At 52.1% G+C, this 93,373-nt stretch carries 61 protein-coding genes and 1 tRNA gene; 48 read left to right on the forward strand and 14 right to left on the reverse strand.

Going from position 1 to position 93,373, the window contains the following annotated elements:
• Positions 1-260 precede the first annotated feature (260 nt).
• The 19 genes from HALTITAN_RS20955 to HALTITAN_RS21035 all read left to right on the forward strand — a co-directional run bounded on the left by HALTITAN_RS20955 (position 261) and on the right by HALTITAN_RS21035 (position 26,203).
• Positions 261-1,718 carry an MBL fold metallo-hydrolase RNA specificity domain-containing protein gene (locus tag HALTITAN_RS20955; protein ID WP_039860421.1) on the forward strand — a complete coding sequence of 486 codons (1,458 nt, stop codon included), beginning with the start codon at positions 261-263 and terminating at the stop codon, positions 1,716-1,718.
• Positions 1,719-1,786: 68 nt separating this feature from the next.
• A complete protein-coding gene (locus tag HALTITAN_RS25035; RefSeq protein WP_083868871.1) occupies positions 1,787-2,137 on the forward strand; it encodes a four helix bundle protein in 351 nt (116 codons plus the stop codon).
• A gap of 66 nt (positions 2,138-2,203) precedes the next feature.
• On the forward strand, positions 2,204-3,112 hold the full coding sequence (locus HALTITAN_RS20960) for an ABC transporter ATP-binding protein (protein WP_022524128.1): 909 nt from the start codon (positions 2,204-2,206) through the stop codon (positions 3,110-3,112).
• 58 nt (positions 3,113-3,170) lie between these two features.
• Positions 3,171-4,331, forward strand: a complete 1,161-nt coding sequence (locus HALTITAN_RS20965; RefSeq protein WP_009288277.1) for a dTDP-glucose 4,6-dehydratase — start codon at positions 3,171-3,173, stop codon at positions 4,329-4,331.
• 123 nt (positions 4,332-4,454) lie between these two features.
• A complete protein-coding gene (gene rfbD / locus HALTITAN_RS20970; RefSeq protein ID WP_009288278.1) occupies positions 4,455-5,348 on the forward strand; it encodes a dTDP-4-dehydrorhamnose reductase in 894 nt (297 codons plus the stop codon).
• Positions 5,349-5,430: 82 nt separating this feature from the next.
• Positions 5,431-6,345, forward strand: coding sequence for a glucose-1-phosphate thymidylyltransferase RfbA (gene rfbA, locus HALTITAN_RS20975; protein WP_009288279.1), 915 nt, complete (start codon positions 5,431-5,433; stop codon positions 6,343-6,345).
• A 68-nt stretch (positions 6,346-6,413) separates the two neighbouring features.
• Complete coding sequence (gene rfbC, locus HALTITAN_RS20980; RefSeq protein WP_009288280.1) at positions 6,414-6,959, forward strand: dTDP-4-dehydrorhamnose 3,5-epimerase; 546 nt, start codon at positions 6,414-6,416, stop codon at positions 6,957-6,959.
• A 184-nt stretch (positions 6,960-7,143) separates the two neighbouring features.
• Positions 7,144-7,626 (forward strand): hypothetical protein, encoded by a 483-nt coding sequence (locus HALTITAN_RS24580; protein ID WP_009288281.1) that lies wholly within the window; start codon positions 7,144-7,146, stop codon positions 7,624-7,626.
• The gene (gene wecB / locus HALTITAN_RS20990; RefSeq protein ID WP_009288282.1) at positions 7,623-8,738 is read left to right on the forward strand and encodes a non-hydrolyzing UDP-N-acetylglucosamine 2-epimerase; all 1,116 of its coding nucleotides are present in this window, start codon (positions 7,623-7,625) and stop codon (positions 8,736-8,738) included. The genes HALTITAN_RS24580 and wecB overlap by 4 nt, the downstream gene beginning before the upstream one ends.
• A gap of 147 nt (positions 8,739-8,885) precedes the next feature.
• On the forward strand, positions 8,886-10,166 hold the full coding sequence (gene wecC / locus HALTITAN_RS20995) for a UDP-N-acetyl-D-mannosamine dehydrogenase (protein WP_039860426.1): 1,281 nt from the start codon (positions 8,886-8,888) through the stop codon (positions 10,164-10,166).
• A gap of 59 nt (positions 10,167-10,225) precedes the next feature.
• The gene (locus tag HALTITAN_RS21000; protein WP_009288284.1) at positions 10,226-16,177 is read left to right on the forward strand and encodes a glycosyltransferase; all 5,952 of its coding nucleotides are present in this window, start codon (positions 10,226-10,228) and stop codon (positions 16,175-16,177) included.
• Positions 16,178-16,191: 14 nt separating this feature from the next.
• Positions 16,192-17,034, forward strand: coding sequence for a glycosyltransferase (locus HALTITAN_RS21005; protein WP_161609190.1), 843 nt, complete (start codon positions 16,192-16,194; stop codon positions 17,032-17,034).
• Positions 17,035-17,049: 15 nt separating this feature from the next.
• Complete coding sequence (locus tag HALTITAN_RS21010; RefSeq protein ID WP_152419294.1) at positions 17,050-17,856, forward strand: hypothetical protein; 807 nt, start codon at positions 17,050-17,052, stop codon at positions 17,854-17,856.
• Position 17,857: 1 nt separating this feature from the next.
• Positions 17,858-18,757, forward strand: a complete 900-nt coding sequence (locus tag HALTITAN_RS21015; RefSeq protein ID WP_009288287.1) for a sulfotransferase domain-containing protein — start codon at positions 17,858-17,860, stop codon at positions 18,755-18,757.
• Between the two features lie 52 nt (positions 18,758-18,809).
• Positions 18,810-19,130, forward strand: a complete 321-nt coding sequence (locus HALTITAN_RS21020) for a hypothetical protein (RefSeq protein ID WP_039860430.1) — start codon at positions 18,810-18,812, stop codon at positions 19,128-19,130.
• Between the two features lie 116 nt (positions 19,131-19,246).
• Positions 19,247-19,522, forward strand: coding sequence for a hypothetical protein (locus HALTITAN_RS25480; protein WP_161609191.1), 276 nt, complete (start codon positions 19,247-19,249; stop codon positions 19,520-19,522).
• Positions 19,523-19,540: 18 nt separating this feature from the next.
• A complete protein-coding gene (locus HALTITAN_RS21025) occupies positions 19,541-22,837 on the forward strand; it encodes a heparinase II/III family protein (RefSeq protein WP_009288288.1) in 3,297 nt (1,098 codons plus the stop codon).
• A gap of 143 nt (positions 22,838-22,980) precedes the next feature.
• Complete coding sequence (glmS, locus tag HALTITAN_RS21030) at positions 22,981-24,834, forward strand: glutamine--fructose-6-phosphate transaminase (isomerizing) (protein WP_009288289.1); 1,854 nt, start codon at positions 22,981-22,983, stop codon at positions 24,832-24,834.
• A 412-nt stretch (positions 24,835-25,246) separates the two neighbouring features.
• A complete protein-coding gene (locus HALTITAN_RS21035; RefSeq protein ID WP_009288290.1) occupies positions 25,247-26,203 on the forward strand; it encodes a sulfotransferase family protein in 957 nt (318 codons plus the stop codon).
• 307 nt (positions 26,204-26,510) lie between these two features.
• On the opposite strand, the gene HALTITAN_RS21040 is transcribed toward HALTITAN_RS21035, so the two are convergent.
• Positions 26,511-28,238 (reverse strand): SLC13 family permease, encoded by a 1,728-nt coding sequence (locus tag HALTITAN_RS21040; protein WP_009288291.1) that lies wholly within the window; start codon positions 28,236-28,238, stop codon positions 26,511-26,513.
• Between the two features lie 186 nt (positions 28,239-28,424).
• Here HALTITAN_RS21040 and HALTITAN_RS24585 point away from each other — a divergent pair, with 186 nt between their 5' ends.
• The 4 genes from HALTITAN_RS24585 (at position 28,425) to cysQ (ending at position 32,912) form a co-directional block, all read left to right on the forward strand.
• A complete protein-coding gene (locus HALTITAN_RS24585) occupies positions 28,425-29,165 on the forward strand; it encodes a helix-turn-helix domain-containing protein (RefSeq protein WP_051052171.1) in 741 nt (246 codons plus the stop codon).
• A gap of 41 nt (positions 29,166-29,206) precedes the next feature.
• On the forward strand, positions 29,207-30,109 hold the full coding sequence (gene cysD, locus HALTITAN_RS21050; RefSeq protein WP_027958948.1) for a sulfate adenylyltransferase subunit CysD: 903 nt from the start codon (positions 29,207-29,209) through the stop codon (positions 30,107-30,109).
• The gene (cysN, locus tag HALTITAN_RS21055) at positions 30,109-32,013 is read left to right on the forward strand and encodes a sulfate adenylyltransferase subunit CysN (protein WP_009288293.1); all 1,905 of its coding nucleotides are present in this window, start codon (positions 30,109-30,111) and stop codon (positions 32,011-32,013) included. The genes cysD and cysN overlap by 1 nt, the downstream gene beginning before the upstream one ends.
• A 125-nt stretch (positions 32,014-32,138) precedes the next feature.
• Complete coding sequence (gene cysQ / locus HALTITAN_RS21060; RefSeq protein WP_009288294.1) at positions 32,139-32,912, forward strand: 3'(2'),5'-bisphosphate nucleotidase CysQ; 774 nt, start codon at positions 32,139-32,141, stop codon at positions 32,910-32,912.
• Here the strand turns inward: cysQ and HALTITAN_RS25640 are convergent.
• A complete protein-coding gene (locus HALTITAN_RS25640; RefSeq protein WP_161609192.1) occupies positions 32,909-33,055 on the reverse strand; it encodes a hypothetical protein in 147 nt (48 codons plus the stop codon). The two genes, cysQ and HALTITAN_RS25640, sit on opposite strands and share 4 nt — an antisense overlap.
• A gap of 369 nt (positions 33,056-33,424) precedes the next feature.
• On the opposite strand from HALTITAN_RS25640, the gene glmM reads away from it, so the two are divergent.
• The 14 genes from glmM (at position 33,425) to HALTITAN_RS25650 (ending at position 52,640) form a co-directional block, all read left to right on the forward strand.
• Entirely contained in the window at positions 33,425-34,762 is a 1,338-nt protein-coding gene (glmM, locus tag HALTITAN_RS21065; RefSeq protein ID WP_009288295.1) for a phosphoglucosamine mutase, read from the forward strand.
• 95 nt (positions 34,763-34,857) lie between these two features.
• A complete protein-coding gene (locus tag HALTITAN_RS21070) occupies positions 34,858-36,471 on the forward strand; it encodes a glycosyltransferase family 2 protein (protein ID WP_236614984.1) in 1,614 nt (537 codons plus the stop codon).
• A 43-nt stretch (positions 36,472-36,514) separates the two neighbouring features.
• Positions 36,515-38,515 carry a coiled-coil domain-containing protein gene (locus HALTITAN_RS21075; protein WP_009288297.1) on the forward strand — a complete coding sequence of 667 codons (2,001 nt, stop codon included), beginning with the start codon at positions 36,515-36,517 and terminating at the stop codon, positions 38,513-38,515.
• 2 nt (positions 38,516-38,517) lie between these two features.
• Positions 38,518-41,577, forward strand: coding sequence for a glycosyltransferase (locus HALTITAN_RS21080; RefSeq protein WP_009288298.1), 3,060 nt, complete (start codon positions 38,518-38,520; stop codon positions 41,575-41,577).
• A gap of 403 nt (positions 41,578-41,980) precedes the next feature.
• The gene (locus tag HALTITAN_RS21085) at positions 41,981-43,231 is read left to right on the forward strand and encodes an alginate O-acetyltransferase AlgX-related protein (protein ID WP_161609193.1); all 1,251 of its coding nucleotides are present in this window, start codon (positions 41,981-41,983) and stop codon (positions 43,229-43,231) included.
• 227 nt (positions 43,232-43,458) lie between these two features.
• The gene (locus HALTITAN_RS21090) at positions 43,459-45,732 is read left to right on the forward strand and encodes a glycosyltransferase family 2 protein (protein WP_009288300.1); all 2,274 of its coding nucleotides are present in this window, start codon (positions 43,459-43,461) and stop codon (positions 45,730-45,732) included.
• 258 nt (positions 45,733-45,990) lie between these two features.
• A complete protein-coding gene (locus HALTITAN_RS21095; protein ID WP_039860439.1) occupies positions 45,991-47,022 on the forward strand; it encodes an aminoglycoside phosphotransferase family protein in 1,032 nt (343 codons plus the stop codon).
• Positions 47,023-47,332: 310 nt separating this feature from the next.
• A complete protein-coding gene (locus tag HALTITAN_RS21100; RefSeq protein WP_039860441.1) occupies positions 47,333-48,394 on the forward strand; it encodes a glycosyltransferase family protein in 1,062 nt (353 codons plus the stop codon).
• Positions 48,395-48,415: 21 nt separating this feature from the next.
• On the forward strand, positions 48,416-50,008 hold the full coding sequence (pgm, locus tag HALTITAN_RS21105) for a phosphoglucomutase (alpha-D-glucose-1,6-bisphosphate-dependent) (protein ID WP_009288303.1): 1,593 nt from the start codon (positions 48,416-48,418) through the stop codon (positions 50,006-50,008).
• Between the two features lie 108 nt (positions 50,009-50,116).
• A complete protein-coding gene (locus HALTITAN_RS21110; protein ID WP_039860443.1) occupies positions 50,117-51,283 on the forward strand; it encodes a nucleotide sugar dehydrogenase in 1,167 nt (388 codons plus the stop codon).
• 114 nt (positions 51,284-51,397) lie between these two features.
• Positions 51,398-51,691 carry a hypothetical protein gene (locus HALTITAN_RS25645; RefSeq protein WP_161609194.1) on the forward strand — a complete coding sequence of 98 codons (294 nt, stop codon included), beginning with the start codon at positions 51,398-51,400 and terminating at the stop codon, positions 51,689-51,691.
• A 184-nt stretch (positions 51,692-51,875) separates the two neighbouring features.
• Positions 51,876-52,028: a DUF4160 domain-containing protein gene (locus HALTITAN_RS26420; RefSeq protein ID WP_350340067.1), complete on the forward strand. Its 153-nt coding sequence runs from the start codon at positions 51,876-51,878 to the stop codon at positions 52,026-52,028.
• Positions 52,009-52,248 (forward strand): DUF2442 domain-containing protein, encoded by a 240-nt coding sequence (locus HALTITAN_RS21120; RefSeq protein WP_022524100.1) that lies wholly within the window; start codon positions 52,009-52,011, stop codon positions 52,246-52,248. The genes HALTITAN_RS26420 and HALTITAN_RS21120 overlap by 20 nt, the downstream gene beginning before the upstream one ends.
• A 182-nt stretch (positions 52,249-52,430) precedes the next feature.
• Positions 52,431-52,640, forward strand: coding sequence for a hypothetical protein (locus HALTITAN_RS25650; protein WP_039860445.1), 210 nt, complete (start codon positions 52,431-52,433; stop codon positions 52,638-52,640).
• A 63-nt stretch (positions 52,641-52,703) separates the two neighbouring features.
• On the opposite strand, the gene HALTITAN_RS21130 is transcribed toward HALTITAN_RS25650, so the two are convergent.
• From HALTITAN_RS21130 to HALTITAN_RS21165, 8 genes are all read right to left on the reverse strand, one after another.
• On the reverse strand, positions 52,704-53,213 hold the full coding sequence (locus HALTITAN_RS21130; RefSeq protein ID WP_039860446.1) for an REP-associated tyrosine transposase: 510 nt from the start codon (positions 53,211-53,213) through the stop codon (positions 52,704-52,706).
• Between the two features lie 71 nt (positions 53,214-53,284).
• On the reverse strand, positions 53,285-53,806 hold the full coding sequence (gene rfaH, locus HALTITAN_RS21135; RefSeq protein ID WP_009288305.1) for a transcription/translation regulatory transformer protein RfaH: 522 nt from the start codon (positions 53,804-53,806) through the stop codon (positions 53,285-53,287).
• 35 nt (positions 53,807-53,841) lie between these two features.
• On the reverse strand, positions 53,842-55,164 hold the full coding sequence (locus tag HALTITAN_RS21140; protein ID WP_009288306.1) for an aminotransferase class I/II-fold pyridoxal phosphate-dependent enzyme: 1,323 nt from the start codon (positions 55,162-55,164) through the stop codon (positions 53,842-53,844).
• On the reverse strand, positions 55,161-62,603 hold the full coding sequence (locus HALTITAN_RS21145) for a type I polyketide synthase (protein ID WP_009288307.1): 7,443 nt from the start codon (positions 62,601-62,603) through the stop codon (positions 55,161-55,163). The genes HALTITAN_RS21140 and HALTITAN_RS21145 overlap by 4 nt, the downstream gene beginning before the upstream one ends.
• Complete coding sequence (locus tag HALTITAN_RS21150; protein WP_009288308.1) at positions 62,600-64,210, reverse strand: LTA synthase family protein; 1,611 nt, start codon at positions 64,208-64,210, stop codon at positions 62,600-62,602. Before HALTITAN_RS21150 ends, HALTITAN_RS21145 begins: the two co-directional genes overlap by 4 nt.
• Positions 64,203-65,036, reverse strand: coding sequence for an SDR family NAD(P)-dependent oxidoreductase (locus HALTITAN_RS21155; protein WP_236614985.1), 834 nt, complete (start codon positions 65,034-65,036; stop codon positions 64,203-64,205). Before HALTITAN_RS21155 ends, HALTITAN_RS21150 begins: the two co-directional genes overlap by 8 nt.
• Complete coding sequence (locus tag HALTITAN_RS21160) at positions 65,033-66,274, reverse strand: capsule biosynthesis protein (protein WP_009288309.1); 1,242 nt, start codon at positions 66,272-66,274, stop codon at positions 65,033-65,035. The genes HALTITAN_RS21155 and HALTITAN_RS21160 overlap by 4 nt, the downstream gene beginning before the upstream one ends.
• Position 66,275: 1 nt before the next feature.
• Positions 66,276-68,282, reverse strand: coding sequence for a capsular polysaccharide biosynthesis protein (locus HALTITAN_RS21165; protein ID WP_039860450.1), 2,007 nt, complete (start codon positions 68,280-68,282; stop codon positions 66,276-66,278).
• A gap of 260 nt (positions 68,283-68,542) precedes the next feature.
• Between HALTITAN_RS21165 and HALTITAN_RS21170 the strand changes: the two genes are divergently transcribed.
• The 3 genes from HALTITAN_RS21170 to HALTITAN_RS21180 all read left to right on the forward strand — a co-directional run bounded on the left by HALTITAN_RS21170 (position 68,543) and on the right by HALTITAN_RS21180 (position 71,816).
• Entirely contained in the window at positions 68,543-70,570 is a 2,028-nt protein-coding gene (locus HALTITAN_RS21170) for a sensor domain-containing diguanylate cyclase (protein WP_009288311.1), read from the forward strand.
• A 144-nt stretch (positions 70,571-70,714) separates the two neighbouring features.
• Entirely contained in the window at positions 70,715-71,662 is a 948-nt protein-coding gene (locus tag HALTITAN_RS21175; protein WP_009288312.1) for an AEC family transporter, read from the forward strand.
• Positions 71,663-71,739: 77 nt separating this feature from the next.
• Positions 71,740-71,816, forward strand: a tRNA-Arg gene (locus HALTITAN_RS21180).
• A gap of 653 nt (positions 71,817-72,469) precedes the next feature.
• Here the strand turns inward: HALTITAN_RS21180 and HALTITAN_RS21185 are convergent.
• From HALTITAN_RS21185 to HALTITAN_RS21195, 3 genes are all read right to left on the reverse strand, one after another.
• Positions 72,470-72,829, reverse strand: coding sequence for a helix-turn-helix domain-containing protein (locus HALTITAN_RS21185; protein WP_039860453.1), 360 nt, complete (start codon positions 72,827-72,829; stop codon positions 72,470-72,472).
• Positions 72,829-73,008: a type II toxin-antitoxin system HigB family toxin gene (locus HALTITAN_RS21190; protein WP_083868873.1), complete on the reverse strand. Its 180-nt coding sequence runs from the start codon at positions 73,006-73,008 to the stop codon at positions 72,829-72,831. Before HALTITAN_RS21190 ends, HALTITAN_RS21185 begins: the two co-directional genes overlap by 1 nt.
• A 1,195-nt stretch (positions 73,009-74,203) precedes the next feature.
• The gene (locus tag HALTITAN_RS21195) at positions 74,204-74,665 is read right to left on the reverse strand and encodes a hypothetical protein (RefSeq protein WP_009288313.1); all 462 of its coding nucleotides are present in this window, start codon (positions 74,663-74,665) and stop codon (positions 74,204-74,206) included.
• A gap of 227 nt (positions 74,666-74,892) precedes the next feature.
• Here HALTITAN_RS21195 and HALTITAN_RS21200 point away from each other — a divergent pair, with 227 nt between their 5' ends.
• Entirely contained in the window at positions 74,893-75,201 is a 309-nt protein-coding gene (locus tag HALTITAN_RS21200) for an Arc family DNA-binding protein (RefSeq protein ID WP_035539112.1), read from the forward strand.
• Between the two features lie 381 nt (positions 75,202-75,582).
• Positions 75,583-76,296 carry a histidine utilization transcriptional repressor HutC gene (gene hutC, locus HALTITAN_RS21205; protein ID WP_009288314.1) on the forward strand — a complete coding sequence of 238 codons (714 nt, stop codon included), beginning with the start codon at positions 75,583-75,585 and terminating at the stop codon, positions 76,294-76,296.
• A gap of 69 nt (positions 76,297-76,365) precedes the next feature.
• Here the strand turns inward: hutC and HALTITAN_RS21210 are convergent, their stop codons facing one another.
• Complete coding sequence (locus tag HALTITAN_RS21210; protein WP_035539113.1) at positions 76,366-77,688, reverse strand: YjiH family protein; 1,323 nt, start codon at positions 77,686-77,688, stop codon at positions 76,366-76,368.
• 314 nt (positions 77,689-78,002) lie between these two features.
• Here HALTITAN_RS21210 and hutI point away from each other — a divergent pair, with 314 nt between their 5' ends.
• From hutI to HALTITAN_RS21240, 6 genes are all read left to right on the forward strand, one after another.
• Positions 78,003-79,217: an imidazolonepropionase gene (hutI, locus tag HALTITAN_RS21215; protein ID WP_027958994.1), complete on the forward strand. Its 1,215-nt coding sequence runs from the start codon at positions 78,003-78,005 to the stop codon at positions 79,215-79,217.
• Positions 79,207-80,154 carry a formimidoylglutamase gene (gene hutG, locus HALTITAN_RS21220; RefSeq protein WP_009288317.1) on the forward strand — a complete coding sequence of 316 codons (948 nt, stop codon included), beginning with the start codon at positions 79,207-79,209 and terminating at the stop codon, positions 80,152-80,154. Before hutI ends, hutG begins: the two co-directional genes overlap by 11 nt.
• 83 nt (positions 80,155-80,237) lie before the next feature.
• Entirely contained in the window at positions 80,238-81,917 is a 1,680-nt protein-coding gene (gene hutU / locus HALTITAN_RS21225) for a urocanate hydratase (RefSeq protein WP_039860458.1), read from the forward strand.
• 65 nt (positions 81,918-81,982) lie between these two features.
• On the forward strand, positions 81,983-83,518 hold the full coding sequence (hutH, locus tag HALTITAN_RS21230) for a histidine ammonia-lyase (RefSeq protein ID WP_039860459.1): 1,536 nt from the start codon (positions 81,983-81,985) through the stop codon (positions 83,516-83,518).
• A 76-nt stretch (positions 83,519-83,594) separates the two neighbouring features.
• A complete protein-coding gene (locus tag HALTITAN_RS21235; protein WP_009288320.1) occupies positions 83,595-84,941 on the forward strand; it encodes a Na+/H+ antiporter family protein in 1,347 nt (448 codons plus the stop codon).
• 1,022 nt (positions 84,942-85,963) lie between these two features.
• Positions 85,964-93,373 (forward strand): malectin domain-containing carbohydrate-binding protein (locus HALTITAN_RS21240; RefSeq protein ID WP_039860463.1); only part of this gene is annotated, 7,410 nt, incomplete at its 3' end.

Genomic DNA, 93,373 nt, shown 5'->3' on the forward strand with positions numbered 1-93,373 from the left:
CCCGTAGCGCTGGTAACGAGAAAGCGAGTTCAGCGAGCGTTCGTGGGCACCCGCGAAAGGCGTCGGAACGACGCCCAACGGCACATAGCCAACTCCCGGCACCGCTCCGCGCTATTCACACGATTGCGCCGACACCAAACTGTTCACGATTCACGATTCACGATTCACGATTCACGATTCACGATTCACGATTCACGATTCACGCCTCACACCTCACACCTCACAATTCACAATTCACAATTCACCACTAACGGTTTCACATGCTCGACATCATTCACCACGGCGGGGCCACTGGGGTAACGGGCAGCTGTCACCAACTGCTACTCAATCGACACGAATCCCTACTGGTGGATTGTGGCCTCTTCCAAGGGGAAGACGCCGCGGAAGATAGCTTCGAGCAGCTGCAAATTGAATTCGATATCAGCACCGTTAAGGCGCTCATCATTACCCACGTCCATATTGACCACGTGGGCAGGCTGCCTTACTTACTGGCGGCGGGTTTCGCCGGCCCGATTATCTGCTCGATCCCCACGGCCAAGCTGCTGCCCCTGGTGATTGAAGACGCGCTAAAAATTGGCTTCACCCGCAACGCCCAACTGATCGAGCGCTTTCAAGCGCAGCTCGAAAAGCAAATCGTTAGCGTGCCCTACGGCAAATGGCACAACATAGGCAGGGTAAGCGAAGTAAGCGACCACACCGTCGCTAGCGCAAGCACGACTGAAAACGCAGAGATAGGTGAAAGCACAGGCACCACACGGGTAAAACTAAAACGGGCAGGGCACATTCTAGGTTCCAGCTACGTTGAAGTGAGCTACCAGGATGCTGAAACCGGTGAAAAAGAGCGCATCGTATTCTCCGGCGATTTAGGTGCCCCATACGCACCGCTACTACCTGCGCCTAAATCCCCCTACGGCTGCGACCAACTGGTACTCGAAAGCACCTATGGCAACCGCCAACACCCAGACCGCCGCCAGCGCCGCGCCACCCTAAAAGCCGCCGTAGAGCAAGCACTTGCTAACGGTGGCACGGTGATGGTGCCTGCGTTTAGTATTGGCCGCACCCAAGAGCTGCTCTACGAGCTAGAAACCATTATTCATCAAGCGCGCTCGCCGCAGTGGCAGTCACTGGAAATCATTGTCGATTCACCGCTAGCAGCCCGTTTTACAAAGGTTTATCGCGAGCTAAAGCCCTATTGGGATAAAGAAGCTCAAGGGCGCCTGCGCAGTGGCCGCCACCCACTCAACTTCGCCAATATCTACACCGTGGATAGCCACGCAGAGCACGAGCAAACCGTTGAATATCTGGCCAAAACAGGCCGACCGGCGCTAGTCATTGCCGCCAGCGGCATGTGTGCAGGCGGGCGAATCATGAACTACCTAAAAGCCATGCTCGGCGATGAACGCCACCAAGTGCTGTTTGTGGGCTACCAAGGCGCAGGCACCCCAGGGCGGGATATACAGCAATACGGCCCACAGGGCGGCTGGGTAACTATCGACGGCGAACGGTTTGATATAAAAGCGGGCGTTTCCACCATCAGCGGTTACTCCGCCCACGCAGACCAAAAAGACCTGCTCAACTTCGTAAAACGCATGCGCCGCTGGCCCCATACCATCCGCTTGGTACATGGTGAACAAACCGCCCGCGCAGCGCTCAAAGTTGAACTCGAAACTCTTTATCACCGAAAAGGCAAGCAGGTGAAAGTGGTGAATGGTGAGTAGTGAGTAGTGAGTAGTGAGTAGTGAATTGTGAGGGGTGAGTTGGAAATGCTAAGTGGTGAGGGGCGGTAATGAGGAAGCATCAGGAGTTGCGTGTATGGCAACAAGCTATGGATATGGTAGAACAAATTTATCAAATCTCAGCAGCATTTCCTGATGAGGAGAAATATGGACTTACTAGTCAGATGAGACGGTCAGCAGTATCCGTACCCAGTAATATCGCTGAAGGTGCAGCAAGAGGTAGTTCAAAGGACTATATTCGCTTTTTGTATATTGCACGAGGTTCTCTAAGTGAACTCGAAACACAGCTGCTCATTGGGCAGCGCCTTAGCTATGTAAATGATGTAACTCCTACTATCGAGTTAATTCACCAAGTTTCTGGCTTACTCGGTGGTTTAATACGTTACTTACAAAATCGATAATTACTCACGACTCACGACTCACGACTCACGGTTCACCATTCACCACTCACAATTCACAAACCAAAAATGATTGAAATCAAAAATCTCTACAAACGCTACCACAACCACCACGGCAGCGATTGGGTGCTTAAAGACATCAACCTCACGATCCCCAAAGGGGTGAGTGTCGGCTTGATTGGTGCCAACGGTGCGGGTAAATCCACGCTGCTGCGTTTAATTGCCGGTATGGATACGCCAGAACGCGGTGAAGTCATTCGCCACACCCGCGTTTCCTGGCCCGTAGGGCTGTCGGGCGGTATGCAAAGCAACATGACCGGTCGCCAAAACGTCAAATTCGTAGCTCGTGTACAGGGCAGTGGCTCAGAAGAGGTGGCGCGAATAATCAAATTTGTCGAAGACTTCGCTGAAATAGGCGAAGCCTTTGACGAACCGATCCGCACCTACTCTTCAGGCATGCGTTCGCGTATTTCGTTTGGCCTCTCTTTAGCGTTCGATTTCGACGTCTATATCTCCGATGAAGCCACCGCCGTTGGCGATAGATCTTTCAAAGCCAAAGCAAAAGAGCTATTCGAATCGAAAGTGGGCCAATCATCGCTAATCATGGTGTCTCACTCAGAAGGCATTTTGAAGGATTTATGCCAAGCCGGTGTTTACTTAAAGCACGGGACTGCGCACTGGTACGATGACGTAAACGAAGCTATCGCTGCCTACCATATTGATGTAGATGCCAAAACCGACGGCACCGCACTGCCTAGCGATGTGCCCAGTGCCAGAAAACACCTGCAAGAATGCCATCAGGTGCTCAAAGCCGCACAGGAAAACCTAGAGGATTATCGAGAGCGCCAAGCGCCACAGCAAGACATTGCCATTGCTCATCAAGAAGTTCAAAAGGCAGTAAAAGCGTCGAAAATTGCCCGCGAGCACCTCGAAATGCTGGAAGAGCAGCAGCGCAAGGCAAAACGCAAATCTGCCTAGTGTTTAAAGATATCAGGCCACAGCGAAAAGCCCATTAACATCGGCTATTAAGAGAACTATGAACACCAAAACCTTTTTAATTACCGGTGGCGCAGGCTTTATCGGTTCTGCAGTAGTGCGGGAGCTTATTCAAAACACTGCCCATAAGGTGGTGAACGTAGACAAACTCACCTATGCAGGCAATTTAGAATCCCTGGCAAGCGTTGAAGCCAATGAGCGCTACACCTTTGCCCAGGCCGATATTTGCGATGCACAGGCCATGCAACAACTGTTCGAGCAGCACCAGCCTGATGTGGTGATGCACTTAGCGGCGGAGAGCCACGTAGACCGCTCCATCGATGGCCCGGCAGAGTTTATTCAAACCAATGTGGTGGGCACTGCCGTACTGCTGGAAGCCGCACGCGCTTATTGGAATAGCTTGGAAGGCGAGCGTCGCAACGCTTTTCGATTCCACCATATCAGTACGGATGAGGTTTATGGTGATCTGGCTGAATGTGAGGAGTCAGGAGCGAGGAGTGAGGAGGAAAACTCACCCCTCACAAGCGCGCAGCGCGCTCACGCCTCACTGTTTACAGAAACGACACCCTACGCCCCCAGCTCGCCTTACTCGGCCAGTAAAGCCAGTTCTGACCACTTGGTACGCGCATGGCAGCGCACGTATGGCCTGCCCACGCTAGTCACCAACTGCTCGAACAACTACGGCCCGTTCCATTTCCCGGAAAAGCTGATTCCGCTGATGATTCTCAACGCCCTGGCCGGTAAGTCACTCCCGGTTTACGGCGACGGCCAGCAGATCCGTGATTGGCTGTATGTAGAAGACCACGCCCGCGCATTGATCAAAGTCGCCACAGAAGGGCAAGTAGGCGAGACCTACAACATCGGCGGCCACAACGAGAAAACGAACCTGCATGTCGTAGAAACTATCTGCGATATTTTGGATAAGTTGGTGCCATGCAAGGCAAAAGAGGGGGCTCACGATTCACCATTCACGACTTACGATTCACACAAAGAACTAATTACCTTCGTCACCGACCGCCCCGGCCACGACCTCCGCTACGCCATCGACGCCAGCAAAATCGAACGCGAGCTAGGCTGGGTACCAGAAGAAACCTTTGAAACCGGCTTACGCAAAACCGTGCAATGGTACCTCGCCAACGAAACCTGGTGGAAACGCGTCCAAGACGGCAGCTACCAAGGCCAACGCCTAGGGAATGTATAGGATTGTACAAGCGCCCGAATTGTCAGTTTTTCGTAGCGCGGCGTAAGCGTTAGCGCACCCGCGAAAGCAGCGCGAAGCGCTGCCACATGCACGAACTTTCTACGTGTATAAAAAGGATCCCCAATGAATATCTTCATTACCGGCGGCAACGGCCAGGTCGGCTTTGAGCTACAACGCCAATTTTCCCTATTCGGTAATGTGTTAGCCCCTACACGGCATGAACTTGATTTAACAGATGCCAATGCAGTAGACGCCTACTTGGCTGAACACCAGCCTGCGTTGATCCTCAACGCAGGCGCTTACACAGCGGTTGATAAAGCCGAAAGCGAACCAGCGCAAGCCAAACGCCTCAATGCCGAGCTGCCAGCACAATTAGCCGAGTATGCCGCCAAGCATAATATCCCGCTGGTGCACTACTCAACGGATTACGTCTACCCAGGGGATGGTGAAACACCTTGGCAGGAAGACAGCCCCACGGCACCGCTGAGCGTATATGGCCAAACCAAGCTGGAAGGCGACCAATCGGTTACCCAAAGTGGCTGCCAACATCTAATTTTCCGCACCAGCTGGGTATACGCCGCCCGCGGCAACAACTTTATGAAAACCATGTTGCGTCTGGGCCGCGAGCGCGATGCACTTAGCATCGTCAACGACCAAATAGGCGCGCCCACCCCAGCACGCCTAATCGCCCAAGTCACCGCGCTAGCGTTCACGCCTCACAATTCACCCCTCACCCCTCACATAACATCAGGCATCTACCACCTGGCGCCAAGAGGGGAAACCAGCTGGCACGGCTTCGCCAGCGAGATTTTCAAGCAAGCACAGGTACTTGGCGAAGAGTTAGCGACCCAATCCGGCACCGTGAGTGGCATACCCACCGTGGAATTTCCAACTCCTGCCCAGCGCCCGCTCAACTCACGTATGCGCCTGACTAAACTTGAGGCCGCGCTTGGTGTCACATTACCGGTTTGGCAACACCAGCTAGCGCTAACGCTTGCAGAATGCTGTGAGGCGTGAGGGGTGAAATGTGAGGAGTAGACCTCCCACCTCACCCCTCACGCCTCACAACTACTACTTGTTTCATCACGGATGATAGACCATGACCACCTCACACCTCACACCTAACCCTTCACAAAGAAAGGGCATTATTCTAGCCGGTGGCTCCGGCACTCGGCTGCACCCCATTACCCGCGGTGTATCCAAGCAGCTCCTGCCCATCTACGACAAGCCGATGATCTACTATCCGATCTCGGTGCTCATGCTAGCGGGCATTCGTGAAATACTGATTATTTCCACGCCAGAAGATCTCCCCCAATACCAGAACCTACTAGGCAACGGTGAAGATTTCGGTATCAGCCTGCAGTATGCGGAACAACCAAGCCCGGATGGCCTCGCCCAAGCATTTATTATCGGCGAAGAGTTTATTGGCGAAAGCCCCGTCTGCCTGGTGCTAGGCGACAATATCTTTCATGGTCAGCACTTTTCAGACCAACTAAAGCGAGCAAGCCAGCAGGCTAGCGGTGCCACCGTATTTGGTTACCTGGTTAAAGACCCAGAGCGCTTTGGCGTGGTGGAGTTTAACGAAAACGGCAATGCGATCTCCATCGAAGAAAAGCCACAAAAACCCAAATCGGCGTATGCCGTTACCGGTCTGTACTTCTACGATAACGATGTCGTTGAAATTGCCAAAGCCGTAGAACCTTCCGAGCGTGGCGAGCTGGAAATCACCAGCGTCAATAACGCCTATTTAGAGCGGGGCGACCTGCGCGTTGAACGCTTGGGCCGCGGTTTTGCCTGGCTAGATACAGGCACTCACGACAGCCTGCTGGAAGCCAGCCAATACGTGCAAACCATTGAGCACCGTCAAGGCCTCAAAATCGCCTGCCTGGAAGAGATCGCCTGGCAACACGGCTGGATCGATGACGACCGCCTGGCCACACTCGCCAAGCCCCTCGCCAAAACCCAGTACGGCCTATATCTCCAACGCCTTTTAAAAGTGAAGGGTAAAACGTGAGGAGGGAGGAGTCTTGCTCCTCGCTTTTAACGCCTCACACCTAACTCTTCACCTTTCACGAGCTATCTATGCACTACGAAAAACTCACCATTCCCGATCTAGTCCTGCTCACTCCCAAAGTATTTGGCGACGAGCGGGGCTTCTTCATGGAAACCTTTCGTCAAAGCGAATTTGAAATCCACTGTGGTAACTACCAGTTCGTTCAGGACAACCACAGCAAGTCCGTTCAAGGTATTTTGCGGGGCCTGCACTACCAATATAAGCAGCCCCAGGGAAAGCTAGTACGCGTTACCCAAGGGGAAGTATTCGATGTCGCCGTTGATATGCGCAAGAGTTCACCAACGTTCGGCCAGTGGGTAGGGGTAACCTTAAGCGAAGAGAACAAGCAGTTGCTGTGGGTGCCACCTGGGTTTGCCCACGGCTTTTACGTGACCAGCGAAAAAGCCGAGTTCCAGTACAAATGTACTGATTACTACGCGCCTGGTGACGAAGTGAGCATTAGCTGGAATGACCCTCAACTTGGGATTGAGTGGCCAAATCATGGGGTAGAGCCCCAGCTTTCAGAGAAAGATAAGCAAGGGCTTACCTTCGAAGCGGCTCCCACCTTTGCCTAACAAGCAGCTAAATAGATTTGGCAAAAGAAAAAACGCTTTCTCAAATGCAAAATCGCATTAATAAGGAACTGAATGGCGAAACGATTGCCATATAGGAGCCTTTCTTATCTCCTAATGTTAATAAAGGTGCGCAAGTACCTGTTCTTATTGAAACGTAATCCATGGATGAAGCTGGAGAGTTGCAGTGAAAGCACACGAAGCAGCGCAGCTTGTAGAAGCATCAGAGCTATTTGATGCTAGGTGGTACATAGAGCGCTATCCCGATGTAAAAGCAGTCAATATAAACCCTGCTGCCCACTACTGTAAGTACGGGTGGCAGATGCTGCGTGACCCATCAAGCCAGTTTTCTACAGCAGGCTATTTGGCTAAGCATGAAGATATTAAAAGAGAGGGTATGAATCCCCTTTTGCACTATCTTCGTTTTGGTAAAAAAGAAGGCCGCGCAATTGTATCCAGCCACGAGCAAGGGATTGGCAACAAGCTAAAAGAAGTCAAGACAACCAGTGCACTAGCCAAGGTTCATGCTAGCCCAAATAAAAACAGTGAGGGAGTAGTTAAGCAACTGGCAGAGACTCAGGCGTTATTAGAACACTATTACATCAGATGCCAGGAACTTGAATTTCAAAAGTTAGATCATAAGCAAACGCCTAAAATGGAGTCTCTGTGAAAGTATTAACGGTATTTGGCACACGCCCTGAAGCTATCAAAATGGCCCCGCTAGCATTACAACTGGCAGCGGACGAGCGCTTTGAATCCAAGGTGTGTGTGACGGCACAGCACCGTGAAATGCTGGATCAGGTGTTAGATCTATTTGAGCTGAAACCCGAATATGACCTGGATATTATGAAACCAGGGCAAGATCTCAATGACGTCACATGCGGTATTCTCCAGGGGTTAAAGTCCATACTGGAAGAATTCAAGCCCGATATTGTCTTGGTGCACGGCGATACAGCGACGACATTTGCCACTACGTTAGCCTGCTATTATCAGCAAATTCCTGTTGGGCATGTAGAAGCAGGCCTGCGAACCGGTAATCTATATTCGCCGTGGCCAGAAGAGGGTAACCGTAAATTGACAGGCGCTTTGGCTGCCGTTCATTTTGCCCCCACCAATACCTCTAAGCAGAACCTACTAGCAGAAGGTGTTGACCCAGCCACTGTACATGTTACCGGTAATACCGTAATTGATGCTCTGCTGGACGTTGTTGAAAAGCTCAAAAACAATCCTGAGTTGGCGACGGAACTAGCGGCCCGCTTCCCTATGCTGGATAGCAGCAAACGCCTAATATTAGTAACTGGCCATCGCCGGGAAAGTTTTGGTGGTGGTTTTGAGCGCATTTGCCAAGCGCTTGCGGAAACTGCCAAAGCACATCCATCCACACAAATTCTATATCCCGTACACCTGAACCCAAATGTACGTGAGCCTGTTAATCGGTTATTAGCCGATGTAACGAATGTGCACCTGATTGAACCTCAAGACTACCTACCTTTCGTTTACTTGATGAACCAGGCAGCTATTATCTTGACGGATTCTGGTGGTATTCAAGAGGAAGCGCCCTCCCTGGGTAAGCCAGTGTTAGTAATGCGCGACACTACCGAGCGCCCAGAAGCGCTTGAAGCAGGCACCGTTAAGTTAGTAGGCACAGATGTAGCCAAGATCACCGAAGCACTGAATACGTTGCTGACCGATGAACAAGCCTACAACGCCATGAGTTATGCCCATAACCCCTATGGCGATGGCAAAGCCTGCCAACGTATCCGCGATGCCTTAGCGGTCTAGTACTTAATTTTTTGCCACGGAAGGGCACGGAAAGCACCGAAAAAAAAGCCATAAATATCAATTTAAAATTGTTTATCAGTGTTTTCAGTGGGTGTCAGTGGCCAAATCGCATGAGCTTCCGTGGCCTACTTATCAAGGAATCAAGCAATGAAATTTGAAACTATCTCTATGATTGGTTTGGGCTACATTGGCCTACCAACGGCCGCCGTATTTGCCTCACGTAAACAGAAAGTCATCGGTGTTGATGTTAACCAGCACGCGGTTGATACGATTAACAACGGTGAAATCCACATTGTGGAGCCTGAATTAGACATCATCGTGCGTGCCGCTGTTAAAGAGGGCTACTTGCGTGCTACTACAACGCCTGAGCCTGCAGATGCCTTCTTGGTGGCAGTGCCCACGCCGTTCCATACAGATGAACACGGGCAAAATCACAAAGCAGACCTTAGCTATATAGAAGCAGCCAGCAAAGCGATTGCTAAGGTTCTAAAGCCCGGTAATCTCGTAGTATTAGAATCGACTAGCCCTGTGGGGGCCACAGAACAAATGGCCGAATGGCTGGCAGAAGCTAGACCAGACCTTACATTTCCGCAAACCCATGGTGAAGCGTCTGATATTCGTATTGCACATTGCCCAGAGCGTGTTCTACCGGGCCACGTGATCCGTGAACTGGTGGAAAATGATCGCGTCATTGGCGGCATGACAGCTAAGTGCGCAGAAGCTGCCTGCGCGCTGTATCAAATCGTGGTGGAAGGGGAGTGCGTAGCCACTACCGCCCGCACAGCGGAAATGGCCAAACTTACCGAAAACAGCTTCCGCGATGTCAATATAGCGTTTGCCAACGAGCTATCTACCATTTGCCATGAGCTGGATATCAATGTGTGGGAACTGATTGCCCTCGCTAACCGCCACCCTCGTGTCAATATTCTTACGCCAGGGGCCGGTGTAGGCGGTCACTGTATTGCGGTTGACCCATGGTTTATTGTTGATTCATGCCCAGAGCAAGCCAAAATTATTCGTGCCGCCCGTGAAGTAAACGATGCCAAACCGCTTTGGGTACTAGAACGCGTAAAAGAGGCATTAGAGTATTATCACCAGCAACACCCAGATGCTAAACGCAGCGAATTAACCGTGGCGTGCCTAGGTGTGGCTTTCAAACCAGATATCGATGACCTACGTGAAAGCCCCGCATTAGGCATTGCAAAAAAAGTGGCTGAACTTGGCTGCCGCGTTCAAATTGTGGAACCGAATATTGAAGCACTCCCCAGATCATTAGATCTACCTAATGTTGAGCTTGTTTCGCTTGAAGAAGCGCTTGCGCAAGCAGATGCATTATGTGTTTTAGTTAAACATAAAAGTTTTATTAAAAATACTGATAGTGTGCGGCTTAAAGAGTATGTGATTGATGCAGTTGGTTTGCTGGGTTGATGTTTAGTAGTCTTTTTTAGTTGTTGGGTGTTTTTTTTAATTATCAGGGTTAGATTTCCATGGATGAATTGCTTAATTATGCTAAGCAACTAGCGGAGCAAAAAATTGCAACGCTGAACGCCCCGATTGCTAAACGCATTGCCTATGTGGTGAGTCATGGTCAAAGTTACGCCAACAATGGTTATGCAATTCGTACTCAAGGCATCGCAAAAGCGCTAAATGATCATGGCTTTGAAACATTATGTTTTGTGCGACCCGGCAGGCCATGGGAGTTTGGCGCAGAGCAAACGGTAGCCCCCGTTAGCGATGTTGATGGTGTTCGCTACATTCATAGCCGGTGGGAAAAAGGCATTTCTCCCCAAGGGGAAGAAAAGCACTTAAAGGCTTCAGTAGACAAATTTGTCGAGCTGTTCAACGTCTTCAGACCCAGCGTCGTGCTAGCTGGATCTAATTTTATTATTGGCTTACCCGCTTACGTGGCAGCCAAGAAACTTGGCATTCCTTTCTATAACGAAATTCGAGGATTTTGGGAGCTTTCCAGAGCGGCTAGAGAACCAGGCTATGAACTGACTGAAAGCTTCAAACAAGAGGCTGCAAGGGATGCCTTTGTTGCGAAACAGGCACAGCGTGTTTTCACCCTGAACCAGCCTATGCAGCAAGAGCTTGTGAAGCGCGGGGTAGATGAAGCAAGAGTCAAGATAATTGCCAATGGCGTAAATAAACTACCGGTTATACGACCAGCTAACGAAGACCTTAAACGTAAGCTGGGTATTCGTCCTGAAGATAAAGTGGTTGGTTATGTAGGCAGTTTTAATGCCTACGAAGGCTTGGATGTTTTAGTCACTGCATGCCAAACCCTTATAGATGAGAGTGTTAATGTAAAACTCTTATTGGTGGGCGACGACGGCGTATCAGAAAAGCTAGGTGGGCAAACCGGTGAGCACAGCTACCCATGGCTGATCACCACTGGCCGTGTACCCCATGAGCAAGTGGCTGATTATTACGCGCTCATTGATCAAGTCGTTATACCGCGCAAAAGTTTACCTGTATGCCACTTGGTTCCGCCGATGAAGGCAATGGAAGCCACCGCTTTCAATAAGCCACTATTAGTTTCGGATGTAAAGGCATTAGTCGATTTAAAACAGTTTAATCAACAGATTAGCTTCTTCAAAGCGGACGATGCAGGAAGCCTCGCCAACGTAATAAAGCAAAATCTAACGGCTCAGCCGCCAAAGGTTGGCACTCAAAGCGACAAAATCATCTTTTTTGAGCAGATCAAACCCTTAGTGCAGGCGTTAGAATCATCGGCCAAAGGATGGGACGATAAAGCGGCTAAAGAAGCATTTGCCACTGCCAATAGCCGCTTTTATAAACAAGGCGATATTTCCAGCACGCTTTCAATATTGCATGAAATGAAGCTACAAGGCGTTAAGTTTGATAAGCCGAAAAGAGACTTCCAGAGCTTTATTGAAGGATTGGCACGCTTAAAGGGCGGCTGGCCGTTGCCACCGCGCCAGCCAAACGCTGGGTTAATGACGCGTCGCCGGCATGCGCTTTACTGTTTACATCAATCAGTACCCCATGCCACCAATGGCTACTCAACGCGCTCCCATGGTATTGCAGTAGGTTTACAGCAGGCTGGCTGGACGGTGCGAGCCACTACCCGCCCCGGTTTTCCATGGGATGCAGGCACAAAAGGGATAAACAAAGGCTACCACGAAGCCAATGTAGATGGCGTTACTTACGCTGCCGTAGCAGGGTGGAACCTCAATAAGACTCCTCTGGATTACTACCTGGCAGAAGCAGCTGACCATTATGTAAGAGAAGCACAGACCAGCGGTGCAGAAGTCATTATTGCTGCCTCTAACCACATCACTGCACTGCCCGCGCTAATGGCTGCACGCCGTTTAGGTTTACCGTTTGTATATGAAGTGCGTGGCTTATGGGAAGTTACCCAGGCTTCTACGCAGCCCGAGTGGGCAGATTCAGAACGCTTTCATCTAATGCGCGAGCTGGAGCAGCAAGCCGCCCGCGAGGCGGACTTGGTCATCACGCTAACCGATGAGTTGGCCACAGAGCTTGAGAGCTGGGGAGTAAAGCGCGAAAGCATAGTCGTTATTCCCAACGCCGTTAATGCTGAAACCTTTGTGCCCACTGCTCCAGACCCTGCCATCATCCACGAGCTAAAATTAAAGCCCGGTGTGCCGGTAATTGGTTACGCAGGTAGCGCCGTGGCCTATGAAGGTCTTGAGCTTTTAATGGAAGCGATGGCAAAGCTGAAGCAAAATCATCAGGACTTCATTTTCGTACTGGTGGGCGATGGTAAAGTTATTGATACCGTAAAGGCGAAGGCCAAAGCGCTTGGTATAGAAGAGCATTGCCGGTTTACCGGGCGCGTTCCCTTTGACGCCGTGCCGCGTTACCTCTCTTGCATGGACATCATGCCCGTACCGCGCCTGTCATCAGCAGTGACCGAAATGGTTTCGCCGCTCAAACCGCTCGAAGCCATGGCGATGGGTAAAGCGGTCGTGCTTTCTGACGTTTCCCCGCATAAGGTAATGGCCGGTGAAAATCAGCGTGCATTGCTGTTTAAAAAAGACAGCGTTGAAAGCCTGACGCAAGCACTGACAAAACTGATAACCCAGCCCGATGAGCGAGCTCGATTAGGCCAGGCAGCCCGCGAGTGGATTGAAAAAGAACGCACCTGGAATTTTGTTACTAATAATTACCATCATGCACTGCAACGTGTGCTCAACAGCCAGCAGGGCACTGCAAAACCCACAGTAGCTAAAAGCCTAGATCAAATCACCTTGGGGCTGATTGCAGATCAGTTCACCACTGACACTCTGGCTAGTGGTGTGAACGTAGTTAAACTTACACCTGAAAACTGGCAGCAGGAATTAGCTGATCAACCCATTGATGCACTCTTCGTTGAGTCCGCCTGGAAGGGCAATGACTGGGTCTGGCACCGTCGGGTTGGCTTCTACGGCGAGGAGGAGTTTGCGCCTTTGCGAGCATTGCTGGCGCACTGCCGCAGTCAGGGCATTCCCTCGCTGTTCTGGAATAAAGAAGACCCCGTTCACTTTGACCGCTTCCGTAAAGCCGCATCACTTTGTGACCATGTGTTCACCACGGATAGCCGCCGGATAATCCCCTACCTAACAACGCCAGGGGCACTGACACAAAGCGTTAGCAGCTGCGCTTTTTACGCATCGCCTAAAATTCATAATCTGCTGCCTTCTAAGCGGGCATGGCAACCCACGGCAGCTTATGGTGGTACTTACTACGGCAAGCGCTACCCAGAGCGTACCGAGTACATGGATAAGATCATGAGTGCGGCAGCACCCCTTGGCCTTACCATCTATGACCGCCAGCACGACGACCCTGAATCACCCTATAAATACCCTGGTGGCTTGGGCAGCTATGTGGCCGGTAGTCTCAGCTATGAAGAGATGATCGAAGCCTACAAAGCCCACCCGGTGCAAATTAACGTGAATTCGGTGCTGGATTCACCCACCATGTTCTCCCGCCGGGTAATGGAGGCCGCCGCCTGCGGCGCGCCCATCATTTCAGGCCCCGCACTCGGTATGAATCGCTACCTGGAAGCGGCAGGGCATGTGGTGCGCACGGAAGCCGACGCAGCCCAAGCGCTTGAAAACCTAATGCATCATGACGCCTACCGTTGGCGTGTGGCATTGAAAGGGGCAAGGGCGGTAATGCGTGCCCACACCACCCAAACACGGTTAACCCAGATGCTGCGTACAGCCGGTATGGTGGTAAAAGCACCGGAACTGCCTAGCATCAAGCTCTACTGTGAAACGGTTTCTGTGGTTGCCGCTGACAACCTAGTGGACCAAACCATTCTGCCTAGCCACATAGTCGCTTCCCATTGGTTGCCTGGGGCCAAAGAGCTACTACAGGAGATAGGTATAACTTGCCAGGAAGCGAGCGGAGCGTTAGCACAAGCAGGCGAGTATTGGCTGCATGCAGAATTGCCAGCGCTGGAAAGCCTTGAAGCAGAGGATATAGAAGACCTAGCGTGGACAACCACCTATGCCGAGCACAAGCGCATAGGCTTTATCCGAAGTGAGCAACTGGAAAGTGGCGGCTGGCCAGGGGTTGCCTGTGAAAGCGACCAGATAGAACGAGGCTTACAGCTAATACATACCGCCCGCCAACTGCCTCTCAATGGGCTGGCGCAGTGGGCTAACGGCGAAAGTACACTGGCGCTACGTAAGCCGCACAACCGTTATGCTCAGGCACCTAATGTAGAGCCCGTTAAAACGGTAGTGATTGCTGGGCACGACCTAAAGTTTATCAAGCCGTTTTACCCTTACTTTACAAAAGCAGGCATGCGTTTACTGCTGGACTTCTGGAGTGGTCATAATCAGCATAACGAAATAGCCAGCAAGCGCTTAGTGCGTCAAGCGGACACCATTTTCTGCGAATGGATGATGGGTAATGCCATTTGGTATGGAAAGCATATGCGTGAAGGGCAAAAACTCGTTGGCCGATTACATGCTCAAGAATTGAGAAGCCCGCTTTTCGATAAAGTACCTTTTGAGACATTCGATACAGTTATTTTCGTTGGCCCACACATGCTCAGGCAGGCAATCGCCCGAAATCCTGTGCTAGAAAAGAATGGTGTCGTGATCTACAACGGTGTGGATGTTGAGGCTCTGCAAGCAGTACCACGCAAACCAACTAATAGCAAAGTATTGGGCATTGTGGGTATTGTGCCTCAAAGTAAACGGTTTGACCGCGCGCTCGATATTCTGAAAGAGCTACGCAAGGAAGACAAAGAGTACACACTGCGTATAAAAGGTAAGCGACCAGAAGATTATCCCTGGATGAAAAACAGGCCCGAGGAAATGGCATGGTATGAAGCCCAATACCAACGTTTGGAGAGCGACCCAGACTTGAAAGGGGCCGTGCATTTTGACCCTCAGGGCAACGATATGCCTGAGTGGTACGCGGGGATCGATTATGTGTTATCTGTTAGCGACCATGAAAGCTTTCACTTGGCCGTTGCTGAGGGAATGGCTGCAGGTTGTATACCCATTGTCATGCCTTGGGAAGGGGCTCATGAAATATATCCAGATGAAGTAATCCATAACAAATATGAAATAGTATCAAGTTTCTTAAAGAAATATAACCAAAAAGATATAAGGCTGTACTCGTTTAAAAATTTTGATGTCAAGTATTCGGCTCTTGTTATTTTAAAATTTTTAAGTGTTGACTTAGTAAGTTCGCCTGCCAAAGTCTTAGTGTTAGGAAGCTGTGTGTCAAGAGACCCCTTTGAGATGGCGAATGATAGTGAGTTATCTCTTTGTGATTATTTTGCTAGAACAAGTTTTGTGTCTCTAACGGCAAAGCCATATGTAGATGAAGATGTATTAAAAGAAATATCTTCGAACTGGCAAAAGCGTATGGTTTATGCAGATATGTCTAAGCAGTTCCTTGAAAATATACGTAACGATACTTTTCATGTAGATGTAATTGTCATTGATTTAATAGATGAAAGATTTAATTTAAATAAAACCCATGGCTCTTTTCATACTATATCAAGTGAATATAGAAAAGCTGCGATAGGGAAGAAGTTGAATATAGTTAAGCATGCTTCTGATGAGAAGTTGTCTCTATGGTTTGAAAGTACCCATGAGATAATGAGGCTTTTACAGGAAAAAAATCTTATAAGTAAAGTGATTGTGAACGAAGTATATTACTCCAGTAGTATTGACTTTCATGAAAATAAAGTGGAAAGGATAGGGCAATACACCAAAGAAGATATTAAGAAAGCCAATGAGCGGCTAAGCTCAATGTATGATTTTTTATCAAGGTACTTACCTAGTGAAAATTTTATAAAATATCCTGAGGATTTATTTGTTGCAGATAGTAACCATAAGTGGAATCTTTCACCTTTTCATTATTGCAGTGATCTTAATAAATGGTTTAATAACTCGGTTTATTTGAAGGCTTGTTTGAATAAATTAAAAGGGGAAGTGAATTGAGGAAATGTGTTTTATTGACAATCAGGTATAGTATTTTATTTAGTGCACAGACTCAGGGCTTTCATATGTCTGCAAGTCAAAAAGATTATCTCTCTTATAAAAATAATCTTTTTAGCGCTAGTCGTATGGGCATGAGAGAGTATTTCTTTGAAAATTATCTTCTCTCATCTCTTGAGAAGGTTAATAGTAGTAACGCAAGTGATGTAGATTTCCATGTGTTAGTTATGTGTTCAACAGAACTGCCAAAACCAAACAAAGAGTTCTTGGTTAAGATGCAAGAAAAATATTCTGAATGGCTAAACGTTTCTTATATGAAACCAGAGGAAGTTAATTACGGAAAGGCGATGAGCTCTTTTCTTAAATGTGCATATAAAGAATCCCCAGTGCTTTGTGCAACTGCAAGGCTTGATGATGATGATGTATTATTTGATGATTATGTTAACGTTATATCTGATTACTTAACAGTAGATAACGACAAAAAAGTGATTAGTTTTAGTTCAGGGTTTAATTTGTACGTTGAATCTGACGGTTTTAATGTGATCGGCGCTTCAGAGTATGAGTTTAGCAAGATTGCTATAGGTTTAGCTTACATTAAATATTATAACGACATTGATGAGGTTGTTGAAGATAATATATATAAATGTGGTAATCATGTAAAAATAGACAAAAATTATGAAGTTATTGATTATAATGATAAGCGATCTTTTGTAAGAATTAACACTGAGCTGTCAGATAGGATGTATAGATTAGATGAGAATGAAAGAAATAATAGGCTAAAAATTGAGTATCGCAAGCAAAAGGAGAAGCGTGTTGGTTTAGGAAGGGTACGAAAAAATTTTGATAATTTGCCTATTTGAATAGTGAGGTGTTTCTTGAAGTTTTTTTATAATTTACATGAAGCAAAAAACTTTCATAATGAACACAGTTTTATTGTAATCTACAGAAATGTACATTTTCCGATATATTTAGACTTCAAAGGCTCTGATAAATGGATCGTATTTACACCAGGAGCTTGTTCTAGGCAAAAGCCAATGCCAATATTTCAGCGCTCTTCGTATAGTAAGTTTATAGAGCCAAATGTTATCTCGTTATTCGATCCAGGTATTCTTTTCCATAGAAAGCTAACTAACACTTGGTTTTGTGGTACCAAATCTCGCTATTACGGGGAATATATTGCTCAAATACTCAAGTTATTTTTTGAAAAAGAGAGAGTTAACAATAAAAAAATACTACTATTTGGTACCTCTGCTGGTGGTATACCTGCTCTCAAGATAGCTGAAAAACTCAATGGCTGTAATGTTCTGGTTGGCAATATACAAATTGATGCTAGCATTCACCCAGCATTTGATAAGATGTTGCCCGTGCTATTTCCTGGATTGGACTCAATAGATTGTAAACACCAATTTCATGAAAGGTTTGACGCTCGCAGTGTTGATAGCTCATTCCGTTTGTTTTACATACAAAACATAAAAGATACTTTTCATTATAAAAATCATTTTAAGCCTTATCGCGAGTGGTGTTTATCAAAAGAAATCAGTTTCGATGCTTCTTTTTATGAATACGACAATTTAGAAGCTGGTCATGGATCAGTTGGTAGAGAAAAAGAATTATCTATAATAGAATCAATATTTGAAAATGAAAATTTGAATCTTAATTGGCTCGACAGATTAGGTTGTTGATATGTCACTTGGTGTAAAAGATTATATCTTAAATGCAGAGCGGTTTTGGCCGCCTACGCACAAAAGAAATGTAGTCAAGATTATGCGTGCTCTTGATGCCTATGCTGGAGAATCTTCTTCGGATAAAGATGAGTGTATAGATGAACTATTAGCAGTGGCTAAAATTAGAGGAAGATTTAATGCAAAGCATTTGTATTTAATAAATACAGGAAGCTCCGGTTCACATTGGATTGAGGCTATGCTGGGCCTATTGCCTGGGTTTTATAATGGTGGCGAGATTTATCTACCACCAAAAGTGAGGTCTTCATTAAAGAATTTAAATAAAAAGTCGGCTAATGAATTTTTAGATGTTATATACTTGTTGCATTCAGGCGGCATTCACAAAGATGCCTTAACCGCAACGTTGAGCAACTCTGCACACTTGGCCAAACATCAGCAGATGTCTGAATACAGTATTAACAAAAGTACAGTTTTATTGTTAAGAAACCCTGTAGATGTCGTCATTTCTAGAACATTTAGGAAAGATGAATACAAGAATGATGTTGCCCCTTCGCTAGATGATCAACAGTATCTCGAACGCAATTGCGTTTATGTTGAAAGTTTCTTCTCGAACTTAGACGAAACCAGCTTCGATGCAATAGTGAAGTATGAGGATTTTGTTGCTTCTCCACTGAGTAATTTAAAAAAGCTTGTCGAATTGATAGAGATGGAAGTTACTGAAGATCAGTTGCAGCACTCTATTGACAGAACTTCGATGAAGTCAGAGTTAAAGGCTGTTGAGAAGGGTGGTAATGCATTGACAAATGTCTATCTGGGTGATAGAAAAAATTATGACTGGGCTAGAGGTTATTTGAGTAAAAGATTAGAAAAATTATTGATTAAATATAATTACTGTAAATAAAAAAAACGGTGCTCTAAATATACAATGGTTCTTGTTACCCTTTTAAAGTGAAATGAAGGTTAGTTTTCCTTTTTTATATGAATTAAGGGTTTTTATGGTTTTTCTTAATAATGAAAAAATAATTTTTTTGAAAACTAGAAAAGTTGCAGGAACTTCCTTTGAGATGGCCTTAAGCCGCTATGCTAAGGCAGGGGATATCATTACACCTATATCACCTGACGACGAAAGAGCAAGAAAAGAATTGGGCTTCGCCTCTTGCCAAAACTACATGAATCAAAACGGTACGCAAGTATTTAATAATCATATTTCAGCGTCGGAAGCCGAAAAGAAACTTGGATACACTATATGGAATAAAGTGGAAAGTGCACCATAGTTCGTAACCCCTTTGATGTGTATATATCTTTATTTTATTATCAGTATGGTTCTGAAACAGATATATCTAAGCTTACGGAATGGTATATTGATGGAAAGGGAAGTTCATACCTCGGTGTGAATCATAAGCAATATTTTATCAAGGATAAAATGATTATTGATCGCTTTATCCGGTATGAGAATTTTGAAGAAGATATTTTGGAACTGAAAAGGTCTGTATCTAATCTTAAAGGTTTGTACGATACATTTCGAAATATAAAAGCCAAGTCTGGAATCAGAAGCAATGCGTCATATGACCTTGAAACCATATATTGTAATCATCCAGAGCTTAAGAATAAAATTAGAAGTTTACATAATTTTGAAATAACTAATTTTGGCTATCCTGCTCTATGATTATTGTAAAGGCTTTAAGTGAAAAAATATAGATTTGTCATTCATGTTGGGTATCCAAAAGCTGCATCTACTTCATTGCAAGATGCTCTTTTAGATTCATCTGTTTTGCTTGAGCAGAATGGGTTTTTGTACCCTTCCTCCTTAATTTCGAAGGGCTCTTCTAAGCATGAAGAGATTTTTCGGCTGGTGCGGTTGAACAAGGTTGATAAAGCATTAGCACTGCTCAAGATAGAGTTGGATAGCGCAAAAGATGTGCATACCGTTTTTCTATCAACGGAATCTATTGTTAATCAATTATATAATATTGATTCTAGCTTATGGGTAAGGCTTTTTGACGGCATAAAGCGATTTGGTTCATTGGAAATTGTTGTTATACATAGAGAAATTAATGGTTTTTTGACTTCGTACTATAAACAAGCTGTTGTCAATCAGCCATCTTCTCTTGTTGAATTTTATGGGACGTCTCTAACCCAGGCTGATTTTTCAAAGCTTGCGGTAGTGAGAAAATTAACAAATTTAGATGGTGTGATTGAAACGTTAAAATATGTTTCGAATGCGCCAGTTAAAGTATTTGACTACCAACAGAGCGTAGTGAATGATGTGATAAGTTGGCTAACTAATGGTCATTTTTCTGTAGACACTCCTAAGTTGAGTAATGTTAGCTTACAGCCGGAAGAGGTTGAGTTGATTCGACAGATTAATGCAGCTACACCATCTGTAAGTGAGAGAAACACCTGGTTGCATGTGCTAAGCCACTGTTGTCCCCTTGGCAGCCGTACAGCGCTTACGCTTGCAGATCGTGCCAATGAGGCTGATTTGCAGCAGTTAGATGCAGGCTGGCTATTAACGGTTCTCCCCGCGCAGAACCCTGAGCTAGGTGTAAATAATAATAAGTTATTATCGTTATCTAAAAAAGCTTACGAGTGGTTGTCCCAATATCAGCGGGACTGTAGGCTTAATCAATCCTTACAATATGAAGATTCTTCGCTTATGCCCTTAAAAACAATGGATTCGGTTGAGCTTGAACGCTGTGTAGTTAAAAAAATAGAGCAGGTGGTTACAGCGTCTTCTAATGTATCTCTTGGAGAAAAACTATTTACCGCAAAAAAGATTGAGCTTGCCCCCTTCGCACCAGTAAGTTTCACGGGCTGGGGAAGCTGGGAGCAAGATCCTCTTAATAATCGCAGTTGGCAGTGGCGGCTTAACTGGCTTTCATTTCTCTCCTACCTACTTGCCTATCATCAACAATCAAATAATGATGAGATTCTTACCTTTGGTAAAGAAGCTATCACGTCCTGGTTGAGTACGTATTTAGAAACCGATACCGAATATCCGTTTGAATTTATCTGGCATGATCATGCGACGGCCCTGCGTGCCGAACAGTTAGTACTGTTTTCTTACTATTGCAGAGATAATGCGCCAGAGTGGACTACTCAAAATGCGGCGTTTCTTACCTATTTAGAACAAGCATTAGTGGTGCATGCCGAATGGCTGGCAAAAGACAGCTTCTATTCAGAACACACTAACCATGGCTTGGAACAAGCGCGGGTACTACTACTGCTAGGTACAGTGTTTGAAGGCAAGCAAGCTGAGGAATGGCAACAAATTGCAATTCAGCGTATTAGCTGTGAGTTGCAATTTGCGTTCACAAACGAAGGCGTACATGTAGAAAATAGCCCTGCTTACCACATTTTTGTTTTTAAAGTATTTTTAGGTATTATCAAAGACTACTCTAACGATGTACTGGGTGACCTGGCCAGCCAATTCAGTCAGTTTTCAGCAAAAGCCCTAAATTTTATTACCCATATTTTACGGCCAGATGGCCTTTTGCCCCCTATTGGTGATACTGAGCAATTACCCACCAGCGATGCTTACAAAGAGATGTTTGGTAGCACTAATGAGTACCAGCATTTTTTATATGCGTTAAGTCAAGGTAAGCAAGGTATTAAGCCTAAGCAGTTGAACGTGGTGTATCCTAAATCGGGTTATGCTGTTTTTAGAGACTGTTGGCCAGAAAGAGATCAGTACAAGCAAGCCTTCCATGCAATTGCTAAGGTGGGCTGCTCTAGTCGCTACCATCACCAGCAAGATGAAGGGCACGTTAGTGTTTATGCCGGGGGGGAAGATTGGCTGATTGATTCAGGTCTTTATAACTATATTAATAAAGATCCGATAAGGAAGTATATGCGCGGGCGCCAGGGGCATAATGTTCCGTTGATATCCAATGCTTCCTACGGCAAAGATTTTGAACACAGGTTAGCTGCTTGGAAAGTTGCCGATTATAGCGAGAGGGAGGTGCTGCCCCATATTGCCATGCAGCTCGAAGTGCTCCAGCCTGTGGTTCAAAACCGTCATGTCTGCTTTAGTTCTGTTGATAAAGTGTTAGTCATTGAAGACCTTTTCGTTAGCGAGGATAACCAACCACGTAACTTTACCTTGCAGTGGCATATACCAAAGAATAAAACCGTAACGGTAAATGGCAATCAGGTCACCGTAACAAGTACTAGTGGGCAAGAGATGATCATTGATGTTGATGGCCCCGAGCCAAATAATATCTCTGTTGCCAAGGGGGTTAAAGAAGACAAGGTGTTTAGCTGTATTTCTTATAAAGCTAACCACTACGAGCCTAGTCAGGTTATTAAGGTGACTTATGAAGACTATGCTGAGCTTGCTGTTAAAACACGTTTCTCGTTTGAGCATGTACTGCCCAGCTTTGGCTTGGATGGCAAAGATAACAGTGTTGCTAGCAGTGCTCAGGGATTAACTTCAAACAATATAATTAATTATCTATACGACCAACTACGTCGTGAAAAGCCGCTTGTAGTGGTGACCTGTGGCGCTGAGGACGCAACTATCGGGATCGCTAAAGCCTTGCGGGAAAATGGGATAGGGTGCTTGGTGATTTTAGAAAATAGTGAAGAGCGCGCAGAAAATGTTAAGAAAAGCTTAAAAGAAAACTATCTTCAGTCATGGGTTGAGTGGCGAACGGGGGATTTGACGCCTTGGGAGGGTGATAATGTTATTGCTTCACCGCCACAGCAAAACACCTGTTGGTTTCCCGTTGAGCTGTTAGAAGATTTAGAAGCGGTCGATTTTGTTTGGATTGCCAGCTCATTTGAGAAAGGCTCTGACCTTTCTTGCTATCTAGCGCTACCTGCTTTGCTTGAACGCTTAAGCACTCAAGCTCAGTTATGGGTGAATGGTATGAGTGCTCCAACTGAAGAAGAGTTTTGCAAGCAATGGGCAAGTCGCCATGGTTTTGAGTTTGAGTATGTGTCTCGGAAAAATGGGCTTGGTGTTTTGAGCCGAAGCTAAGAGGGCGGGTCGACTGACCGCATTTTTAGTCGGTGTCTCGTGGTTTTTGTTACCAAGAGCAACATTTCAGCCCCTTTTTTTCATTATTTGTTATTTATCATTGATAACTCACTGTTATTTGATCACCACACACAGGATTATTTATGTGCGGAATAGTAGGCGCGGTTGGCGCAAAGGATAGCACCGCCTTTCTTCTGGAAGGCTTATCTACATTGGAGTATCGCGGTTACGATTCAGCAGGATTGGCGTTGCTATCGGGTGAGCACAGCAGTGGTTTGCAGCGTGCCCGCTCTAAAGGCCGTGTGGCTGAATTGGCCGCTTTAGTGAAGGAAAAGTCGCTCAACGGTAATGTGGGTATTGCTCACACCCGTTGGGCCACTCACGGCGTTCCGGCTGAACGTAATGCCCACCCGCATATTTCCGGCGGGCTGGCGGTGGTGCACAACGGCATTATCGAAAACTACGAAGCGTTGCGCATTCAGCTTCAGGGCTTGGGGTATGAGTTCACATCAGATACTGACACCGAAACCATCGCCCATCTGATTCAAGCCTGCTTTAAAGGCCAAATTGGTGAGCCTGCCGAAAACCTCTTTTCTGCCGTGCAGTGCGCCGTTGAACACCTGAAAGGTGCCTTTGCCCTGGCAGTGATTAGTGAAGATGAGCCGGATTGCTTAGTGGTTGCCCGTGAAGGTTCGCCGCTAATGTTGGGCATTGGAGATGATGGGCAATACGCCGCCTCGGATGCCTCCGCACTTATCTCCACTACCAAGCGTTTGATGTATCTGGAAAACGGCGATGTGGCTCGTTTAAGTCGCGAAGCAGTGGTTGTCGTTGATGGTATTGGCCAGCCGGTTGAGCGTAAGGTCATTACTTCAAACCTGAGCGCTAATGCGGTAGAGCTGGGTGACTACAGCCACTTCATGCAGAAGGAAATCTTCGAGCAGCCCCAGGCCCTTAGCAATACGCTGGAAATGATTAGTGGGGCGGGGCAGCTACAACCGGGCATCTTCGGTGCGGAAGCCGCTGATATTTTCGACCAGGTGGAAGCCGTGCTGATCCTGGCCTGCGGTACCTCCAGCTATGCGGGCATGACCGCCAAGTACTGGATTGAGCAAGTGGCGGGCATTCCTTGCAACGTCGAAATCGCCAGCGAGTACCGTTACCGCCAAAGCGTCGCTAATCCTAAACAGCTGGTGGTGGTTATCTCACAGTCTGGTGAAACGGCGGATACGCTGGCGGCGCTTCACCACGCTAAATCGTTAGGCCATACTCATACCTTGGCGATCTGCAACGTACCGGAATCCGCCATTGTGCGTGAAACAGCGCTGCGATTTATTACCCGCGCCGGGCCGGAAATTGGCGTTGCCTCTACCAAGGCGTTCACCACTCAGCTAAGCGCGCTGTTCCTGCTTACTCTGCTGCTTGCCAAAGCCAACCAGCGCTTAAGTGAAGCAGATGAAAAAGCCTACCTTGATGAGTTGCGTCACCTTCCCATTGCGGTAGATAAAGTGCTGTCACTGGAACCGAGTATTGAAACGTGGTCAAAGCAGTTCGCCGACAAGCAGCACGCACTGTTTCTGGGCCGTGGTCGCCACTACCCCATTGCATTGGAAGGTGCGCTTAAGCTTAAAGAGATCTCCTATATCCATGCCGAAGCTTACCCAGCGGGTGAGCTGAAGCATGGCCCCTTGGCGTTGGTCGATGCAGAAATGCCCGTCGTCGTGGTGGCCCCCAACGACGAGATGTTGGAGAAGTTAAAAGCCAACATGCAGGAAGTCAGCGCCCGTGGCGGCCAGCTGTATGTGTTTGCCGATGGCGACAGTGCCGTGAAGTCCTCTGAAGGCGTCAATGTACTGATGATGCCAGAGCATTACGGCCTGCTTTCGCCGGTGTTGCACGTGGTAGCGCTTCAGTTGCTTTCCTACCACGTAGCGCTTGTGAAAGGCACGGATGTGGATAAGCCGCGTAATCTGGCTAAGAGCGTGACAGTAGAGTAGTGCCAATGGGCGTCGTTCCGACGCCTCCCGCGGGTGCAATCACTCGATTCCAGTGGCGTGATTACGTGCACATGGCCTTGGAATCCTCACCTTAATGTGCATGTGAGATTTAGTAGCGCGTGGTAAGCGAAGCGCACCCGCGGGTGCAGCGCGCAGCGGTGCCGGGGTTTGCTCGTGCAGGCAGGCAGGCAGGGTTGGTTGGGTGCCAGTGGGCGTCGTCCCGACGCCTCCCGCGGGTGCCTAAGAACGTTCGCTGAACTCGCGTTCTTCGTTACCCCGCGCTACGGTGGATGCACCTGATTCTGCCCAGTAACAGTGGATACCTCAAGAATACTCATTCGGGAATGGACTCTCGCCACCTTTACGCTGAAGTGATTGTGTAAGCGGGCGTTGTATAAAGGAGATGTAATAGATGTCACTTTTTTTTATGCACATACCTAAAACTGCCGGGACAAGCTTTCGCAAGGGGGCTGAAACGTATTTTTCGCCAGAGCGAATTGTTTATGATTATGGTCCGAATGCTAAGGCGACGTCTCCTTTTGTGAAGGAGTCTCTGCATGTCGATCAACCTGATTTCTGGCAGTTCAGGCAGGCACTTGATAATCCAGCCATGATCGTAGGGCATGTGCCTATCGTGCGCTTTGTTTCCCTGTGGGGCGTGGGAAACACCATCACCTTCCTTCGTGAACCACTGCAACGCATTGCATCTGAATATGAGCACTTTGTCAGGAATATGGATTACAAAGGAAGCTTTAAGGAGTTCTATTCAGACCCAGCGATGCGGAATCGTCAGCGCAGGGCCTTTTCCAGGGTAAATCTTGAGGCTATCGGGTTTATAGGCTTAACAGAACGTTATTCTGAAAGTCTGGAAATGTTGAATGATCGTTTTGCAACCCGCATTCTTGAGCGCGAAGATAATCAGGGTAAGACTCGTCTGGAGGACGAGTATGAATTTGATGAAGAGGATCTCGTTGAACTCAGGAAATTGAATAGACGAGACATTGAGCTTTACCAGTATGCCTCCGCATTGTTTGATTCACGTTATGAGATGTTCAAGTCGAACCAGCCCTGGGCGCATGCTTGTCTGGTAGAGGCCACCACGGAGAGTGTCAGCGGTTGGGCCTGGTGGGCGGGTGAACGCGATGCTCCATTAGAGATCGAACTGTGGGTCAATGGTGAGCTTACCAGCACCGTGCGCGCGGTGGAGTTTCGCCAGGAGTTGTGTCGTTTGCTGCCGCCGCGTGGCGGGTATGTGGGCTTCTATCTGCCTCTGAAATTGTCTCCTCTTGATAAGGTGCAGTGCCGTGTTGCTGCTACGGGCCAGTGGTTTCCGCCAAGCCCACGTCTAATTGAGGAAACGGAGACGTAATTCAAGGGCAACGTCAGTCGGATTCTGGCAAGACATCCCCGCTTATTAGCGCCGGCCCTGTATGAAGATCAGCCGGATTTCTGGCACTACTCGCCGGTGTTAGAGCACTAACTTTGTAGCGCTTGTTAAGCGCCAGCGCGCACCCGCGAGAGCAGCGCGCAGCGGTGCCAGGGTTGGGTTCTGTGCCATTGGGCGTCGTCCCGACGCCTCCCGCGGGAGCCTCATTCGCTCGTACCTCGCGAGTTTCGTTACCACGCGGTACGAAACCTATACTCCAACCCTTCACCCTTCACCCTTCACCCTTCACCTAAAAAGGAAACACCAGCGGCGTAATCAGCAGTACCGCCGCTGAATAGGTCAGGCTGACCGGCAAGCCGATCTTTAGGAAGTCCGTGATGCGGTAGCGCCCGGGTGAATAGACCATCAGGTGGGTTTGGTAGCCAAACGGGATCAAAAAGCAGGCGCTGGCGCCGTACGCTACAGCCATCACAAACGGCAGTGGGTCGGCGCCAAAGGCGTGGGCGGTGCTCCAGGCCACCGGAAAGGCTAGCGCGGCAGCGGCGTTGTTGGTCACGGTTTCTGTGAGTAGCAGCGTTAGTAGATAACAACCCAAAAATGCGGCATAGACACCGTAACCACTGAATAGACTTTGCATACCGGTTGCTAATAACTCGGCCGCGCCTGAGTTTTCCAGCGCTTGGGCGATAGCTAACGCCGAACCAATAATCAGCCATAGCTCAAACGGGAAACGGCGGCGCAGTTCTGCCAGGCTAATCACTTTCATAAGCAGCAGCCCACCCAGCAGCATCAATAGCCCCTGGAACAGTGGCAGTAAATTGGCGGTGGCTAGGGTGATCACTGCCGCAAACCCGCCCACGGTGAACAGGCTTTCCCTTTTGCTCAATTGCGGCCGGGTGAAACTGCCGCTCAGTAAATGGAAGTTACGGTCTAGATTGCGGTGCTGGCGGAAATCGGCGCTCACCGCTAGCAGTAAGCAGTCACCTACACGTAAGGGAATTTTTCCCAGCTGGCCCTCTAAGCGCTTTTCTCCACGCCTTATACCAACCACACCAGCACTGAACATGCTGCGGAAATCTACATCCTGCAGGGTTTTGCCTGACAGCTCGGATTCGTGGGAAATAACTACCTCGACTAGGTTGGTCGCCAGCAGGTTATCGGCTTGATGACCAAATAAATGCAGCCCTGGGAAGCGCTGTAGGGCTTGCACTTTGCCTACCTCTCCCGTGAAAACCAGCGTGTCATAGGCTTGAAGTTGCTCATCCGGTGCCACGGGGCTTATCAGTCGTCCGTGTCGCTCTATTTCCAGTAAATAAAGCCCCTCTAAGCTGCGCAGGCCGTTCTCTTCGATGGTTTTCCCAATCATGGTTGAGTCTGGTTCTAGATCCGCCGCTAGAAAGTAGGAGAGCTTTTCGTTGGTGTCTTCCAATTGGTGGTGCGGTAAGGCGTTAGCGCGCCACATTAAAACGCATAGGGTAATCAGCGCCACAGGAATACCCACCAAACTAAATTGGAACATGCCCAGCTCGCTGCCACTGGCACTCAAATTGAATGAGTTCACCACCAGGTTGGTGGATGTGCCCACTAGTGTAGTAATGCCGCCCAAGATTGAAGCGTAAGAGAGCGGGATTAATAGCCGGGATGGCGCAATACGCTGCTGGCGCGAAATAGCCCCGAGAAAGGCAGCTACCACGGCCGTGTTATTCAAAAAAGCGGAAAGCACCGCCGTGCTGCCCATTAGGCGTGCCGTAGCAAGCCGAGGGTGACCCTTTAGTAAGTGGCGCGATAGCCAGTCCAGCAGCGGCGAACGTTCAAGCGCCAGCGATACCAGCAGTAAGAGTAATAGTGTGGCGAGCGCCGGGTTGGTGTATTGGGTGAGCAGGGTAGCGGTGTCGACAAACCCGAGTAGCAAAAATATAGCGGCCAACGTAACAAAGGCAATGGCGGGCTTTACGCGTCCGCTAATTAACAACGCCAATAAAATCGTAATGGAAAACAGAACGGCCCAGGGGGTCATGGTGGGTCCTTAAAAAACGGTAACTTCATGGTTCGCTTGCTGGATTTTACGCAGGCTTTTATGATGGAGTCTAATTAGTTGCAATTTTTGGTTGTAATTTTTTTTGGAATATCTACTAAATTCATGTGGTTATGAGAAGTATTGAGCATTAAACATTTATCGCCTGAAAGGCTCAATGAGCGCCGCATGCAAGCCGTAAAGCTACGCTTGGATGGGGTAACGGTTGCGTTGGTAAGCCAGCAAACCGGGCTTTCTTCCCCGACCGTTTCGGCGGCCTGGAAGGCGTTTCGTGAAGGTGGCTGGGCGGCAGTGCCGGTACGCCCCCGCGGTCGTTTAAAAGGGCAGGCCAATGTGCTTGATGCCGCTATTCAACAACGATTGTGGGAGGCGCTTTATGCCCCGCCCCCCGCTGAACAGCCAGGCTGGAGCAGTGCTGACCTTGTGGCTTTTTTGTGTGATAAGCATGGCGTTGAGTTGACCCAGCGCGGCATTGAACACTGGTGGGAAAGCCAAGGTTTGAAGCATGAGCCTTGGCCGTTAAGCGCATTGGCTAAGCAGCGCTCGCAGCGGGGCCGGTGGTATCGGCAGGCTGTTGCGCCGCGGTTTGACAGGTTAGAAGAGGCCAGCCAGCGTTGGCAGGGCGGTGTGCGCCGGGTAGCGCATCCACAGCGTCCGGTTTATCAGCTCTATTTTCACGGCCCCCGTGGCCGGTTGTGGATGCGCTGTTTTAAGCGCCCGCCCGTGGCAGATGATTATCTGGCCGCGATGCAGGCGCTCATTGGCAAGAGTGAAGAAAACAAGAGGCCAGTCGCCTTGGTATTTCATGGCGCTTGGTTGTCAGCCAGCCCGGAAATAACGGCTTGGTTGGCGCAACATACGATGTTTTGGTTAGTGCCGGTACCTGCCGATATGGGCTTGGCTTCTTAGCACTTGAGAGCAAATTTTTTCACCTTACGTTGGGATAGATGATGACATCACTCACCCATTTACAGCGACTGGAAGCGGAAAGCATTCAGATCATGCGCGAAGTGGTTGCCGAGACTGAAAACCCGGTAATGCTTTATTCGGTCGGTAAAGACTCGGCGGTCATGCTGCACCTGGCCCGCAAAGCCTTTGCACCTTCGCCGCCGCCGTTCCCGCTGCTGCACGTTGATACCCGTTGGAAGTTCCGGGCTATGTATGAATTCCGCGACAATATGGCGGAAGAGATTGGTATGGATCTGCTGGTGCATATCAATCCGGAAGGTGTCGAGAAGGACATCAATCCGTTTACCCACGGCTCGGCGATTCATACCGACATAATGAAGACCGAAGGCTTGAAGCAGGCGCTGGATAAGTATGGCTTTGATGCGGCTTTCGGCGGCGCCCGGCGCGATGAGGAAAAGTCTCGCGCCAAGGAACGTATTTTTTCGTTCCGTACCGCACAGCACCGCTGGGATCCTAAAAATCAGCGTCCGGAGTTATGGAAGCTCTATAACACCCGTAAGAATGGCAAAGAGTCGATTCGCGTATTTCCGATCTCCAACTGGACCGAGTTGGATATCTGGCAGTACATCTATCTGCAGAATATCCCCATTGTACCGCTCTACTATGCCGCTGAACGGCCGGTGGTGGAGCGCGATGGCGCGCTGATTATGGTCGATGATGAACGCATGCCGTTAGAGCCGGGTGAAGTGCCCATGATGCGTAAAGTACGTTTTCGCACGTTGGGGTGTTACCCGCTAACCGGTGCGGTTGAATCAGAAGCGGATACCCTGCCTGCCATTATTCAAGAAATGTTGTTGACCAAAACATCCGAGCGTCAGGGCCGGGTGATTGATAGCGATAGCGCGGCATCCATGGAGAAGAAGAAGCAAGAGGGGTATTTTTAATGTCTCACTCATCTGACCTGATTGCTGGCGATATCGAAGGCTACCTGAAAGCCCATGAGCATAAAGGCTTGCTGCGCTTCATTACTTGCGGCAGCGTGGACGACGGCAAAAGTACCCTGATTGGCCGACTGTTGTTTGAGTCCAAGTTGCTGTTTGAAGATCAACTGGCGGCCATTGAAGCGGACTCGAAAAAATACGGCACCCAGGGTGGCGAGATGGATTTTGCGCTGCTGGTGGATGGCCTGGCCGCAGAGCGTGAACAGGGCATTACCATTGATGTGGCTTACCGTTTCTTCTCGACCGAAAAGCGCAAGTTCATCGTAGCGGATACCCCAGGCCACGAGCAGTACACCCGCAACATGGTTACCGGGGCTTCTACTGCCGACGCGGCTATTTTGATGGTCGACGCACGCCATGGGATTTTGACGCAAACCCGCCGCCATAGCTTTTTGATGTCGTTAATGGGCATGCGCCACGTGGTGGTGGCCATTAACAAGATGGATTTGGTCGACTACTCCAAAGCGCGTTTTGATCAGATCGTCGAAGAATACCGTGCTTTCGCCAAACAGCTGGGGTTGGAGAACATCACCTTCATTCCTATGTCGGCGCTGAAGGGCGACAACGTCATAGAACACAGCGCTAAAATGCCTTGGTACCACGGTACGACGCTGCTGGGTTACCTGGAAACGGTCGAGCTGGATGCGGAGCACCTTCAGCGCTCTCCTTTCCGCATGCCCGTGCAGTGGGTCAATCGGCCCAACCTGGATTTCCGCGGTTTTACCGGCATGGTGGCCAGCGGTGTGGTGCACCCGGGTGATCAAATCCGCGTTCAGCCTTCTGGCAATACCAGCACTGTTTCACGGATTTATACCCTGGATGGTGACCTGGATGAGGCCGTGGCCGGGCAGTCCATCACACTGTTGCTGGAAGATGAGATTGATATTTCCCGTGGCGATGTGATTTCCGGCGTAGACCAGCCAGCCCACACCGCCGACCAGTTTGAAACCACCCTGGTGTGGATGCACGAAGCGCCGCTGTTGCCGGGTCGCCCATACTTGATGAAGCTGGGCACCCAAACGGTTTCGGCGACCGTGACGGATATCAAGTATCAGGTTAACGTGAATACCCTGGAACACACAGCGAGCAAGCAGCTTGATCTGAACGGTATTGGTATTTGTACCCTAAGCCTTAACCGTGCCGTTGCCTTCGATGCCTATAAAGACAACCACGATACTGGCGGCTTTATCCTCATCGACCGTATGAGCAACAATACGGTTGGCGCAGGCATGCTGCACTTCGCCTTGCGGCGTAGCCAGAATATACACATGCAGCATGTAGATATTGATAAGCAGGCGCGTGCGTTAGCAAAAGCCCAGAAGCCCGCCGTGCTGTGGTTCACCGGGCTTTCCGGGGCGGGTAAATCGACCATTGCTAACCTGGTCGAGAAAAAACTCTTTGCCCACGGCCAGCATACTTATCTGCTGGATGGCGATAACGTGCGCCACGGCTTGAATCGTGATTTAGGCTTTACCGATGCTGACCGCGTTGAAAATGTTCGCAGGGTAGCGGAAACCGCCAAGCTAATGGTGGATGCCGGGCTGATTGTGATGTCGGCATTTATCTCGCCATTCCGCAGCGAGCGCCAATTGGCGCGGGATCTGTTGGAAACGGGCGAGTTCATCGAGATTTTTGTCGATGCTCCGCTGGATGTTGTTGAGGCGCGTGATCCGAAAGGCCTCTACAAAAAAGCCCGCCGTGGAGAGCTGAAAAACTTCACAGGCATTGATTCCGCTTACGAAGCGCCTGAGGCGCCGGATGTTCATCTGAAAACATCCGAAATGGACGCGGAAGCAGCAGCGGACGCCGTGATCGCTGCATTGCGTGAACGTGGAATGATCAGCTGATTTGAATGCGCTAGCTGCCAAGTAGCGGCCAATCCTGGCCACTACTTGGCAGCTTTTTTATGCAAGGGCTGGGTCGTAAGGACTGAGCCTTATGGCAGGGTTCTGCCTGATGGAGGGATTAGAATATGGCGCTTATTGATCAAGCACTGCTGGATGCCGTTGAAGGCATAGCTCGCGAAGCTGGCGACGCCATCATGAGCGTTTACGCCCGCGAGTTCAGTGTGGAAGAGAAGGAAGATAAAAGCCCGTTAACCGAGGCAGATAAAGCGGCGCACAACGTTATTGTGCGCAGTTTGCAGGCGCTGCCGGTGCAGATCCCGATCCTCTCTGAAGAGGACATAGAGGGTTTTTCCGGTGCTGATGCTGAGGGCCGCTACTGGCTAGTCGACCCGCTGGATGGCACCAAAGAGTTCATCAAGCGTAACGGTGAGTTCACCGTCAATATTGCCCTGATTGAAAACGGTAAGCCGGTGCTCGGCGTGGTGACTGCGCCAGCGCTGGAGGTGGGCTATGTGGCCGCGCGGGGGCTGGGCGCGTTTAAGGTTGAAGCCGATGGTAGTCGTAAGGCCATTTCCGTGGCAGGCAAGCCTAAAGAGGGCGTAACGTGGCGCGTGGTGGGTAGCCGTTCGCACCCCAGCCCTGATTTGGCCGCTTGGTTGGAACAGTTGGGTGAGCACACCATGCTGCCCATGGGTAGTTCGTTAAAGTTGTGCATCATTGCCGAAGGTTTCGCCGATGCCTACCCACGTTTGGGCCCCACCTGTTTGTGGGATACCGGCGCCGCTCATGCGGTTGTGCTCGAAGCTGGCGGCCGGGTAGAAACCCTGGAAGGCACCGCGCTTAGCTACGCCAACCCCAGCGAAAAGCTCAACCCCTATTTTGTGGTGTGGGGGCATTAAGCCAAGGCGCCACCGGTATTTGTTTTGCCAACCTTCTCGGTATCGGTGGTTTTCATAGCGCGTGGTAAGCGAAGCGCACCCGCGGAAGCAGCGCGAAGCGGTGCCGGGGTCGGTCCGTGCAGGCGATGATGGTTCGGTGCCATTGGGCGTCGTTCCGCCGCCACCCGCGGGTGCCTCGAAACGCTCGCGGAGCTCGCTTTCTCGTTACCACGCGCTACGGTATGTGCACTAACTTGGTATCGGTGGTTTTCGTAGCGCGTGGTAAGCGAAGCGCACCCGCGGAAGCAGCGCGAAGCGGTGCCGGGGTCGGTCCGTGTAGGCGATGATGGTTCGGTTCCACGGAGCGTCGTTCCGACGCCTTTCGCAGGCGCCTCATTATGTTCGTTTCTATCACAAACTCGTTGCCACGCTATACGAGACCTATAATCCTGTATTCACGATTCACGATTCACGATTCACGATTCACGATTCACGATTCACGATTCACGATTCACTTTTAAGGTTACTAAATAATGCGTAAATATTTCGGTACTGACGGTGTGCGCGGTCGCGTGGGGGAGTTTCCCATGACGCCTGATTTTGCTATGAAGTTGGGTTGGGCCGCAGGGCAGGTGTTGGGTGCTGAAGGTGTTAGAGAAGTGTTAATTGGTAAAGATACCCGTGCCAGTGGGTATATGTTGGAATCCGCGTTAGAGGCGGGCTTTTCCGCGGCGGGTGTTAATGTTGCCCTGGTGGGGCCGTTGCCGACCCCCGGCGTTGCCTATTTAACTTCTACCTTCCGTGCGGATGCGGGGGTAGTGATTAGCGCGTCGCATAATCCTTTTGATGATAATGGTATTAAGATTTTCGGGCAGGGCGGTCAGAAGCTTAATGATATCCAAGAGCAGGAAATAGAGCGCTGGTTACAAGTAGCCATTGACGGCGGCATGACCTGCGTTAGCTCCGAGAAACTAGGTAAGGCGCGCCGTATTGATGATGCCGCTGGCCGTTATACCGAATACTGCAAGGCTAACCTGCCAGGGCACTTGAGTTTGAATGGCCTGAAAATTGTTGTGGATAGTGCCAATGGCGCGGGTTACCGAGTGGGCCCGGCGGTTTTCCGTGAGTTAGGCGCCGAGTTAATTAGTATTCACGACAAGCCCAATGGTCTCAACATTAACGAAAACTGCGGCGCTACCTCTATGCAAAGCCTGTGCGATGCAGTGCTCGCCCATCAGGCGGATATGGGTATCGCTTTGGATGGCGATGCTGACCGCCTGATGATGGTGGATCATACGGGGGCCGTGGTAGACGGCGATGAGCTTTTATACTTGCTTGCGAAAGATGCGAAGCGCGCGGGCTACACCGGCGGTGTAGTGGGTACCCAAATGAGTAATTTGGGGCTTGAGCAGGCGCTTAATGGATTGAATATTCCTTTTAAGCGCGCCAAAGTAGGCGACCGCTATGTGCTGGAACAGTTAAACGCCATGGGCTGGCGGTTAGGTGGGGAAGGCTCTGGTCACTTGCTAAGCCTGGATCATGCATCCACTGGCGATGCGATCATCGCCTCACTGCGCGTGCTGGCTAGTTTGTTAGAGCAACAGGCAACGCTGTATGACGCCAAACAGGGTATGCACAAACTCCCGCAAACCTTAATTAATGTGCGTTATACCGCCCAAGCAGGGCATGATCCTCTTGATACCCCAGCGGTACTGCAAGCCGTCGCACTGGTAGAACGGCAGCTTGGCCAAGCGGGCCGCGTGCTGCTGCGTAAATCTGGTACCGAACCATTGATTCGCGTGATGGTCGAGGCTGTAGATGCTGATCGGGCGCAAGGCAGTGCCCAGCAAATTGCTGATGCGTTTTCTTAGGCGAACAAGATAGGTTCTCCTGTTACACGAGGTAATGACTTTTGACATCATCTTCAACGCTTAGCTTGCCCCCTGAGCATAAGACAGAGAGGCATTTGTCAGATATCGCGGACATCGAGCAAAGCCCTTGGTTTGATGCTGACTGGTATATGATGCAATACCCCGATGTGGCTGTTTCCGGTATGTCGCCCGCGCAGCACTACCTGCTGCTGGGAGAGGCCTGGGGTCGAAAAGCTGGCCCGCGTTTTGATGCCGAGTATTACCGTAATCAACATCAGGATATCGCTAAGGCGGGCGTTAGCCCCTTGCTCCATTTTACGCGTAATGGAGAAAAAGAGGGGCGCATGCCGGTTGATCTACTTGCGCACCAGGTTGAGGATCTACTTTGGCAACAGGCTGGTACCTCGACGCAATTATCAACACTGAAAGGCCTACTTACTCATCAAGACCCCTGGGAAGTCAGCTATGCAGCATGGGCGCTGGGGCGTTGGTATGCTTGGCAAGGTGAGTGGCAGCGCTGCGCTGAGGTATTGTCACGCCGCCATCAACTACACGATGTTAAGCCCGCTACGGCGGCTCCCTGTTTATTAGAGGTGGAAGCCCTGATCAACGACGGTCAGCTCGTGGAATCTTGGCAGCGTATCCAGCAGTTAATGGCCGCATTCCCCGACTACCCTGATACCTCCCTGGCGCTCGCTAATTTGTTGGCAGTGCAGGCCGCTGCTCAAGCAGGGGGGGCAGCCACGCCTCCAGCGTCTTCACAGGCCCACGCGCTAACGGAGCAGTTTCGTTTACAGCACATTAACGCGCTGTTTAGCCGTGCCAATCACTATCCGCTCGTGCTTAAAGATGCTAACCAGCCCTTAACGCTCGATAACTTAACGCACGAAAACACAGCAGAGGCTCGTTCTTCTGCGCGTGAGAGCGGTGAATTGGTCAGCGTCATTGTGCCGTTATTTAATGCAGAGGCTCACTTGGCAACGGCACTGCGCAGTCTGGCTGCGCAGTCTTATGCCAATATAGAGGTTATCGTGGTCGACGATGCGTCTACAGATGACTCGTTAGCCGTGGCCCAAGCATTTAGCCAGCAGGATTCCCGCTTTCGAGTGCTAACTCAGCCCACCAATCAGGGGGCTTACGCGGCGCGTAACCGAGGTTTGGCGGCAGCGAAGGGGGAATATATCACCGTTCATGATAGTGATGATTGGTCGCATCCTCAAAAGCTTGAAGTGCAGGTAGCAGGCTTGGAAAGCAAGCCAGAGTGGCAGGCATGCTTTAGTGATTGGGTTCGCTGTTCTACTGAAATGCTCTTTACTCGTTGGCGTGTTGAAGCGATGGATGGGTGGATTTATCGCAATACGTCATCATTTATGTTTCGGCGGAAGGTTTTTGAAACATTAGGGTTTTGGGACGTTGTCAGAGTGGATGCTGATGCTGAGTACTTTCAGCGCTTTACGACTGCCTTTGGCGCTAAATCCTTTGGTGGTGTTAAGAGAGGCGTTCCGCTGGCCTTTGGCCGTAGCTTGCCCACCTCGCTTAGCCAGGCAGGCCCCACGCACTTAGTTACCCAGTTTAACGGGGTGCGCAGTGATTACCGCTATGCGGCGGCTCAATGGCACGAGAGTGCCGAACAGCCAAGTGATTTGTACCTGCCGGCTAACCCTGATGTTCGCCCCTTTCCAGCACCGGCTGCCAACTTGCCCGGTTGAGCTGGTATCCTATTGCCCATTTATTACGTGTTAGGAATTCATTGTGAGCCAGCAACAGCATTCGGTAGCGGCCAACGCTACACAAGACCTTGCTATCAAGCCTTCTATCAATACGTTAGCCCAGGGATCCATGTTTTGGCAGCCTGATTACCGTGAGGCATCTCCCTGGCTGGAACATCTACCGTTTCTGTTTTGGTTGGTAGAGGCGTTGCGGCCACAGCAGGCAGTGGGCCTGGGGGTAGAGAGCGTCGCGCACTTTGCGGTTTGCCAAGCGGCCTCACGGCTTCGGCTGGGTACGCGTTGCTTTATGGTGGGAGTGCATGAGGAAGATGCAGCAAGCAAGCAGGATGCCGAGGCTATTCGGGCCTATGCCGCTGATCATTTCTCTACAATCAGTCAGTGGCTAGAGGCGACTCCCATCCGGGCGATTGACCAGTTCGATGAGGGCTCAATCGACCTGCTACTGCTGCATGTTGAAGCCGATGACAACAGCGTGGATTATCTGCTGGATCGCTGGTTATCCAAGCTTTCAACTCAGGGTGTCGTGGTAGTGCCAGGGGTTGCCCGCCGCGAGCCAGGTTGCCTTGTGTTCCGTGCTTTTGAAACCCTTAAAGCCCGCTACCCGCACTTTGTGTTTCACCATGCCGGTGGGCTGGGGATTATTGCGGTAGGTAATAATCTGCCCCCGCTGCTTAAAAACCTTTTAGGCGCGCTGGAGTCGGCGGCCTCTACGCAGGTGGTGCAGGATGTTTTCGCCCGCCTGGGTCGCAGTTGCCAGGATAAAGTGACTGTGCGCCACCAGCAGGCTCTTTCACAGGCCTTGGAAACCCGAGTTAACGAACAGGCGAGCAACCTGGCGGCTGCCGAACAGCGGGTAAATGAGCAGGAAGAGCATTTACAGCAGGTGGGTGAAGAGCGCGATAAGCTGAAAGCGCGCCTTGAGCAGCAGGAGTCACGGTTTGCTCAGGAGCGTGGTCGTTTAGCTGAAAGGGTAAGCTCCCTTGAAGAGTTTAATGACGAGCTGAAAAAAGAGTTGATGCGCCAGCGTGAACAGGGCGAACGCCAAGCGAATGAGGCCCGTGAGTATGCCCAGGCGTTGAAAGCTAGCGAACATGCACTCATCAAAGCTCAGCAAGAAGTAGATGAACATAAGCGGACGCTGGAAACTCGCTTTAGTGAACTGGCAAAACTAACCAGCCTACTCGAAGCCAATGAACAGAGCTTGCGTAGCGCCCATGAAGAAAACACTGGGTTAACTAACAAGCTGCAAAAAACCGAGACCTCGCTTCAGGCGCGCTTTAATGAACTGGGCCAACTGACCCGTAAGCTTCAGGAGTCTGAAAAGAACTATTCAGATGTTGAACAACAGCTGGCGCAGCAAAAGAAAGAACACGCCACGCTTTCTGCTCAATTGAAAGCGGCTACTGAGCGCGAAAAAGAAGCGCTTAGCGCTGTGGATGAGCGTTTCCGCGAGCTAGCTGTGCTAACCGAACTGCTAGAGAAGAACGACTCGCAACGCGACCAGTTGGAACGCGAACTTGATGATACAAAATCTGCTAACCAGAAACTTGAAGTGGACGCTAAAGCCAACCGCGAAACGCAGGCCCAGCAGCGTCGCGAAATAGAGCGTCAATCTCATGAGTTAGCCAATCTAGTGGATCAGCTAGAAGCTCTGCGAGCAGCAGCACCTAGTGCTGATACGTCTACTCAAGCGGAGTTAAGCGCCCCCAAAAGTGTTGCTAAAGCCCCACCGCTGACAAAGCGAGCGATCAAGCGGCAGGTCGCGTTAATCGAAGCGAGTCAGTGGTTCGACGCTAAGTGGTATTTAGCGCAATACCCTGATATTGCTCGTGATAGCAAAATGTCGGCGAATCCTGCCCGCCACTATCTGTTGATGGGCGGTTTCGAAGGGCGTAACCCTAGCCCGGGGTTTGATTCAGCTTACTATTTGGCTCACAACCCAGATGTGGTGGAAAGTGGTATCAACCCGCTGATTCACTACCTCAAGTTCGGCGAAAAAGAGCAACGTAGCGTAAAGGGGTAATAATGAGCAACGCTAACCGTTCGTTGTTGTTGAGCACCGGGTTATTCGATGAAGTGTGGTATGTGCAACGTTACGCGGATGCACAACATAGCCATCTCCCACCGCTGGAGCACTTTTTAAACTATGGCTGGCCGCTAGGGCGCTGCCCAGGGCCTGGTTTTGACCCTCAAGCGTACCTGCAGCGCTATCCTGATATTGGTAAATCGGGGCTGGATCCACTGTTGCACTACATTCGTCATGGCCGTTATGAAGGACGGCAGGCTGTAGTGGGTGAAGGCGGTTCCTCCTCAATGCCACAGCCACAGCCACAGCCACAGTTGGCAGTTGTTTTACATGCTTATCATCTGGACTTGGTAGCTCTGCTAGGCGAGCGGCTTGCCTTGCTTACCGAGCCGTTTGATTTATTTATTACCACTCCTCATGCGCCGAATACGCGGGAGATTGTGGCTCTACAGAAGCGCTATCCTGGGGCACAGGTAGTGTGCTGTCCCAACCGTGGGCGTGATATCGCGCCATTCTTTTCGTTATTACCGCGTTTGCAGCAGTACACGCTTTGCTTGAAGTTGCACACGAAGCAGGGTGTTACGCCGGTGGCAAAACAGTGGCGCGAAACACTGTTGAGCAACGTGTTGCCAAGCGGTGATGGTGTGCGCCAATTGGTGGCTCGGTTGCGAAGCGATACCCAACTGCAATTGGCTGGGCCACAGCGGCTGTTTATGAGCCAACTGGCGATGCGCTTTGGCAATGACTCATGGCTGGGGCGTCTAGGCAAGAGCCTGAATGTTCCTCTGGAAAGCGATTGGGGCTTTTTTGCTGGCAGCATGTTCTGGTGCCGCCCCCAAGCCTTGGTTGCGCTGGCAGAGGAAGTATCGAAGTTGACCTTCGAGCCAGAAACTGGCCAGCAGGATGGTGAGCTGGCTCACGCATTAGAACGATTAGTGGCCGGGGTGGTACAGCCCCAGTCGGAGCGATTGCTGCTGCTCTCGCATGATGCTTCTGGCAAGTTTTCAATGACACCGTATCGTTCTGGAATGGCACTGGAGCACACCATGCCGTCTCAGTTGATGGCACCATCCAGTGGTAAGCTTCGCCTTGCTGGCGATCTTAACTTAACGGGTGGATTTGCCATTAGTGGTTGGCTGGCTGATTGCAATACTAAAGCACCGCGTAAGGTTCAGGTTCGAATTGATGGCCACTACGACATTGAAGCTTTGGCAAGTCAATTTCGCTCTGACCTGCGTGATAACGGGATTGGTGACGGGCGCCATGCCTTTGAGGTCTATCCTCCTGTTGAGTTGGTGGATGGTCAGAACCACCGTATTGAGCTAATCGACGCAGCGAGCGGAGACCTCGTGGCCAGCGGGGAGGCGCGTTGGGAGTTTCAACGTGATTTCAGTGATTTTGCGGGTTATCTTACCCATGGCCTGGTTGATCCTTATCTGTCGCGCCCATTTCGCGAGGCTGATAAGCGCTGCTTGGCCGCCATGGAGAACGTGGCGGATGGGCTGACTCGTGATGCGCAAGCACTCGCAAAGGCGCCGCTAGTTACCGTCATTATGCCTTGCTTTAACCGTTTGGATACCATTGAGGCAGCGGTCGAGTCGGTGAGTAGCCAGGTGTATGCCAATTGGGAGTTGCTGTTGGTAGATGACGGCAGTACCGATGGCACCCGTGAGTGGTGTGAGCGGCAGGCCGCCAAAAACGAACGTATTCAACTGATTGCTCTGAAAAAAAATCGAGGTGTCTCCCATGCGCGCAACCAAGGGTTGGAGGTAGCGCAGGGGGCTTATATCGCTTACCTGGACTCTGATAACGTTTGGGATCCACGCTATTTGGCTGCCATGGTGGGGGCTTTTAGCCGCGAACCCACAGCTCAGGCGTTTTATTCAGGCTTATATCGCTACACCGGCAATGCCACAGAGCCTTCAGGCGTGCTGTTTGGCCCTTTGAATCGCGCATTGCTGTTCAATAGGAACTATGTAGACCTCAATGCGTTTTGTCACACTCGCGAGGCCTATCAACAGTGTGGGGGCTTTGACGAGACGCTGCCGAGGTTTGTGGATTGGGATTTGATCCGCCGCTATAGCCAGCGGGTACGGCTTTGTTCAGTGCCGGTCGTATTAACCCACTATTATTATGGCCGTGCCGCTAACACGTTGACGGCTAACACGGAGTACGTGGGCTATTTAGATCAGGTACGTGAGGCAACTGGGCATCAGTGGTCTGCCGCTAAATCAACTGCCTCTACTGCACTGCAGCGAGGGGTGTCGGTGGTTATCCCCAGCTATGAGTCGTTGGAGGATCTGCGTGATTGCCTCACTAGCCTGGAAGCGCTGGCGCTGGGCGATAAGCTGGAGGTGATCGTTGTCGATAATGACTCTTCGTCTCCGGTGAAGAAGTTCCTTGAAGAGGCTCAGGCTGCCGGGCGCCTGAAAGCAATTTTTAATTCCTGCAACTATGGCTTTACTCACGCAGTTAACCTGGGATTGGCAGCGGCTAAAACAGACCACGATTTGATGCTGCTTAATAACGATGCGCATGTTGAGCCAGGTGCGTTGGAAGCTATGCAACTGGCAGCGACTCAATTGCCAGAATGCGGCCTGGTCGTTCCCCAGCAAATTTTGCCTGGTGGTACGCCCACTTTAACCACCCACGTGCCTTATGCCGACGCCGATCAACCCTGTGATGTCAATCTCTCGGCTCATCACAGTAATATTGTGACTCCGCCGTTATTGCATGACGGAAGAGTGCTGGAGATCAGCTTTGCACCGTTCTTCTGTGTCTATATTCCCCGGGAAACATATCGTAGCGCTGGGCCTCTGGATGCGCAGTTTGGCCGCCATTACCGCTCTGATCGTATTTACTGCGATGTGGTAAGACACCTGTTAGGGCTGCGGATTTACCATGTCAGCGATGCTTGTGTCGTGCATAAACTGCAGAAGTCTACTCGGGTGCTGTCTGGTCGTTCCAATAGTCAATTCGATCTAATGTTCAGGAAAAATCAGTGGGATGAACCAACGCGACATACCCTTGGCTTTCGTAAAGCGGTGTGGGATCTCTGACTGGAAGAGCGTCGCTTATGACACTTCTGCACTTTCCCGTAACGGGGTTGTCTGAGTGTCCACTTGGCCCATCGTTATGGGCCTGATCAAGCGTTCTTACAGTCAGCTATGGACGGTTTCACTGAGAATGATTGAAAGCATAGTCCTTCAAAGCAGAGCTCTTCAAAACAGAGCCCTTAAAAACAGTGCTCTTAAAAATAAAGGCTTTAGAAATTCAGCCCTTAAAACCCCGTGGGAGATGCCAGCCATACGTTTCGCTCGGTTTGTTAAACGGTTTGTTAAACGGTTTGTTAAACGGTTTGTTGGGCGGGACACTTTAGACCGCTATACCTCAGGGCTCCGCTGGCACCTTGATTTCCCTGATGCGCAACGCCCCCCGTGGTTGCTCCCAGGGGGGTGGGTCGTGCAGGGGTGGGTAGTGCTGCCTGAAGCGTTAGCCGAGTGGGTAGGCAAGGCTGAAATAATTGCTCGCTGGAGCAAAACCTTTGAGCTTTGCCACCCTCTGTCGGTGCGCCGTCCTGATGTCATTGAAGCGCTTTTTGGAACCGCTGATGAGTCACACCCTCAAGTGCAGTGTGGCTTTCGTTTTACGGTTCCTCACCGTTTGGAGCAGTTCTCACTGTTTCTGCGCTTAGGAGATATGCAGTTTCCCCTTTCCCAGGTAGATATACCGTCTGATGTTCATTTAGATGATGCACTCCCTCCTTCCCTTAAAGTGCTTGAGGGTAAGCAGGGGTGGTTGTTTTTGGATAATGATACCAATGGGAGTGTTGATCAGTACCGGGGGCGGCTTCGCCTAACGGAAGGAGGGGTCGAGCAGTGGCAACAGTACTTTCAAGCCGTTGAGCAACTGGCTGACAGTGCCGAGGCCGCTCATGCGGTGTTGGTGGCACCGTCTAAAGAGAGTGTCATGGGGCCTAGCTATCATCCGTTTACTGAAGGTAGCAATGGCCCCATACAACAGTTAATGGCGTTGCCGGAAGCACACAGCATTGTGTACCCCCAGGCGCTTTTGACCCAGTTGGGTGATGAGGCCTTTATTCGCACGGATAGCCACTGGTCCCAGCAAGGCGCGATGGTGGCTGCAAAAGCGCTGGCAACGGCGCTTGACCTTGATCCCAATGCGGTTAACGCGCTTTTTGCCGAAGATGAGTACGTGCAACGTACAATTGTCGGCGACTTGGGCAATAAATTTACGCCGGAACGCCATTGCAACATAGAGGTGCTGCGCTCGTTTAGCTATATGAAGTGCCGCTATTATGATAATGGCTTGCCCAACTTTGGGCGTTTGTCGGTGTTAGTGAATGACCAGGCACTGATGCCTAGTGTGTGTTTACTCTTTGGCTCGTCTTCCAGCTATTCAATGCTTAACTACTTATGCCGTCTGTTTCAACAAGTGGTGTTTGTACACAGCGCGGGAAGCCTCGACCCTGAGCTGGTGAAAGCGGTTAATCCGGCTTATTTGGTGATGCAAACCAATGCACGGTTTATGGTGCAAGTACCTGAGGTGGATCAGTCACTTTTGAAGTTAATCGATGAAAAACGCGCCAGGCTATCTGAAGATGAGTGGGCTTCAGTGGCTAAGCGAAAGATCTCCGTCGCACGCGATGATGCCTTGATTCATAAACTTAATTTAACACCCTGGCTAGTCTAGGCTCTGTCTGAAAACTGGCTGCGCTCGACCATACGGCGTTAAAAATCGGCTCAAAGTACTCATTTACACCATGTAAACTCCGTCTTTTCGCCGATTTTTGCCTTGTCTGGCCTTCGCTCGCCGACTTTTCAGACAGAGCCTAGCAGGGTTTTATAACAGGCTGGTGTGACGCAGCCTAAGGGCTGGTAACATGCTCGCTCCATATCCGCCGGATAAGACGCTTTTGAATGAATGCTAACCACACGTCACGCGATAAGCCTTGGTACCCTCACCACCGCAGCCCTCAGCAATTTGTTCCTTTACAGCAATTAAAGGCGGCTTCACGCCCTGGTGAATGGCAATCCCTGGGCGCGGAGCCGCTTTTTGCGTTAGAAGGGCAGTTACCTTTGCCCGGCTGGAACATGGTCGAAATTGCCTGTGAGCGAGACGTGACCAGTGTGGTGTCTAGCCTCACGTTTGAGTCTGCACGGCGCTCGTTAACGGTAGAGCTACCTCTGCGTGTGGGTAAGATCACGAAGCGGCTTGTATACGTGCCATGGGGTGTGAAACGTGTGACGTTTGCGCCCATGAACGCCACGGGCACGTTTTCCCTGGAACATTTTCGCTTCGTATGGCTAACGCCAATGTTTGCCTATAACCGTTTGCTGCAGCGGTTATCCAACATGCATGAACACTACCGTGATCTTTCTTTGAAAGAAATTGAGCTCAGTTTGAAGCAGCAGGCGCGTAAACAGAGCCGCAAATGGCAAACCATTGCCCTAGAGGACTACGAAAGTACATTTATTAGTTTTTCCACTCGTCGCCACTACCAGCAGTGGATTCGTCAGGTAGAACGAAGGCGTGCGCCTAGCGACCATGAGGTGGCCATGCGCCACCATGTTCACTCTTTTGATTGTAGTATTTTGCTGGTGTGTCCTATTGGCGAGGCGACGCCTGATGCATTACAGGCTTTACAAAACAGCTTAAAAGGCAGCCTGGCCAGTGTGGCGGAGCAGTCCTTGTCGCCACGGCAGGCCGTACTTTTGTTACCGTCACCGGCATTTCATGGCTGGCAGGCATGGTTAGAAGAATGGCAGCGTGAGATGCCCGTTCTTCGCGTTGTAGAAAGTCATGCCACCAGTGTTGCGGCCTTGCGGATAGAGGCCCTTTCCTATTGCAAACACTCCTGGATATGGTTTTTACGCCCAGGCGATCGTTTAGCGGCGAATGCACTGTTTCATATGGCCAGTATTGCCGCAGATAATCCTCAAGCGCAGATGCTGATAGCCGATGAGGATAGCCTTGATGAGGAGGGAGTTCGGCACTCGCCGCAGTTTAAGCCTGAGTGGAATGCTGATTTGCTGCTTTCGATGCCGTATATGGGCCGGGCCGTGTGTTACCAGCACCGCTTTTTTCCACGCCTTTCAGCCGATATGTGTGGTGACAATGCCAATAACCCTGATTGGCTGGATTACGTACAAACGTTGGACGTAACACGGCGCGATCATTTTTCGTCGCAACAGCTTGCCCACGTACCCCATATTGCCTATCACGGTGCACCGGGGGCTGCCACAACGCCTTCCAGTTATGTTGGGGCTGTTGAGCAGCATTTAGAGGCCTGTGGGCAGGTTGCACAAGTAGCGCCAGGGTTATTACCCGGCACGCAGCGCATTCGTTGGCCGATGCCTACGCCAGAACCCTTGGTGAGCTTGCTGGTGCCTACCCGCGATGGCGTCGATATATTGCGCCCTTGTGTTGATGCTATTTTAGACCGTACCGACTATAGCCACTTTGAACTGCTTATTCTGGATAACCAAAGCAGCTGCAAAGAGACCCTGGCGTATTTGGACGAAGTGGCAGCCCGTGACACCCGAGTAAAGGTGTTGTCCTGGAACGCTCCGTTTAATTATTCATCCATCAATAACTATGGTGCCGACCATGCTCGGGGAAGTGTTATTGGTTTAATCAATAATGATGTAGAGCCGATTGATGGGCAGTGGCTGACGGAGATGGTAGAGCAGGTTTCACGCCCTGATATTGGTTGTGTAGGCGCGAAGCTCTACTACCCCAATGACACCATCCAGCATGGTGGTGTGATTCTTGGGTTAGGTGGCTTAGCGGGACATGCCCATCGCTTCTTTCAGCGTGACGAAGATGGTTATATGGGGCGCTTGAAAGTGGCTCAGAACCTTTCTGCCGTGACGGCAGCCTGTCTGCTACTGCGTAAAGAGGTCTTCGATGCTGTTAATGGTTTGAACGAGGAAGATCTGGCTGTCGCTTACAACGATGTGGATTTATGCATTAAGGTTCGTGAGGCGGGTTACCGTAATCTGTGGACGCCGTTTGCTGAGCTTTACCATCATGAATCCATTTCCCGCGGTGCCGATGACACCCCTGAAAAGCGTGCGCGTTGGCTAAGCGAATATGCCTATATGCGCAAAACCTGGGGCGAATTACTGGACAGTGACCCGGCCTATAACCCTAATCTGACCTTGGTTCATGAGGATTTCTCGTTGCGATAAACGCTTGAATATCCATATAAATCTTAAAGTACCCGTGTAGTGGTACTTATCAGACACTTTGATACATCAATCAACAATTTTCGCTGGATATTCAAGTAATAGGTTATGTTGAAAGTAATAAAAAAACCGGGCGTACTAGGTTTTATAGACCGGGTTAGTGAGGATGCGATTAGTGGCTGGAGCCTATCGCCATACGTGACTGTGGTGGTGAATGGCCGAACACGTTGCCGGCTGTCTTGTAACCGCCCACGAGCGGATGTGAAAAAGGCAGGGCTTTCGTTGAGTGGCAACGTGGGTTTTCATGGAACGTTGGCGCTGAAGCATGGAGATGTCGTTCGCGTGGTGACCCCGAAAGACGTGCCATTGCGGCATAGCCCTTGGCTCTTTAGGCATCCGAAGCAAAGCGATTGGTTACCTATTGCCATCTCCCATCAGCACGCGGAGTATAAAGCCGTGGCTTCGCTTCCTGATCAATTGTTGGTTGATAGATTTAAACCCCTGTTTGGGCAGTCTGCTGAACGACGAATGGCTGGCGCTGTACTTAACGTTGCTAACCAGGCTCCTGTCATGGCGCGTTTTGATGTAGAGCCCAAGGCTCATGCAAACGTGATGCAGCTTTATGACAAAGTGATCACGCCTAGTCGTATAGCCGCGCCGCCTTTATTGGCTGCGTTTTCTCAAGAAAGACACATGCTACAGATGTTTGCTTTTCAGCCAGGCATAACTCTGGAAGAAGTGGGTAACGGGTGGGAAGCATGGGTGCCTATGGTAATGGCGCAACTTGTCACTCTTCAGCAAGCTGGTGAAGTTGGGCGCAGCGCTTTAAAACGCCGCTACAGTCGTTTTAAAAGTTTGTTGCATAAGTTATTTCCATCGGTCATCGCGCAGGCCTTGCGGGAAGGCGGTAGTAGGATTGAACTGACATTTTTTGTCTTTTTAATGCGTGTTACTGCGCGCTTACCACGCGTGTTGTCGCATGGTGACCTACACCGTAATAACGTACTCATTGATACTCAGCAGCAGCAGGTAGCGCTTATTGACTGGGATCGATGGGCGTATTTGCCGTTAGGGTTCGATGTGGCGCTTCTGTTGCGTGGGCTGCCCTGGGCTGCCGTAGAAACCTTGGCTGAAAAAAGAGTTGATCAGCAGTTGGGCGCCTTGGTGTTCACCTATCTGTTTCAGTGTTTGGACGTCGCCCATTTCATGCGGTCTGAAGAGGCTGCCCAGCTGCGGGCTCGTATTTACAAGTTATATAAACAGTTCAAAATGTACCCTGGTATTAGTCAATAACGCTGAGTTGGAAGCTCCGGGGCGTCGTTCCGCGGGTGCACTTACTCGATTCCGGTGGAGTGATTACGTGCCACGGCCATGTACATAATGTGCACATGTCCTTGGAATCCCCACCTTCATGTGCATGCGAGATTTAGTAGCGCGTGGTAAGCGAAGCGCACCCGCGGATGCACCGCGAAGCGGTGCCGGGGTTTGCTTGTGCAGGCGGGGTTGGTTCCGTGCCACGGGGCGTCGTTCCGCCGCTACCCGCGAAGCGGTGCTGAATAGGGCTAGTGGAAAGGAGAAGAATTATCTTAATCAAGGATGTACCGTGAGTCGCCACACTACCTGGGTTGTTCTGAGCGATGGGGCGCGGCCGACCGAGGACATTTATTTCTTGGCATCTGCTGCCTCCGGTCTGCGCCGCCGGGGCGTGGCGGTCGAACGTTTTACCGCTTCTCGATCTTTCGGGGCCAGCTGGGTACATGGTCGTTCTCTGCTGCGGCGTTTCGCGGGGGCTAATCTGCTGCTTTGTCGCTCGCTACCGTTAGGTTGGCTGCGCTGGCTAGAACGTCACCGCGATGCTTTTGGCTATATTGCCTATTTAATCGATGATGATATTTTTGCGGCGTCCAATGACCCAACCTTACCGGCTGCCTACCGTAAGCGAATGGGTGGGATTGCTAAACATCAACCTCGCTTAGTGTCACTGGCTGATGAAGTGGTGGCCTCTAGCGAGCAATTGGCGCGCTGTTTTTTTAGCGAGCACGATAATGTTCAAGTGCTCACGCCACCTCTGATTACTCCTCTGCCTTCACTTCAGCATTTCTCGCAACCGCCATCTTCCAGCGCTAACTGGAAAATCGGCTTTTACGGCACGCGGGCGCATTTAGCTGACCTTATGCACATCGCCCCGGCCATAGAAGGCATGCAGTCCCAGCGTATGGATACCCAGGTGGAAATTATGCTGGGGCCACACACTCCAGAAAGTTTAATCACGCTGCCACGCTTAAACGCGCCTTGCCCCTTAGCCTGGGAGGCGTTTAAGGTTTATCAACGAGAGCACCGCTGCCATATAGGCCTAGCCCCGTTGTTAAATACCCCGTTTAACCATGGCAAATCTTTCATCAAATTTTTTGATATTACCGCCATGGGCGGGGTAGGAATATACTCAAATCGTTACCCGTACACTGAGATTGTCCAGCACGGAAAAAATGGTTTGCTAGTCAATGATGCGCACGTTGAATGGCGAAGTGCGTTAGAACACTTGTTAGAAAACCCCATAGCGGCTGCCAACATGGCTAAGCAAGCCGCTGTTGATGCAAAACGTATCGGTAACGTAGAAGCAGCTGTGCAGTTTTGGCTAAAACGTAGTGGTGCCGTGCCGCAATAAGATAAACAGGGAGAGGGAACCATGGAATCTACTGTTAAAGCTTTTTATGAAGAGCGACCCAGCGCTAACGTCGTTGGGGAGCGCGTGTCGTTTGGTACCTCTGGCCATCGTGGCCGCTCCATTGAGCGTACGTTTAATGCTTCGCATATTTATGCCATCACCCAGGCGGTGGTCGACTACCGGCGTGAGGCGGGCTATCAGGGGCCGCTGTTTTTAGGTTTCGATACCCACGCGCTTTCTCGCCCTGCCTGGGAGTGCGCGCTGCAAGTGTTGGCTGCCAACAAGGTGCCGGTATTTGTCGAGAAAGATCACGGCTACACCGCGACGCCGCTGATTAGCCAGGCGATCCTGCACCATAATAATCCCCATGACCTGGCGGCGCCCGATGTGGCGCTTGCGGATGGCTTAATCATCACGCCTTCGCACAACCCGCCGGAAGATGGCGGTATTAAGTATAATCCGCACCATGGTGGCCCCGCGGATACTGATGCCACCGGCTGGATTGAACTGCGTGCAAATGCCTACCTGCTGCGCCAGTTGGAAGATATACCCACCGTGCCGGTGGATGAGGCGATTGCCCACGCCCAGGAGTACGATTTCACTGCGCATTACGTTGCCAAGCTTGGCAGCGTAGTGGATATGGCCGCTATTCAGGGCGCAAACTTAGCGTTAGGTGCTGACCCCATGGGCGGCACCGCGCTGCCGGTATGGCAGGCGATAGCGGCGCACTACGACCTGAATCTTGATGTCGTGAATACTATAGTTGATCCTGAGTTTGCGTTTATGCCGCCGGATCACGACGGCAAAATTCGTATGGATTGCTCTAGCCCGGCAGCAATGGCTAACCTACTCAAGATTAAAGACCGCTTCGATATAGCCTTTGGCAATGACCCGGATGCTGATCGTCACGGAATAGTTGATGCTAGTGGTCTGATGAATCCGAACCACTTTTTGGCCGTGTGTATCGATTATCTGATCACCCACCGCCCAGAGTGGGCGGCTAGCCTGAAGATCGGCAAGACGTTGGTGTCCTCTTCCATGATCGACCGAGTGGTGGCTTCCCACCAGCGCGAGCTTTACGAAGTGCCGGTAGGCTTCAAGTGGTTCGTGGATGGCCTGCACGAGGGCTGGCTTGCCTTCGGCGGGGAAGAGAGTGCAGGCGCCAGCTTGCTAACCCGCGACGGTAAGGCGTGGTCCACCGATAAAGACGGCATCGTGCTGTGTTTGTTGGCAGCGGAAATTATGGCGGTCACCGGCAAAACGCCCAGCGAGTATTACCGCACGCTTACCGAGCGCTTTGGTGAGCCTTTTTACAAGCGCGTCGATACCGCCTGTTCACCCGAAGAGAAAGCGGCGTTTAAAAAGCTGAGTGCTGAGAGCGTGACTGAGAAAACTCTGGCAGGCGACGCTATCACCGCTGTATTGGTAGACGCGCCGGGCAATGGCACTGCTATTGGCGGCATCAAAGTCACCACCGAAAACGGCTGGTTTGCCGCTCGGCCAAGCGGCACTGAATCGCTTTACAAGGTGTATGCCGAAAGCTTCAAAGGCGCACAGCACTTGGATGAATTGATTGGGAACGCCCAGGCATTGCTGGCTGGTGTGTTGAAATAGATTCTTTGAGGCCGTTTCATCCTTCGGCGGGCACCTTTAGTGGTGCCCGTTATGCTTTTAGCATGTGCTTCAAGTTTTTGTTTTATATTAATTTTAGGAATTATTTGGATGAAAATTGCCGTTGCAGGAACCGGCTATGTGGGGCTTTCCAATGCGATGTTGTTAGCGCAGCACCACGAAGTGGTCGCGGTGGATATCGTCCCCGAGAAAGTAGCGCTGTTGAACAATCGCCTTTCTCCGATTGAGGATGCTGAAATAGCGGCTTTTTTAAATCGTACTGACCTGACTTTTACTGCGACGCTGGATGCCGAGCAGGCTTACGCTGGCGCGCAGTTCGTGATTATTGCCACTCCCACTGATTACGATCCTCAAACCAACTATTTCAATACTAAAAGCGTTGAAGCTGTTATTGAGCAGGTCATGCAGATTAACCCTGAGGCGGTGATGGTCATAAAATCCACCGTGCCAGTGGGGTACACCAAAGGTGCCGCTGAACGCTTTAACACGCAAAACCTTATTTTCTCGCCTGAATTTTTACGGGAAGGAAAGGCGCTTTACGATAATCTTTATCCTTCGCGCATTATTGTCGGAGAGCGTTCCGAGCGGGGCGAGGCCTTTGCTGAACTCCTCAAGCAGGGGGCGATTGCCGAAGAAATAGAGGTATTGTTGACGAACAGCACCGAGGCCGAGGCAATCAAGCTGTTCGCGAACACGTATCTGGCAATGCGGGTCGCTTACTTTAATGAATTAGATACCTATGCGGAAACCCATGGCCTTGATGCCAAGCAGATCATTCAAGGCGTTGGCCTAGACCCGCGTATTGGTAAGCACTATAACAACCCCAGCTTTGGGTATGGTGGCTATTGCCTGCCGAAGGATACCAAGCAACTGCTCGCCAACTATACCGATGTGCCGAGTAATATGGTTCAGGCAATTGTAGATGCCAACCGCACGCGTAAAGACTTTATTGCCGAGTCCGTTCTGCGCCGTAATCCAACCGTGGTCGGGGTTTATCGTCTGATCATGAAAACGGGCTCGGACAACTTCCGCGCCAGCGCCATGCAGGGCGTTATGAAGCGCATCAAAGCGAAAGGTGTAGAAGTGGTCGTTTACGAGCCGGTGTTGGAGGAAGATAAATTCTTTGGCTCAACCGTTATGCGCGATTTAGCGGCGTTTAAAGACAAGTGTGATGTCATCCTGGCTAATCGCATGGTCACTGAGCTTAGCGATGTGGAATCCAAGGTATACACCCGCGATTTGTTTGGCAGTGATTGAGAAGGTGGGTTTACGCTCGCTCAGCTCGCGTTCTTCGTTACCACGCGCTACGGGTGCACTCACTCGATTCCGGTGGAATCCTCACCTCAATGTGCACGCGAGATCTAGTAGCGCGTGGTAAGCGAAGCGCACCCGCGAAAGCAGCGCGAAGCGGTGCCGGGGTTGGCCTGTGTAGGCGATGATGGTTGGGTGCCATTGGGCGTCGTTCCGCCGCCTCCCGCGGGTGCCTCGAAACGCTCGCTGAACTCGCTTTCTCGTTACCACGCGCTACGACAATCACTCGATTCCGGTGGCATCCCCACCTCAATGTGCATGCGAGATCTAGTAGCGCGTGGTAAGCGAAGCGCACCCGCGGATGCATCGCGAAGCGGTGCCGGGGTTGGTGAGATGGTGATGTTGAAGCAATAATGTAGTTGGCTGTGAATGTGTTGGAGAGCCGTATTCGCTTACGCTTATAAGTGACGATGTGCAAGGGGGTTGGTATGCTTCTAGCATCACTGCAAGAGATAATGAAGTGCCAACTCTACTTAATGAAAAAGGTTTCAAATTCTTTTTCTATGCAAATGAACATCCTCCGCCACATGTGCATGTGATGAAGGCAGGAGGCTGGGCTAAAATTGAGACTGAGACGAGTGTGGTAATTTATTCGTCACTAAAGAAGCAAGAGCTCAAGGAGTGTCTTGAGCTAGTAAGTTTGCATAGACAGGAATTTTTGGAGGTGTGGAATGACTGGTTTATCAGGTAAAGAAGTCCATTTTGACGACCATTATCTTCATGTCGAATTGAGTGATGGGCGGCGCATTTCAACGCCTATGAGCTGGTATCCAGAACTTGAGCAGGCCTCTGTGAAGGTCTTGCGGCATTACCTGTTTATTTGTGACGCCACCGGTATTGAATGGCCGGATATTGATTACCACTTGAGCATTGCTGCAATGCTGGAAACTCACTCTCAAAAGGTAGCGTAGAGCGCGGCGGTGCCGGGGTTGGCCCATGTAGGAAGGTTGGGTGCCACCGGGCGTCGTTCCGCCGCCTCCCGCGGGTGCCTCGAAACGCTCGCTGAACTCGCTTTCTCGTTACCACGCGCTACGACAATCACTCGATTCCGGTGGCATCCCCACCTTCATGTGCATGCGAGATCTAGTAGCGCATGGTAAGCGAAGCGCACCCGCGGGAGCAGCGCGAAGCGGTGCCGGGGTTGGCCCGTGTAGGCGATGATGGTTCGGTGCCATTGGGCGTCGTTCCGCCGCCACCCGCGGGTGCCTCGAAACGCTCGCTGAACTCGCTTTCTCGTTACCACGCGCTACGACAATCACTCTATTCCGGTGGCATCCCGCTTTCATGTGCACGCGAGATTTAGTAGCGCGTGGTAAGCGAAGCGCACCCGCGGATGCATCGCGAAGCGGTGCCGGGGTTTTCGCCATCACTCCCAATCCATTTCGGCGACGTCGGGGGCTTGTTGGGTGCCCCAGTCGGGGGTGTACCAACCTTTTTGTACGCATTGTTGAAAGCTTGACCATTCCCAGTCGCGGGGTGCTCTAGACCAGCCGTGTTTGACGGGGTTGTAATGGATGTAATCCATATGGCGTTGCCAGTCGTTTTCATCACGAATGACGTGTTCCCAGAAGCCGCGCTGCCAGGCGTTATGGGTACCGGGCGGGAAGAAGAATTCCTGTGAGGCGTATTTTTTGATATCCCGCCAGCGTGAGGAGTAGTCCGCGTCGCCTTCAGGCAGTCTCCAGAGGCAGTGGAGGTGGTCGGGGAGCAGTACGAACGCATCCATTACGAAGGGGCGCTCTTCCCGAACTGTGCGGAAGGCACGACCAAGGGCTTCAATATTGAGACGATCCGCCAACAGGGGTTGTCGTGCGTAGGTGACGACTGTAAAAAAGTAGCAGCCGCCAGGAACATGCGCGCGTCGATAGGTTGCCACCCGTGCCTCCATGCAAAATAATTGGCTTATAAAGGCCCATTGTAGCGCATCGTTATTAGCGGTGGGGCAGCCTACGACTTGCTTAGGGTGTCTAGCGGTACTTCCAAATACTGTGGCCGATTGAGCACGTTGAGCAGGACGATGGCGCGCTCTTCGCCTTTAAGGCGGGTGAAGATGGCTTCCAGGTCTTTGAAGGGGCCGTCGGTGATGGTGACTTTCTCGCCAGCGCTGAAGTAGGTGTGAACCCCTTCCTTGCTGTGCGGCTGAGCGCGTAGGGTCTCGACAAGCTGTGAGGGCACGGCGACGGGCCTGTCACCGAAGGTCAGCAGGCGTAGCACCCCGCGAGTAGAGCGAATCGGACGCCAGTTGCTGACCAACTGATCCAAACAAATAAACAGGTAGTAGGGGAAGAGCGGCTCGGTCACCGTGGTGAGCTTTCCCTGGCGCTTGCGTTGGCTCTTCAGGACAGGATGAAACACCTCATAACCTTGGTTGGCGAGGTGTTCGGCAGCGCGAAATGATTCGCCCCCTTTGCACTGAATAACGTACCAGGCGGGTGTTGCTGCGCCCTCCTGGTCATTGTAAACATCCATACCATCATCCTTGCGTCTGGAAAAGCGTTACAAAATTATGGCAGTAGCGCGGTGAGTGCATCAAGCGTTTGGTCAATGTGCGCCTGGGTATGCTCACAGGAGAGAAAGAAGCGCAGCCGTGCGCTTTTTTCGGGTACCGCTGGGTGCAGAATCGGCTGTACGTTGATGTGCTGTTCTAACAATGCGTTAGAAAGCCGGGCAGCCGCCGCGGAGCTGCCAATAATCACCGGTACGACAGCGGCACCGATGCTTTTGCCGGTATCCAAGCCGCGGGCAGTGGCCTGTTCAAGAAAGTAGCGCGAAATAGCATGCAGGCGCTGAACCCGTTCGGGTTCTTGCTGCATCAGCTGCAGCGCGGCTAGTGAGGGGGCGGCGACTTGGGCGGGCATGCCCACGCTGTAGAGAAAACCGGGGGCCAGGTAGCGTAGTGTTTCCACCAGCGGCTTGCTGCCTGCGATATAGCCGCCGCAGCCTGCCATGGTTTTGCTCATGGTGCCCATCCAGATATCCACGTCGCGCGGGTCGATATCGAAATACTCGCGCAGCCCCAGGCCGGTGTCGCCCATGACCCCAAAGGAGTGGGCTTCATCGACCATCAGCCAGGCTTGATAGCGTTGCTTCAGTTCGATAAAACGCGGCAGCTCAGGGATGTCGCCATCCATGCTGTAGAGCCCTTCGATCACTACCAGAACGCGTTCGAACTGATGCCGATGCCGGGCCAACAGGGCTTCCAGCGCGGCGGGGTCGTTATGGCTAAACGACATGCGCTTGGCGCCGGAAAGCTGCGTGCCAACCAACGAGCTGTTATGGATGTACTCGTCGTGGAGCACTAAATCTTTAGGGCCCAGCAGGTGGCCCAGTGTGGAGACGTTAGTGGCGTGACCGCTCACAAACACCACCGCATCTTCAACGTTGTAGGCAGTGGCGAGGGCCTGTTCCAGCTCTTGGTGGATAGGCCGTTCGCCGGAGACCACGCGGCTGGCGGAGACCGAAGTGCCGTAGCGCGCCACGGCATCGCAGGCGGCCTGATTGATACGCGGGTCGCCTGAAAAGCCGAGGTAGTTATAGCTGGCAAAGTTGATGCAGGTCTGCCCATTGATCACGCTGGTCGCCCCGGCGGTGCCTTCGTGGACCTTGAAGAATGGGTCGACCAGGCCCAGCTGATCGGCGGCCTGGCGCATCATGGCGATTTGCTGATAGCCCGGCTGGGCATCAAAGCGCGTGAAGCGCTCGGGTACCGTGCGTTGCTCTCCGCCTTGCCCATTGGAAGAGGGCGTGGCGCTGGCAGCACGCGGCGTAGTACGCCGGCGTGCTTGTTCCAACAATTGCTGTTTCAGTTCAGAGCGCTTAGCGGTCATGGAGTCTCAGTCGCGGGTGATGAGGAAGCGGACGCAGGCTCAGTGGTGAGCCCTTCAGGGCCTAAATCTTCAGTGCCATGTTGTGCGGCCAGTGAGGCTATCGCATCTTGCGGAGCGTCTTCAACATCGTCGTGCTGATGCATTTTCTGAATCAGCACGCCCGCCAGTTTGTCGAGTGTCGATGCTTCACTGAGCACCATCACTGACACCTGAACGCCCAAGCGGTTCTCGATAGCGGTCATTAGCTCAACGCCCATCAGGGAGTCGAAGCCCATATCGTAGACCGAGCGGTGAATATCGAGCTTCTCTTCATCAATCAGCAGAATGCTGGCCAGCTCGGCGCGCAGTAGGTCGGTGACCGTGCTGTGCAGCTCCTCGGGCGAGAGGTCAGCGAGCAGGGCGCTGATGTCGTCATCTGCATCCGCGCTGCCGTCGTCGTCGCTGGCGCGGGCAATTTCGTTAAAGCGCGGCGCTTCGGCAGTGGGGAGGAAACGAGCAAGCGCGCCCCACTCTAGTTCCAGCACACCTAGGCTTGGCCCAGGGGCCAGCAGCATCTGTTCGAGCACTTTCAGCGCGTCATCCGAGCGTAGCGCGGAACCGCCCAGGCGCTCTTGCAGCGCATCACGGGTGCGGGTGTTACGAGCCAGGAAGCCGACATCTTCAATGGCGCCCCAGCGTACGCAGGTGGCTGGTAAACCCGCGGCACGGCGATTGGCGGCGAACGCCTCCAGCCAGTGGTTGGCGGCCACGTAGTTGGCCTGGCCGGGGTTGCCGAACAGGGTGGTGGCCGATGAGTAGAGCACGAAGAACTCCAGTTCCGCCTCGCGGGTGAGTGCGTCCAGGTGGCGGGCGCCATCGATTTTGGGCGCTAACACTTTCTGAATGCGCTCGGCATCCAGGTTGCGGATCAGTCCGTCGTCGATCACCGTGGCGGCGTGCACAATGCCCCGCAGCGGTGCTAGTTCACCCTTGGCGCGCTCCAGCACATCGGCCAGCGCAGTGCGGTCGGTAATATCGCAGGCGGCGGCGAGTACCGTAACGCCTTGCTGTTCAAACGACGCAATGGCTGCCTGAGCCTCTTCACTGGTGGGGCCGCTGCGGCTGAGTAGGATCAACTGCCGCGCGCCTTTCTCTACCAGCCACTGAGCAGTTCTTAACCCAAAGCCACCCAGACCGCCGGTGACCAGGTAGCTGGCATCTGCGGAAAGCTGCATCGCTGCCGTGCCCAACACCTCGTTCTTGGGTGGCGCTATGGGTTGTTCATAGGTCACTACCACTTTGCCGATCTGGCGCGCCTGCTGCATATAGCGGAAGGCGTCGATTACCTGGGTGTGGCTAAACGAGGTAAACGGCAGCGGGCTTAAGGTACCGTCGTTAAATAGCGCCATCATCTCGCCAAACAGGCGTTGTGTCAGCGCAGGCTGCACCTTCATTAGCTGATCGGAGTCGATACCGAAGTAGCTGAGGTTATTGCGGAATGGGCGCAGGCCAATATGAGTGTTTTCGTAGAAATCGCGTTTGCCCAGCTCCAGGAAGCGGCCGAACGGGCGCAGGGCGCGCAGGTTCTGGTTGATCGCTTCCCCGGCCAGGGAGTTGAGCACCACATCCACGCCTTCGCCCTGGGTGTCTTCCAGGATTTCTTCGGCGAAGGTGAGCGAGCGCGAGTCATAGAGTCGCTCGATGCCCATCAGACGCAGGAAGTCGCGCTTCTCTTCGGAGCCCACCGTGGCGTAAATTTCCGCTCCCAGCCACTGGGCGATTTGCAGCGCTGCAATACCCACGCCGCCCGCGGCGCCGTGAATCAGGATTTTTTCGCCAGGTTCGACTCGCGCCAGATGCTTGAGCGCGTAGTAGACCGTGAAGAAGGTCGTCGGAATCGTCGCCGCAGCCGCAAAGCTAATGCCTTCCGGCAGTGCTGCAACGGCGTGCTGGTTGGCAATGACCTTGTCGCTAAAGCTGGCAGGGCCGAAGCCGACCACGGCTTGCCCAGGCGCCACGTGGGTGACGTTGCTGCCCACGGCCTTGACCACGCCTGAAAACTCAAGGCCGAGGGTGGGGCCGGCGAAGCCGTTCTCTATCGCTTCATCGGAGAGCAAACCCAGGGTGTACATCACATCGCGGAAGTTAAGCCCGGTGGCCTTAACACTGATTTCCACCTCGTCGGCACTGACTTGTGGCAACGGGCGCGGACGCCAGGTTAATTGGCGCAGCTGGCCGGGCATGGCAAAGCCCAGTGACATCGCCTGATGCGGCTGCTTGGTCTGTTCATTGGTCTGCCCTTCCGCAGCTGGGTGCGGCGCGGGCAGGGTGCGCAGCCGCGTCGCAAAGCGATGGCCCTGGTTATCGATCAGCGCTTCGTTTTCGCTATCTGGTTGAGTCAGTAGGGTGGCCCAGGCGTGTAACGCAGGCTCGCTGACGGCTGCCGGTATATCCAGCAGGTAGACGCTATGGCCGACGGCTTCGTTGGCTAGCGAGCGGCCAAAGCCCCACAGCACGGCATCACCAGGGGCGTCTGTCGCGCTGGCGGGTGACGTTGTCTGCCATAAAGCGCTTACCCCGTTGGTCACCAACCATAAAGAGGCAGCAAGTGAGTGCTGCTCTAAGGCCAGCGTCCACTGCAGAGCGTGATTACAGCGGGCGGTTTGCGCTTCAGTGCTGTTCGCGCCCAGGCCACGCAGGTCAATCACATTGAGGGTTAGCTCGCCCTGATTATCAGGTGCGGCTTGGGCCATTTCAGGTTGAGCCAATGCAGGTTGAGCCAATGCATGAGCCAGCAGCTCAGCAGGTGCACTCTGACTAACGCTGAGCAGCGCGGAAGCGCCTTGCGATTGCAGTGCCTCGACCAGATTGGCCGCCAGCGCTTCACTGTTGTGGTCGGCGACCACCAAGTGACGCCGTTGCGCCGTGTTTGATGTGCTTGCAGCCGTTTCTAAAGGGTAGTGCGCATGGAGCAGGTACGCGCCACTGTCGCTCTCTTCCAGCGCCATGGGCGCGGAAACCACAAAGCCCTGGTCGTTTAGCCAGCTAATGAGCGTATCTTGCTCCAAGGCGGTTTGATCGATGCCGGGCGTGGCCAGCAGATCATCCAGCCAGCGACTTGGGGCGATACCAATCAGCATGACCTGGGCGCCAGGGGCGAGTTGCTCAGGTAATGCTTCGATTAACTGACGCGTGGCGGCCGGGTGGGTGATATCCACGCTTACAAACGCCAATTGAGCCTTTTCAACACCGATGGGGGCGGTTAGCGCAGCAACCTCGTTTTGGCCAAGGTGCTGCATATCCATCAGCGGGAAACGCTCTTGCAGCTGTTCTGCCTGATGGCGCGTGCTGTCGAGGGTGGTGATCACGCGGTAATGGGTAAGGTCGTGATACAGCGCTTGAGCGCTGCGTTCCAGTAGGCGTTCGCCCAACGCTGGCGCGCTGGGGCCTGCTTCGAGCAGTTGCAAACGCTGCCCGGCGGGGAGCTCTGCGATCAGCGCATCTATTAACTCGGCTAACTCGCCTGCCAACGCTTGCCAGCCGCTTTCGCCCACTAACACACGGTTTAATCGCGCCAAGTGGTCGTGGCTAATGCCCAGGGTTTCCAGGTCACTGGTGCCGCTACGCAGCGCCTGTTGGTGAAGCCCTAACCGGCCCACCAGGTGAATGGGCGCAAAGTAGTCGGGGTAGTCTTGCACCAGCAGTTGCCAGATAACGTCCGGCGAGTGCTGTGCTTCTTCGCTATTAACGCCGAGACCCTGCTGAGCAAAGGCTTCGCTAAGGCTATCGAGCAGAGGGGCGACTTCGTTGCCGTAACGCTGGCCGGTGCTTTCGCCGTAAACGCTGGCGATATCTGCAAGACGAGCAAGCGCATCGGCAGGTAGTGCCAGCGGTTCTGCGTGTAGCGGCGCCGGCGTCAGTTCCACATCCAAATAGCTGAAGTGCTGATGATGGGCGCGGTTGAGTCGAATCGCTTTGAAGCGGGTTTTGCTCAGTACTGCAACGGCGTTACCGGCGGCGTCATACAGCTCGAAATCGGCGGTAAAGGAGTGCGGTGCGCGCTTACCCATCACGGCGCGGGCGAGAACCGGCACGCCTGCCTGGGTATTCACTTGAATACGTTCCACGCGAACCGGCACAAAGGCGAGCTGGGTGGCAAACTCACTATGTTGCGCGAGCAGTGGGATAAACATCTGGAAGGCGCTATCCAGAATGCCGGGGTGCACGTGCAATGTGCTGAGCTGCGCCTGGACTTCGTCCGACAGGGCTATTTCACCAATCACTGCATCGCCGTCAATCCAGCCCCTGGAGATAGCCTGAAAGGCAGGGCCATAGTGAAGGCCAATACGCTCAGCCATCTGCAGGTGATCTTCCAGCGTGTAGTCCGGGGCACGAGTAGGCATCACCGGCGCTGTGCGGTTGAGCAGGAAACCACGGCTTTCACGCATGGTGCGGGCCACGGCATTTAACTGCCACTCTACCCCGGTGGCAGGTTCGCGGGAGTGGATCTCCAGGCGGCCATCTTCCGGTAGGTAGCTAAGCCGCATGGTGCGGCCATAGGGGCCGTCCAGCAGCAGCGGGGCACGGATTTCCAACTCTTCGATATCCAGCAACGGGCTGTCTTTTAGCTGCAGCGCCGCCGCCAGCGTCAGTTCCACAAAACCGGCACCGGGGAACACCGCGCCTTCGCCCACCACATGGTCGGCCAACCAGGGCTGGCGTTGGGTGTCGAGCTGGCTCTCCCAGGTGTGTTCGTGCTGCGCTAACGGGTAGCCCAGCAGTGGGTGCTGATAATAGCGTGACAGCAGGCCTTGACCGTCATTGGTGCCGTGTACCCAATGGTGGCTGCGCTGCCAGGCATAGCGCGGTAGCGGCACACGCAGACCGACCACCGGGAAGTGGCGGCTAGACAGGCTAAGACCACTCAGCAGTAGTTGGCTTAGGCTACGTTGCAAACCTTCAAGGCCGGGCTTGTGGCGCTCAATGGTGCCGAATACCAACCCTGGTCGCTCCAGTTGGCGCAGTGACTCATTAAGGTAGCGGCGTAGAATGGGGTGGGCGCCAATTTCTACAAAGACGTTATTGCCTTGTTCGATCAGCGCGCTAGCGACGGCTTCAAACAGCACCGGCTCACGAATGTTTTTCCACCAGTAGGTGGCATCCAGCTCAAGCCCGTCACTCAGCGTACCGGTAACGGTGGAGTAGTAGGGAATCTGCGTGGCACTCGGGGTAATATCGGCCAGCGCGTCAATGACCCCAGCTTGAATGCTGTCCATCGCGGGGCTGTGGAAGGCGTAGTCCAGGGGCAGGCGTTTGGCAAAAACATCCTGCTCACCCAGGGCGGCTTCCAAAGCGCTTAGCTGTTGGCTATCTCCCGCCAGCGTAATGCCTTTCGGGCTGTTAATACCTGCCAGGCATACCTGATTGAACTCGGGCTTTTCTAGCCACGCGGCGATGTCGTCAGCGCTCATGGCCACCGCGGTCATTTCGCCAAGGCCACGGGTTTTACCCTGGTAGTCGCTGCGGTAGTAAATCACTTTGACCGCATCTTCCAGACTCAACGCACCGCAGGCCCAGGCGGCGGCCACTTCACCTACGCTGTGACCGAATACTGCCGTGGGCGTAATGCCTTGGTCGTGCAGCCACTCAGTTAATGCCACCTGCAGTGCAAACAGCGCTGGCTGGGCGATTTCAGTTAGCGGGAAACGGTTCTCCCCATTGCGGCCTTCCAGTTCGGCGCGTAACGAGAAATCCCCGTGCTGCTGAAAGAGTGCGTCGACGCGATCAATCGCCGCGGCGAAAACCGGCGAATCGCTGAGCAGATCGCGCCCCATGGTTTCCCACTGGCAGCCGTTGCCATCATAAACAAACACTGGGCCTACTGCGTCGGGCAAGCGCTCGAGTGTGGTAACGCTGTTGGTTTCACCCGCGGCAAACTCGCTGAGTTGCGTGGCGGCTTCTTCAGCCGTTTGTGCAAACAGCAGTGCGCCATGGCTATGCCGGTCACGGTGGTGGAACAGCGTATAAGCGATGTCATACAGGCTGATGTCGCTACTTTCGCGTAAGTCGTTCTCGCGCAGGTAGTTGGCGAGCGTTTCGGCGCTTTGGCTGAGCGCGGCTTCACTGCGGGCGCTAAGGTGAATCGGTAGCGGTGAGTCTGGCGCCTGCGTTTCAGGTTTGACCCGTTCAGGCGGGCTTTCCAAAATAACGTGGGCGTTGGCCCCGCCAAAACCAAAGGAGTTCACGCCGATAACCAGACGGCCTTGTTTTTTCAGCGGCTGGCCTTTGGTGACCACTGAGATGTTCCACTCATCAAACTTGATGCGCGGATTGAGTTTGCGGATGCCAATCGTGGCCGGGACTTCGCGGTGCTGAATGCTGTAGAGCGCCTTGGCCAGCCCCGCTACGCCGGAAGCGGTTTCCAGGTGGCCCAGGTTGCTCTTTACCGAGCCAATCAGCAGCGGCGTTTTGCGCTGCTGGCCGAGTGCTTCACCAATCGCACGGGTTTCAATCGGGTCGCCAACGGCGGTGCCGGTGCCGTGGGCTTCTAGGTAGTCGATTTCATCCGGCGAGATGCCCGCCTGTTCATAGGCGCGCTTCATTAGATCAATTTGGGCGCTTGGGTTAGGCACCGTTAGGCCAGATTTGTGACCGTCTGTGTTCACCGCGGAGCCTGCTACTACGGCAATAATATTGTCGCCGTCGGCTACCGCTTGGTCGTAATCCTTAAGCAGGAAAATGCCACCGCCTTCCGAGCGCACATAGCCGTTACCCGCTTCATCGAATACCTGACAGCGGCCAGTGGGTGAAAGCATGCTGGCTTTAGAGAAGATGATAAAGCCATAGGGGTGCAGGTGCAGGCTGATGCCGCCCGCCAGCGCCATACTGGTTTCGCCACTGCGAATCGATTGGCAGGCCTGGTGAAAGGCCACCATGGAGGACGAGCAGGCAGTATCCAGCGACATGCTGGGGCCGTGCAGGTCAAACACGTAAGACAATCGATTCGAGGCGATGCTGGAGGTGTTGCCAGTAGCGGTGGAGGCATCAATCGCTGCCATATCGTCCGCGATGCGATAAGAGTAGTCGAGGCTGGCCACGCCCAAAAATACCCCGCACTGGCTGCCGCGCAAGGAGCTGGGCAGAATGCTGGCATCTTCCATGGCTTCCCAGGCGAGCTCTAGAAGCATGCGCTGCTGAGGATCCATATTGGCCGCTTCACGGGGCGAAATACCAAAAAACTCAGCGTCAAACCCGCTGATATCGCCCAGGCTACCGGCGGCAAAAGTCACGCTGGTACCCGGGTGGCGCTTATCCGGGTGCATAAAAACGTCGTGGCTCCAGCGGTCAGCGGCCACTTCAGTCACTAAATCTTTTTCGGCTTGCAGATCCTGCCAGAACGTTTCAGGGGTGGTGCCGGGGAAACGATGGGCGGCGCCGATGATGGCAACGCGTTTAGTCATTCTTGCTCCTGAGGTTCTGGTTCTACCTTGATCACATCGCTACTTATATCGTGTCCAAACACCTGTTTGAATAACTGGACACCAAGTTCGTTTGCGGCTAGCTCAAATGGCTCGTAAGTGTTCGCTGCCCCTACCCCTGCTGTTACCCAACTCTCTGTTGACCATACCATGTAGGGAGTGCGGCCATCAGGCGGTGTGAAGTGTGCATACGCCTCAGGCAGAATGGGAACATGATCCCCATACCAGCCTAGCAGGCCCGGTCGCTTTGCAGTATTCAGCGAATTTTTAACGCTTGCCAACATCTTGTCGGATTCACTTAAATGCTGCAAATAGACCGCTAAGTCACGCAGATGGTCGGGTAGCGGCCAAGGAGCGCCGGGCAGCGTATCGGCTAACGTTGCTTGGTTCGGTGCTTCTAAATGTAGCGGGCCGTGATTTTCCATGGTGATAACAAATACAAATAGCGGTCTATTATCGTCATCTTCAAGCAGCCGTCCAATTTTTCGTGCCACTGCCAGGTCACTAACGTATTGACCGTTTTTGTCGCTGCTCTGGAAGGCATTGATATCTATAAAGTGGTCAAAGCCTAATTGGGGGATCACCTTGTGACGAAAATAGAAGCTTGCCAGGTACGGATGCACACAAACCGTGCGATAGCCTGCCGCTTTTAGCGCGCTCGCTAAACTGGGCATTGGATGGCGGGCAAGCGTGCGGTAAGGGTTGAACTGGCGAATGCCCCAGTGGTCGGGTGCAATGCCCGTTAATACCGCGCACTCGGTACGCACTGTATTGGCACCCCAGGCGGGCACGTTTAATGCGCCATGCAGGGTGGCGTTTGCGCGAGTGGTGTCGAAATGGTGAAGCAGGCTGGCATCGACCTCTTCACACCAGGGCCGAGGGTCGAAAAACGATTCACTCTGCACCAGCACCACGTTGGGCAGTGGCTGTTTGCCCTGATGAGCGCTCGCTACCGGTGTTAAAGCGTGGAAGGGCGATTGCTCTGGCGCCGGAACGGGAGCGCGCATTAGCGCCACGCCGTAGGCCCATAGGCTAGCGAAAAGCCCTAAACGGTGCATGTCGTCTATGGGCTGTAAGACGATGGCGGGCAGCCTGCGGACACTAACAGCAAGCAGCAGCGAGCCCAAGGCTATTAATCCCAGCGCATTGGTTAGAAAGCGGTTGGCGCCCTCGCTAGTGACCAGCGACCCTTCCCAGTAAAAGAATCCACCAATTGCCACTACGGCGGCGCTGCTGGCGGCAATCGCCAAACCTACGCCGAAAAAGGGCACGTAAAGGCGCGGGTGCAGGATAGCGTCCCAGAAGTATTCAAAGTCATGGCAGATAAACGGCTCGTTGAGCGTATGCGATTTGGCGTTGCTCGACTGCACTACGACTAGTTGCAGCGAGAGACACACCATCACCGCAAACCAGGGGCGCTGGAGTAACAATACCAGCAGCCCGAAAAGTAGAAGCCATGAGCCAAGGTGGACACTATTGGCCGCTGCTCCACGCTGCCAAAATGGGCGCGGCCGAGGGCTAAGCAGGGCTTCAAACAGACCACTGATCAATGGCCCCACGAGTAGCGGCCATATCAGCGCGCTAATCATGGGGTGTGTCTCCTGAGTGGTTGAAGCCCAGTCGCTCGATCAACCATTGCGAAACCCCTGCGGGCAGTACCGCCAGCCACCAGGTGCCAAAATTAAGTGGGAAGGGGAAGCTGATGCGCGCACGGTTTGCGGCGATACCGCGTTTAATGACCTTGGCCGCGCGCTCGGGCGGCCACTCCCAGGGTTTGGGGCCGGGCATGGCCTCGCACATCGGTGAGGTAACATAGCCGGGCATGACCACAGTGACGCCGATACCGTGAGGCGCGAGTAGCCCGCGCAGCCCTTCGCCATAGGCTTTGATGCCTGCTTTGCTGGCGCTATAGCTGGGGGTGGTCGGTAAACCGTGCCATGCGGCAAGCGAGCTGATCAGCACCAATTGACCGCTGCCGCGGGTCTGCATGGCTGGCACTAGGTGTTGCACCATGGCGATGGGGGTTTTCAGGTTGATATCCAACAGCGCCTGCACGTCTGCCCAGGGCTCTAAGATATCAGGCCCTTGGGGGTGGGTGTTTTTGCCCGCATTGGCAATCAAGATGTTCGGTACCTGTTGGGCGCAGACTTCGGCTAGCCAGCTTTTCAGGGCGTGGTCATCGGTTAGATTGATGGTTGAGAGAGTGACTTGGGCACCTTTTTGGCGGCAAGTGGTGGCAAGCGCCTCTAGCTTCTCCTGCTGGCGTCCGTGCAATACCAGGTGGGTGCTGGGATCGGCATAGGCGTTTGCCAAGGCGCCCCCAATCGCGCCGGTGGCGCCAGTGATCAGCACGCAGCGTGAGTGTAGAGATGGGCTCACAGCCTCTTTTGCAGCTTCTTTCACAACAACGTTCACAGAAGCTTCTCCAACGGCGATGGGCAGGCTTCTAGTATGCGGGCGGCGTTATCCACGGCTAAATCGATACCGGGCTGGCAGTAGTAGCCACCGTTAACTTGAACGGCATGCATCACGGTCTTTTGAAAATAACCAAATAGCTCGCTGTTAGGCGGCTGCGGCTGCTGCCAAAAATCCGCTAAGCCACCTTGATAGGTTAGCCCATCCAGATTATAGATCGGGTCGCTAAGCGCGTAGGTGGGGCAGTTCTTCTCCAGTGAAACGATGCCCACGGTGCTGTTAACGGTGACATTGCCCTTGGCGTGTTTGAGCAGGGCGTTGAGATCCCCAGACTCTAGATAGACGATGCGCCCTTGCAGACCATGGCGTTCGGCAAGCTGCTTGATGACTTTGGGGTAATTGACCAAGCCCATATCCAAAGGATGGTTCTTAATACACAGCAGAGAATCGCTGGGCGCGTGCTTGGCGAACGAGGCCATCACATCGTCCATCACTTCCTGCATATTGGCGTAGGGAGAGTGATCGCGAATTTGCGCATCGCTATTTAGCTGCAGCGGCAGCATAAAATAGGGGCGGCCACTTTCGATCAGCGCTTTGATGCGTTCGGCGTCGCGTTTTTTCCAAGCGGCTTTTAACTGAGCAAAGCGCTTCAGGTAGCCCGCGTACTCGACCGGCGCGGTGATCGGCGCGTGATTGCGGTAGTGCGGCGCAACCAGCGGATTGGCTAGCCCGGCCAAGTGGTAGCCCACATCGTGCATGGCGCGAATTTTAAACGAGGAGCGAAAACGCACAGGGGCGGGTAGTTCGGGCAGTGCTTTGCCGGTTTCATAAAACCAACTTGGGTCACGGGGCAGTAGCGAGTGGCCGTTAACGCCTTCGCGCTCCAGTGTGATCCAGAACGGGCGAAAGTAGCCCTCTTCAAATACGTGGGTGCGTATACCGGCCGCGGCGGCGTTATCCACTGCTGGGCGATGAATCGGGCGACGATCACCAAATACTACTTGGTCGGTGATCGAGTACCGCTGCCAGAGTGACTTGATATAGCCAGGTAGTTCAGCGGTAGGGCCACGAAACAGATGGCTTTGGCCGTGGGTGCGCTGCCAGTAGGCGATATCGCCCGCATTGAAGTTGACCTTAACGACACGGTGCCCATCGTTCACCAGGCGCTTGGCTAAGCGCTGGTAAAAAGGTGAGCAAACGCCCTGCAAAAATAAGAATGCACGCTTCTGATGCTTCAACTCAATGCCTTCCGATCAACAAATTACGATAACAGCGGTAGAGATGCTGTTTCCATGTAAGGGTGTTTTTGTGTGCTCTTGCCTGTTCCAACAGGCTGACGACGGTTTCAGCATTGCATAGCTGGCGAGTCGTTGGGTCTACATAGCCGGGATAGAGAATCAGGGTGCCGGCGACCAAGGCATCCAGCGAGAGTGAACGCGTACGGCGTGGGCAGCTAAGCGCATCCTGAGTTAAGCCCCAGCCAGCATAAAACGGTAGGCCGTAGGTGCTGACTTCTCGTTTGCGCAAAAGTGCTTCAAAGCCGGTTAAAGAGCTCATCGTATGCACTGCATCGACGCGCTCTAAAAGGGTTGCGATGTCGATATCGCTGGCGTCTAGATCATACAGGCGTTTGGCATCGGTATCGAGTGCTCCGACACGCGCACCGCTCAATACATCGGGATGGGCTTTATAGACAATAAAGGCATCCGGATGTGCTTCCCGCACTGCCCTTAACAGCCCGCTATTGGTGTTAATGTGCGGCGAGCCGGTGGCAATCGAGGCGTCGCTCTCTACTTGGCCAGGCACCAGTATGGTGTAACGCCCTTTGGGCAGTTCGATCCCCGACTTTCCACGTACGTTGTACTTGGAGAGTTTGAGCGCCACTAATCGCTTACGTAACTGCAGCGCACGTTGCAGCAGGTCGTCGCTAAAGGGGGCGCTATTGAGCAGCGTCTCTAAATCACTGGGTTGGCTGGGGTCGTAGTAGATACCCTGTGAATCAATCACCAGCGACAACGGCTGAGTAAGATCGACTCCCAGCCCCACTGAACGAATGAACCCATCTTCCATGCGCCATAGCTTCTCCATGTGTTGGGCGTGCTGGCATTTAAAGTCTGCATCAATACGGCTTGACCATACCAGCAGCCGTTCATCGGGCTGCTCGCTCTCGGGAAGCTTCGCTTGATAGTTCACGCGTGCGAAGGCGCCTAGAAAGTCGCCAATAAAGCGACGCTTCCAAGTAGAGAACCCGCATGCTCGCCAGCTTCCCCGATAGCGCTCCTGCTGGCGCCTTTGATCGGCGATCAAGGCAATGGTCTCTTCCAGCGTGGCAGGCTGCTGAGTGTAAGGGTTAGCGTAGCGGCAATAGCGTAAATAGGCGGCGGCAAAGACCTCAACTAAGGTGCGCTTTACACGACGGCGGTGGCAGGGCAGTTGATCATGGGTAAGCCCCCAACCTGCATAAAACGGAATACCAAAGCAGTGCACCTGCTTTCCGGCCAGCAGTGCTTCAAAGCCGAGCTGGCTGGTCACGACGTAAACGTGGTCAACCTGGTCAAATAGCGCCCAGGGGTTGAGGTCTTCACCGATGACCCTGCAGCGCGGGTGGTCTGCGGCGTTAAGTAGGTGGCCCTGTTTTTTACCCGCGATAACGTCAGGATGGATCTTGACTAATATCTCGGCGTCGGGGTGCTCTGCTAATGCCGCCTCAAGCATCTGGTTGAAGCTACTAGCGCTAGCGCCCCCATAGTGAATTGAAGCATCCCCAGCGGTTTGGTCGACCACTAATACACTCGCCCGGCTGGCATCGTTAATCGGCTGATCGGGGGAGTGGTTATATTTGGAGAGCCGATAGCGAGCGATCAATGCCATGCATCGTTCAGCCTGCTCTAACTCTTCATTGTTGAAACTGGCTGTGTTGAGCCAGTTTTCCAAATCAGAAGGGCGTGAGGCGTCGTAATAAATGCCGGTCTCATCGACTACCAAACTGTGCGGCTGAAAGCCATTTACGCCTAGCCCTAACGAGCGTAAAAAGCCATCTTCTAATGCGATATAGATCAGTTGATGGCGTTGGGCATACTGCCTAGCGCTTACACTAGTGGGTTTTAGCCCCCAGCCAATCACCGCCTCGGGCATTTTCTTAAGGGAGCTTATTCGGACGAATTGGTCAAATTCGGGCAGCAGTGCAGGCAAGGTAGCCAGCTTGCGAATACCTGGGGATGTGTAACCTGCCGTTCGTTTCGCCATACATAAGGCCGCTTGAGGTAACAGGGGTAGGCGGGCGAACATACGTCAATTGGAGGGGGTTATCAATTCAGGCGTTGTGAGTACTCACTATTTTTTCGATGCATAGCAACTATTTGCATGATAAAAAAAATTACCTTAAGTTTGATTTATTCAACGCGCATGATCGTCACTTTTTTGGTAGATTCGCCCACTCTATGTACCCTTGATACCGCTCTGCAGGATCTGGAATTAAGTAAAGTATGCATAAAAAAGGATAATCGGTGCGCTTTGCCTATCTGCTAAAAAATCTATTTTCTTTCAGTTCCTTAAAGGGGCGCCTTTTACTGGGGCTCTCCTTTACTTTGCTGTTGCTGATCGCGTTGGTGCTGGGTATGGCGTGGCAAGTCGGAAAGACTATGGTGCAAGAGACTAATATGTCGCACTTGCGTTATGAAGCCACTCTACTTGCTGATGAGGTAACCCAACAAATCGAAATGCGCTTCCAGGCATTAGAGCGCTTAAACGAAATGATCGGCACCACCGAGGATGCGAGTTGGATCAGCTATCAACTGCAGCAGAACGATAGCCTGCTAGCTTGGTTTGAGGGGATTGTGGTTGCCAACAGTGATGGCGAGATTATTGCTGATTGGCCTGCAATCGTTGGTCGCGTAGGGCTCGAAACCGCTGAACTTGAGTATTTTCGTATGCTTCGCGGTATTCGCCGTCCCTATGTTAGTGAGCCCTTTGTCGGTCGTGCGAGCGGCATGCCAATGGTGCTAGTGGGCGTGCCACGCTTTACCGAGCAAGGCGAGTTTGACGGTTTTATTGGAGGTATCCTTAGCTTGGATTCAGGAGGGATATTTAGCCGTTTAGCTAAAGTGCGCTTGGGTGAAAAAGGTTATGCTGGTGTTGCTACTGCTTCGGGTAAAGTCTTATACCATCCTGAAAATTCATTAATTAATGCTTCTGTACCCAATAAGGCATTGAACCCATGGCTGGATTTGGCGCTGGATGGCTGGGAAGGTGATGCTGTAGGTCGGCTTGTGAGTGGGGAAATGGGGCTACAATCTTATGCGCAGATTTGGCCTGCTGGCTGGGTCGTTGGCCTTTACATGCCTATTTCCCAAGTACAACTTCCTCTAGCAGATTTTATCAGGCAGCTTTGGTGGGCATGGGTTGTACTTGTTTTACTTATGTTCCCTTTGCTGTGGTGGATGTTGGGCCGAGTGCTTGCACCTTTGAGGCATTTGGAGAAGCAGATTGGCGAGGTGGGTTTAGGACACCGTGAGAGCGTCAGTTTGGCTACCAAAATGCAAGAGCTACAGCAGGTGGCGAGCACCTTTAACCGAGTGGAAGATGAACGGCAGCTGTTGTTAGGCAATCTTCAAGAGCGCGAGGCGTTTCTTGACTCGGTACTGAATGCAGCGCCGCAGGGTATGTTTGTCGCTAATATTAAAGGTGACATTACTTACATGAACCCTGCGCTACTAGAGATGCTGGGCATTTTTCCAGGCTCGCCTATGGAGTCTTGGCTTCAGCAGATCCACATGTCTGATCGTGATGGAGCTAAAGACATGTGGCTACATAGCCTGCGCACCGGTAGTGATTTTGTTCGCCAACTGCGTTTTTTGCGCAGCGATAACGAACTTCTTTGGCTAGATATACATGCTCGGGTAGTCACGCTTTCTCAAGATGGACAGACTCTTGGTTTAGTGGGCGTAGTTAAGGATATTACTGAGCGCCGGGAGCAGGAAGCCATACAGCGCTGGGAAGCAGAACATGATCCGTTAACCGGCCTGTTGAATCGCAGAGGCTTTGAGCGCCGCCTAGAAGAAGCCTTTGCCGATTTCCAAAAAACCAGCACGCCTTCAGCTCTTTTGTTGTTTGATTTGGATCACTTCAAACCCATCAATGATGAAGGTGGCCACGCTCTAGGCGATGAGATGTTGCGCCGCATTGCTCAGGTGGTTGCCTGGGAAGTCCGCCGTAGCGACCATGTGGCGCGCCAAGGGGGAGATGAGTTTGGCGTGCTGCTCCCCAGCTGCACCCTGGCTCAGGCAAGGAGAATCGCTGAATCCCTGCGTCAGTCGGTAGGGGAAATCTCTGTTACCCATGAAGGCAAAGAGTACATAGTTACACTCAGTATTGGCGTTACCACCTTTGATGAAGAGGATTCTAATGTGTCTGACGTTCTGGCACGGGCCGATGCCGGTAGTTACAAAGCCAAAGGGATGGGACGCGATGGAGTAGTTGTCAATATGCCTCACAATAACGATGACGTAATGGCGCTTTTCGATTCGCCCAAATAGTTTCTCATAAAAGCACTCTAAGCCTGTGCAGCGGCTTGGCGTGCTTAGCAGTCGACAAAACATGTCCAGCAGTAGAGTATAAGCAGATGCTGAACTTGTCGTTAGAAGCCAGTTTTTAAAATCAAGGCTGACTGAGATACTGTTGTGAACCTACTTGAACTGTTTGCCCGCACGCTGGATGTCACGCTGCCTGTCTTTGCGATGGTGTTTGTAGGCCTGGGCCTTAAGCGCTTGAAATGGATTGATAGTGCCTTCGTCTCGACCGCTTCTGCGCTGGTATTCAAAGCAACACTCCCCACGCTGATCTTCCTTAGTTTGATTAAAGCTGACCTAAGCGTTGCGCTGGACGTTTCGCTGATGCTGTTTTTTGCTGTGGCAACGCTGGGACAGTTTTTATTCAGTTGGGGCTGGGCGCGCTACCGTGTAGCACCTCAGGATCGTGGTATTTACGTTCAAGGCGCGTTTCGCGGCAATTGTGGGATAGTGGGTTTGGCGCTAGCGGCGGGCATGTACGGTAACTATGGCCTGTCAGCGGGCAGTCTTTTGCTGGGCGTGGTCATCGTGATGTATAACGCGCTTTCTGTCATCGTGCTGGCATTTTACCAACCTGGTCAATCCACCGATTGGCGCAGCCTGCTCAAACATGTAGCGAAAAACCCACTCATTATTTCCGTATTTGCAGCATTACCCTTTACCGCGCTCTCGATCCCACTGCCCAGTTGGGTGATTACCTCAGGAAACTATTTTGCCTCGTTAACACTACCGTTGGCGCTGATTTGTATTGGTGCGACGCTCTCCGTGTCGAGCATGCGTGACAGCAGCCAAGTGGCACTTGGCGCTAGCTTGATGAAGATGGTAACACTACCGGTGCTCTCCACCGTGGCGGCCTGGTTGGTGGGCTTTTCCGGCGAACAGCTGGGCTTACTGTTTCTGTTCTTTGCCAGCCCCACCGCTGCCGCAAGTTTTGTAATGGTCAAAGCAATAGGCGGCAATGTGGCTCTGGCCGCCAATATCATCGCCATTACCACCCTGATGGCGAGCATTACCGTTACGCTGGGCGTCTTTGCGCTGCGTTTACTCGGCTGGATATAGAGTTGAATAGCGCAACTCGGTTGGCCCTGCCTAAGCTGACGCGTTATACTACGCGCCCGCAAGTTTGGACGACGTTAGTCCCTGTAGCTCAGTAGGATAGAGCAGCCGCCTCCTAAGCGGCAGGTCGCAGGTTCGACTCCTGCCAGGGACGCCAACAGCCATTCTTGAGACGTCCTGAGAAGGCCTAAAAAAGAGTACAATACTCTGAAATACATGGTTTTTTAGCTCCTCGTTGTTCCTCGCAGTTCCTTCCAAATCCCGCTGCCAAGTGGTATACAGAATGGTATATACCCCCATGGCACTAACCGTTCGACAGATAAACTCAACCAAACCTAGCACGAAATTTTAGCCCTCAACGATGGTCAAGGATTAGAACTTAGGCCAACCACGGCAATCGAGTGACTACACATACCCGTAGCGTGTGGTAACGAAGAACACGAGTTCAGCGAGCGTTCGTAGGCACCCGCGGATGGCGGCGGAACGACGCCCAGTGGCACCGAACCAACACTGCCTGCAAGAGCCAAACTCTGACACCGCTGCAAATGGAGTATGTACCGAGCCTGGACGATTTGGATAACACCCAATCCTAACTTCAGCTATTTGCAATTGTATGGCCAACGCCCCGCCTTTGTGCGAGGTTGGCGTGTTAGGCAGGGGGAAGGCAAGGCGGGAGGGTAGCCAGCCTTAAACGAGCGCCTACAAGGCTTCTGAATATCAATTCGCTTGTGATTATGATCTGAAAATCACCAACAAACGCTGGTGGTGCCGATAGGAGATTTCATTAAAAACCCCGCTAATGCGGGGTAACTAAGCGGTTTGACTCATCAAGCTCTCATAAGGGATTCGAAGCCCCTCATGCAGGTTTTTGATCATGCGAAGGCTGAGTTTGCGCTTACGGTTCAGCACCTCTGACACTCGGCCGCTCGAGCCGATGTATGCTTCAAGATCACGCGGCGTTAGGCCCTGCTGCTCCATGCGGAATTTGATCGCCTCAATAGGATCAGACGGCCCGATGGGGTAGTGTTTATCCTCGTATTTCTCTATGAGGATTGAGAGCACTTCGATTTCGTCCGCTTCAGGAGTGCCTGTCTCAGCAGCCCAAAGCTCTTCAAGACGAGCAAATGCGCGGTCAAGATCGGCGTCATTATGGATAGGCTGGATGTTCATTATATTGTCTCCGCATCGACTTTATCGTACTGGGCGTGGGTGCCAACAAAACGAACCCAAGCAATTTGCTGCTCATACCGAATGGAGAGTATGACTCGGTACTTGTTACCACCGATATTGAAAACAACCCTGCCACCTTCAAGGATGCTGGCGGTTCCAATGTCGGCCTTCAAGGGCATCAGCTCTTGGGTGATGACTTAGTACCGCCCATACCAGAGCGCCATTGACGCTTTGTCCAGAATAGAGGTGGAAAAGCCGCTTCAGCGTCCTTTGAAGCCCTTCCTCAAGCGCAGCCTGAGAGCGATAGTCAGCTCCGAAGTCTACGATCCTCACCATTACATTCATCTTGATCGCGCTTCGACTCAGCTTATGTCCGCGCCAATGCGAGATAAACGCCACAGCTACACCTAGTATAGGTACTGCCATTATTAAACTTTCGATGATGCTGCCGCCCATTCAGATGCCCTCTTAAAATTAAGACCGTCTCATTCTTTCAATGTGTTCTCAGCAAAGAGCTGATATGAAGACTACCGAGGCGTCAACTCGACAGCCCGTTTGACAGTCTCGATTCGTTGATGAGCATTTGATTGACCTGAATGCCACCAAGGCATACTAGAGAGTTGGTTACTCTGCTCGTGGTAATGCCGCAGAAATTAACGCCATTCGCTTGCTCAGAAATGCTCAGGTTCAAAAGGCTATTCAGAAAAGGATGAACCGGAGATCAGAGCACCCCTCGATTGAGGCCCCCTTAAACCTAGTCACCATCGTGGGAAATCGAGAAAAATACATCCAGCCAACTGATAAATGGTATGCGATAAGGTATGCGAAGATTTTTTATACTTTATTGAAGCTATATTAATCAATGGCTTGATGGTTAGGTCTTGATCCTTCCAAGGACGCCATATCATTCTCTCTAGTTTCCCCGGGTTACACCGGAGACCCGATAACTATGCGGATTTATCCCTGATAGCTGGCCTGTGACGACACCACACTAATCAATGATTTTGTGGTATGGGTAAGTGTGTGCTTTCAGGTAATAACTTTCTTCGCTTATATTCTTGAGTTGCTTTCGCAAGCTGAAAGCGATGAGGATTCATGCTCCCAGTACCAAGATCAGGCAAGCCTTTGCCGATGCATTTGATACGGTAGTTCTCGGTCGGCGGGGGTTTACCAGCTTTAGGTGTGATGTTGACCGGTTCATTGAATCAGGGCAGGGGATCTATTGCTTGGATGGATGTTGGCCTGTGGAGTTGCGGCTAGCTGCATGCCAGAGCTTGAGCTTGAAAGAGGGGCTGGAGCTTACCTTTTTTCACCGACCTCCTTCGGCCAATAGCAACGACAACCCCATATGACCCAGGGAGGTAGTACGGAAAATTATTCCTTAGGTTTCAAGTCGCCAGTGATGTGGCAAATCGATTCCGTGGTATTTTCCAGTTTTACGGTGTTGTCTTGTATGTGACCTCCGAGTGGTAGGTTAGTAGTATGTCTGCTGTGCTTACCCATACGCACTAAGCCGTTAATTTTTATACCACAACTTAGCTGTTGTATTAATAAGACTTTGAAAAGACTGTTTAGCTTTCCTAGTTGCAACTGTAACTCTGGATAATTATCAAGCACGTTGTAAGCTTTCGAAATCAACGCCATTGCTTGATCAATATTTTTGATTTTTTCTTCTACTTCTTTTTCTGAGGTGGATTTATTGTCCATTGGGGCAAAGCTAATGGCTATATGTGAAATGGATAAGGTTAGGTATACCGCCTCTTCGTCGGTAGACATTCCGCTTTGAATTAATTCACACATATTTTCTAGGTCGTGAATATAGCTGGCATTATGCATAGCTTTTTTCCTTAAGCTGTTTCACTTCTCGTTCCACCTGACTCACTAGCCATTTCAGGCGAAGCACATGTTCTGAGCTTTGCTCTAAAACCGTGGTTTTAGCTCTGTCTCAAGCTGTCTTTTGAATTGTGTAACCTACTGGATTTGCCAAAAGGACCCAATGGGTCCAGTATGGTACCCGATGGGTGCCATTGCTGTAAAGAACCGGTCTGGTTCATCATTAAGAAATGACAACTCACGATACCCACACACAGTACAAACTCCGTATGCCGCCCGAGTTACGGGACTGGTTGAAAGAGGCTGCCGACACTAACCATCGATCCATGAATGCTGAGATAGTCGCCAGGCTGCTCCGCACGGTTGAGCTAGATGGTCGAGAAAAAGCACTCGAAAGGGTGGGGTATGAGGAGAAGGAAACCATGCCGAACAGCGATTATAGAAACCTCAGCGAGGTGAAGCGTCAGCTAGAGGCTGCAATGAGTCAGCTTGATCGGGAGTTGCGCCACCTGGAGGCAAGCCAGCAAAAAGGTGAGTGAGGTTGGTACAAGCTCCACATGTCCAAAGGTTTTGGTTATTCATGCTAAATGATGGAGATAGCGATCTGAGCTTTGTTCAGGTCGCTTTTTATTATTTGGCGTAAAAGCTGAAAAGGTTCAGACGCGCTAGATAATGTGCTTTTTCCCCATTCAAAATAAATGAATGACTCGAAGCTATCAACGATTTCCTCCAGACCGCGAGAACACGTACAGGCTAGCGAATGAACCAGCTTCATTGTCATGCAGTACAAGCAGCCGTGGGTGGCGTTTGCGCTACACACATGATTGGTCAATGGCGTTGACCTGGCGGCAGTGTGCTTTGTTAACCAAGGCTAGTAAGATAGCTGTATAGACAAACGGTCTTAATCGAAAAGGAGCTTCATGACGCGTCCTCCTCTCTACCAACAGATCCGTCAACATCTGTTGGATAAGATTCAGTGCGGAGATTGGCAACTGAATCATCAGATACCTACGGAAGAGCGGCTGGCGAAAGACTTTGGCGTGAGCCGGATGACGGCCAATAAAGCCATTAGAGATTTAGTGCAGCAGGGATACCTCGTGCGTCAACCCGGTGTCGGCACCTTCGTTACCGACCGTAAGGTTGAGTCCTCTTTGGTGGAGGTATACAACATTGCCGAAGAAGTGCTTTCGCGTGGGCATCGATACAGCAATAAAGTGATCAGCCAAGAGGTGATTGAAGCAGATGATGAAGTTGCATTGCGGTTAGGCGTGAGGCTTGGGAGTCGGGTTTTTCATACGCTAGTGGTACACCATGAGAATGATATCCCGATTCAGCTTGAAAACCGCTACGTCAACCCACGCTGGGTGCCTGATTATCTTGAAACTGATTTTTCACGCCATACGCCTAACGAGGTGCTGGTCGCCGCCTGTCCCATAACGGATATGGAACACATCGTTGAGGCGGTGCTGGTGGATGAGCAAACTGCAAAATGGCTAAGTATCGATACCCAGACGCCTTGCTTGAGCATGGTGCGGCGTACCTGGTCTGAAGAGCACTTGATTAGCTATGCGCGCCTGATCCACCCTGGAGACCGCTATAAATTACGCTCCTCCCTGCAAAGAAAAAGCGCCTGAATTGAAGCAAAGCAAGAGCCCAGCGAGGCCGGTTTGTTCGACCTCGTGGCATCTCGTTAATACTGGGATTCAACTGGTCAGTGACTGCACCAAGTAGCCCGCGGGTATCGCGAGTAACAAGCTCAAGGCCACGCGAATGAACCACACGATCAACATGCGGCCTACTGAAAGCGGAATGTTGGTAGAAAGAATGCAGGGGATGGAAGCAGAAAAGAACAGCACGGCGGAGACTGACACCACGCCAGCCGCAAAGCGGGCGACGAATTCGGCCTCGGCCATCAGTAGAGCCGGTAAGAACATTTCCGCCAGCCCAGAAGCAGATGCCTGCGCTAGCGCTGCAGCATCGTCTAGCCCCCAAATGGCGACAAAGGGGTAAAACAACCATCCCAACCAGTCAAATAAAGGCGTGTATTTGGCGATGAGAAGCCCGAGCAGGCCTACCGACATGATCGAGGGTAGGATGCTGATGGCCATTATCAACCCTTCTTTAAAGTTGAGCGCTACGCTGCGGTGAAGGCTGGGCGCTTTGGCTGCAATCTCCGTGCCTGCTTGCCAGGCCGTGCTCAAGCGTTTCCCCGGTATTGGCTCCGGTTCCCCGTCACTCTTATGGTCATCCATGCTTGCCAGAGGCGGCAGCCGCACCGTGATAGCCGTGACGGTGAACGTAATCACCAGGGTGAGCCAGAAGTACCAATTCCAAATGCTCATCAGATCTAGCGTACGGGCCACGATGATCATGAACGTTGCCGACACCGTGGAAAAACCAGTGGCAATAATGGCGGCTTCCCGGGCTGAATACTGTCCTGCTTGATAAACCCGGTTGGTAATCAATAGCCCGATCGAGTAACTACCTACAAAAGAAGCAACGGCATCGATTGCCGAGCGCCCAGGGGTTCGCCAAATGGGCCGCATAACCGGCTGAACCAGTACGCCAATCAATTCCAGCAACCCATAGCTGATCAACAGTGCCAGGAAAATAGCGCCGATTGGTACGATCAAACCTACCGGAATCACCAGTTTCTCGAACAGGAAGGGCAGCATATCCGGTTCGTGCAGAAACGCCGGCCCCCAACCCGTTAACGCCATTACGGCAACAACGACGCCAATGATTTTCAGCACTGTGAAAATGCTTTCGGTCAGTGTTCGCCGCCAATAGCCTTTGAACAGTGGGTAGGCGGCACCCGCCACGATCATGGCTAAAGCATAAATGCCGCTGTATTCACCCATCAACGAACGCAGTCCTGTGACCATATGATCGAGCAGGATAGTACGCCGCCCCGCTATCTCGATGGGAACAAAAAAGATCAGGATGCCCAGAGCGCTAGGCACAAACAGTTTAAAGATGGTGGCAGCGTTGGTTCGCTGCTTAGTGGGCGGGTCTACGGGGTGCATGGGGTCGCCTCTCGTTGTTTGGTTGTCATCGCTATGACCTTGGTTTCTTATCATGTATATACAATAAGCTACCCCTATGTGGCATTTACGTATAGCGCTTTAAAAATAGACATTAGTCTAAGTTGTTAGTCGCTGTGTGCGCCTTATTCGATTCTTTTGTCATTATTAATCTATTGATATTTATTATTTTTGTCCGTTTTTATAATTTTTTATTAGGCTTTTGTTAGCGCTTGTTTTGTTGTTGCACTGCTTGACGAAGGATTAGCGGGTGGGCTTAATTGTATATACATTATGTTTGCTCCAAGGAGACCTCCATGGCTAATAACAAACGACGCTACATTTGGCGCGATATCAGTGTCTTCGATGGTCAGAAAACGTTGCCGGAGCCTATGGCCGTCATTACTCAAGGTGAACGTGTTGTCACCATGACGCCCATGGATGGCTTCGATGAGTCACAGGCGGATGGTTGCCATGATATGGGGCGGGGCGGCGTCATGACGCCCGGCCTGGTGGATTGCCATACCCATTTGGTGTTTGGCGGCGCCCGCGCGGACGAGTTCGAGGCGCGTTTGGAAGGTGCCAGTTATGAAGACATTGCCCGCCGTGGCGGGGGCATTCTGAGTACCGTTTTGGCGACGCGGGAAGCGAGTGAACAAACGCTCTTCAATGCCGCCTTGCCACGTCTTAAAGCGCTGGTTGAGGAAGGCGTCACTACGGTCGAGATCAAGTCGGGCTATGGGTTAGACGTGGCTAATGAACTGAAAATGCTGCGGGTGGCCCGGCGTCTAGGTGAAGAGTTGCCAGTACGCGTGTTGACGACACTGTTAGGTGCCCATGCCTTGCCGCCGGAGTATCAGAACGATAGCGACGGCTATATCGAGCTGGTCTGCAATGAAATGATTCCTGCCGCAGCGGCGGAGGGGCTGGCCGATGCCGTCGATGTCTTTTGTGAAAAAATCGCCTTTTCAGTAGCGCAGTGTGAGCGGGTTTTCAAAGCCGCCCAAGCTCATGGTTTACCCATCAAAGCACATGCCGAGCAGCTCTCAAATTTGGGGGGCGCTGCGATGGCAGCCCGCCACGGCGCATTGTCAGCTGACCACATTGAGTATCTTGACGACACCGGTATTGCTGCCATGCGCGAGGCAGGCAGCGTGGCTGTCATTCTTCCCGGTGCTTTCCACACCCTGCGTGAAACGCAGCAACCGCCCATTGCGGGGCTGCGCGAAGCGGGCGTGCCGATGGCTGTTGCTACCGACGCCAACCCAGGCAGCTCGCCGATATTTATGCCCACGTTAATGCTCAACCTGGCTTGTACGCTGTTTCGAATGACGCCCCAGGAAGCGTTGGCGGGTATGACTGCCAATGGTGCTGCCGCGCTAGGGTTGAAAGGGCAGGGGCAGCTTCACGAAGGCGCGGTGGCTGATTTGTGTGTCTGGGATATTGAGACACCTGCTGAATTGGCGTACGCGGTGCAGCCAGGACGCCTACGGCAGCGCGTCTATCAGGGGGAGTTAACCCATGGCCGCTGATACGCCTATTGATATGTCGCTCTGGCAGGGGCGCACGGATCCTGAACCCGATAGTGACCGTTGGCACCAGCGTATTGAGCCGTTAGCCAGTAACGCCGTGCCGGGGTGTGTATTGCTGGGCTTCGAAAGTGATGCAGGTGTTGCGCGCAATCAGGGCCGCACCGGCGCTGCTGAAGGCCCTAATGCGTTACGCCGTGCGCTGGCGCCGTTGGCTTGGCATCGCACAGCGCCTGCTTACGATGCCGGCAATGTGCGCTGTGTTGATGATGGGTTAGAGGCAGCGCAACAGACGCTTGCTGACCGTCTGACGTCATTATTAACCGCTGGCCATCTGCCCATTGTGCTGGGTGGCGGGCATGAAGTGGCCTATGCCAGCTGGCTTGGTCTGGCGCAGTCTTGTATGCCAAAAACGGCACCACCGCGGATTGGCATCATAAACCTGGACGCGCACTTTGATTTGCGCGATCCAGCGCATATTCGCTCCTCAGGCACACCCTTCGCCCAGATTGCCGATAAGTGCCAAGAGTGGGGTTGGTCGTTTCGCTACGCCTGCCTGGGGGTAAGCCGCGCTGCTAATACGCGCGCCTTATTTACCCGCGCCGCCGCGCTCGGAACATTGGTTCGGGAAGACCGCGAGATTGATGCGCTACGTCTTGATTCTATCGTCAGAGACGTACAGCGCTTCATCGCCAAGTGCGACCACATTTATCTGACCATTGACCTGGATGTACTGCCTGCTGCCGAAGCCCCCGGCGTCAGTGCGTCTGCCGCACGCGGTGTTTCGCTTGCCTTGATTGAGCCGCTGATTGAAGCAGTGCGTGACAGCGGCAAGCTTCGTCTGGCGGACTTGGCAGAGCTCAACCCCAGCCTGGATATCGACAGCCGTACCGCCAGAGCGGCGGCTCGGCTTGTGCATTTGCTGACCTTAGATAACTGAATTTAGAAAGCTAACCCTGAATGACTGACCAGGGCACCGCTCTAGACCAACGAATAACGAACGGAAACACAAGGAATGACGCCATGCCAACCAACGATAAACGTCACGATGCTTCACGTAAGATCATTGCGCCGACCGGTACTGAGCTCAGCTGTAAAAGCTGGCTGACCGAAGCGCCGCTTCGCATGCTGATGAACAACCTTCATCCGGATGTAGCCGAAAGCCCCGAGGATTTAGTGGTGTACGGCGGCATCGGCCGCGCTGCCCGTGACTGGGCGTGCTACGACAAAATCGTCGAAACGTTACAGCGCTTGGAAGATACCCAGACCCTGCTAGTGCAGTCTGGTAAACCCGTCGGCGTTTTTGAAACCCATAAGGATGCGCCCCGGGTATTGATCGCCAACTCCAACCTGGTACCCGCCTGGGCTAACTGGGAGCACTTCAACGAACTGGATCGCAAAGGCTTGATGATGTACGGCCAGATGACGGCGGGTTCTTGGATCTATATTGGCTCCCAGGGCATTGTGCAAGGCACCTATGAAACCTTTGTTGAGGCGGGTCGCCAGCACTACGACGGTGAGCTTAAGGGGCGTTGGATTCTGACCGCCGGGCTTGGCGGTATGGGCGGCGCTCAGCCGTTGGCGGCTACGTTGGCCGGTGCCTGTTCACTGAATATTGAGTGTCGGCAGGCGAGCCTCGACTTCCGCTTGCGTACCCGCTACCTGGATGAACAGGCTGACAACCTTGATGACGCCCTGGCGCGTATTGAGCGCTATACCGCCGAAGGTAAGGCTATTTCTATCGGCCTGTGTGGTAACGCTGCCGACGTGCTTCCGGAGCTGGTTAAACGCGGCATCAAACCAGATATGGTCACGGATCAGACCAGCGCCCACGACCCATTGCATGGCTACCTGCCTTCCGGCTGGACATGGGAAGAGTACGTGGCGCGAGGCAAGTCTGAACCTGAAGCCACCGTGAAGGCGGCCAAGCAATCGATGGCGGTGCATGTGCAAGCGATGCTCGACTTCCAGAAAATGGGCGTACCCACGTTTGATTACGGCAATAACATTCGGCAGATGGCAATGGAAGAAGGGGTTGCCAACGCCTTTGATTTTCCGGGTTTTGTGCCTGCCTATATTCGTCCTCTCTTTTGCCAGGGCATCGGCCCCTTCCGCTGGGTGGCGCTCTCCGGGGATCCTGAGGACATTTATAAGACCGACCAGAAGGTCAAAGAGCTCATTCCCGATGACCCGCACCTGCACAACTGGCTCGACATGGCGCGCGAGCGCATTAGTTTCCAGGGGCTGCCAGCACGCATTTGCTGGGTGGGGCTTAAAGACCGTGCCCGCTTGGGGCAGGCCTTCAACGAAATGGTGAAGAACGGCGAGCTAAAAGCACCGATCGTTATTGGTCGCGACCATCTCGACTCAGGCTCCGTTGCCAGCCCCAATCGCGAAACCGAGGCGATGATGGATGGTTCTGACGCCGTTTCCGACTGGCCACTGCTCAACGCGCTGCTAAACACCGCAGGCGGTGCCACATGGGTGTCGTTACATCATGGCGGTGGGGTTGGCATGGGCTACTCCCAGCATTCTGGCGTGGTGATCGTGTGTGACGGCAGCGATGATGCCCACGCCCGCTTAGGCCGTGTGCTGCGCAACGACCCGGGCACTGGCGTGATGCGTCATGCCGATGCTGGTTATGACATTGCTAAAAAGTGCGCCAGCGAAAACGGTCTTGATTTGCCGATGCTCAATCAGTAAAGCCCGCACAAATACAACAGTTGAGAAGGTGGGATGACCACCTTCCTGTCTCTAAAGGCGAACAAATGAAACATCTAGAAATTCAGCCCGGCAAAATGACCCTTGCCCAGGCCCGCCAGATCCACGAAGCGCATGTGCCTGTCACGTTACCGGAAAGCGCCAATGCGGATATCCAGCGAAGCGTCGATTGCGTGAACCGGGTCGTCAGTGAAAACCGCACGGTCTATGGCATTAATACGGGTTTCGGCTTATTGGCCCAGACCCGAATTGCCAACGAAGATCTTGAATCGTTACAGAGCTCCCTGGTGCTCTCTCATGCCACTGGCGTGGGAAGGGCGATAGACGATGCCCTGGTGCGTTTGATTATGGTGCTTAAGGTCAACAGCCTGGCGAGAGGCTTCTCCGGCATCCGCCGTGAGGTATTGGATGCCCTGGTGGCACTGATCAATGCCGAGGTTTACCCGCATATTCCGCTTAAAGGATCGGTGGGCGCTTCCGGTGATTTGGCGCCCCTGGCGCATATGAGCGTTGTGCTGCTAGGCGAGGGCAAAGCCCGCTACAAAGGGGAGTGGATCTCCGCCGAAAAGGCGTTGGAAATCGCTGGCCTGGCGCCCATCACGCTGGCACCCAAAGAGGGTCTGGCGCTGCTTAATGGTACGCAGGTATCGACCGCCTATACCCTGCGGGGGCTATTCGACGCCGAAGATCTGTTTGCGGCGGCGACGGTGTGCGGTTCGCTAACCGTAGAAGCCACTTTGGGGTCACGTTCACCCTTCGATGCCCGGATTCATGAAGTGCGTGGCCAGCGCGGCCAGATTGACGCGGCCGCCGCTTACCGCCATCTCCTCGGCGAAAAGAGTGCCGTCGGCGACTCCCATGCCAACTGCGATAAAGTCCAGGATCCCTACTCGTTGCGCTGCCAACCACAGGTGATGGGCGCTGTATTAACCCAGATCCGTCAGACAGCCGAGGTGCTCGCGGCGGAAATCAACGCGGTTTCTGATAACCCGCTGGTATTTGCCGAGCAGGATGACATTATTTCCGGCGGTAATTTTCATGCTGAACCGGTGGCCATGGCCGCTGACAACCTGGCGTTAGCCATCGCCGAGATCGGCTCTCTTGCCGAGCGGCGTGTCTCCTTGATGATGGACAAACACATGTCGCAGCTACCGCCATTTCTGGTCGAGAACGGCGGGGTCAATTCCGGATTTATGATCGCCCAGGTTACCGCCGCGGCGCTTGCGAGTGAAAATAAAGCCTTGGCGCACCCCCATAGTGTCGACAGCCTGCCTACTTCGGCTAATCAGGAAGACCATGTCTCAATGGCCCCTGCCGCCGGTAAGCGATTGTGGGAAATGGCGGAGAATGTGTGCGGCATTTTAGCCATCGAATGGTTAGGGGCGTGCCAGGGGTTGGACATGCGCCAAGGCTTGACCACTACCCAGCCGCTAGAGCAAGCCAGACAACTGCTACGTGCGCGGGTCAGCCACTACAAGCAGGATCGCTTCTTCGCTCCAGATATCGAAGCCGCTAGCGAACTAATACGTGAGCGCACGTTAAGCCCGCTGGCGCATCCGCATACGTTGCCAAGCCAGTTTTAAGGCGTTTCATGCGTTCCCTGTGGCGCTAGGCCATAGGGAACGCATTATTACCATCTAACAACAAAGTAGGTTTTTCATGAATGCTATCGTTCTGGCTATCCTAGTGATGGTCGGCTTGAGTCTTGCTCGCGTTTCAGTTGTGTTTGCTCTTATCGTCGCCACGCTGATAGGTGGATTATATGCGGGTATGCCTATTGGTGAGATTCTTGACGCCTTTAATGAGGGGCTGGGTAATGGCGCCACCATCGCGCTCTCTTATGCGGTGTTAGGGGCGTTTGCCGTTGCTTTATCCCGTTCTGGTATCACCGAGCTGCTGGCCAGCCGGGCGATTGGACGCTTCCAGTTAGACGAGTCCGGGGGTAGCCGCCGAACGGTCACCTATACACTGCTGGCGGCGCTGTTAGCCGCGGCAGTCAGCTCGCAGAACTTGATTCCTGTCCATATCGCTTTTATTCCAGTGCTGGTGCCGCCGCTGCTAAAGCTGATGAATCATCTGAAGCTTGACCGGCGACTGGTGGCTTGTGTGATTACCTTCGGTATCACGGCGCCGTATATGTTATTGCCCGTGGGTTTTGGGGCGATATTCCTGAATGACATACTGCTCGCGAACCTCAACGAAAGCGGTGCGGCGCTGGGATTGGAAGTGACCCGCCAAATGGTGCCACTGGCGATGGCGATTCCCATTGGAGGAATGGCATTAGGGTTAGCGGTGGCGGTATTTTGGAGTTATCGCAAGGGGCGTGACTACCAAGATCGTGAGCTGGCCCATGGTGACAAATCGCCCCAAGAAGCTGCACTTTCTCTAGCCGGATGGCAAAAGGCCATGTTGGTTATTTCCCTGGTAGGTACGGTCACCGTGCAACTGATGACGGGCTCTATGGTACTTGGCGGCATCTTTGGGTTTGCCTTGCTCTCCATGAGTGGCGTTTTCCGCTGGCATGAGCAGGACGGTATCTTTACCGAGGGGATGCGCATGATGGCCCTGGTCGGCTTTATCATGATTTCAGCGGCAGGTTTTGCCAGTGTGATGCAGGCCAGTGGCGAGGTGGAAGGGCTAGTGGCGAGCTCTGCCGACCTTATCGGTGACAATAAAGGGCTGGCCGCATTGATTATGCTGCTGGTCGGTCTTTTTATCACCATGGGCATTGGCTCTTCGTTTTCGACCATTCCCATTATTGCTTCGCTCTATGTGCCTCTGGCACTGAGCTTTGGCTTTTCACCCATGGCGACAGTGGCATTGGTAGGCACGGCCGCTGCCTTGGGCGACGCTGGTTCACCCGCTTCAGATTCCACTCTAGGCCCCACCGCAGGCCTCAACGCCGATGGGCAGCATGACCATATCTGGGATAGCGTGGTGCCTACCTTCCTGCACTACAACATCCCGTTGATTGTGTTCGGCTGGGTTGCTGCTATGGTGCTTTAAATCAGCTGAATGGATCGAACCGCAATACAATTTCGTGACGCTTAAGTAGTACCTAATCATACGCCAGCGTATGGCCAACGCCCCGCCTTTGTGCGGGGCGTTGGCGTGTTAGGCAGGGCGGGCGGTTGATTTGACTCCCGCCAGGGACGCCAAACTCTATCTGCTAATTAGATGCCATTGACATCCATCACGCCTGGACGATGTAGATCGAACTGGAGTGGAAGTCACATCGTGCGCGCTTGGTTATTGAGACTGCCTTCTATACCAGTGGATGAAATACAGTGACTGCCTGTAAGTGCTTATCGTTTGTTTGGTCGTCTGTGCTGCTGAGTGGCACGGCTGGACATCTTTACGTCACGAAAACTATGGCTACCAACTTCCGATTTTATTAAAGACAATTTCCACCACTTGATTTTTTCTTGCACGAATAAGTTCCCAGTCATTTAAAAGGGCTAATGCATACACTCGCTTAAACAATTCTTTGTTCAAATGAGGTGTTAAAATGTATTTCCTCGGTTATTCAGTTGTTTAAAATAAAGTAAGGGAAGCTGTCTTGATTGATTTTGTTAATAAGAAATCAGTGCATTAGCTTCTGGATGTGGCCTGGAATGGTATGTTTTTAGTCCTTGATAGTTAGGTTTCTACTGTAAAAAAGCATTAGTTGGCGTCATTTTTTAAACGGAAAATGTATTATTTTTAATGTTTATTTTGTTTGGTAACAGTAAAAAATAAAACCTAAACTTTGTTTTCTTGGTTAGTTGGCCTGATTTTTATAATAAGTCTGTTGATGTTTTTTTTATCCGAACTATTTTTTAATCAGTGCGTGGCTTTGCGTGGAAGCTATGCAGCAGCGTTTGTTGCCGCTAGCTTTAGCATTGTTGATAAAACTAATGAAGCTGAAAATTGCTTGCAGATTAAAGTTCATGATGCGAAGTAGGGCTTGCGTTCTGTTTTAGTAATTTTTAGTTAATTTGTTGCCCGAAAGCTGTTTTAAAATAATCAGTTAAAAGGATCCTCCCATCATGGTTACGAATAATTTTTCTCAAAGCAGTTTAGATCTCAACGGAAAAATTACCTTGTCCCAACCTACCGCACTGGTGTGGGGGGCAGATGGTCGCCTCTATATCACTGAGCAGAGTGGTGATGTCAAGGTTTTAACCGTAGCATTTGGAGATCCTAATACAGCAGATAGTGACAGTACGGCAAGTTTCTATGTTGTTGAAGCTGAAACTGTTTTTTTAGTAAAGGAATTACCTAACCATAACGATGATGGTGCCGAGGGAGGATCTAACAATCGTCAAGTTACGGGTATTGATGTAACCCCGCAATATGATGAAAATGGTGACCCGGTCATAATTAATGGAAAGCCGGCAGTCAATATCTATGTGACATCTAGTGATAATCGCATTGGTGCTGGGAGTAGTGGCTCTGACACAGGTCTCGATACAAACTCTGGCATCATTACGCGCCTAACGCAGACAGTAGATGGATGGGAAGCACTAGATCTTGTCCGGGGACTTGCTCGTTCCGAAGAGAATCACTCTCTTAATGGTTTGGAAGTCATACAAGAGTTTGACGATAACGGTCGTTTACTAAGTGAGAGGCTCATCGTTGCTAACGGGGGTAATGCCAATGCTGGTGCACCTTCGAATAATTTTTCTGGACAGCAGGAAACGGCCTATAGTGCGGCGATTCTAGAGGTCGATCTTGATCAACTTAAATCCATGGAGATCAAAAACGATGATGGCCGCAATTACGTCTATGACATTCCTACCTTAAACGACCCCTCACGCTCTCCGAGCGAAGAAGCGCTCACTGACCCCTTTGGTGGTAATGATGGCTTCAACGGTGGAAAAATAGACCCTAACGGCCCAGTGCAGATTTATTCTGCGGGGTATCGTAATGCCTATGATGTAGAAGTTACCGAAGATGGACGCGTCTGGACTTATGATAACGGCGCTAATAATAGCTGGGGCGGTCGCCCTGTTGGGGAGGCGGGGGATAATGGTGGCAATATCGATGCTGAACAAGATGAAAACTATATAGCTACCAATCTTAATAACGGTGATGGTAGTGGTAGTGACAGCATCAATACTGAAGCTTGGAATCCTAAAAACCTCGATCAGTTTCACGAAATCACTCGATCAGACGATCTCGCTGGCCGGGTTCTTTCCGCTGGTCAGGCGGGCGCCGCCACCTACGTAATGGCGCATCCTGACTTTGACGATCCTTTAACCCTGGTTTACGGCGGCCACCCGAACCCGACACGTGCCAGTGGCGGTGAAGCTGGGCTCCTCTTTACGCCCAAAAATGGGGTTGAGGACGCTTTCCTGCTGGTATCTGAAGAGCACTACGACAGTGTTATCGACTGGCTGGTTACTGTTGAGGATGAGTCTAACGGCGTGTCTTCTGGGGATCTTACAAGCCGCGTTATTAGCTTAGTTCCTGGAGAGCTGTATTACATTACCGAAAATGGTGAGGCGTACCTGACTAGCGACTATACCCAGACGCCGCCGAGTATCGGAGGATCCGATGTACTCGGAACCGCTGGGGTGCCGGCAGATATTGATGACGTGGTGGCCACACTTAACGCTATCGAAGGCAACTATCTCGAAGGAGGATATAACGATGGCGCAATTGACTCAGGTACAGGGTCGATCAATGGCTTGACCGAATATACGTCGACCGTTTTTGATGATGGTGAGACGAAGATGTCCGGCGCTCTTATGGCAGTACAGTTGGGCGGTGGCAACCTCATCGTGATGGGGCGGGATGAGAATGGCGTCATGCAAACCGCAAGCGGTAGCGGCGGGGTAAAAGCTGCTGAGAGGATCACATTGACGTTGTCAGGTAGTCCTCTTGGGCTGGCTTCTATTGGCGATGACCTATCTGCATGGGATAACCAGGCAGCGTTCCGTGGTTCTGTTTGGGCAACTGTTTACAGCGGAAGTGGTACCAAAATCGAAATCCTACAGCCCAATAATGGCGCTGTTCCTCTCGCCGGCAGTGAAGCCGCTGATCCGACTGATCATGATCTTGACGGCATTAACCATATTCATGATCCATTTGAGTACAGCGCTGCAAATGGTCTCGCGCTGACGCCAGGCGAAGCCATCGTCATGAATTTTCAGCCTACCGAGGCTCCCTATCCCGGCACCATCGGTGATACTGGTTTGATGGGCGCAGCACTTGATGGTACGACACCGAACCAGGATGCCAACCCGGATCAGGGGCTTCCCGGCCTTTATGATATCGGCGGTAATATCATTCCCGGTGCCAATGCCGCGCTGTTCCAAATCAAGGAGGTTGTGCCGGGCACTGTGGTCGGCCCTGTAAATAGCGTTCGTGATGCTATGCATGTGGGTGTTAATCCCAGCAGTGATGTTCAGCGTCTGGTGGCCACAACACAGGTGCTCAACTGGATTGCCGATAATGGCAGTGTTGAAGATGGCCAACTGACTGGACTCATGTTTGGCGATGGTACTCAGGCCAACTTCGTACGCCTTGTGTTTGGAGAGGTAAACGGAGAAGCTGGCTTTGAAGTTGGTTATGAAATCAACGACAACAATTATCAGGCGTTGGCTCAAGTGGCGGTGCCAGGACTGACAGATACTGCTGTTACGCAGGTTGAATTATACCTCGAGATCGATATGGCTGACGGCTTCGCCCTCTACGCGGGCTACCGTCTCAATAGCGAGGATGCCTTTACCGAACTGCCTCTGAATGGTTTTACGCTGCCTGAGGGTGTTTTACGTGACGTCCTGACAGGTAGTCATACCATCAGCGATGGTGATTCCCAGGCCCCCTCTGGAGCTGCTTTTGGCTTCCTAGCTGAAACCAGTGAAGGTGCGCCTCTTGCACCGGTTAACTTCGAAAACCTCAAAATAAATGGCTTCGGTAATGAGATTGAGGCAGATTCGGCTGGCGGTGTGGGGGCCGAAGGCTCTAATGGTATTGACACTATTATCTATACCGGAACCGATACCGTACTGTCGCCGCTGGATGACAGCGTCGAGAACTTCGATGGCTCCGGCACCATGGCAGATTTTCATGCCACTGGTAATGGCGGCGACAACGTGATGATCGCCGGGAGTGGCAATAATACGTTTACAGGGGGCGGTGGAGCCGACAGCTTCCAAGGTACGCTCGATACTATAAACGGTACTGAAATCACCGACTTCACACCCGACGATGAAGTCGTTGTTCAGGGTGCTTCGTTCGATGCCAGCGACGTAACCTATCAAGCTGGATCCGCGATCATTACTATCAATAACGAAACGGCAATCACTTTTAGTGGTGAGGGTTTTGAAGACTTCGATCCCAGTACTGGCGAGTCAGTATTCAGCTTCACGTCCACCGCCAACGGGACGCGCATTACCACTGTACCTGCGTTGACTGCGGTTGCCGCGATCAGCTCGGGGGGGCCCGATATTAACAACGTCACCGTACGTGACCAGACAATTGATTTCCTCTCAGACATGACCAACGCTGAGGTTAATGGCTGGGTTAGCGGTGTCACCTCCAAAGATTATGTCAACGTAGTCGACATCGACGGCAGTGTCCCCGATGAGCTGCATCAGTCTGAGCGCTCGGCAGAAGATGCCGGCGAATGGGGCTACTCGATTCCGGTCGAGAACGGTGAATACCTGATCGATATGTATTTCGCCGAGATTTACCATGGTGTGGAAAACAGCAGCGGTACTGGGGCGCGTGTCTTTGACATCAGCATTGAGGATGCGCTGGTGGAAGATGACTATGACATCATTGGCGATGTTGGTAGCGCAGCAACCGAAGTGATCAAGACCTACGCCGTTACCGTCACTGATGGTGTTCTCAACATTGGCTTCGATGCCTCGGTCAACCAGGCCAAAATCAGCGGTTTGGTGGTCTGGCAAGTTGGTGGAACCTATGTGCCACCTGAAGATGTAACACCACCGGAAGTAGTGTCGATAATGATCGATCAACCTTTCGATAACGACAGTGACATCTTGGCCACAGTAGTGGTTACCGATAACGCTGGAATTAATGTTGATTCTATCAATGGTGATGAGCTGATTTTTACCGGTTATGAGCCTGGTGCCGTCTCCCTGGCTGATAACGATGCTATTACACTCAGCAATGATGGCAAGACCGCTACTATCCAGTACACCATTTCCCCGCCGACAGGTTCTAATGCTTGGGAAAATGGTGCTTTCAAGGTTGGCGTTGCTGCAGGTAGCTTTACTGATACGACAGGCCTTGGTATCGCCGCTTTTGAAACGGATGTCATTATTGCCCGGAACCTTGAACAGCTCGTCAAGGGGGCGTTGCAAAGAGCGATAAACGTCGGACCAACCAGCAACACTATCGATAATAGTCTCGAGGGTGATGATAAAAATACTTATGGCGGTGCCATCACTAATGATCCGATTCTGGGTATCGATCTTGAGGCGGATGACCCCGCGTATTACTCGCCGAGTACAAAAACAGGCAGTAATATTGATGGTAAAGCCGGAGCAACCGGTAGCAACAGTGGTGGGGTCGATCTGGATGGTTCTGCCTACCACACCTATCGTGACTCTGCTGCTGGCTCATACACAGCAACCTATGAAGTGCCCAATGGTTTATATGTGGTGGAGCTGCATTTTGCTGAGCTTTATCAAACCCAGGGCGGCCAGCGCCAGGGTGACTACACGATACAAGGCGAGTTGTTTGCTGAGAACTTTGATGCCTTTATAGCAGCGGGAGGAGCCGACAAGCCAACCGTTCTTACCAAAAACGTTATAGTGACAGATGGCAAGATCGTTATTGATGTCAATGCGGATAACGGCGAGCCGGGCTTCAACGCCATAGCTATTTATCAGGCAGTCGACAGCGGTATACCGATTGCCAGCATTCTTTCGATTGAAGCGCCGGAATCGAGCGATGGACAGGTTATTGTCACTGTCCAGTACACTGACGATGGCAACATTTCTGGCACACAGATCGGTGCTACCGATGTCACTGTTTCCTCTGCCGCTGGTGCGTTAGTTACTCCTTCGCTGGTGGCTTATGATAGCGCCAGTGGCATTGCCACCTATACCTTTGACGCCCCTGAGAGCGGCTGGCAAACCGGGACAATCACCGCTTCAGTCGCCGCCAATGCAGTACTCGATAGCGATAACAATGGCAACAGCGCAACGGCTAGTTCGGTTTATGTGAATTACTCGAGCGATGGAGTCATCCTTGAACTTGATTTCGAGAATCCCGGGTCGCCGCTTGAGGAAGGCGGTTTTGATGGCACGCTGGGTGACGTTGTAGATGATACGGTCTTCACTACTGTGGAGGGAGGCGAACTGATCGTCTGGACATCCAATGGCGACATTTCACAAGCGGCTGACCCGAGTGCGAATGACTTTATCAAGTATGTGGCACTGGGCGATCCAGCGTTAGAGACGATAAACATTACCTCGCGCTTTGATAATCCCTTCCCTGCCGCTCTCGCAGCCCAAGAGCTACCAACTGATACTGTCCCGAACTTTGCCCAGCAAGGCATAGTCTTCGGTCTTGGCAGTCAGGGCAATAATGAGCTCGTCAAGCTAGTGTTCGGTGGTAATGGCGGTAACGGGGTGCAAATCTGGTCCAAAAGCGCCATTGATACAGTCATTCCGCTTGCGAATATGCTGAGTAATGCCTCAACAACCCTGAATGATATTGCCTCTGTAGAACTGACGCTAGTCGTCAACAAGACAGCCGGTACTGTGACTCCTATCGTTACTTTCTTCGATACTAACGAAAATGTTCTGGGGGGCTTGCGTGCCGAGGCAACCGATGGTTTCGCAACGGCGTCCCCTGAGGTGTTGCCACCCGCAGTGCTAAGTAATCTTACTGATCTGAACTCAACAACGGCAGTTGGGGTCACTTCAACTGATTACAACAATCCCATAGAGTCGTTCATGGCTAGTTGGGATTATCTCAACGTGACCTCGCCGGATCTCATTTCAGAGCCAACGGATCCCACCACTACTCTGGCTATCGTTAATGCTCCTGACATCATCGAGAATGGAGACGATGGCTTCACGACACTGAACTTCGGCCTCACCGCTTCAGATGGCTTTAGTGGCGAGGTGGAATTGACCCTGAGCATCGATGGCGCGACCGTGACGGATACGTTGAACTTCAGCGACGGCACCGCCATCCTGTCGGTTGATGTGCCTAATGACGATGTGGCTAATGGTACCAACGAAATTTCAGTCACTTTGGTCGCAGTCAATAGCACAGGGTTGTTTGAAATTGATGCATCGGCGGCCACAGCAACGGGCAGTGTGACCGAAGACGATGAGGGCTCTGTGCCCAATCCGGACGACCTGGATGAGGACGGCGTTAATAATGATGACGACCTTTTCCCATACGATGCTGCTAATGGCATGATTTTAGCGGCTGGCGAAACCTTCTTGCTTGACTTTGAAGAAGACACCGCGAGTCCCTATGAGGCTGGCCTGACGGGGTTAATGGGCCGGGCAAATGAGAGTAATTCTGCTGGAGCTGTCGAGAGCGGTACAGCAAGTGTCGAGAATGGCACACTCAATATTGTAGCCGATACAGGAGATCACTATACCAACAACAATTCTCAGAAGGATGCATATGCGGTAGGGGTGAAGAATCCTGGTGGCTTTATCGTTGAGACAAGTTTTGCTATGCCGGACTTCGATGATCAGCAAGAGGGCCTGCAGGCACCACTTAACTACCAGGCTGGTGGTGTTGCGGTCAGTCTTTCGGAAGACAATCTAGTGAAATGGATTTTCGGTGCGAACGGTACCGCTGCTTTCCAGCTCGCCCATGAAAATAAACAGGTAGAGGGAGCAACACCTGCTGTTCCAGGCGCGACCTTTGCCTTACCGAGTGGTGTTGTCTACAGCGACATAGCTTCAGTGAAGCTGATGCTTGAAATAGTCGTAGATACTACATCCGGCGAAGTTAAGGCACTCACTCGCTCTGTATTGACGTTGAATAATACCAATATAATTGACGGTGCTTCGGGAGAAATAACGCTGACTGATCCGTTGGCTTCAGCAATTAAGGATGAAGCTCAGGGCGTCAGCGTAGGCTTTATACAAACATCCACCGGTGGCCAGTCGCCTGATACTTTCGACATTTCTTACGACTATCTCCAGGTCTCCTCGACCGAAGAGGCCGAACCTCAGGTACTGGTTGGCATAACAGATGCTGTTCCGATGGTCGAAAACGGCGACGAGGGCACTACCACGCTAAGCTTCGGCCTTACCGCCTCGGAAGGCTTCAGCGGCGAGGTGGCTCTGGATCTCACTATTAATGGTACATCCGAGCCCCGCACGGTGGTCTTCACCGGCGGCATCGGCAGTTTGACGGTTGACGTCGCCAACGATGATCAAGCTAATGGCCCGGAGCAGGTCAGTGTCATCCTAGCCGGGATTGCAGACGAGGCGTTTGCTATC

This window comes from Vreelandella titanicae BH1 (assembly GCF_000336575.1).
In the GTDB taxonomy this organism is placed as follows: domain Bacteria; phylum Pseudomonadota; class Gammaproteobacteria; order Pseudomonadales; family Halomonadaceae; genus Vreelandella; species Vreelandella titanicae.

Bases quoted from the DNA above. Each gene is read 5' to 3' on its own strand.
- HALTITAN_RS20955 (WP_039860421.1), top strand. From the start codon at position 261: ATGCTCGACATCATTCACCACGGCGGGGCCACTGGGGTAACGGGCAGC.
- HALTITAN_RS25035 (WP_083868871.1), top strand. From the start codon at position 1,787: ATGAGGAAGCATCAGGAGTTGCGTGTATGGCAACAAGCTATGGATATG.
- HALTITAN_RS20960 (WP_022524128.1), top strand. From the start codon at position 2,204: ATGATTGAAATCAAAAATCTCTACAAACGCTACCACAACCACCACGGC.
- HALTITAN_RS20965 (WP_009288277.1), top strand. From the start codon at position 3,171: ATGAACACCAAAACCTTTTTAATTACCGGTGGCGCAGGCTTTATCGGT.
- rfbD (WP_009288278.1), top strand. From the start codon at position 4,455: ATGAATATCTTCATTACCGGCGGCAACGGCCAGGTCGGCTTTGAGCTA.
- rfbA (WP_009288279.1), top strand. From the start codon at position 5,431: ATGACCACCTCACACCTCACACCTAACCCTTCACAAAGAAAGGGCATT.
- rfbC (WP_009288280.1), top strand. From the start codon at position 6,414: ATGCACTACGAAAAACTCACCATTCCCGATCTAGTCCTGCTCACTCCC.
- wecC (WP_039860426.1), top strand. From the start codon at position 8,886: ATGAAATTTGAAACTATCTCTATGATTGGTTTGGGCTACATTGGCCTA.
- HALTITAN_RS21000 (WP_009288284.1), top strand. From the start codon at position 10,226: ATGGATGAATTGCTTAATTATGCTAAGCAACTAGCGGAGCAAAAAATT.
- HALTITAN_RS21015 (WP_009288287.1), top strand. From the start codon at position 17,858: ATGTCACTTGGTGTAAAAGATTATATCTTAAATGCAGAGCGGTTTTGG.
- HALTITAN_RS21020 (WP_039860430.1), top strand. From the start codon at position 18,810: ATGAAGGTTAGTTTTCCTTTTTTATATGAATTAAGGGTTTTTATGGTT.
- glmS (WP_009288289.1), top strand. From the start codon at position 22,981: ATGTGCGGAATAGTAGGCGCGGTTGGCGCAAAGGATAGCACCGCCTTT.
- HALTITAN_RS21035 (WP_009288290.1), top strand. From the start codon at position 25,247: ATGTCACTTTTTTTTATGCACATACCTAAAACTGCCGGGACAAGCTTT.
- HALTITAN_RS21040 (WP_009288291.1), bottom strand. From the start codon at position 28,238: ATGACCCCCTGGGCCGTTCTGTTTTCCATTACGATTTTATTGGCGTTG.
- HALTITAN_RS24585 (WP_051052171.1), top strand. From the start codon at position 28,425: ATGCAAGCCGTAAAGCTACGCTTGGATGGGGTAACGGTTGCGTTGGTA.
- cysD (WP_027958948.1), top strand. From the start codon at position 29,207: ATGACATCACTCACCCATTTACAGCGACTGGAAGCGGAAAGCATTCAG.
- cysN (WP_009288293.1), top strand. From the start codon at position 30,109: ATGTCTCACTCATCTGACCTGATTGCTGGCGATATCGAAGGCTACCTG.
- cysQ (WP_009288294.1), top strand. From the start codon at position 32,139: ATGGCGCTTATTGATCAAGCACTGCTGGATGCCGTTGAAGGCATAGCT.
- HALTITAN_RS25640 (WP_161609192.1), bottom strand. From the start codon at position 33,055: ATGGCACCGAACCATCATCGCCTGCACGGACCGACCCCGGCACCGCTT.
- glmM (WP_009288295.1), top strand. From the start codon at position 33,425: ATGCGTAAATATTTCGGTACTGACGGTGTGCGCGGTCGCGTGGGGGAG.
- HALTITAN_RS21080 (WP_009288298.1), top strand. From the start codon at position 38,518: ATGAGCAACGCTAACCGTTCGTTGTTGTTGAGCACCGGGTTATTCGAT.
- HALTITAN_RS21090 (WP_009288300.1), top strand. From the start codon at position 43,459: ATGAATGCTAACCACACGTCACGCGATAAGCCTTGGTACCCTCACCAC.
- pgm (WP_009288303.1), top strand. From the start codon at position 48,416: ATGGAATCTACTGTTAAAGCTTTTTATGAAGAGCGACCCAGCGCTAAC.
- HALTITAN_RS21110 (WP_039860443.1), top strand. From the start codon at position 50,117: ATGAAAATTGCCGTTGCAGGAACCGGCTATGTGGGGCTTTCCAATGCG.
- HALTITAN_RS26420 (WP_350340067.1), top strand. From the start codon at position 51,876: ATGAAGGCAGGAGGCTGGGCTAAAATTGAGACTGAGACGAGTGTGGTA.
- HALTITAN_RS21120 (WP_022524100.1), top strand. From the start codon at position 52,009: ATGACTGGTTTATCAGGTAAAGAAGTCCATTTTGACGACCATTATCTT.
- HALTITAN_RS25650 (WP_039860445.1), top strand. From the start codon at position 52,431: ATGGTAAGCGAAGCGCACCCGCGGGAGCAGCGCGAAGCGGTGCCGGGG.
- rfaH (WP_009288305.1), bottom strand. From the start codon at position 53,806: ATGGATGTTTACAATGACCAGGAGGGCGCAGCAACACCCGCCTGGTAC.
- HALTITAN_RS21140 (WP_009288306.1), bottom strand. From the start codon at position 55,164: ATGACCGCTAAGCGCTCTGAACTGAAACAGCAATTGTTGGAACAAGCA.
- HALTITAN_RS21145 (WP_009288307.1), bottom strand. From the start codon at position 62,603: ATGACTAAACGCGTTGCCATCATCGGCGCCGCCCATCGTTTCCCCGGC.
- HALTITAN_RS21150 (WP_009288308.1), bottom strand. From the start codon at position 64,210: ATGATTAGCGCGCTGATATGGCCGCTACTCGTGGGGCCATTGATCAGT.
- HALTITAN_RS21165 (WP_039860450.1), bottom strand. From the start codon at position 68,282: ATGGCGAAACGAACGGCAGGTTACACATCCCCAGGTATTCGCAAGCTG.
- HALTITAN_RS21185 (WP_039860453.1), bottom strand. From the start codon at position 72,829: ATGAACATCCAGCCTATCCATAATGACGCCGATCTTGACCGCGCATTT.
- HALTITAN_RS21190 (WP_083868873.1), bottom strand. From the start codon at position 73,008: ATGCCCTTGAAGGCCGACATTGGAACCGCCAGCATCCTTGAAGGTGGC.
- HALTITAN_RS21195 (WP_009288313.1), bottom strand. From the start codon at position 74,665: ATGCATAATGCCAGCTATATTCACGACCTAGAAAATATGTGTGAATTA.
- HALTITAN_RS21200 (WP_035539112.1), top strand. From the start codon at position 74,893: ATGACAACTCACGATACCCACACACAGTACAAACTCCGTATGCCGCCC.
- hutC (WP_009288314.1), top strand. From the start codon at position 75,583: ATGACGCGTCCTCCTCTCTACCAACAGATCCGTCAACATCTGTTGGAT.
- HALTITAN_RS21210 (WP_035539113.1), bottom strand. From the start codon at position 77,688: ATGCACCCCGTAGACCCGCCCACTAAGCAGCGAACCAACGCTGCCACC.
- hutI (WP_027958994.1), top strand. From the start codon at position 78,003: ATGGCTAATAACAAACGACGCTACATTTGGCGCGATATCAGTGTCTTC.
- hutG (WP_009288317.1), top strand. From the start codon at position 79,207: ATGGCCGCTGATACGCCTATTGATATGTCGCTCTGGCAGGGGCGCACG.
- hutU (WP_039860458.1), top strand. From the start codon at position 80,238: ATGCCAACCAACGATAAACGTCACGATGCTTCACGTAAGATCATTGCG.
- hutH (WP_039860459.1), top strand. From the start codon at position 81,983: ATGAAACATCTAGAAATTCAGCCCGGCAAAATGACCCTTGCCCAGGCC.
- HALTITAN_RS21235 (WP_009288320.1), top strand. From the start codon at position 83,595: ATGAATGCTATCGTTCTGGCTATCCTAGTGATGGTCGGCTTGAGTCTT.